The sequence below is a fragment of the Cyanobium gracile PCC 6307 genome, assembly GCF_000316515.1.
Classification (GTDB): Bacteria; Cyanobacteriota; Cyanobacteriia; order PCC-6307; family Cyanobiaceae; genus Cyanobium; species Cyanobium gracile.
Genome location: NC_019675.1, coordinates 670,314 through 781,277, shown reverse-complemented (window position 1 = coordinate 781,277; position 110,964 = coordinate 670,314). Strand labels below are relative to the sequence as shown.

General features: G+C 69.3%; 107 protein-coding genes, 1 tRNA gene and 2 pseudogenes (2 of these 110 running past the window's edge). 67 read left to right on the top strand and 43 right to left on the bottom strand.

Annotated elements, in window-relative coordinates; genetic code table 11:
• The 3 genes in view from CYAGR_RS03540 to CYAGR_RS03530 are tightly spaced (at most 44 nt apart) and all read right to left on the bottom strand, a layout consistent with a single transcriptional unit that may run on beyond the window.
• A protein-coding gene (locus CYAGR_RS03540) for an NAD-dependent epimerase/dehydratase family protein (RefSeq protein WP_015108401.1) crosses the window boundary here: on the bottom strand, window positions 1-155 show its beginning. Its footprint begins 763 nt before the window's first position; only the first 155 of its 918 coding nucleotides appear in the window; its start codon is at window positions 153-155; the stop codon falls past the left edge of the window.
• Between the two features lie 44 nt (window positions 156-199).
• The gene (locus CYAGR_RS03535) at window positions 200-961 is read right to left on the bottom strand and encodes a hypothetical protein (protein WP_015108400.1); all 762 of its coding nucleotides are present in this window, start codon (window positions 959-961) and stop codon (window positions 200-202) included.
• Window positions 951-1,193, bottom strand: coding sequence for a hypothetical protein (locus CYAGR_RS03530; protein WP_015108399.1), 243 nt, complete (start codon window positions 1,191-1,193; stop codon window positions 951-953). Before CYAGR_RS03530 ends, CYAGR_RS03535 begins: the two co-directional genes overlap by 11 nt.
• A 68-nt stretch (window positions 1,194-1,261) precedes the next feature.
• Here CYAGR_RS03530 and hisA point away from each other — a divergent pair, with 68 nt between their 5' ends.
• From hisA to CYAGR_RS19555, 6 genes are all read left to right on the top strand, one after another.
• Entirely contained in the window at window positions 1,262-2,023 is a 762-nt protein-coding gene (gene hisA / locus CYAGR_RS03525) for a 1-(5-phosphoribosyl)-5-[(5-phosphoribosylamino)methylideneamino]imidazole-4-carboxamide isomerase (protein ID WP_015108398.1), read from the top strand.
• Between the two features lie 212 nt (window positions 2,024-2,235).
• Window positions 2,236-2,601, top strand: coding sequence for a Fur family transcriptional regulator (locus tag CYAGR_RS03520; protein ID WP_083891423.1), 366 nt, complete (start codon window positions 2,236-2,238; stop codon window positions 2,599-2,601).
• Window positions 2,602-2,688: 87 nt separating this feature from the next.
• Window positions 2,689-4,353, top strand: coding sequence for a DUF3685 domain-containing protein (locus tag CYAGR_RS03515; RefSeq protein WP_015108396.1), 1,665 nt, complete (start codon window positions 2,689-2,691; stop codon window positions 4,351-4,353).
• A 22-nt stretch (window positions 4,354-4,375) separates the two neighbouring features.
• Entirely contained in the window at window positions 4,376-4,969 is a 594-nt protein-coding gene (locus tag CYAGR_RS03510) for a thylakoid membrane photosystem I accumulation factor (RefSeq protein ID WP_015108395.1), read from the top strand.
• Entirely contained in the window at window positions 4,966-6,348 is a 1,383-nt protein-coding gene (gene fumC / locus CYAGR_RS03505) for a class II fumarate hydratase (protein WP_216593377.1), read from the top strand. The genes CYAGR_RS03510 and fumC overlap by 4 nt, the downstream gene beginning before the upstream one ends.
• A gap of 213 nt (window positions 6,349-6,561) precedes the next feature.
• Window positions 6,562-7,014, top strand: coding sequence for a type II secretion system protein (locus CYAGR_RS19555; protein WP_015108393.1), 453 nt, complete (start codon window positions 6,562-6,564; stop codon window positions 7,012-7,014).
• 132 nt (window positions 7,015-7,146) lie between these two features.
• Here the strand turns inward: CYAGR_RS19555 and CYAGR_RS03500 are convergent, their stop codons facing one another.
• Window positions 7,147-8,526 (bottom strand): PhoH family protein, encoded by a 1,380-nt coding sequence (locus CYAGR_RS03500; protein WP_015108392.1) that lies wholly within the window; start codon window positions 8,524-8,526, stop codon window positions 7,147-7,149.
• Between the two features lie 85 nt (window positions 8,527-8,611).
• Between CYAGR_RS03500 and CYAGR_RS03495 the strand changes: the two genes are divergently transcribed.
• The 6 genes from CYAGR_RS03495 (at window position 8,612) to proB (ending at window position 13,724) form a co-directional block, all read left to right on the top strand.
• Window positions 8,612-9,790, top strand: coding sequence for a hypothetical protein (locus tag CYAGR_RS03495; RefSeq protein WP_015108391.1), 1,179 nt, complete (start codon window positions 8,612-8,614; stop codon window positions 9,788-9,790).
• A 92-nt stretch (window positions 9,791-9,882) separates the two neighbouring features.
• The gene (locus tag CYAGR_RS03490) at window positions 9,883-10,959 is read left to right on the top strand and encodes a hypothetical protein (protein ID WP_245552595.1); all 1,077 of its coding nucleotides are present in this window, start codon (window positions 9,883-9,885) and stop codon (window positions 10,957-10,959) included.
• Entirely contained in the window at window positions 10,960-11,478 is a 519-nt protein-coding gene (gene ruvX, locus CYAGR_RS03485) for a Holliday junction resolvase RuvX (RefSeq protein ID WP_015108389.1), read from the top strand.
• 19 nt (window positions 11,479-11,497) lie between these two features.
• Window positions 11,498-12,046 carry a DUF3727 domain-containing protein gene (locus CYAGR_RS03480; RefSeq protein WP_043325387.1) on the top strand — a complete coding sequence of 183 codons (549 nt, stop codon included), beginning with the start codon at window positions 11,498-11,500 and terminating at the stop codon, window positions 12,044-12,046.
• On the top strand, window positions 12,046-12,555 hold the full coding sequence (locus tag CYAGR_RS03475) for a YqeG family HAD IIIA-type phosphatase (RefSeq protein WP_015108387.1): 510 nt from the start codon (window positions 12,046-12,048) through the stop codon (window positions 12,553-12,555). The genes CYAGR_RS03480 and CYAGR_RS03475 overlap by 1 nt, the downstream gene beginning before the upstream one ends.
• A complete protein-coding gene (proB, locus tag CYAGR_RS03470; protein ID WP_015108386.1) occupies window positions 12,555-13,724 on the top strand; it encodes a glutamate 5-kinase in 1,170 nt (389 codons plus the stop codon). The genes CYAGR_RS03475 and proB overlap by 1 nt, the downstream gene beginning before the upstream one ends.
• On the opposite strand, the gene CYAGR_RS03465 is transcribed toward proB, so the two are convergent.
• From CYAGR_RS03465 to CYAGR_RS03450, 5 genes are all read right to left on the bottom strand, one after another.
• The gene (locus CYAGR_RS03465) at window positions 13,709-14,818 is read right to left on the bottom strand and encodes a hypothetical protein (RefSeq protein ID WP_015108385.1); all 1,110 of its coding nucleotides are present in this window, start codon (window positions 14,816-14,818) and stop codon (window positions 13,709-13,711) included. The two genes, proB and CYAGR_RS03465, sit on opposite strands and share 16 nt — an antisense overlap.
• 112 nt (window positions 14,819-14,930) lie before the next feature.
• Window positions 14,931-15,578, bottom strand: a complete 648-nt coding sequence (locus CYAGR_RS03460) for a phosphatase PAP2 family protein (RefSeq protein ID WP_015108383.1) — start codon at window positions 15,576-15,578, stop codon at window positions 14,931-14,933.
• A gap of 50 nt (window positions 15,579-15,628) precedes the next feature.
• Window positions 15,629-16,129 (bottom strand): SDR family NAD(P)-dependent oxidoreductase, encoded by a 501-nt coding sequence (locus CYAGR_RS03455; protein WP_245552594.1) that lies wholly within the window; start codon window positions 16,127-16,129, stop codon window positions 15,629-15,631.
• A 21-nt stretch (window positions 16,130-16,150) separates the two neighbouring features.
• A complete protein-coding gene (locus tag CYAGR_RS19010; protein ID WP_245552593.1) occupies window positions 16,151-16,345 on the bottom strand; it encodes a Rossmann-fold NAD(P)-binding domain-containing protein in 195 nt (64 codons plus the stop codon).
• A complete protein-coding gene (locus tag CYAGR_RS03450; protein WP_083891339.1) occupies window positions 16,342-16,674 on the bottom strand; it encodes a hypothetical protein in 333 nt (110 codons plus the stop codon). The genes CYAGR_RS19010 and CYAGR_RS03450 overlap by 4 nt, the downstream gene beginning before the upstream one ends.
• A gap of 92 nt (window positions 16,675-16,766) precedes the next feature.
• Here CYAGR_RS03450 and CYAGR_RS03445 point away from each other — a divergent pair, with 92 nt between their 5' ends.
• On the top strand, window positions 16,767-18,191 hold the full coding sequence (locus tag CYAGR_RS03445) for a mechanosensitive ion channel domain-containing protein (RefSeq protein WP_015108381.1): 1,425 nt from the start codon (window positions 16,767-16,769) through the stop codon (window positions 18,189-18,191).
• A 295-nt stretch (window positions 18,192-18,486) separates the two neighbouring features.
• On the opposite strand, the gene CYAGR_RS03440 is transcribed toward CYAGR_RS03445, so the two are convergent.
• Both CYAGR_RS03440 and CYAGR_RS03435 read right to left on the bottom strand, forming a co-directional pair.
• Entirely contained in the window at window positions 18,487-19,476 is a 990-nt protein-coding gene (locus tag CYAGR_RS03440; protein WP_015108379.1) for a GGDEF domain-containing protein, read from the bottom strand.
• A gap of 378 nt (window positions 19,477-19,854) precedes the next feature.
• Window positions 19,855-22,206 carry a S8 family peptidase gene (locus tag CYAGR_RS03435; protein WP_015108377.1) on the bottom strand — a complete coding sequence of 784 codons (2,352 nt, stop codon included), beginning with the start codon at window positions 22,204-22,206 and terminating at the stop codon, window positions 19,855-19,857.
• Window positions 22,207-22,308: 102 nt separating this feature from the next.
• On the opposite strand from CYAGR_RS03435, the gene CYAGR_RS03430 reads away from it, so the two are divergent.
• The 10 genes from CYAGR_RS03430 (at window position 22,309) to fba (ending at window position 31,112) form a co-directional block, all read left to right on the top strand.
• Window positions 22,309-23,031 (top strand): polysaccharide deacetylase family protein, encoded by a 723-nt coding sequence (locus CYAGR_RS03430; RefSeq protein ID WP_015108376.1) that lies wholly within the window; start codon window positions 22,309-22,311, stop codon window positions 23,029-23,031.
• Between the two features lie 57 nt (window positions 23,032-23,088).
• Complete coding sequence (lpxD, locus tag CYAGR_RS03425) at window positions 23,089-24,117, top strand: UDP-3-O-(3-hydroxymyristoyl)glucosamine N-acyltransferase (RefSeq protein WP_015108375.1); 1,029 nt, start codon at window positions 23,089-23,091, stop codon at window positions 24,115-24,117.
• A gap of 29 nt (window positions 24,118-24,146) precedes the next feature.
• Entirely contained in the window at window positions 24,147-25,229 is a 1,083-nt protein-coding gene (gene leuB, locus CYAGR_RS03420) for a 3-isopropylmalate dehydrogenase (protein WP_015108374.1), read from the top strand.
• 80 nt (window positions 25,230-25,309) lie between these two features.
• Window positions 25,310-26,212: a phosphoribulokinase gene (locus CYAGR_RS03415; protein ID WP_015108373.1), complete on the top strand. Its 903-nt coding sequence runs from the start codon at window positions 25,310-25,312 to the stop codon at window positions 26,210-26,212.
• Between the two features lie 65 nt (window positions 26,213-26,277).
• A complete protein-coding gene (locus tag CYAGR_RS19005) occupies window positions 26,278-26,655 on the top strand; it encodes a hypothetical protein (RefSeq protein WP_015108372.1) in 378 nt (125 codons plus the stop codon).
• On the top strand, window positions 26,652-27,503 hold the full coding sequence (locus CYAGR_RS03405) for a prepilin peptidase (RefSeq protein WP_015108371.1): 852 nt from the start codon (window positions 26,652-26,654) through the stop codon (window positions 27,501-27,503). Before CYAGR_RS19005 ends, CYAGR_RS03405 begins: the two co-directional genes overlap by 4 nt.
• Before the next feature lie 39 nt (window positions 27,504-27,542).
• A complete protein-coding gene (gene accD / locus CYAGR_RS03400) occupies window positions 27,543-28,433 on the top strand; it encodes an acetyl-CoA carboxylase, carboxyltransferase subunit beta (RefSeq protein ID WP_015108370.1) in 891 nt (296 codons plus the stop codon).
• Window positions 28,430-28,864, top strand: a complete 435-nt coding sequence (locus CYAGR_RS03395; protein WP_015108369.1) for a hypothetical protein — start codon at window positions 28,430-28,432, stop codon at window positions 28,862-28,864. The genes accD and CYAGR_RS03395 overlap by 4 nt, the downstream gene beginning before the upstream one ends.
• On the top strand, window positions 28,851-29,945 hold the full coding sequence (locus CYAGR_RS03390) for a Gfo/Idh/MocA family protein (protein WP_015108368.1): 1,095 nt from the start codon (window positions 28,851-28,853) through the stop codon (window positions 29,943-29,945). Before CYAGR_RS03395 ends, CYAGR_RS03390 begins: the two co-directional genes overlap by 14 nt.
• Before the next feature lie 93 nt (window positions 29,946-30,038).
• Window positions 30,039-31,112 (top strand): class II fructose-bisphosphate aldolase, encoded by a 1,074-nt coding sequence (gene fba, locus CYAGR_RS03385; RefSeq protein ID WP_015108367.1) that lies wholly within the window; start codon window positions 30,039-30,041, stop codon window positions 31,110-31,112.
• Between the two features lie 99 nt (window positions 31,113-31,211).
• Here fba and CYAGR_RS03380 read toward each other — a convergent pair whose 3' ends face one another.
• Window positions 31,212-34,097: a UPF0182 family protein gene (locus tag CYAGR_RS03380; protein WP_015108366.1), complete on the bottom strand. Its 2,886-nt coding sequence runs from the start codon at window positions 34,095-34,097 to the stop codon at window positions 31,212-31,214.
• Between the two features lie 120 nt (window positions 34,098-34,217).
• Here CYAGR_RS03380 and thrC point away from each other — a divergent pair, with 120 nt between their 5' ends.
• The 3 genes from thrC to CYAGR_RS03365 all read left to right on the top strand — a co-directional run bounded on the left by thrC (window position 34,218) and on the right by CYAGR_RS03365 (window position 36,936).
• Window positions 34,218-35,498 carry a threonine synthase gene (thrC, locus tag CYAGR_RS03375; RefSeq protein WP_043325382.1) on the top strand — a complete coding sequence of 427 codons (1,281 nt, stop codon included), beginning with the start codon at window positions 34,218-34,220 and terminating at the stop codon, window positions 35,496-35,498.
• Window positions 35,495-35,815 (top strand): MoaD/ThiS family protein, encoded by a 321-nt coding sequence (locus CYAGR_RS03370; RefSeq protein WP_425386793.1) that lies wholly within the window; start codon window positions 35,495-35,497, stop codon window positions 35,813-35,815. Before thrC ends, CYAGR_RS03370 begins: the two co-directional genes overlap by 4 nt.
• A 125-nt stretch (window positions 35,816-35,940) precedes the next feature.
• Complete coding sequence (locus CYAGR_RS03365; protein ID WP_015108363.1) at window positions 35,941-36,936, top strand: cupin domain-containing protein; 996 nt, start codon at window positions 35,941-35,943, stop codon at window positions 36,934-36,936.
• Here the strand turns inward: CYAGR_RS03365 and ftsH are convergent.
• A complete protein-coding gene (gene ftsH, locus CYAGR_RS03360; protein WP_015108362.1) occupies window positions 36,874-38,829 on the bottom strand; it encodes an ATP-dependent zinc metalloprotease FtsH in 1,956 nt (651 codons plus the stop codon). The two genes, CYAGR_RS03365 and ftsH, sit on opposite strands and share 63 nt — an antisense overlap.
• Before the next feature lie 106 nt (window positions 38,830-38,935).
• On the opposite strand from ftsH, the gene rpmF reads away from it, so the two are divergent.
• Window positions 38,936-39,118, top strand: coding sequence for a 50S ribosomal protein L32 (rpmF, locus tag CYAGR_RS03355; RefSeq protein ID WP_015108361.1), 183 nt, complete (start codon window positions 38,936-38,938; stop codon window positions 39,116-39,118).
• Here the strand turns inward: rpmF and CYAGR_RS16300 are convergent.
• From CYAGR_RS16300 to CYAGR_RS03340, 3 genes are read right to left on the bottom strand one after another with little or no spacing between them, the layout of a single operon-like run.
• Window positions 39,076-40,038: a phosphoribulokinase gene (locus CYAGR_RS16300; protein ID WP_156818372.1), complete on the bottom strand. Its 963-nt coding sequence runs from the start codon at window positions 40,036-40,038 to the stop codon at window positions 39,076-39,078. The genes rpmF and CYAGR_RS16300 overlap by 43 nt on opposite strands.
• Before the next feature lie 7 nt (window positions 40,039-40,045).
• Window positions 40,046-40,393, bottom strand: coding sequence for a DUF565 domain-containing protein (locus tag CYAGR_RS03345; RefSeq protein WP_015108359.1), 348 nt, complete (start codon window positions 40,391-40,393; stop codon window positions 40,046-40,048).
• A complete protein-coding gene (locus CYAGR_RS03340) occupies window positions 40,390-41,163 on the bottom strand; it encodes an HAD-IA family hydrolase (RefSeq protein WP_015108358.1) in 774 nt (257 codons plus the stop codon). Before CYAGR_RS03340 ends, CYAGR_RS03345 begins: the two co-directional genes overlap by 4 nt.
• Window positions 41,164-41,251: 88 nt before the next feature.
• Here CYAGR_RS03340 and recJ point away from each other — a divergent pair, with 88 nt between their 5' ends.
• The gene (gene recJ / locus CYAGR_RS03335) at window positions 41,252-43,168 is read left to right on the top strand and encodes a single-stranded-DNA-specific exonuclease RecJ (RefSeq protein WP_015108357.1); all 1,917 of its coding nucleotides are present in this window, start codon (window positions 41,252-41,254) and stop codon (window positions 43,166-43,168) included.
• Window positions 43,165-44,598: a chloride channel protein gene (locus CYAGR_RS03330; protein ID WP_015108356.1), complete on the top strand. Its 1,434-nt coding sequence runs from the start codon at window positions 43,165-43,167 to the stop codon at window positions 44,596-44,598. The genes recJ and CYAGR_RS03330 overlap by 4 nt, the downstream gene beginning before the upstream one ends.
• Here the strand turns inward: CYAGR_RS03330 and CYAGR_RS19465 are convergent.
• Window positions 44,497-44,751, bottom strand: a pseudogene (locus CYAGR_RS19465) (hypothetical protein); the annotation flags it as partial. The gene CYAGR_RS03330 and the pseudogene CYAGR_RS19465 sit on opposite strands and share 102 nt — an antisense overlap.
• Here CYAGR_RS19465 and CYAGR_RS03325 point away from each other — a divergent pair.
• From CYAGR_RS03325 to CYAGR_RS03270, 12 genes are all read left to right on the top strand, one after another.
• Window positions 44,699-45,082: a YkgJ family cysteine cluster protein gene (locus CYAGR_RS03325; protein ID WP_015108355.1), complete on the top strand. Its 384-nt coding sequence runs from the start codon at window positions 44,699-44,701 to the stop codon at window positions 45,080-45,082. The pseudogene CYAGR_RS19465 and the gene CYAGR_RS03325 sit on opposite strands and share 53 nt — an antisense overlap.
• Window positions 45,079-45,417 carry a TMEM165/GDT1 family protein gene (locus CYAGR_RS03320; protein WP_015108354.1) on the top strand — a complete coding sequence of 113 codons (339 nt, stop codon included), beginning with the start codon at window positions 45,079-45,081 and terminating at the stop codon, window positions 45,415-45,417. Before CYAGR_RS03325 ends, CYAGR_RS03320 begins: the two co-directional genes overlap by 4 nt.
• A 19-nt stretch (window positions 45,418-45,436) precedes the next feature.
• Window positions 45,437-45,778 carry a TMEM165/GDT1 family protein gene (locus tag CYAGR_RS03315; protein WP_015108353.1) on the top strand — a complete coding sequence of 114 codons (342 nt, stop codon included), beginning with the start codon at window positions 45,437-45,439 and terminating at the stop codon, window positions 45,776-45,778.
• 143 nt (window positions 45,779-45,921) lie between these two features.
• Window positions 45,922-48,243 (top strand): RNB domain-containing ribonuclease, encoded by a 2,322-nt coding sequence (locus CYAGR_RS03310; protein WP_015108352.1) that lies wholly within the window; start codon window positions 45,922-45,924, stop codon window positions 48,241-48,243.
• Between the two features lie 7 nt (window positions 48,244-48,250).
• On the top strand, window positions 48,251-48,901 hold the full coding sequence (locus CYAGR_RS03305; protein ID WP_015108351.1) for a flavin prenyltransferase UbiX: 651 nt from the start codon (window positions 48,251-48,253) through the stop codon (window positions 48,899-48,901).
• 11 nt (window positions 48,902-48,912) lie between these two features.
• Window positions 48,913-49,446: a hypothetical protein gene (locus tag CYAGR_RS03300; protein WP_015108350.1), complete on the top strand. Its 534-nt coding sequence runs from the start codon at window positions 48,913-48,915 to the stop codon at window positions 49,444-49,446.
• A gap of 77 nt (window positions 49,447-49,523) precedes the next feature.
• Window positions 49,524-49,967, top strand: a complete 444-nt coding sequence (locus tag CYAGR_RS03295; protein ID WP_015108349.1) for a DUF2996 domain-containing protein — start codon at window positions 49,524-49,526, stop codon at window positions 49,965-49,967.
• 103 nt (window positions 49,968-50,070) lie between these two features.
• A complete protein-coding gene (gene acsF / locus CYAGR_RS03290; protein WP_015108348.1) occupies window positions 50,071-51,162 on the top strand; it encodes a magnesium-protoporphyrin IX monomethyl ester (oxidative) cyclase in 1,092 nt (363 codons plus the stop codon).
• Between the two features lie 142 nt (window positions 51,163-51,304).
• A complete protein-coding gene (locus CYAGR_RS03285; protein WP_051017186.1) occupies window positions 51,305-52,663 on the top strand; it encodes a TldD/PmbA family protein in 1,359 nt (452 codons plus the stop codon).
• A 3-nt stretch (window positions 52,664-52,666) separates the two neighbouring features.
• A complete protein-coding gene (locus CYAGR_RS03280; RefSeq protein ID WP_015108346.1) occupies window positions 52,667-54,061 on the top strand; it encodes a TldD/PmbA family protein in 1,395 nt (464 codons plus the stop codon).
• A gap of 1 nt (window position 54,062) precedes the next feature.
• Entirely contained in the window at window positions 54,063-55,121 is a 1,059-nt protein-coding gene (gene fmt, locus CYAGR_RS03275) for a methionyl-tRNA formyltransferase (RefSeq protein ID WP_015108345.1), read from the top strand.
• Window positions 55,122-55,229: 108 nt separating this feature from the next.
• Entirely contained in the window at window positions 55,230-55,427 is a 198-nt protein-coding gene (locus CYAGR_RS03270; protein WP_043325375.1) for a hypothetical protein, read from the top strand.
• A 33-nt stretch (window positions 55,428-55,460) separates the two neighbouring features.
• Here CYAGR_RS03270 and CYAGR_RS03265 read toward each other — a convergent pair whose 3' ends face one another.
• The 4 genes from CYAGR_RS03265 to CYAGR_RS03250 form a co-directional block, all read right to left on the bottom strand.
• Window positions 55,461-55,658, bottom strand: a complete 198-nt coding sequence (locus CYAGR_RS03265) for a hypothetical protein (protein WP_015108343.1) — start codon at window positions 55,656-55,658, stop codon at window positions 55,461-55,463.
• Between the two features lie 66 nt (window positions 55,659-55,724).
• Window positions 55,725-56,987 (bottom strand): DEAD/DEAH box helicase, encoded by a 1,263-nt coding sequence (locus tag CYAGR_RS03260; protein ID WP_015108342.1) that lies wholly within the window; start codon window positions 56,985-56,987, stop codon window positions 55,725-55,727.
• Between the two features lie 220 nt (window positions 56,988-57,207).
• Window positions 57,208-57,555, bottom strand: a complete 348-nt coding sequence (locus CYAGR_RS03255) for a DUF6464 family protein (protein ID WP_015108341.1) — start codon at window positions 57,553-57,555, stop codon at window positions 57,208-57,210.
• A gap of 13 nt (window positions 57,556-57,568) precedes the next feature.
• Entirely contained in the window at window positions 57,569-58,372 is an 804-nt protein-coding gene (locus CYAGR_RS03250) for a TerC family protein (protein WP_015108340.1), read from the bottom strand.
• Between the two features lie 71 nt (window positions 58,373-58,443).
• On the opposite strand from CYAGR_RS03250, the gene CYAGR_RS03245 reads away from it, so the two are divergent.
• Window positions 58,444-59,247 (top strand): hypothetical protein, encoded by an 804-nt coding sequence (locus tag CYAGR_RS03245; protein ID WP_015108339.1) that lies wholly within the window; start codon window positions 58,444-58,446, stop codon window positions 59,245-59,247.
• Between the two features lie 212 nt (window positions 59,248-59,459).
• Window positions 59,460-60,455 (top strand): type I glyceraldehyde-3-phosphate dehydrogenase, encoded by a 996-nt coding sequence (gap, locus tag CYAGR_RS03240; protein WP_015108338.1) that lies wholly within the window; start codon window positions 59,460-59,462, stop codon window positions 60,453-60,455.
• 25 nt (window positions 60,456-60,480) lie between these two features.
• On the opposite strand, the gene CYAGR_RS03235 is transcribed toward gap, so the two are convergent.
• Window positions 60,481-61,362, bottom strand: a complete 882-nt coding sequence (locus tag CYAGR_RS03235; protein ID WP_015108337.1) for a hypothetical protein — start codon at window positions 61,360-61,362, stop codon at window positions 60,481-60,483.
• Window positions 61,363-61,464: 102 nt separating this feature from the next.
• Between CYAGR_RS03235 and mfd the strand changes: the two genes are divergently transcribed.
• The 6 genes and pseudogenes from mfd to CYAGR_RS18685 all read left to right on the top strand — a co-directional run bounded on the left by mfd (window position 61,465) and on the right by CYAGR_RS18685 (window position 73,474).
• Complete coding sequence (mfd, locus tag CYAGR_RS03230; RefSeq protein WP_015108336.1) at window positions 61,465-65,055, top strand: transcription-repair coupling factor; 3,591 nt, start codon at window positions 61,465-61,467, stop codon at window positions 65,053-65,055.
• Between the two features lie 293 nt (window positions 65,056-65,348).
• Window positions 65,349-71,162, top strand: a complete 5,814-nt coding sequence (locus CYAGR_RS18110; RefSeq protein WP_156818371.1) for a hypothetical protein — start codon at window positions 65,349-65,351, stop codon at window positions 71,160-71,162.
• A 72-nt stretch (window positions 71,163-71,234) separates the two neighbouring features.
• Window positions 71,235-71,774 (top strand): hypothetical protein, encoded by a 540-nt coding sequence (locus CYAGR_RS03220; RefSeq protein WP_015108334.1) that lies wholly within the window; start codon window positions 71,235-71,237, stop codon window positions 71,772-71,774.
• 99 nt (window positions 71,775-71,873) lie between these two features.
• A pseudogene (locus CYAGR_RS19550) lies at window positions 71,874-71,921 on the top strand (hypothetical protein); the annotation flags it as partial.
• A gap of 85 nt (window positions 71,922-72,006) precedes the next feature.
• Window positions 72,007-73,248 carry a hypothetical protein gene (locus CYAGR_RS03215; protein WP_015108333.1) on the top strand — a complete coding sequence of 414 codons (1,242 nt, stop codon included), beginning with the start codon at window positions 72,007-72,009 and terminating at the stop codon, window positions 73,246-73,248.
• A gap of 58 nt (window positions 73,249-73,306) precedes the next feature.
• Window positions 73,307-73,474 carry a hypothetical protein gene (locus CYAGR_RS18685; protein ID WP_015108332.1) on the top strand — a complete coding sequence of 56 codons (168 nt, stop codon included), beginning with the start codon at window positions 73,307-73,309 and terminating at the stop codon, window positions 73,472-73,474.
• A gap of 24 nt (window positions 73,475-73,498) precedes the next feature.
• Here CYAGR_RS18685 and CYAGR_RS03210 read toward each other — a convergent pair whose 3' ends face one another.
• The 4 genes from CYAGR_RS03210 to CYAGR_RS03195 all read right to left on the bottom strand — a co-directional run bounded on the left by CYAGR_RS03210 (window position 73,499) and on the right by CYAGR_RS03195 (window position 77,129).
• Window positions 73,499-73,747 (bottom strand): DUF6737 family protein, encoded by a 249-nt coding sequence (locus CYAGR_RS03210; protein ID WP_015108331.1) that lies wholly within the window; start codon window positions 73,745-73,747, stop codon window positions 73,499-73,501.
• Window positions 73,734-75,065: a S41 family peptidase gene (locus CYAGR_RS03205; RefSeq protein WP_015108330.1), complete on the bottom strand. Its 1,332-nt coding sequence runs from the start codon at window positions 75,063-75,065 to the stop codon at window positions 73,734-73,736. The genes CYAGR_RS03210 and CYAGR_RS03205 overlap by 14 nt, the downstream gene beginning before the upstream one ends.
• A 69-nt stretch (window positions 75,066-75,134) precedes the next feature.
• Window positions 75,135-76,388: a (E)-4-hydroxy-3-methylbut-2-enyl-diphosphate synthase gene (gene ispG, locus CYAGR_RS03200; RefSeq protein ID WP_015108329.1), complete on the bottom strand. Its 1,254-nt coding sequence runs from the start codon at window positions 76,386-76,388 to the stop codon at window positions 75,135-75,137.
• A gap of 30 nt (window positions 76,389-76,418) precedes the next feature.
• Window positions 76,419-77,129, bottom strand: a complete 711-nt coding sequence (locus tag CYAGR_RS03195; RefSeq protein WP_043326314.1) for a uracil-DNA glycosylase — start codon at window positions 77,127-77,129, stop codon at window positions 76,419-76,421.
• Window positions 77,130-77,212: 83 nt separating this feature from the next.
• Here CYAGR_RS03195 and CYAGR_RS03190 point away from each other — a divergent pair, with 83 nt between their 5' ends.
• From CYAGR_RS03190 to CYAGR_RS03180, 3 genes are all read left to right on the top strand, one after another.
• The gene (locus CYAGR_RS03190) at window positions 77,213-78,391 is read left to right on the top strand and encodes a pyridoxal phosphate-dependent aminotransferase (RefSeq protein WP_015108327.1); all 1,179 of its coding nucleotides are present in this window, start codon (window positions 77,213-77,215) and stop codon (window positions 78,389-78,391) included.
• A gap of 11 nt (window positions 78,392-78,402) precedes the next feature.
• Window positions 78,403-79,074, top strand: a complete 672-nt coding sequence (locus CYAGR_RS03185; protein WP_015108326.1) for a GDSL-type esterase/lipase family protein — start codon at window positions 78,403-78,405, stop codon at window positions 79,072-79,074.
• Window positions 79,075-79,216: 142 nt separating this feature from the next.
• The gene (locus CYAGR_RS03180) at window positions 79,217-80,215 is read left to right on the top strand and encodes a sigma-70 family RNA polymerase sigma factor (RefSeq protein WP_083891336.1); all 999 of its coding nucleotides are present in this window, start codon (window positions 79,217-79,219) and stop codon (window positions 80,213-80,215) included.
• On the opposite strand, the gene CYAGR_RS03175 is transcribed toward CYAGR_RS03180, so the two are convergent.
• A complete protein-coding gene (locus CYAGR_RS03175) occupies window positions 80,139-80,900 on the bottom strand; it encodes a DUF92 domain-containing protein (protein WP_015108324.1) in 762 nt (253 codons plus the stop codon). The genes CYAGR_RS03180 and CYAGR_RS03175 overlap by 77 nt on opposite strands.
• 92 nt (window positions 80,901-80,992) lie before the next feature.
• On the opposite strand from CYAGR_RS03175, the gene CYAGR_RS03170 reads away from it, so the two are divergent.
• Complete coding sequence (locus CYAGR_RS03170) at window positions 80,993-81,373, top strand: hypothetical protein (RefSeq protein WP_015108323.1); 381 nt, start codon at window positions 80,993-80,995, stop codon at window positions 81,371-81,373.
• Here CYAGR_RS03170 and CYAGR_RS03165 read toward each other — a convergent pair.
• Together CYAGR_RS03165 and CYAGR_RS03160 are read right to left on the bottom strand one after the other, a co-directional pair.
• Window positions 81,339-82,154 carry a 16S rRNA (uracil(1498)-N(3))-methyltransferase gene (locus CYAGR_RS03165; RefSeq protein WP_015108322.1) on the bottom strand — a complete coding sequence of 272 codons (816 nt, stop codon included), beginning with the start codon at window positions 82,152-82,154 and terminating at the stop codon, window positions 81,339-81,341. The two genes, CYAGR_RS03170 and CYAGR_RS03165, sit on opposite strands and share 35 nt — an antisense overlap.
• Entirely contained in the window at window positions 82,154-82,600 is a 447-nt protein-coding gene (locus CYAGR_RS03160) for a DUF3531 family protein (protein ID WP_015108321.1), read from the bottom strand. Before CYAGR_RS03160 ends, CYAGR_RS03165 begins: the two co-directional genes overlap by 1 nt.
• A 102-nt stretch (window positions 82,601-82,702) precedes the next feature.
• Here CYAGR_RS03160 and CYAGR_RS03155 point away from each other — a divergent pair, with 102 nt between their 5' ends.
• Window positions 82,703-83,356 carry an ABC transporter ATP-binding protein gene (locus CYAGR_RS03155; RefSeq protein WP_015108320.1) on the top strand — a complete coding sequence of 218 codons (654 nt, stop codon included), beginning with the start codon at window positions 82,703-82,705 and terminating at the stop codon, window positions 83,354-83,356.
• Between the two features lie 39 nt (window positions 83,357-83,395).
• On the top strand, window positions 83,396-84,313 hold the full coding sequence (gene hslO / locus CYAGR_RS03150; RefSeq protein WP_043326311.1) for an Hsp33 family molecular chaperone HslO: 918 nt from the start codon (window positions 83,396-83,398) through the stop codon (window positions 84,311-84,313).
• Between the two features lie 7 nt (window positions 84,314-84,320).
• Here hslO and CYAGR_RS03145 read toward each other — a convergent pair whose 3' ends face one another.
• The 4 genes from CYAGR_RS03145 to CYAGR_RS03130 all read right to left on the bottom strand — a co-directional run bounded on the left by CYAGR_RS03145 (window position 84,321) and on the right by CYAGR_RS03130 (window position 87,726).
• On the bottom strand, window positions 84,321-85,007 hold the full coding sequence (locus CYAGR_RS03145) for a CPP1-like family protein (RefSeq protein WP_015108318.1): 687 nt from the start codon (window positions 85,005-85,007) through the stop codon (window positions 84,321-84,323).
• Window positions 85,008-85,031: 24 nt separating this feature from the next.
• The gene (locus CYAGR_RS03140) at window positions 85,032-85,271 is read right to left on the bottom strand and encodes a hypothetical protein (RefSeq protein WP_015108317.1); all 240 of its coding nucleotides are present in this window, start codon (window positions 85,269-85,271) and stop codon (window positions 85,032-85,034) included.
• Between the two features lie 110 nt (window positions 85,272-85,381).
• The gene (locus CYAGR_RS03135; protein WP_015108316.1) at window positions 85,382-87,034 is read right to left on the bottom strand and encodes a peptide chain release factor 3; all 1,653 of its coding nucleotides are present in this window, start codon (window positions 87,032-87,034) and stop codon (window positions 85,382-85,384) included.
• The gene (locus CYAGR_RS03130; RefSeq protein WP_015108315.1) at window positions 87,031-87,726 is read right to left on the bottom strand and encodes a class I SAM-dependent methyltransferase; all 696 of its coding nucleotides are present in this window, start codon (window positions 87,724-87,726) and stop codon (window positions 87,031-87,033) included. Before CYAGR_RS03130 ends, CYAGR_RS03135 begins: the two co-directional genes overlap by 4 nt.
• Window positions 87,727-87,835: 109 nt before the next feature.
• Between CYAGR_RS03130 and nrdJ the strand changes: the two genes are divergently transcribed.
• Window positions 87,836-90,208, top strand: a complete 2,373-nt coding sequence (nrdJ, locus tag CYAGR_RS03125) for a ribonucleoside-triphosphate reductase, adenosylcobalamin-dependent (RefSeq protein ID WP_015108314.1) — start codon at window positions 87,836-87,838, stop codon at window positions 90,206-90,208.
• A 159-nt stretch (window positions 90,209-90,367) separates the two neighbouring features.
• Here the strand turns inward: nrdJ and siaD are convergent, their stop codons facing one another.
• From siaD to CYAGR_RS03105, 4 genes are all read right to left on the bottom strand, one after another.
• On the bottom strand, window positions 90,368-91,225 hold the full coding sequence (siaD, locus tag CYAGR_RS03120; RefSeq protein ID WP_071881544.1) for a biofilm regulation diguanylate cyclase SiaD: 858 nt from the start codon (window positions 91,223-91,225) through the stop codon (window positions 90,368-90,370).
• 1 nt (window position 91,226) lies between these two features.
• Entirely contained in the window at window positions 91,227-91,622 is a 396-nt protein-coding gene (gene siaC / locus CYAGR_RS03115; RefSeq protein WP_015108312.1) for a biofilm regulation phosphoprotein SiaC, read from the bottom strand.
• A gap of 4 nt (window positions 91,623-91,626) precedes the next feature.
• A complete protein-coding gene (gene siaB / locus CYAGR_RS03110) occupies window positions 91,627-92,175 on the bottom strand; it encodes a biofilm regulation protein kinase SiaB (RefSeq protein ID WP_015108311.1) in 549 nt (182 codons plus the stop codon).
• 79 nt (window positions 92,176-92,254) lie between these two features.
• Window positions 92,255-93,562, bottom strand: coding sequence for a SpoIIE family protein phosphatase (locus tag CYAGR_RS03105; RefSeq protein ID WP_015108310.1), 1,308 nt, complete (start codon window positions 93,560-93,562; stop codon window positions 92,255-92,257).
• 172 nt (window positions 93,563-93,734) lie between these two features.
• Between CYAGR_RS03105 and cax the strand changes: the two genes are divergently transcribed.
• From cax to CYAGR_RS03090, 3 genes are all read left to right on the top strand, one after another.
• Complete coding sequence (gene cax / locus CYAGR_RS03100; protein ID WP_015108309.1) at window positions 93,735-94,847, top strand: calcium/proton exchanger; 1,113 nt, start codon at window positions 93,735-93,737, stop codon at window positions 94,845-94,847.
• Window positions 94,844-96,025, top strand: a complete 1,182-nt coding sequence (locus CYAGR_RS19365; protein WP_015108308.1) for a pentapeptide repeat-containing protein — start codon at window positions 94,844-94,846, stop codon at window positions 96,023-96,025. The genes cax and CYAGR_RS19365 overlap by 4 nt, the downstream gene beginning before the upstream one ends.
• A gap of 60 nt (window positions 96,026-96,085) precedes the next feature.
• A tRNA-Ser gene (locus CYAGR_RS03090) sits at window positions 96,086-96,170 on the top strand.
• A gap of 30 nt (window positions 96,171-96,200) precedes the next feature.
• Here the strand turns inward: CYAGR_RS03090 and CYAGR_RS03085 are convergent.
• Window positions 96,201-98,729, bottom strand: coding sequence for a ligase-associated DNA damage response DEXH box helicase (locus CYAGR_RS03085; RefSeq protein WP_015108307.1), 2,529 nt, complete (start codon window positions 98,727-98,729; stop codon window positions 96,201-96,203).
• Window positions 98,730-98,752: 23 nt separating this feature from the next.
• A complete protein-coding gene (locus CYAGR_RS03080; RefSeq protein WP_015108306.1) occupies window positions 98,753-98,962 on the bottom strand; it encodes a DUF350 domain-containing protein in 210 nt (69 codons plus the stop codon).
• A 54-nt stretch (window positions 98,963-99,016) separates the two neighbouring features.
• Here CYAGR_RS03080 and CYAGR_RS03075 point away from each other — a divergent pair, with 54 nt between their 5' ends.
• The 4 genes from CYAGR_RS03075 to CYAGR_RS03060 all read left to right on the top strand — a co-directional run bounded on the left by CYAGR_RS03075 (window position 99,017) and on the right by CYAGR_RS03060 (window position 102,486).
• Entirely contained in the window at window positions 99,017-100,051 is a 1,035-nt protein-coding gene (locus CYAGR_RS03075) for a hypothetical protein (RefSeq protein WP_015108305.1), read from the top strand.
• A 1-nt stretch (window position 100,052) separates the two neighbouring features.
• Window positions 100,053-100,286 (top strand): hypothetical protein, encoded by a 234-nt coding sequence (locus CYAGR_RS03070; protein WP_015108304.1) that lies wholly within the window; start codon window positions 100,053-100,055, stop codon window positions 100,284-100,286.
• On the top strand, window positions 100,283-101,830 hold the full coding sequence (locus tag CYAGR_RS03065; protein ID WP_015108303.1) for a polyamine aminopropyltransferase: 1,548 nt from the start codon (window positions 100,283-100,285) through the stop codon (window positions 101,828-101,830). Before CYAGR_RS03070 ends, CYAGR_RS03065 begins: the two co-directional genes overlap by 4 nt.
• A 62-nt stretch (window positions 101,831-101,892) precedes the next feature.
• Window positions 101,893-102,486, top strand: coding sequence for a DUF4178 domain-containing protein (locus tag CYAGR_RS03060; RefSeq protein WP_015108302.1), 594 nt, complete (start codon window positions 101,893-101,895; stop codon window positions 102,484-102,486).
• A 5-nt stretch (window positions 102,487-102,491) separates the two neighbouring features.
• On the opposite strand, the gene CYAGR_RS03055 is transcribed toward CYAGR_RS03060, so the two are convergent.
• The 3 genes from CYAGR_RS03055 to CYAGR_RS03045 all read right to left on the bottom strand — a co-directional run bounded on the left by CYAGR_RS03055 (window position 102,492) and on the right by CYAGR_RS03045 (window position 105,962).
• Complete coding sequence (locus CYAGR_RS03055; protein ID WP_015108301.1) at window positions 102,492-104,153, bottom strand: ATP-dependent DNA ligase; 1,662 nt, start codon at window positions 104,151-104,153, stop codon at window positions 102,492-102,494.
• A gap of 4 nt (window positions 104,154-104,157) precedes the next feature.
• A complete protein-coding gene (locus CYAGR_RS03050) occupies window positions 104,158-104,820 on the bottom strand; it encodes a Coq4 family protein (protein WP_015108300.1) in 663 nt (220 codons plus the stop codon).
• Between the two features lie 71 nt (window positions 104,821-104,891).
• A complete protein-coding gene (locus CYAGR_RS03045) occupies window positions 104,892-105,962 on the bottom strand; it encodes a ligase-associated DNA damage response exonuclease (protein ID WP_015108299.1) in 1,071 nt (356 codons plus the stop codon).
• 107 nt (window positions 105,963-106,069) lie between these two features.
• Here CYAGR_RS03045 and CYAGR_RS03040 point away from each other — a divergent pair, with 107 nt between their 5' ends.
• A complete protein-coding gene (locus tag CYAGR_RS03040) occupies window positions 106,070-107,155 on the top strand; it encodes a class I fructose-bisphosphate aldolase (protein ID WP_043325366.1) in 1,086 nt (361 codons plus the stop codon).
• 34 nt (window positions 107,156-107,189) lie between these two features.
• Here the strand turns inward: CYAGR_RS03040 and nadA are convergent, their stop codons facing one another.
• Entirely contained in the window at window positions 107,190-108,155 is a 966-nt protein-coding gene (gene nadA / locus CYAGR_RS03035; RefSeq protein ID WP_043326297.1) for a quinolinate synthase NadA, read from the bottom strand.
• A 68-nt stretch (window positions 108,156-108,223) separates the two neighbouring features.
• Between nadA and CYAGR_RS03030 the strand changes: the two genes are divergently transcribed.
• The 3 genes from CYAGR_RS03030 to CYAGR_RS03020 form a co-directional block, all read left to right on the top strand.
• Window positions 108,224-109,099, top strand: a complete 876-nt coding sequence (locus tag CYAGR_RS03030) for a TIGR04168 family protein (RefSeq protein ID WP_015108296.1) — start codon at window positions 108,224-108,226, stop codon at window positions 109,097-109,099.
• A complete protein-coding gene (locus tag CYAGR_RS03025; RefSeq protein ID WP_015108295.1) occupies window positions 109,093-110,193 on the top strand; it encodes a hypothetical protein in 1,101 nt (366 codons plus the stop codon). Before CYAGR_RS03030 ends, CYAGR_RS03025 begins: the two co-directional genes overlap by 7 nt.
• Window positions 110,194-110,493: 300 nt before the next feature.
• On the top strand, window positions 110,494-110,964 hold the 5' portion of the coding sequence (locus CYAGR_RS03020) for a glycoside hydrolase family 24 protein (protein WP_015108294.1). It continues 276 nt past the right edge of the window; 471 of the gene's 747 nt are visible here — the first part of the coding sequence; its start codon is at window positions 110,494-110,496; its stop codon lies beyond the right edge, outside the window.

Sequence of the window (110,964 nt, the reverse complement as noted above, 5' to 3'; positions counted from 1 at the left end):
TCGGCGCTGCTGCGGTCGCCCTGCAGATGCTCGACCCCCGCCGGCACCGGCTGGCGGCCACGGGTGAAGAGGCTGAGCTCATGGCCAGCGCCCAGCAGCCGGTTGACCAGGGGGCGGCCCACAAAACGGGTGCCGCCCATCACCAGGATCCTCATCGCCATGCCGCGTCGGTGAGCGCCATTCAAGCGGCCGGTCCGGATCAGGGGCCGCAGGGGAAGGGCTGGCCCAGGCGCTCGAAGGGCAATGGCAGCAGTTCCAGCAGCACCGTTCCCGGCGGAGGGCTGGCTCCTTCGGCCACCGGCAGCGGCACCGGCCGGTAGGTGCGGCCGTCGAAGCGCAGCTCCTTGAGACCATCGGGCGCGCCGTGCAGGCTGGCGGGCATGGTGAGATCCAGCCAGCCGCGGTGGCGGTTGCTGATCACCGTCAGGGGGGACTGGAACAGGCCGTTCTCCGCCACCAGCTCCAGGCTGCCGTCGTTGTCCCGGAAGATCAGCAGGCTGCAGCCGCCGCTGGAGCAGGCGTAGGAGCCCACCACCACCGCCACGGTCTCCAGACGGCCGTCACCGTCCAGGTCGACCCGGTTGTGGAGGTAGCGCAGGGGCCCCACGTCGGCGCAGACCGGCCGGGTGGCCGTGGCACGGGCCTGCTCCCACTCGGTCTGGTCGGGATCCCCAGCCGCCGCGGGGGGGGAGGCCAGCGGGCCGCCGAACAGGCGGGCCCGCAGGGCCGCCTCCAGTCGGGGATCGGGGCGGTTGATCGGCGGGATCACCGAGCCCGGTGGCGCCAGGGGGGGCGGCCTGTCGCGGGGATCGGGGCCATCGGGCCCCAGCAGGGAGCGCGGCGGCGGGGCCGGGGGCGCCAGCGGCGGGGGCGCCAGGGGCTGGGCCGGGGCCGGGCCAGCGCCGGCGAAGAGCAGCAGCAGGGCCAACAGCCGCAGGGGCCCCGTCCTCTCAGCCCGCATCGGCCCCGTCGAGTGCGTCGAGTGCGCCGACGACTTCGAGATGCCGCTCGATGCGATCGGCCAGAGCCAGGCAGCGGTCCATCTCCTCCCAGAGCAGTTCCCGGCGCCGCGAATCCACCGCGTAGGAGCGGTGATGCAGATCGCGGCCCTGGTAGCGGAGTGCGTCCCTGAGGCGGCGCCAGTCGTCCGGGGCGAGGTCGGGAGCGGCGAGGTCGGGAGGGGTGGGGGCCATCAGGTCCGCATCATCCGGGCAGCGTCATGGCACAGGATGGAGCCGACAGCGGCATTGTCCTCCTTTCCATGCAAGTCATTCCCGCCATCGATCTGCTCGACGGGCATTGCGTGCGACTGCATCAGGGCGACTACGGCCGCGTCACCCGCTTCAGCGACGATCCGGTGGCCCAGGCCCGTGAGTGGCAGCGCCAGGGGGCCACGCGACTGCATCTGGTCGATCTCGACGGCGCCCGGAGCGGCGAACCCCGCAACGACGGCGCCGTGCAGGCCATCGCTGCGGCCCTGGAGATCCCGGTGCAGCTGGGGGGAGGGGTGCGAACGGCGGAGCGGGCCGAACAGCTGCTGGGCTGGGGTGTGGACCGGGTGATCCTGGGCACGGTCGCCGTGGAGAACCCGGCCCTGGTGCGGGACCTGGCGGCCCGTCACCCGGGCCGGATCGTGGTGGGGATCGATGCCAATGAGGGCAAGGTGGCCACCCGCGGCTGGATCGAGCAGAGCACGGTGGAGGCGACGGCCCTGGCCGCCAGCCTGGAGGGCACCGGCGTGGCGGCGATCATCAGCACCGACATCGCCACCGACGGCACCCTGGAGGGCCCCAACCTGGCGGCCCTGCGAGCCATGGCCCAGGCCACCTCCCTGCCGGTGATCGCCTCAGGCGGTGTGGGCAGCCTCACCGACCTGCTCAGCCTGCTGAGTCTCGAACCCCTCGGCGTGGAGGGGGTGATCGTGGGACGGGCCCTCTACGACGGAAGGGTGGAGCTGGCCGAGGCGCTGCAGGCCCTCGGTGACGGTCGGCTCCAGGATCCGCTGCGGCTGCCGATCGCCTGAGGCAGGCCGGCCGCCGCTGTGGCGTTCATGCCGATGATCGGGCAACTGCCCTATAACAGAGCCAATGTGTTCCGCGGCAACGTTTGCCTATCCCCACGACCACCGCATCCTCCGCGGCCTCGGGCCGCCGTGGCGAGGCCGGTGATCGCCATGCGGTGGCCACGGCCCCGTCCCATGTGGAGGAGGTCTACCAGCGCTGCCGGGAGCTGGGCATGCGGCTGAGCCGCCAGCGGCGCATGGTGCTGGATCTTCTCTGGGACGAGAAGAGCCATCTCTCCGCCCGCGACATCTTCGACAAGCTCAACAACCAGGGACGCCACATCGGCCACACCTCCGTCTATCAGAATCTCGAGGCGCTGCAATCGGCCGGGGTGATCGAGTGCATCGAGCGGGCCAGTGGCCGTCTCTATGGCTACCGCGCCGATCCCCACAGCCATCTGACCTGCACCCAGTCCGGCGCCATTCACGACCTCGACGTTCTCCTCCCCGACCATCTACTCCGGCAGATCGAGGAGCAGACGGGCTTTGCGATCGAGTCGTACACCCTGCATCTCTCGGGTCGCCCCCGCCCCTCCTGAAGCGTTGGCACTGGAGAAAGCCCGGCGCCTTGGTTAAGGTCGGGCCATTCCTTCTCTGGCAACGTGGGACGACGTCCAGCACGGCCCGTGCCCCAGCTGCTGCTGTTCGCTGACCCCCTCGAGCGCGCCGGCCTCACCAGCTGGCTGGAGGCTGCCGATTCCGATGCGGATCCCGACGGCTGGGGCGGTTGCCGGGTGGTCGGCCCCGAGGAGCTCCAGGGGGCACCCCAGCTCGTCCTCTGGTGCCTCGGCAGCCTGCCCGAACCCCAGGCCCTCGACGCCGAAAGCCGCCGGCTGCTGGAGCGCTGGCACCCGGCGCCGCTGCTGCTGCTGCTGCCCGCGACCCACCCCTACGGCAGCGATCTCCTGCTGCAGCTGCCGGCTCAGGGGCTGATCGAGCAGGCTGATGCCGAGAGCCTGCGGCAGGCGGTTACCACCCTGCTGGCCGGCGGCCGGGTGCTGGCCATTGCCGCGACGCGACGGGGCGAGGAGCCCGGCCCCTCGGTGCCGATGGGCCTGGGCCAGTGGCTGCTGCTGAGCGGCCTGCAGCAGATCGATGCCGAACTCCGCCTCTGCCTGCGCCTGCTGGATCCGCCGCCGGTCGACCTGCTGCCGTTGCTGCTCCTGCAGGGCCGGGTGCGGGAGCTGCGGCTGGCCCGGCGCCTGCTGCTCTGGCTCTGGGGGCCCGTCAGTCTGGCCTGGGGCCAGACCCTCGATGGCCAGGGCGGGGCGCCCAGCACGCCCGTCGCCCCGGACAGCGGCTCGACCGACACACCGGCCCACGGGGTGGCGATCACCCTGCGGCAACGCACCGCCGAAGGGCTCTGGGAGGCTCTGCGGGGCCGGCTCACGGAGGCCGCCGCCGCCGACCCCAGCAACAACAGCGGCCAGATGCTGGCCCTCGACGGCCTCCATGCCTCCCGCCGCAGCGACCTGCTGCTGGGGCTGCTGGAGCAGTTCGACCGGCTGCGCCAGCGCCTGCTCCAGGACGATCCCCGCGGCGAGCAGCTGGAGCGGCTCTGGAAGGAACTCCAGCCAGAGCTGCGTCAGCAGGCCCTGCGCTCCATGGCCGGGTCCTACGTGCAGCTGCCCATGGAGGGCCGGCTCTGCCCGGTGGCCGAGACCCTCCTGCACCGCAGCAGCCTCGACGCCGACGATCTCGAGCTGCCCGATCCCGCCGTCATGCTCAGCCCGCTGCTGCAGGCGCGCCCCCTTCTGGTGGATGGCCGTCTGGTGGCGCCGGATGAGCCCCAGGCGGTCCTGTATCTGGAGCTGCTGCTCAGCAACTGGCTGGTGCGCAGCGCCGAGCTGATCAGCGCCGAGGTGCTGGCGGCCTGCGCCGATTGGCCCGAACTGCGCCGGTACCTGCTGCGCCCCGAACTGCTCGCCACCCGCAACCTGGAACGGCTGCGCAACCAGCTCAATGCCCAGCAGCGCTGGACAAGCTGGTTCGAGCGCCCCATCCACCTCTACGAGAGCCGCCGCCCCCTGTTCCGTTTGGGCGACGGCGCAATCGACTGCGTGGATCTCACCGAGCCCCGCGATGCCGAGCTGCGCCAGCTGGGCTGGGTGCAGCAGGCGGTCACCCTGGCCCTGGAGGCGCGGGATGCCCTGGGCCCCCAGCTCCGCAGCCTGCTCAAACGCCTCGGCGATCTGCTGGTTGTCCTCCTGACCCAGGTGCTCGGCCGGGCGATCGGCCTGGTGGGTCGGGGCATCGTCCAGGGCATGGGCCGCAGCCTCAACCGCAGCTGAGGTGGTCGGGTACCACGGCACAATGAGCCCACCTGCCCGCTTCCCCTTGCTCCGTTCGCGCTCCCGGCCCCTCGCCGGCCTCTGGGCCCTGCTGCTGACCGTGGTGCTGGGGCTGCTCTGGGCGCCGGGCGAGGCGGCGGCCAGCCTCGAGAACGACCGCTACGACGGCAACATCTTCGCCCTTTACGCCGGCAACGGCTCCCTGGTGCCGCCCCGCAGCAGCCTGGCCCAGTCCCTCGAGGAGCATCGGGTGGCGGTGCTCGTCTATTACCTCGACGACAGCAGCGTCAGCAAGCAGTTCTCTCCGGTGGTGTCGGAGCTGCAGCGAGTCTGGGGCAATGCCGTCGACCTGATCCCCTTGGTCACCGATCCGCTCCAGAACCGGCCCGATGGCGGCACAGCCGATCCCGCCCACTACTGGGACGGCCTGATTCCCCAGGTGGTGGTGATCGACAGCACCGGCCGCGTCGTCTTCGATCGCCACGGTCAGGTGAGCGTCGATGCCATCAACACGGCCGTGAGCGACGCCACCGGCATTCCGATGGCTCCGGGCTCGGGGAACAGCGCCACCTTGAGCTTCAACGAACTCAACAGCGAAGTGGTGGCGTCCCGCTGATGCCGTCCACCCGCACCGAAACCGATAGCCTCGGCCCGGTGGAGGTGCCGGCTGAGCACTACTGGGGCGCCCAGACCCAGCGTTCCCTGCGCAACTTCCCCTTCGGCGCGCCGATGCCGATCGCGGTGGTGCAAGCCTTCGGCCAGCTCAAGGCCGCCTGCGCCGAGGTGAACGCGGCCCGTGGGGTGCTGAGCCCGCAGCTCGCAGGCCTGATCGTGGCCGCCGCCGAGGAGGTGAGCCAGGGCCGGCTCGATGGCGAGTTCCCGCTGCGGGTCTGGCAGACCGGGTCGGGTACCCAGACCAACATGAACGTCAATGAGGTGATCGCCAACCGGGCGATCGCCGCCGCCGGCGGCGTGCTGGGCAGCAAGGTGCCGGTGCACCCGAACGACCACGTCAACCTCAGCCAGTCGAGCAACGACACCTTCCCAGCCGCCATGCACATGGCGGTGGCGATCGCGCTGCATCAGCGGCTGATCCCCAGCCTGGAGGCCCTGATTACCGCCCTGCGCCAGAAGGCGGAGGCCTACGCCGGCCTGATCAAGATCGGTCGCACCCACCTGCAGGATGCGGTGCCCCTGAGCCTGGGCCAGGAGTTCGGCGGCTACGCCTCCCAGCTGGAGCTGGGGCTGGCGGGCCTGCGGGCGACCCTGCCCCAGGTGCTGCAGCTGGCCATCGGCGGCACGGCCGTGGGCACAGGGCTCAATGCGCCGGCGGGCTTCGGTGAGGCGGTGGCCTCCCGGCTGGCGGAGCGCATCGGCCTGCCCTTCACCAGTGCCCCCGACAAGTTCCAGGCCCTTGCGGGCCAGGAGGGCCTGGCGGCGGCCCACGGGGCGCTCACCGTTCTGGCGGGCAGCCTGATGAAGATCGCCAACGACATCCGCTGGCTGGCGAGCGGGCCCCGCTGCGGCCTGGGTGAACTGGTGCTGCCGGAGAACGAACCAGGCTCCAGCATCATGCCCGGCAAGGTGAACCCCACCCAGTGCGAGAGCCTCACCATGGTGGCCGTGCAGGTGATGGGCAACAACACCGCCGTCCAGATGGCGGCCAGCCAGGGGAACTTTGAGCTGAATGTGTTCAAGCCCCTGATCGCCCACAACCTGCTGGAAAGCATCGACCTGCTGGGGGGGAGCTGCGGCACGTTCCGGGAACTCTGCATCGAGGGCCTGCAGGCCGATGTGGCCCACATCGAAGCCATGCGGGATCGCAGCCTGATGTTGGTGACGGCCCTGACACCGGCGATCGGCTACGACCGGGCCTGTGCCATCGCCCGCCATGCCCACGAGCACCGGCTCAGCCTGCGGGAGGCGGCCCTGGTGCTGGGCGAGATCAGCGGGGAGGAGTTCGACCGCCTCGTCAGGCCCGAGCAGATGGTGTGAGGGTCCCGCACGTCCCTGGCCGAAGGGCTGAACCGGGCCTGGGCTTGAAGACGCCCATTTGATTGGGTAGTTTGTCCACGTGGTTATCAAACATCAATGCCGCCCTTTCTGGAGAGGTCGAATGAGTGAATGATCCCCGCAACAAAGCCTGCAATAGCTTATCTTTCAACATAATTTCTGTGCCGCTGCTCCTCTGGGGCTCTGATCGCATCCATGCCTAACCCTTCCTCTCCCTTTCGACGTCGACGATTCTTTCCTCCCTCGTACCAACGGCAGGCTAGAGGATGGCCAGCTCCTGTAAGAACGGGTTTTACCCTTCTTGAGCTGATGGTAGTTGTGTCAATCGTGGGAACGATATCTGCAGTGGTGTTGCCGAACTACCTTCGCGCCAGAAGTTCTGCGGAGGCTGGCGCGAGCATCGGCGAATCACTGGGAATCGCCAAAAACTGTGCTGTCGGGATGATCTCCAGGATACCTACTGAGGGGACGGAGCCTCGCTCCGGTAACGCATTCACCTGTGACGGAACTCGGCAAATTGTTTTCTTTAGTCGAAGTTGGAGTGGCGATGCAACGGGGGTGAGATGTCTTTCTTCAGTGGCATCCCGTTGGACCAGTTCTGCCTTGTTCATCGTTGGCCAGAATGGTCTCGTCACCTGCTACCTCTGACGCTGCTGCTTGGAGGGGGGCTTGGCTGAGATGCGGGCAGCGGCCGCTAGGCCCATCCCGCCCGGTTGCGCATTGCCACCAACGGCGCCACCTCCTCTGGATCACTCTGGTTGCTGACTCTGGGCGCGAGATTCACAGCAGGTTCGCCGCCAGTTCGGCAAGCTCGGAGCGTTCGCCCCGCATCAGGGTGATGTGGCCGGAGAGCAGCTGGCCCTTGAAGCGTTCCACCAGCCAGGTGAGCCCGTTGCTCTCCGCATCCACGTAGGGATTGTCGATCTGGTAGGGGTCGCCGGTGAGGACGATCTTGGTGCCTTCCCCCACCCGGGTGACGATCGTCTTCACCTCATGGGGGGTGAGGTTCTGGGCCTCGTCCACCACCATGAACTGGCGGGGGATCGAGCGGCCGCGGATGTAGCTGATCGCCTCCACTTCCAGCAGGCCCATGCCCTTGAGGTCGCTCCAGTTGCTGCGGGGCGGGCGGTGGCCGCCGCGTGCGGGCTGGCCTTCGTCGCCCCCGAGCAGGAAGTCGAGGTTGTCGACGATCGGTTGCATCCAGGGGGCCATCTTTTCCTCGAGGTCCCCGGGCAGAAAGCCCATCTCCTTGCCCAGGGAGATCACCGGCCGGGTCACGAGCAGCCGTTCGTAGAGGTGATCGTCGGCCACCTGGTGCAGACCCGCCGCCAGGGCCAGCAGGGTCTTGCCGGTGCCGGCCTTGCCCACCAGGGTCACCAGGGCCACCGCCGGATCGAGCAGCAGATCGAGGGCGAAGGACTGCTCCCGGTTCCGGGGCTGGATGCGGCCCATCTTGGCCTTGGGTGACTTCTGCAGCGGCTGCAGGGTGCCGGTGCGGCCGTTGTAGCGGGCCAGCAGGGTATGGGCGGGCTGGGCCAGATCGATGAGGGTCACCCCCTCGTTCGCCTGCAGCGGCGAGACGGCCACCGTCTGCTCCGGAATGGCGTCCGCCGGCAGGCCATCACCGGTCTTCACCCGGTCCATCTGATCGGCGTCGACCCAGCGCTCGCAGAAGCCCGGGTAGAGGTCGGCCATGTCCACCTTGTCGGTGGTGTAGTCCTGGGCGATCAGACCCACCGCATCGGCCTTGATGCGCAGGTTGGTGTCCTTCGTGACGAGCACCACCGGCGGCTGGCTGCCCACCACCTCCTGCAGGCGCTGCTCCAGGGCCACGGCCAGGATGTTGTTGTCGCCGTTGCCCGCCTTCAGCTCGGGGGGCAGCTGGCTCAGGGTCTCGCTGCGGCAGAACACCACCTTCAGGGTGCCGCCGCTGACGTCGTCGATGGGCACGCCTTCGGCCAGGTTGCCCTTCTCGCGCAGCTGGTCGAGCAGGCGCGACACCTGGCGTGCATTGCGGCCCTTCTCGGAGGGGTCCCGCTTGAAGCGGTCGATCTCCTCGACCACCTCGATCGGGATCACCACCTGGTTGTCCTCGAACCGGTTCAGGGCCTGGGGGTCATGCAGCAACACGTTGGTGTCGAGCACGAAGGTCTTGCGCATGCCAGTGCCCTGCCGGTTCCATGGGGCCGAAGCTAGGTCCGTGGGCGCATCTACGCTCCGGCCGGACATTCCCCGACGTATCGGCTTGCCGTTCCCCGTTTCCTGCCTGCTGGTCCTGCTGCTGCTCCTCGGCCTTGGGCTGGTGGTGCTCGAACTGCGCCATCGCCTCCGGCCCGCCTCGCCCCTGCAGCTGCTGCCGGGATCCTTCCAGGTGCGGCGTCGGGCCCAGGGCCTGGAGATCACCGGCGAGGTCCACATCCGCAACCCCCACCCCCGCATGGAGGTGATGGTGCCCGAGATCACGGTGGTGCCAACCCTGCTGGGCCGCAGTGACGTCAGCCAGGTGCGCCACGAGCTGCACATCACGCCGCTGCACCCCGACGAGGAGGCCCGTCCCGATGGCTACTGGGCCGCCTACATCATCAAGGGCCGCAAGACGACCGCCGCCCACATCCGCCTCAACCTGACGGCACCCGGCGGGCTGGATCTGGAGAGCGTGCTCGACACCCTCTGGATGGACATCCACTGGGTGAACTACGGCCCCTTCGGCCGGCTGCAGCGGCGCCAGGGCATCCTGCTGCCGCTGCAGAAGCCGGAACCGGGCGACCCATCCGCCCCGGGCTGGCGCGAGGGGGAGCGCTGCCGGGTGCTGCCGGTGCGCACCCACCTGCTCGGGGTGCTCGACGATCCGCTGGAGGTGCTGCAGCGCTACACCTCAGGGCTGCTGCAGCCGGGTGATGTGCTCACCATCGGCGAAACGCCCCTGGCGGTGATCCAGGGCCGCTACCACCACCCCTCGACGGTGGAGCCCTCCTTCCTGGCCCGCCTGCTCTGCCGGGTGTTCCACCCCACCAGCTCCCTGGCGACGGCCTGCGGCCTCCAGACCCTGATCGATGTGTCCGGCCCGGCCCGGGTGCTCGGGGCCTGGGTGGTGGGCACCGCCCTGAAGCTGGTGGGCAGCAAGGGCTGGTTCTATCGGCTGGCGGGCGAGCAGGCGCGTCTGATCGACGACATCACCGGCACCACGCCCCCCTACGACCAGACGATCGTGCTCGGTCCGGACCAGCCGGCGGCCTGGTGCGAGCGGATGGCGGCGGCCCTCGGCGTGGCGGTGGCGGTGGTGGACGTCAACGACCTGGGGCGTGTGAAGGTGCTGGCCGCCAGCGGCGGCACCGATGAAGCCCTGCTGATGCGGGCCCTGCGGCCCAACCCCGCCGGCAATGCCAACGAGCGCACGCCTCTGGTGCTGGTGCGTCCCACGTAGAATTCTTCGATGACGCCGCCAGCACCCGCCGCGTCGGTTCCGATTCGCCCACGCCCCCTTCCCCACCGTCGTCTGCCGTGCCAGTGCCTGCCGTGCCAGTGCCTGCCCAGGGCAGAACCTCCCCCACCTGGACGGTGGAACCGCTGCAGGGTTGGCACCTCCCCCTGCTCGATGACCCCGCCTTCCTGCCGCTGCAGCCGCTGCTGCAGCGCTCGCTGCTGCTCGCCCTGCCGGAGCAGCTGCTGACGGCGGTGACCAGCCGCCGCCCGATGGCCGCCCAGGTGCTGGTGGCCCTGCAGCGCCAGGGGCTCACCCGCCAGCAGGCCTTGGGCCTGATCGTCTGCCGCCGCCTCAACCGCAGCGGCACCTGCTGGCAGGTGCAGCACCTGCGCCTGGCCCTGGCCGCCACGGAGGGGGCGCCCATGGCTGGGGATCTGCTGCGCCAGGCCATCGGCCGGGTGAAGGGCGCCGCCAGCTGGATCGCCACCGCCTCCAGCCTCGACACTCCCCGGCTGGCCACGTTGCGGGAGCAGGGCTTCCAGCCCCAGCGCACCGATCGCCTCTGGCGTTGGCAGCTCCCGGCCGACCGGCCCGTCCCTGCCGCTCCGGCCGATCTGCAGCTGCGCCCGCTCAACCGCCGCACCGCGCCGCTGCTCTGGCACCTGGAGCAGGCCACCTGCCCGGCCCACCTGCGCCAGCTGCAGGACCGCCGCATCGAGGACCTGCTCGACCAGAGCCGCAGCCATGGCTGGATGCTGGTGGATGGCGTCCGCAACGAAGCGGTGGCCGGCGTGCGCTGGCTCGATGAGCATCCTGGCGGCGGCCAGGCTGTGGAGCTGAGCGTCCACCCCGGCTGGGGCCATCTGCTTGGGAACGCGGCCGAGTTGTTGCTGCACCGCATCGGTCAGGGGGGCGGCAGCCTCTGGCTGCGTTGCGAGGTGAGCGACGAAGAACGCCAGCGCTGGCTGCAGGACCTCGGGGCCGAGGCCCACGGCGAGGAGGTGCTGATGGCCCGCAGCGTCTGGCGCCGCCAGGAGGGCCAGCCGGCCAAGCGGGCGGCGCGGCGCATCGAGGCGGTGCTGGAGCAACTACAGCCGCGGCGGCGGCCCATGCCCACCCCCACCGGCCCCCTCGGCAGCCTGCCCACCGCCCCCCTCGTTCTGCGCTGAATGGCGCCGCCCCGGCCGCGGTCGGTGCTGGCCCTGGATGTGGGCCGCCGTCGCATCGGCCTGGCCGGCTGTGATCCCCTGGGCGTCACGGTGACGCCCCTGCCCGCCCTGGCCCGGGGGGAGTTCCAGGCCGACCTGGGGCGGCTGCTGGAGCTGGTGCGCCAGCGGCGGGTGGAGGCGCTGGTGGTGGGCCTGCCCCTTGATGCCGGCCAGCGGCCCACCCCCCAGGGGGTCCACTGCCGCCGCTATGGCCTGCGGCTGGCCCGGGCCCTGACGGCCCTTGGCCAGCCCCTGCCCCTGGCCTGGGTGGATGAGCACGCCAGCAGCTGGGCGGCCGGCGAGCGCTTCGGGCTTCACGGCGACCGCAGCGGTCGGCTCGACAGCGCAGCCGCGGCGCTGCTGCTGGAGCAGTGGCTGAGGGAGGGGCCCGAGGCCCTGGATCCCGCCCTGTTCAGCCCAGATCCGGTCGACCCGGCGGCCATCGCCGTGGGCAGTCGGGCCGGTGCTCATTCATTCTGAGGAGACCCGCTTCCTCTTGATGGCCTCCGACCCCCCTGCGATGACGGGCTCCGGTGATGTGCCCACCGTGCAGGTGCGTGACGGCAGCGGCCGCCAGCTGCTGTGCTTCCTGGAGCAGCTGATCCCCCTGGACGGCCACGACTACGCCCTGCTGACGCCGGTGGACACCCCGGTGTGCCTGTTCCGGCTGCGGGAGGACGACGACCCCGAACTGATCGAGACCCTCGATGCCACCGAACCGGTGCTGTCGGTGGCGGATGTGGTGCTGCAGGAGCACGACCTCACCCTGGTGCGCTCCGCCGTCACCCTCACCGTCAGCGGTGAGCTGGAGGAGCCCGATCCCGACGATCTCGAGGACGAGGAAGGCGATGATGACAGCGAGACCTATGAGCTGCTCGTGAGCTTCATGGCCGGCGATGAGGAGTACGGCCTCTACATTCCCCTGGATCCCTTCTTCGTGGTGGCCCGCATGGACGGCGCCGACGCGGTGATGGTGGAGGGCGAGGAGTTCGAGCGGGTCCAGCCCCGCATCGAGGCCGAGCTCGACGAACGGGAGAGCGACGACTGATGCTGCGCGACCTGCTTACGCCCGACTGGTTTCCGGGGACCTCCCTGGCGCACCTGCCCCTGCAGGAGCTGGTCGACCGTGGCATCCGCGCCCTGGTCCTCGACGTTGACCGCACCCTGCTGCCCCGCCGCCAGGCCACCATGCCCCTGCAGGCCGAGGTGTGGCTGCGCCATGCCCGTGAGCGGATGCCCCTGCACCTGCTCAGCAACAACCCCTCCCGCCGCCGCATCGGTGCGGTGGCGGACACGATGGGGCTTCCTTACACCACCTCGGCGGGCAAGCCGCGCCGCGCCGCCCTGCGCAAGGTGCTGCAGGACCTCGCCCTGCCCCCGGCCCAGGTGGCCCTGGTGGGCGACCGGCTGTTCACCGACGTGCTGGTGGGCAACCGCATGGGCCTGTTCACGGTGCTGGTGAAGCCGATTGATCCCGACGGCGAACCCTGCCGCCAGGACCGGCTGCAGAACCTGGAGCTGCGCATGGCCCGCTGGGTGGGCTCGGTTCCGGGCTGATGGCGACGTCCGGCACAACGCCAACCTCCGGCCCGGCGGCGGGCGCCGGCCCTGGACGGCGGCGGGTGATCAAGTTGGGCACCAGCCTGCTGCGGGGCAGTCCCGAGCGCTCCACCGCGGCGGTGATCGCCGATCTGGCCGCCAGTTTCGGCCGCCAGCAGCGCCAGGGGGACCAGCTGGCCCTGGTGACCAGCGGGGCCGTGGGACTGGGCTGCGAGGCGCTTCGCTTCAGCCGGCGCCCCACCGAGGTGGTGGCCCTGCAGGCGGCTGCCGCCGTCGGCCAGGGCCGGCTGATGGGCCTGTACCAGGAGGCCTTCGCCGTCCGGGGGATGGCGGTGGCCCAGGTGCTGCTCACCCGCAGCGATCTGGCCTCAAGGCGCCGCTACCAGAATGCCTGCCGCACCCTGGAGCAGCTGCTGGCGTGGGGGGTGCTGCCGGTGGTGAACGAGAACGACACCCTGGCCACCGATGAGCTGCGCTTCGGCGACAATGACACCCTGTCGGCCCTGGTGGCGGTGGCGATCGGCGCCGATGAGCTGGTGCTGCTCACCGATGTGGACCGGCTTTATTCCGGCAACCCCCGCACCGATGCCGAGGCCAGCCCGATCGAGGAGGTGCGCGACCTGGCGGAGCTGGAGCGCCTCAGCCATGTGGCCGAGGGGGGCGGGCAGTGGGGCACGGGCGGCATGACCACCAAGCTGGCGGCGGCCCGCATCGCCACCTCCAGCGGCATCCGGGTGCGGCTGGCCGATGGGCGTGATCCGGCGGTGCTTGAGGCCCTGTTCGCCGGCGAGAAGGTGGGCACCGTGTTCCAGCCCAGCGCCACCCCCCTGGCCGACCGCAAGAGCTGGCTGGCCCATGCCCTGCTGGTGAAGGGCAGCGTGCGGGTGGATGCGGGCGCCGAGCGCGCCCTTCTGCAGCAGGGCGCCTCCCTGCTGGCGGTGGGCATCCGTGAGGTGGAGGGTCACTTCTCCAGGCGCGAGGCGGTGCGGGTGCTGGCCAGTGATGGCCGCGAACTGGGGCGGGGCCTGAGCACCCTGAGCAGCGAAGAACTGCGCCGGATCAAGGGCCTCAGCAGCGAGGAGGTGCGCCGCCGGCTGGGGCCGGTGGGGGATGCGGTGGTGCACCGCGACCAGCTGGTGCTCACCAGCCGTCATCCACGCGATTGATCGAGGACGGCCTCCAGCTTCTCCAGCAGCTCGGCCGCCTCCCGCTCGCCGGAAAGGCCGTCCACCACGATCGGCGGCCGGCGTTCGCTCCAGAGAATGGCCCGGGGGTCCGGACCCGGCAGCCGCAGCACGGCGGTGATCATCCGCAACGGCAGCTGGCGGCTGGGCTGGCCCGGGCGGCGGAGGTGGATCTGGTCGTCCGCCACGGAGAGCTCCTGGGGACTCCATTGCCTGTAGCTGCCGATGCCGGCGGCACCGAGGGCGGCGATCACCAGCAGGGTCTGGATCACGGTCCACTCCGGCAGGCCCAGCGACAGCAGGCCCGGGAGGGAGAGATCCAGCACCAGGGTGGTGGGTGCGCTCAGGCCCAGGCGCGGCCCGAACATCCAGACCAGAAAGCCGCCGTACTTCACCATCACGGTGTTGAGCACGGCGACGAACAGCAGATCCCTGCCCTGCTCGGCGAAGGAGCGCCACCACTGGGCCGCGCCCACGCCGCGGCGGCTGCGGATCAGCCGCGTGCTGGCGGCCCCGGTCTCCAGCCTCCAGACATTGTCCGGCTGCGGCCCGCCCGGCCGGGACCCGACGAGCTGCCTGGTGTCCAGGTCGCCGGCCAGGCGCAGGGGCACCCCCAGATCGGCGGCCAGGGCGTGGCCCCGCTGCCAGGCGCCGGAGAAGCCGGCGGCACGGGCCAGCAGGTGCTCCCCAACGGGATCGGCCACAGCCAGAACCAGATCCCAGCCCAGGGACCGCTCCCCCAGCGGCGCCAGCAGGACGCTGGCCTGGCGGATCAGCACGGCCGTGACGGCGGCCCGCCCCAGCTCCAGGCGTTCGCTGCCCTCCGGCATGTCCGCGAACAGGCGGAGGCGGTCGCCCCAGCTCTGCAGCTGCACCCGCCGCTGCAGCGGCGCGCCGTAGCCCAGCCGGGCCATCAGCCACTCCATCGGCAGCAGGAACAGCAGCAGGCCGATCACGTAGCCCACGCCCCCCTGGAGGCTGACCAGCAGGCAAAGGCCGGAGAACAGCAGGAAGGCCAGCAGGCTGACGAGCGGGTTGGCGGGGACCTCGTCCTCGATCAGCTCCCGCCAGATCATCCGCTCAAGGGCCAGGGCCAGCCCTGCACGGAGCGGTGCAGCAGCACCAGCGGGGTGAGCAGCAGCCCCAGTCCGTTGAGCTGGGCGCCGCGAACCGTGGCCCTGAACGCGATCAATCCGCCAGCAGGGGCCGGCCCGCCAGCCCATCACTGGGGTGGTGCATGGCGCCGTAGGCACGCACGTAGCCCCCCTGGAGACCCACCGGCAGCAGCCGCTCCCGCCGCTCCGGCAGCAGGTCGACCAGCAGCAGGGACGCGGTGGCAAACCAGGTGGCGTGGCCGCTGGGGAACGACCAGGAGCTCTCCAGAGGCAGGCAGGGCTTCAGATCCGGTTGGCTCAGGACGGGGCGTGGCCGGGCCACCGCATCCGTGAGCGGATCCTTGAGCCCATCGGCCCGCTCGAGGAAGGCCGGCAGTCCTGCGTGGAGGAGGGGGGAGGTGCGGGCCAGGTCGGCGCCCACGGCGGCATCGAAGACGCTGAGATTGCGGTTCAGGAAGCGCCAGCTGTGCACGATCCCTGCCGGCATGCGGCTGCGCTGGTTCCAGCGCGGGATGGCCAGATCGTCCGGCTCCGGGCGGCTGCCGGGGGCCGGTGGTTGGCCGAGCACGCTGGGGTAGGTGGCCGGCTGCAGCACCAGGCCCGCCGCCGGATCGGCCGCCTGGGCCAGCGCCGGCCCGCCCGGCGCCAGCGTGCCCGCCAGCAGGGTGGTCTGCAGCAGCAGCAGGCCGGACAGCCAAGGTCCCGGGCCCAGGGTGTGCATGGCTTCGGTGCCGGCGGTGGGGTGGCGGCACCGTAGGGGCGCTTCGAACGTCAGAAGCGTTCGTCGCCGATGGCGGTCAGCACCAGCTCGCGCACGAAGGACGCCGGCGAGAGCTGCAGCAGGGCCGAGACGATCCGGATCACATCGTGCAGCGGAATCTGCTGGCCCCCACCGCGCCGGGCGGCCGCCTCGGGCGCCACCTCCAGGCCGTCGTCGGTGTTCAGGTAGCCCAGCTGCAGGCAGGTCACCGCCAGCCGCTGGTCCCGGAAGCTCTCCCGCAGGGCATCGGCGATGCCGGCGAGGGCGAACTTCGAGGCGCCGAAGGTCACCTCCGGCTGTCCGCTCCGGCGCAGGCCGGAGGTGGACCCGGTGAGGATCAGCTGGGGCCGGGGGGAGTCGAGCAGCCTCGGAATCAGCCGCCGGAGCAGCATCAGGGCACCGGTGATGTTGATGGCCACCATGGTGGCGATGCTCTCGTCGGGATCCTCCAGGAAGCTGTAGGCCTCGCTGAAGGCGTTCGCTTCCCAGACGCCGACGTTGTAGATCAGCACATCCAGCTGGGCGGGAGCCTGCTACTCGATCCACCGGGCCGCCGGCAGCGGCTCCGCCAGATCGGCTTCGATCCAGGTGAGCTCGATGCCCGCCGGCAGCCTCAAGCCATCGGGCCGTCGCCGCGAGACGCCGATCACCGTGTCGCCGGCGCTGCCCAGACCCTCGACAAAGGCACGGCCAAGTCCGCGGCTGGCGCCCACCACCATCAGTTTCATGGACCCGCTCCGGCTGGGGCGATGTCGACGTGGAGCCCATCCTCCCTGACACCCGGCCTTGAGGACAGGGCGATGGCGGGCCCGTCGTCGCGGTGGGCCTGCTCGAACTTCGGCAGCACGTAGCCCGTCAGTCCAGCCACCACCCGCGTCCCGGCCACGGAGACGATCGCCAGGAACATCTCACTGCTCAGCAGATCGTGCAGGCAAGGATCCGAAGGCTGTCGCTTGAGGTATCTCTCGGGATCCTCGAAGGCGTCGGCAAACACCGCCAGCAGGGTCCCCACGGCGGCGGGCCCGAGCACACCCATGGAGGGCAGAGCTGATGCCATGGCCCTAAATCATCCGCGCCTTCTGACCAGTTTGGGTGAGCAGCGGGTGCGGTCTCTCCGGGCTAGAAGGGAGCAACGGCGGAGCACAACGGGTGGATCTCGAGCGCCTTCAGAAGCTGTTCACCGCCCCGCTGCTGCCGCTGGGTCGCCAGAGCTTCTCCCTGCTCTGGGTCGTGGAGGTGCTGCTGCTGCTGCTGGCTGTGAGCCTGGCGGCGCGCTGGCTGAAGCGGTTGCTGGCCGGACGGGTGCTGCGCTGGTTCTCCCTGCCCGAGGGGCGGCGCGAGGCGGTGGCCACCCTCTTCTCGATGGGGCTGGCGGCGCTGGGCTATGTGGTGGTGGCCCAGGGGATGGGGCTCGACATCGGCGCCCTCGCCGTGATCTTCGGGGCCCTGGGGGTGGGGATCGGCTTCGGCCTGCAGGAGCTCACCCGCAACCTCACCAGTGGCCTCACCCTTCTGATGGAGGGGAAGCTGAAGGTGGGTGATCAGATCGAGTTCGGCGACACCAGCGGCTTCATCCGTGAGATCTCGATCCGCTCCACCGTGATCCGCACCTTCCAGGGCGCCGAGATCGTGGTGCCCAATTCGGCCATCACCAATGCGCCGGTGAAGAACCTCAGCTACCTGAGCTCCGATGGCCGGGTGGATGTGGAGGTGACGGTGGCCCACGGCAGTGACCCCCTGGCCGTGACCGAGGTGCTGTTGGAGGCGGCCCTGGCCGAACCGACGGTGCTGGCCGATCCGCCGCCGAAGGTGCTGCTGCACGGGCTCCAGGGCCAGGGGATGGCGTTCGAGCTATGGGCCTGGACCTCGGCGATCCACGCCAGCCTCAGCCTGCGCAGCTCGCTGAATTACGCGATCGAGCAGGGCCTGCGCGAGCGCCGCATCGAACTGGCCGGGTCCCGCCAGCAGATCCAGCTGCTCTCCTCCCGTCGCGCCGGGGAAGAGGACGGAGCCGGCCCGGACTGGCGCCCCCTGCGGACGTCCCTGCCCGACCATCCCTGCTACAGCAGCATGGACGATCGGCGCCTGCGGGAACTGGTGGGCAGCGGCGCCCGCCGTCTGGTGCCCGCCGGCACGGTGCTGGTGCGGCAGGGGGAGGAAGGCCGCTCCTTCCACCTGGTGCTGAGCGGCGCGGTGGATGCGATCCACGAAACCGACCGGGTGAGCCGCAAGCTGTTCACCTTCACGGCCGGGGAGTTCTTCGGCGAACTGCCGCTGCTGCTGCAGGTGCCCTACCCCACCACGATGGTGGCGGCCGAGGACACGACGCTATTCGTCGTTCCCAGTGGCAGCTTCCGCGCCCTGCTGGCCTCACGGCCCGAATTCGCCGACACCGTCGCCCGTGAGGTGGCCCGCCGCAGCGACGTGCTGCGCAGCTACGAGGATTGCCTGCGCCAGCGCGGCCTGCTCGAGGACGCCGACATGGGCCACCCCCTGCAATGGTTCCGCGAGCGGTTGCGGCGGGTGCTGGCCGGACGCCCCGCCATGGCCTCGGTGGAAACGGAGGCCGGTTGAGATCCCACTAGCGGCTGCCTTCCGTTCCTGAGCGATCCAAGAGCCGCGGAACGGCGTCCGGTTTCACCGTGGTTTCGGGGACGACGGCCGTCATGGACGCGCCGACCATCCAGCGGCGGTAGGGGTCCACCGCATCGAGGGGCCATCCCATGGCGCGGAGGTCCGATCTCCAGGCTCTGTGGTCTTGACGGGCTGCTGCAAGGCGAGAGCCGGGCCGAGCAGGGATCCTTGGCTGCCGGCGAGGTTTCCGGCCCACCCCGTTCCGGGAGGTCCTGCTCCTCGAACGGTTCGTCACTCAGCCGCCCGAAGGGACACCTGCGGAACAACGCGGCTTCGAGAACTTGTCTGTGTACATGGCACGATCGGCGTCCATCAGCATGTCTTCGACACAGGAATGCTTGAACGGTTCAAAGGCCACTGTGCCATAGGAGAAGTCTATGGAATAAGGCAGGCCGAGACTGGTGCAACGTTCCTGAAGTGCGGCGTCAAATCGTGAGATGAGAGCATGGATTGCATCGAGATTCATATTGGTCAGCAAGGCGACGAATTCGTCGCCTCCTAGCCGAGCAAAAAGATCCGACGTGCGGAACGACTCTCTCATCTGCTCCGCAAAGAGCTTCAACGCACGATCGCCCTCTGCGTGACCGTAGTTATCGTTGATGGACTTGAACCTGTCCAGATCGAAGAAGATCATCATGGCTGGGAAGAGTTGCCGCCTGCATAGGTCCAGGCTGTACTTGCCCAGTGTCAAGAATCCGCAGCGATTCGAGATTCGTGTCAGCTCGTCACAAATGGCCAGTTGGACGGCCATGATCTCTCGCTCCACCAGCCCGGCCATGTCCGACAACATCGCAAGGTCGTCCTGATCGAACCTGCGGGGCTCACGATCGATGATGCACAGCGTTCCCACCGCCTGGCCGCCGAGGGTATGCAAGGGGTGACCCGCATAAAAGCGGATATTCGGCGCTCCTGTCACCAGTGGGTTGTCCGCGAAACGGACATCCTTCCATGTGTCCTCGATGACAAGCGCCTCCTTGTTCAGAATCGTGTGCCCACAGAAGGAGATCCGCCGCTCGGTTTCACGAACTTCGAGGCCGAAGCAGGCCTTGAACCATTGCCGATTTTCATCAACCAGTGACACCAGGGCGATCGGCACGTCGAAGATGCGGCGAGCCATGCGCGTCACGCGATCGAAACGCTCCTCCGGTGGAGTGTCCAGGATGCCTAGTGACCTGAGCTGGGAAAGGCGCTCCTGTTCATCGGCTGGGGCGGGGGGGGCAAGCATTCACGGCTCCGATGCTTTTGAATGGGTGTGATTTTGACACAGTCTCGTGCAGCGAAGCCCCATGCACCTTGAGGGGCGATGAAGCAGGCCATGGCCAGGCATAAGAGCGTGTGCAGAAGCCGCTTAAGCTATTGTGTGCGGCTTTCCCTCGCAGGGATGGCGTTCAGTGCGGCCTGGATTTCACAGCTTTCAGGCGATCCCAGCCAGGCTGAACTCCATGCTGACCAATGACATCACCAGCAGCTCGAATCGGCACTGCCTGGCGCTCTGGGGTCAGCAGCACACCGAGGGTGGGATGCCGGCGATCGAGGTTTGATTGCCAGTGTCAGGGTTCCCGCAGCGAGCAGGGAGATCTCAGTAGCTCCCCGAATCTCCTGCTCACGTCTCCAACAACATCTTCGACAGATTCGGCAGGCCAGCCCCCTGGTGGTAACGGTCCCGTTGCAGGTCGGTGCAGTGCTCGAGCAGGATCCGCTTCACCCGATCGGGATAGCCGATGAATTCGGTCCGCACCGACAGGAAGGCGGCCAGCAGCCCGGAGATGTGGGGCGCCGCCATACTGGTGCCGGAGAGGGCCACATAGAGCTCATCGAGGCTCTTGCCCTTGTCGCGGCTGGGGGTCCGCTTAGGGTCGCTGCTGCTGCGGCACGAGAGGATCCGCTCCCCCGGGCCCACCACGTCGGGCTTGAGGCGGCCATCGGCGGTGGGGCCCCGCGAGGAGAAGTAGGAGGTGCCGTAGCGGTGCGGCAGCGTCGGGTGCACCGACCCCACGGCAATCGCCTCATCCAGGTTGGCCGGATCGCCGATCGACAGATCAAACGAGCGGGTGGCGCTGAAGCCGTCCACCACGATGTCGCCGCTGCCCTCGTTACCTGCCGCCAGCACCACCAGGACCCCCTGTCGCACCAGTCGCAGCAGGGAGGCGCACAGGGGTGAATCGCCGCAGCCGAAGCTGGCCGGATCGAACGGACCCCCCAGGCTCAGGTTCACCCCCTGGATCGCCAGGCGCCGTCCCTCCTGGTTCTGCTTCCAGATATGGTCGATCGCCTTGATGATCCAGGCGTCGTAGCCGCCGCCGTTGTCGGCCAGCACCTTGTAGCTGACGATCCGCGCCCGGGGGGCCATCGCCAGCAGGTCGGGGCCAGCTTCGCCGCCTACCGACAGCAGCCCGCCGGCGATGATCCCCGCCACATGGGTGCCGTGGCCGTTGGCATCGTTGCCGCTGCCCTTCTTCACCGGCCCCCGCTCCGTGCAGTCCCACTCCGCAGCGATCGTTCCGTCCGGGGCGAAGGCCGGGTTGTGGAAGTGGGGGTGCTGCCGGTCGATGCCGGTGTCCAGCACGGCCCAGGTGATGCCCTGGCCGCAGGCGTTGTAGCCCAGCTGGGCGGTGCGGGCCTGCACCGTGTGGATCGAATCGAACATCAGCGCCTTCTTGCGGCTGTTGCTGAACATCCGGTACACCGCCGGTGACTGGGCGCCGTACTGGCTGCTCATCGCCCCCGCCAGCGTCTCCACTTCGGCGCGGGTCAGGTTCACCGCCACGTAGCGATCCAGCTGGTCCTCCAGGTACACGGTCTCGGCGGTGATCGGACCCTGCAGCACATGCGCCTGGATCCACGCCACCACCGCCTCCCGCGCCTGCTGCAGCGAATCGCCACCCTCGCCTGCCCCCGCGGAGCGATCCGCCAGCTCGATCAGCACCGGCACCCGGGCGGTGGCCTCCACATCCAGGGCATCGGCCAGGCTGCGGGCCACCGTCATCGGGCTCACCGGCTGGAAGCGGGAGCGGTCCAGCGCCGTCATCACCGTCTCCTGGGTCGACTGGCGCGACAGATAGCGGCTGGCGGAATGGGCCTTGCTCGGTGGCCACACCACCCCCATCACCCGTTCATCGACGATCTTCGGCTTGCCGGCGGCGCTGTATTCGTCGGCCAGGCTCTGGTCGAGGCAGACGATGTCGCCGTCCTGGGCGATGTTCACCCAGCGCTTCACACCGGCCGGGATCGGCAGTTTCTTGCCGTGCCATTGCTGCAGCACGTCGGTCACCTGGGGCAGCCCCAGCGGCGAGCCGATCGTGACGTACAGATCCACCTCCACGGTGGCCCCCAGTTCCATCAGCGCCTGGTAGGTCACCATGCTCCCCTGGCTGTGGCCGACCACCACGAAAGGGCCCCCGCCGGTGCTGATCCGGTCCTTCACCGTTTGCACCATCCGTTCCCGCTTCGTCTTGTTGAACAGGAAATCGTTCACATCCGCCAGGAACGCCTGGGTGAACATCGCCGTCACCGGGCTCCATAGCCCCTTGGCCTCCACCGAGAGCGTCGCCGGCCCCCCCATCGGTGCCCCCCGCTGGGCCGCCGTCTGGGCGGCCGCCTCCAGCTGCGCCGTCAGGGCGTCCACGAAGGCCTGCGACTCCGCCGGCGCGTCGCTGTCCTGGATCGACGCGGCCAGCAACCCCTGCGCCTCCGGTTGCAGCGTGGCCCGGTCTTCGCCCAGGGCCCGGGTGGAGAGGCCGGCCGTCTCCGGGTAGCGCTCCCGGTCCACCCAGTAGGCCATGCGGGTGCGCTCCCCCTGGTCGGCGCCGAAGAGGGCCCGGTCCCACTCCGAGCGCAGCACCCCTTCGGGGGGCATGTTGGAGATCCCGTGGCAGTAGATCACCGTGCGGGCCTGCCCCCGCGCGATCGGGGCGGTGGCGCTGCCGGCGGCGGCGGCTTTCTTCGGGGCGGTCATGGTGGCGCACAAGAAGGGAACCGACCCCCGCACTAGCCAGCCCGGAAGCCACCGGGCCACGGCCCGCCGCCGGTGTCATCGTTCTTGAGGCCGCTCCCGCCCATGACCCTGCTCCTGTCCGTTCTGGCCCTGGTGGTGGTGCTTGATCTGCTGGTGCTGGTGGTGCTGCTGCCCTCGCTGCTGATTCGCCTGCTGCTGGTGCCGTTGTGTCCGCAGGTGGTCTTCTGCGGCCCGGGCCTGCAGAAACGGCTGGCCCTCACCATCGACGATGGCCCAAGTCCGGGATCGGAGGCCCTGCTGGCCCTGCTGCGGGAGCTCAAAGTGCCGGCCACCTTCTTCCTGATCGGCACTCACCTCGAGCGCGACCACCGCTTCGCCCGCCGTGCCCTGCAGCAGGGCCACGACCTCGGCAACCACCTCTGGTGCGACGAACCCTCCGCCGGCCTTCCGCCAGCGGTGTTCCAGCAGCAACTGGTCGACACCGAGCGGACTATCGCCCGGGCCGCTGCCCCCGCCAGCCTGCGCTGGCGCTGGTTCCGCCCCGGCCAGGGCTGGTTTCACCGGGCCATGCTCGATGCCCTCGCGGCCCGGCGCTACCGCCTGGTGCTGGGTTCGATCTTTCCGTGGGACATCCGGCGGCCACCCCTGTGGTTCGTGCGGCTGTTCGTACGCCTCAATGCCCACCCCGGCGGGATCCTGGTGCTGCACGACACCCCGGCCCTGAGTGGCCGCACCCTCGAGACCCTGCGCCGCGTCGTTCCCGAGCTGCGCCGCCGCGGCTACCGCTTCGTGCCCCTGCAGGAGCTGCTCGACCCGGCCGCCTGATCCGGCCTCCGCCGGTGGGTGTGGGGCCTACGATCCGGGCCGTCCGCCCCCTGGGGAATGCGCTTCAGCAGCCTGCTCACCCGGATCGGCGCCGTGCAGGACGGCAGCCCGCGGCACCTGGCGGGGGATCCGGAGATCACGGGCGCCGAAGCGCTGGATCGCGCCGGCCCCGGCCAGCTGGCCTTCCTCGAACCCGGCAATGCCCTGGGGGCTGCCCTCTCCGCCAGCGGCGCCGCCGCCCTGCTGCTGCCCCTCGACGAAGAAATCCAGCAGCTGGCCAGCGAGCGCGGCCTGGCCTGGGTGGCCCTCAAGGATCCCCGTCTCGGCTTCGCCCAGGCGCTCGCCGCCCTGCATCCCCCCACCCCGAAGCCCCCGGGGATCCACCCCAGCGCCGTGATTGACCCCCGCGCGGCCGTTGCCGCCGATGTCCATGTCGGCGCCCATGGGGTGATCGGTGCCGGCTCTGTCGTGGCCGCCGGCTGCGTGCTCCATGCCGGCGTCGTGCTTTACGAGGACGTGCAGCTCGGTGAGGGCTGCGAGATCCACGCCAACGCCGTGCTCCACCCCGGCAGCCGTCTCGGGGCGGGGTGCGTCATCCAGTCGCAGGCGGTGATCGGCGCCGAGGGCTTCGGCTTCGTGCCCACAGCCACCGGGTGGGTGAAGATGCCCCAGACCGGCCGGGTGGTGCTCGAAGACGGCGTCGAAGTGGGCTGCGGCTCCACCATCGACCGCCCGTCCGTCGGCGAGACCCGCATCGGCGCCGGCACCAAGATCGACAACCTTGTCCACGTCGGCCATGGCGTCGTCACCGGAAAGGGCTGTGCCCTGGCCGCCCAGGTGGGCATCGCCGGCGGCGCCGTGCTCGGTAACGGTGTGATCCTCGCCGGCCAGGTGGGCGTCGCCAACCGGGCCGTGATCGGCGACCGGGCCATCGCCTCCTCGAAGTCCGGCATCCACGGTGAGATCGCCGCCGGCGAGGTGGTGAGCGGCTACCCCGCCATCCCCAACCGGCTCTGGCTGCGCTGCTCCGCCGTCTTCAACAAGCTGCCCGAGATGGCCCGCACCCTGCGGCAGCTGCAGAAGTAGCCTCGCCTGCTGAGCGGCCCCCCCTCGCGATGACCAGCTACAGGATCACCCTGCTCGCGGGGGACGGCATCGGTCCGGAGATCACCGCGGTGGCCCGCACCCTGCTGGAGGCGGTGAGCGCCCGCCACCGCTTCAGCCTTGAGTTCGATCCGCAGCCCGTCGGCGGCGCCGCCATCGACGCCACCGGCGAGCCCCTGCCGGAGAGCACCCTGGCCGCCTGCCGGGCCTCCGATGCGGTGCTGCTCGCCGCCATCGGTGCCCCCCGTTTCGATGCCCTGCCCCGGGAGCAGCGCCCCGAGAGCGGCCTGCTGGCCCTGCGCTCCGGTCTGGGGCTGTTCGCCAACCTGCGGCCCGTGAAGATCATCCCGGCCCTGGCCGGCGCCAGCAGCCTGCGCCCCGAGGTGATCGACGGGGTGGATCTGCTGGTGGTTCGCGAACTCATCGGCGGCATCTACTTCGGCACCCCCAAGGGGCGCATCGCGGTGGATGGCGGCGTGCGGGCCTTCAACACCATGGTCTACAGCGACCACGAGGTGGACCGGATCGCCCGGGTGGGCTTCCGCCTGGCGGCGGCCCGCCGTGGCCGGCTCTGCTCGGTCGACAAGGCCAACGTGCTCGATGTCAGCCAGCTGTGGCGCGACCGGGTGGAGGCGATCCACGCCGAGTTCCCCGAGGTCGAACTCAGCCACATGTACGTCGACAACGCCGCCATGCAGCTGGTGCGCGAGCCGCGCCAGTTCGACGTGCTGCTCACCGGCAACCTCTTCGGCGACATCCTCTCGGATGAGGCCGCCATGCTCACCGGCTCGATCGGCATGCTCCCCTCGGCCTCCCTCGGTTCCGAGGGCCCGGGCCTGTTCGAGCCGGTGCACGGCTCCGCCCCCGACATCGCCGGCCAGGACAAGGCCAACCCGATCGCCATGGTGCTGTCGGCCGCCATGCTGCTGCGGGTGGGCCTGCAGCAGGAGGCCGCCGCCGCCGATCTGGAGGCCGCCGTCGATGGCGTGCTGGCCGCCGGCTACCGCACCGGCGACCTGCTGATGGGAGAGGGCTGCACCCGGGTGGGCTGCCAGGCCATGGGCGAGCAGCTGCTGGCGGCCCTGCCAGGCTGAGCGCCCCCTTCCGGTAACGGCCGCGGGGGAAGCGGACCGGCGACCTGCCAAACTCACAGCCTCTCAACCCCCCTGCGTCGATGTCGAAGCGTCACCCGGTCGTGGCTGTCACCGGTTCCTCGGGAGCGGGAACCAGCACCGTCAAACGGGCCTTCGAGCACATCTTCTCCCGCGAGGGCATCATCCCGGCGGTGGTCGAAGGCGACAGCTTCCACCGCTTCGAGCGGGGCCCGATGAAGCAGGCGATGGCCGAGGCCCAGGCCCGCGGCGAGAACTTCTCCCACTTCGGCCCCGAGGCCAACATCTTCGACAAGCTCGAGGAGCTGTTCCGCACCTACGGCGAGACCGGGGGCGGCAATCGCCGCTACTACCTCCACTCGGTGGAGGAGGCGGCCGAGCACAACGCCCGCCTCGGAACGAGCCTGGACCCTGGCCAGTTCACCCCCTGGGAGCCCATCCCCAGCGACACCCACCTTCTCTTCTATGAAGGCCTGCACGGGGGCGTGGTGGGCGAGGGCTACGACGTCGCCTCCCTGGTGGATCTGCTGATCGGTGTGGTGCCGATCGCCAACCTGGAGTGGATCCAGAAGATCTCCCGCGACAACGCCGAGCGGGGCTACTCGGCCGAAGCGATCGTCGACACGATCCTGCGCCGCATGCCCGACTACATCAACCACATCTGCCCCCAGTTCAGCCGCACCGACATCAACTTCCAGCGGGTGCCCACGGTGGACACCTCCAACCCGTTCATCTGCCGCAACATCCCCAGCCCGGACGAGAGCTTCGTCATCATTCACTTCCGCAAGGGGGCCCGTGAGAAGTGGGGCATCGACTTCTCCTACCTGCTGCGCATGATCCACGATTCCTTCATGTCCAGCCCCACCAGCATCGTGGTGAACGGCGGCAAGATGGGCTTCGCCATGGAGATCATCCTCACGCCGATCATCCACAAGATGATCGAGGAGAAGAAGAACCTCCACTGAGAAGCTCGGCTGAAGATCACTCTCTCGATCTTCCTTTCGGCCCTAAGATCCCCCGAAAGGAATCGGTGAATCCCATCACCGCCCAGCCCCCCACCATCCACCCGTCCGGCCCTGGCAGCTCCCCGTCCGGAAGCCCCTCCTTCGTGATCCGGGGCGGGGAGTCCTCGGCCTCCCCATCCGCCGGCGTCCTGCGCCTCGATCGCATCAACAGCGCCGAACTGCTGCGCCGCTCCCGTCGCATCTATTTCCGCTTTCTGGAATCCTGTCCCACCGCCCCCGACCCCATGGGTGTCGTGCTGCTCGGAGAAGGCCCCCAGGGGCGGGTGGTGTTCGAGGTCCCGATCCTCCTGCCCGAAGAGCAGTTTGTGCCGCTGGAGCTGCTGCGCCCCCGGCCGGCCCGGAACCGCAGCGGTCGGGGGCCGGCCAACCGCTCCGTGCCATGAGCACCGACATCATCCTGAGCCTGGCTGTTCCGGCCGACTTGCTGCCCCCCGTGGTGGCCCTGGCCGGGGCCTGCTTCGGCAGCTTCCTGAATGTGGTCGTCTGGCGGCTGCCGCGGGAAGAGTCGCTGGTCTTCCCCGGCAGCCATTGCCCCCGCTGCGGCGCCTCCCTGGCCTGGTTTGAGAACGTGCCGCTGCTCAGCTGGCTGTTGCTGCGTGGCCGCTGCCGCCATTGCCGTGCGCCGATCGCCGTGCGCTACCCGCTGGTGGAGCTGCTCACCGCCGGCCTCTGGGTGGCGATGCTGTTCGCCCGCCCCGCCGCCATGGGCCCCGACCCCAGCCCCTGGCTGCTGCTGGCGGCCGGCTGGCTGCTGGCCAGCTGGCTGCTGCCCCTGGCCCTGATCGACCTGGACAGCCTCTGGCTGCCCGAACCCCTCTGCCGCTGGGGTGTGCTGCTGGGCCTGGCGGTCACCGCCGGGGTCGGCTTCCCGCAGGGGGCCGAGGTGGGCCGGGAGCTGCTGTTCTCCCACCTGCTGGCGGTGGCTGCCGGGCTGCTGGGCTTCGAGGCCCTCAGCGCCCTGGCCGAGAAGGCGATGGGCCGGCCGGCCCTCGGGCTCGGTGACGCCAAGCTCGCGGCCCTGATGGGGGCCTGGCTGGGTCCCCTCGGCCTGGGTCTGGCGGTGAGTCTCGCCGTGCTCGGCGGTGCCGTCTTGGGGGGGATCGGTCGCCTCACCGGCCGGCTGGGCCGTCAGCAGCCCTTTCCCTTCGGTCCCTTCCTCGCCGCCGGTGCCCTGGCGGTCTGGATCGGCGGTCACGGCCCCTGGCTGCGTCTGTGGGGCCTGGGTCTTTAATGGCCGAAGGCCCCTTTCCCCCGTCGCCGCCGTCGCCCCATGTCCCTGTTCGACTGGTTCGCCGATCGCCGCAAGAACGCCCCCGCCGTTCGGGCCAGCAAGGGCCCTGAGGCCGACGAGGGGGATGGCCTCTGGAGCAAGTGCGCCGACTGCGGGCTGGTGGTCTATCGCAAGGACCTGATCGCCAACGCCAGTGTCTGCAAAGGCTGCGGCCACCACCACCGCATCGACAGCGCCGAGCGCATCCGCCTGATCGCCGATGAGGGCAGCTTCGAGCCCATCGATGCCGACCTCGCCCCCACCGACCCCCTCGCCTTCAAGGATCGCCGCAGCTACGCCGATCGGCTGCGTGACAGCCAGCGGGCCACGGGCCTGCGGGATGCGGTGGTCACCGGCCTCTGCCGTCTGGAGGGCATGCCCCTGGCCCTGGGGGTGATGGATTTCCGCTTCATGGGTGGCTCCATGGGCTCGGTGGTGGGCGAGAAGCTCACCCGCCTGGTGGAGCTGGCCACCGCCCGCCGTTACCCGCTGCTGATCGTCTGCGCCTCCGGCGGCGCCCGCATGCAGGAGGGGATGCTGAGCCTGGTGCAGATGGCCAAGGTCTCCGGTGCCCTGCAGCGCCACCGCAGCGCCGAGCTGCTCTACCTGCCCCTGCTCACCCATCCCACCACCGGTGGGGTCACAGCCAGCTTCGCCATGCTCGGCGACCTGATCCTGGCCGAGCCCAAGGCGATGATCGCCTTCGCCGGCCGCCGGGTGATCGAGCAGACCCTGGGCGAGAAACTGCCAGAGGGGTTCCAGACCGCTGAATACCTCCAGGACCACGGCTTCGTCGACACGATCGTGCCCCGGCCCCAGCTGCGCGGCACCCTGTCCACCCTGCTGCGGCTGCACGGCAGCCTGCGGCCGGCCGTGTCCGTGGTGCCATGAGGCGCGGCCGCTCCCGGTTCGCCGCCGCTCTGCTGGCGGTGCTGCTGCTGCTGGGCTGCTGGCTGGCGGGTCCCGCCGCCGCCGTCGCCGGCCCGGTCGACTGGCAGGAGGTGGAGGCCGGCCCTGAGGGCCGCCAGTGGTGGGATGCCGGCAGCCTCCGCTTCGATCGCGAGGGCCGCCTCTCGGTGCTGAGCCGCTTCCAGCCCGCCGCCGCCGCCGATGCCCCCGAGGATGCCCGTCCCCCCGTCGGCCAGCTGTATGTGATGCAGCTCGACTGCGACGAGGAGCTCTACCGCGACACGGCTGTCAACGGCCTGCCCCGCTGGGGTGCCCCCTGGCAGCCGGCCGCCGGCGACAACCTCACGATCCGCGTGCTGCACGCCGCCTGCGACGCCGCCCGCCGTCCCCAGGAGAGCGATGCGACGGCCTGAGGCGCCCCTGCGGGTCGCCGTCGCGGGCCTCGGCTTCGGCGAGAAGGTGATCCTGCCGGCCCTGCGGGACGCCCCGCTCACCGAGCCGGTGGCCCTCTGGCATCCCCGTCCGGAGCGGGCCGCCGCCGCGGGTCAGGCGGCGGAGCTGCCCGCCTTCCATGATTTCGCCGCCCTCCTGGCCGATCCCGCCGTGGAGGCGGTGGTGATCGCCACGCCGCCAGAGCCCCGTTTCGCCCTGGCCCGCGCCGCCCTGGAGGCGGGCAAACACCTGTTCCTGGAGAAGCCGGTGGCCCTCAACGCCGGCCAGGTGGAGGAGCTGCAGCGCCTCGCCATGGCGCGGGGCCTGGCGGTGGCGGTCGACTTCGAGTACCGGGCCGTGCCCCATGTGCAGCAGCTGGCGGCCCTGCTCGAGGCGGGGGTGCTGGGGGATCCCTGGCTGGTCAGGTTCGACTGGCTGATGTCCAGCCGAGCCGATCCCAGCCGCCCCTGGAGCTGGTACTCCCAGGCGGCGGCCGGGGGCGGCGTGCTCGGCGCCCTGGGCTCCCACGCCTTCGACACCCTCCACTGGCTGATCGGCCCCAGCCGGGGGCTCACCGCCCGGCTCAGTACCGCCATCGGCGAGCGCCCCATCCCCGGCTCCGGCGCCATGGGGGTGGTGGATGCCGAGGACAGCGCCCTGATCCAGCTCGACCTCGAGGACCGGCGCGGTCGCCCCGTGCCCGCCCAGCTCACCCTCTCCTCGGTGGCCCGGGCGGGACGGGGCTACTGGATCGAGCTCTACGGCAGCGAGGCCACCCTGGTGCTGGGCTCCAGCAACCAGGCCGACTACGTCCACGGCATGCAGCTGTGGATGGCCCGCCCCGGTGAGGCCCTGCGGCCCGTGGCGGCCGATCCGGCGCTGGCCTACGGCCGCACCTGGGAGGACGGCCGGATCGCGCCGGTGCGCCGGCTGCTGGGCTGGTGGTCGCAGGCGGTGCGGCAGCGGCGGCCGATGCTGCCGGGCCTGTCGGAGGCGGTGGTCAGCCAGCGCTGCTGCGACTGGGCCCGCCAGGGAGCAGGAACCCTGGAGGGCATCCCCTAGACTCCCCGGCAGACCCGGCGGGACGACCCCGCCAGCCGTCCTTCGATCACGGTTCTCCGCAACCGTACCCACCCAAATACCGCGAGATTTCCCATGGCGCTCGTACCGCTTCGCCTGCTGCTGGATCACGCCGCAGAAAACGGCTACGGCATTCCTGCCTTCAACGTCAACAACCTGGAGCAGGTGCAGTCGATCATGGAGGCTGCCTACGAGACCGACAGCCCGGTGATCCTGCAGGCCTCCCGCGGCGCCCGTCAGTACGCCGGCGAAAGCTTCCTGCGCCACCTGATCCTGGCCGCGGTGGAAACCTATCCCGACATCCCGGTGGTGATGCACCAGGACCACGGCAACAGCCCGGCCACCTGCTATGGCGCCGCCGCCAACGGTTTCACCTCGGTGATGATGGACGGCTCCCTCGAGGCCGACGCCAAGACGCCGGCCAGCTACGAGTACAACGTGGCGGTCACCAAGGAAGTGGTGGATGTGGCCCACGCTATCGGCGTGAGCGTGGAAGGCGAACTGGGTTGTCTGGGTTCCCTGGAGACCGGCAAGGGTGAGGCCGAGGACGGCCACGGTTTCGAAGGCGCCCTCGACCACTCCCAGCTGCTCACCGACCCGGCCGAGGCGGCCGACTTTGTCGCCAAGACCAAGGTCGATGCCCTGGCCATCGCCATCGGCACCAGCCACGGCGCCTACAAGTTCACCCGCAAGCCCACCGGTGAAGTGCTGGCCATCTCCCGGATCGCCGAGATCCACAAGGCCATCCCCAACACCCACCTGGTGATGCACGGCTCCAGCTCCGTTCCCCAGGAATGGCTGGACATGATCAACAAGTACGGCGGCGCCATCCCCGAGACCTACGGCGTCCCCGTCGAGGAGATCCAGGAAGGCATCCGCAACGGCGTGCGCAAGATCAACATCGACACCGACAACCGCCTCGCCTTCACCGCCGCCGTGCGGGAAGCCGCCGCCAAGGATCCGGCCAACTTCGACCCCCGCCACTTCAACAAGCCCGCCCGGGCTTACATGAAGAAGGTCTGCCTCGACCGCTACCAGCAGTTCTGGTGTGCCGGCAACGCCAGCAAGATCAAGCAGCGCGACATCAACTACTACGCCACCCTCTACGCCAAGGGTGCCCTCGATCCCAAGACCGCCGTGGCCGCCTGATCGGCGTTCCCCCAGCGTTCCACCAACGATGCATCGGGGCCCCACGGGGCCCCGTTTTCATGGCCGGCGTTCCCCTTCATGGCCGGCCGGCCCGGGCGCTCAGGGAAGCGGCAGGGGCAGCGGCGTGCCGTCGGGGAGCGGCGGTTTGGCGGTCGCCGCCTCCTCCTTGGCGGTGGGGGCCGCGTCCACCAGCCGCTCCAGGGCGCGGCGCAGGCTGCGCTCCATCACGAAGCGGCGACCGTCGGTGACCACCACGCGCACCAGGGTGGGCAGGTCGTTGCTCTTTGACTGCAGATAGATCGGCTCCACGTACAGGAGGCCCTCGCCCACCGGCAGCACCAGCAGGTTGCCGCGGAACAGCCGCGAGCCGAGCCTGTTCCAGAGGCCGAACTGGAAGCTGATCGTCGGGTCCTGGTCGATCAGGGCCGTGATCTGCTGGGGGCCGAGCAGCAGCCGCTGCTGGGGGAAGCGCACCAGCATCAGCTCCCCGTAGTGGGGCGGATCGTTGCGGGCCGCCAGCCAGCCCACCAAATTTGAGCGCTTCAGCGGGGTGAAGGGCAGGAGCAGCACGAACTCGGAACGCTGCTCGCCCGGCAGCTGCAGGGTGAGGTGGTACGGCGACACCGGCACGCTGTTCTCGCCGTAGATCTCGGTGGGCACCGACCAGACGTCGTCGCCGTTGTAGAAGGTGCGCACGTCGGTGACGTGGTAGCGGAGCAGCCGCTCCGACTGGATGTCGAACTGGCTCTTGGGCACCCGGATGTGGGCGAGCAGGGCCCGTGGCATGGCCGAGAGCGGCCGGAACAGTTCCGGGAACGCGCGGATCCAGGTGCGCAGCACCGGGTCGCGGGCGTCGTTCACGTACAGCCAGAGCCGGCCGTCGTGGGCATCCACCACCGCCTTCACCGGGTTGCGGAAATAGCGCAGCCCCTGGGGATTGGGATCGCTGTAGGGGTAGGAGCGGCTGGTGGTGAAGCCGTCCAGCAGCCAGTACTGGTACTGCTCCGGCCGGTATCCCTCACTGCCGGCCACCCGGGCGGTGACCAGGTAAGGCTGGCTTTCGAAGCGCAGGAACGGCGCCAGGGCCGTCAGACGCCGGTTCACCTGTCGCCGCAACAGCAGCAGGGAGCGGTCGGTGAAGGAGCCGGTGAACAGCAGCCGTGGCTCCCGCAGGTAGATCGCCGCCCCCAGCCGGTTGAGAGGTGAGGCCAGGGAGATGCCCCGGGTGCCGGTGTAGTGGGTGTAGACGTTCAGTTCCCCCTCCGGATAGGAGAACTCCTTCACCTTGGTGGGGGCGATCGCGTAGGGGGAGGGCCCGGAGGCGAAGTAAAGGCTCGGGCTGCCCACCGGCAGCGCCGCCCGGGCCTCCTTGTCGGTGATGCCCAGCTCGGGAATCCCCTGCACCCGGCCGCTGCTGCCCAGGTCCTTGACGAAGAACAGCGGCAGGCCGTCGGCACCGAAGGCGTTCACCGGCGAGACGGTGAAACCGTGGCCGTTGGTGAAGACCAGATGGCGGTTCAGCCAGGTGCGCGAGCCGGGCGGCAGGGCGCTGCTGTCCAGCTCCCTGGCCGAGATCAGCACCTGCTGGGAGCCGTCGCGGGCCGACTTGCCCTGCAGCGGGTAGCGATCCACCGCCGCCGATGGGAACGTGTAGTAAAGCCGCAGCTGCTGCAGCTGTCGGTTGGCGGCCAGGAGGGGCTGGCTGTCCCAGAGACGGATGTTATCGAGGGTGCCGGGGGCGCTGGCCAGATCCGACTTGGTCAGGCCCTGGTTGGGCTCCAGCCGGATGGTGCGCACATGCTCGAGGCCGAAGGCGCGGCGGGTGGCCCGGATGCTGCGCTCCAGGTACGGAGTCTCCACCGCCAGCTCCCGCGGCTGCACCCAGAAACGCTGGGCCAGGGGCGCCAGCACCCATTCGCTGATCGGCACGAGCACGGCCGTGCCGGCCAGGGGCAGCAGGGCGCCGCGTCGCAGCCAGCCCCGGGGCAGGGGCACCAGCAGGGCGCAGGCCGTGAGCAGCAGCAGCACCGCGAACAGCAGCCGCAGGGGCAGGCGTACGTGCAGATCCACGTAGCCGGCCCCCGAGGCCACGCCGCTGCCCTGGACCATCAGGTCGAAGGGGGCCAGGGCATTGCTGAGGGCCATCACCACGGCCAGGGCCGCCACCTGGGGCTGCAGCACCCGTTGCTGGGCCTTGCTGAGCCCGTCGAAGCGCAGATCGCTGAGGCTGCGGCCCTTGCCGATGGTCAGCAGCAGGCAGGCCGCCAGACCCACCAGCCCCTGGGCCAGCAGCACGCTCAGCAGCAGCCGCAGGGCCGGCAGGCGCAGCACCGTGAAGGAGAGGTCGAAACCGGTGAGCGGATCCCCTTCGCCGAAGGGGGTGGCCAGGAGGGCGGGGAGCCAGAGGCTCCAGCCCCGGGCCACCGCCGTGGCCGACCCCGCCAGGGCGGCCGCCAGGGTGATCCGCAGGGTGGTGAGGGGCCAGAGCAGCAACGGCAGCAGCAGCCCACCCGCCAGGCCCGCCACCAGCAGGGGCGGCAGATCGCGCAGCACGGAGAAGCCGGTGATCACGTCGCCGTTGAAGGGGTTGGCGATCAGTCCCCGGGCCTGCACCAGCAGATAGCTGAGACCCCCGGCCAGCAGCAGCACCAGGCCGATCAGCACCGCCACCAGGGCGCCGTTGCCAAGGCGCAGCAGGGGCTCCCTCGGCCGGGGCGCCTCGGCACCCTGCTCCCGCAGCCGCCAGCAGCGCTGCAGCTGGGCCAGCTGCAGCGCCGAACCGAGGCCGAAGACCGCCGCGAAGGCGGAGATCTGCAGCATCCATCGGCGCAGCAGGATCTGCTGGAAGTCGAACTGCGCGAACCAGAGCCATTCGATGGCCAGCCGGGCCCCCGCCCACAGGGCCAGCAGCAGAGCGAAGGCGATGGCCAGGCCGACGGCGAGGTGGGGCCTCCGGGGGGACGGCAGAGGGGTGGGGACGGGCACAACCGGAGCGTAGGCAGAACCCTGCGGGCGACAAGCTGTCAATATCCGATGCCGGAGGTCGGCTTTATTGGCGGCCTCCGGACACCGCTGTTAGCGTGTCCCCCAGTGATCGGGATTCCCTTGACCGCCACCCTTTCCCGCTCCACCTTCACGGGCCTGCGCTGCAAGGAATGCGGTCATCCCTACGAAGCCGGCGCCCGCCACGTCTGCGAGGACGTCTGCTTCGGCCCCCTTGAGGTGGTCTACGACTACGACGCCATCCGCAGCCGCGTCAGCCGCGCCACGATCGAGGCCGGCCCCACCTCCATCTGGCGCTACCGGGAATTCCTGCCCATCGAGGGCGACCCGATCGACGTCGGCACCGGCTTCACCCCCCTGCTGAAGGCGGATCGCCTCGCCAGGCGCCTCGGCCTCTCCTCCCTCTACATCAAGAACGACGGCGTCAACATGCCGACGCTGTCCTTCAAGGACCGCGTCGTCTCGGTGGCCCTCACCCGGGCCCGGGAACTGGGCTTCACCACGGTCAGCTGCGCCTCCACCGGCAACCTGGCCAACTCCACCGCCGCCATCGCCGCCCATGCCGGCCTGGAGTGCTGCGTCTTCATCCCCAGTGATCTCGAGCTGGGCAAGGTGCTCGGCACCCTCGTCTACAACCCCACCTTGATGGCGGTGAAGGGCAACTACGACCAGGTCAACCGGCTCTGCTCGGAGGTGGCCAACACCTACGGCTGGGGCTTCGTCAACATCAATCTGCGCCCCTATTACTCCGAGGGCTCCAAGACCCTTGGCTACGAGGTGATCGAGCAGCTGGGCTGGCAGCTTCCCGACCACATCGTCGCCCCCCTGGCCTCCGGCTCCCTGTTCACCAAAATCCGCAAGGGCTTCGACGAATTCATCAAGGTGGGTCTCGTCGATGAGAAGCCAGTGCGCTTCAGTGGCGCCCAGGCGGAAGGCTGCTCCCCCATCGCCCAGGCCTTCGCCGCCGGCCGCGACTTCATCACGCCGGTGAAGCCGAACACGATCGCCAAGTCGATCGCCATCGGCAATCCGGCCGATGGCCCCTATGCCATCGACATCGCCAACCGCACCGGCGGCAGCATCGCCGCCGTCACCGATGAGGAGATCATCGACGGCATCAAGCTGCTGGCCGAGATGGAGGGGGTGTTCACCGAAACCGCCGGGGGCACCACCATCGCCGTGCTCAAGAAGCTGGTGGAGCAGGGGAAGATCGACCCCTCGGAAACCACGGTCGCCTACATCACCGGTAACGGCCTCAAGACCACCGAGGCCATCGCCTCCTCCATCGGCGCTCCCTACACCATCGAGCCCCAGCTGGCCAGCTTCCACGAAGCCTGGGAGCGCTCCCAGGCCTGCCACGGCGGCGCCGCCCCCCGGGCCTGATCGCCCCCGTCACCCCCGTCCCTGCCCCTTCGACCGCTTCCATGGCCATCCAGGTTCTGATCCCCACCCCCCTGCAGAAGTTCACCAACGACGAGGCCAGCGTCAGCCTGGAGGCCACCAGCATCGACGGCCTGCTCCAGGCCCTCGAAGGCCGCTACCCCGGCATCCAGGCCCGCCTGTGCGATGAGAACGGCAAACTGCGCCGCTTCCTCAACCTGTATGTGAACAGTGAGGACATCCGCTTCCTCGACAACCAGGCCACGGTCCTCAGCGACGGCGATGAGGTCAGCATCGTGCCGGCGGTGGCCGGCGGCTGATCGCCCCCCCCCCCCGGTGTGAGGGCAGCAGCGCTGTGGCCAATCCGTGCCGGGGATCGCCCCGGGAATGGTGCCGGCGACGGAAAGAAATCCATAAGATCTGTCAACGATTGCAACCTGAACCCATGGGGCAGATCCAAGCGTCCAGGCCCCCCAGCCCCGCCGCCATCGCCGGCCGCCACGACTGGCACTCCGACACCCTCCTGTTCGATTACCGCCAGGCTGCCAATCCCATCCGTCCTGGTCTCACCGAGCCGATTCCGGAGGGTCGCTGGGGCCCCGAGCTCCACGCCACGGGCCCGACGGCGGTGCTTCCCCTCGACCTCAGCGCTCGTCTCGGCTGTCCCCACCCCGCCACAAGCCCGGCTCTCAGTGCCAACTTCGTGCGCATCCTGGGCGGTGAATCCATCGGGGTGGCCGCCAACGCCACCAGCTCCCTCTTCTATGTGTATCGGGGATCCGGCCGCTGCCTCTGCCCCTCCGCTGCCGGGGAAGAACCCCTGGATCTGGCCTGGGCCCGCGGGGATCTGTTCGTGCTCCCGGCGGGGCTGGAGCCCCGGCTGGACGCCTCCGAAGAGAGCGTTCTGTACTGGATCCACGACGCCCCCCTGCTCACTTTCCTCGGGGTTCGGGCCGAATCCGCCCGTTTCGCCCCCAGCCACTACCCGGCCGCCTGGCTGGATGAGGAGCTGGCGGCGCTGGCGGCGGATCCCAGCAGCGCCCGCAGCAATCGCCTCAGCCTGCTGATGGCCAACACGGCCCTGCCGGCGAGCCGCACCGTGACCCACACCCTCTGGGCCATGTACGGACTGGTGCCGGCCGGCGCGGTTCAGCCCCCCCATCGGCACCAGTCGGTGGCCCTGGACCTGGTGATCGACTGCCAGCCGGGCTGCGCCACCCTCTCCGGTCCCGACCTCAATCCCGACGGCACGATCCGCAACCCCCTGCGCATGGAATGGGAGCCGGGCGCCGCCTTCGTGACGCCGCCGGGCCACTGGCATTCCCATGTCAATGAAAGCGGCCATCCCGCTCGGCTGCTGCCGATTCAGGACGCCGGCCTACACACCTACCTGCGCAGCCTCGACATCCGCTTTGCCTCCGGTCTGGCCGGCGAGGGCTGAACCGCCCTTGCCCTCATGGGCCTCCACCAAGGCGCGGAAGCTGTCACCGTCGATGGTCTCCAGCTCGATCAGCCTGTTGACCAGCTCATCGATCAGTTCGCGTCGGGGGGTGAGCACCGCCACGGCCTTCTCCAGGGCTTCGAAGGCCAGCTGGCGCACCTGTTCGTCGATGCGGTTGCCGGTGCGCACGGAGGTGTGGGGGGCTGAGCGGATCCAGTCACGGCCGAGGAACACCTCCTCCCCCTCCTCCTCCAGGGCCAGGGGGCCCAGGCTGGAGAAGCCGTAGCGCAGCACCATGTCGCGGCAGATGCGCCGCACCAGCTGCAGATCGCTGCTGGCCCCCTGGGTCACCTCGCTGGGGCCGAACACCACCAGTTCGGCGGCCCGGCCGCCGAGGGCCACCACCAGCCGCGCCCGCAGGTAGGCCTTGCTGATCAGCCCGGAATCGAGGATGTCCTCATCGGGCATGGTGCGGGCGAAGCCCCCCACCCCGCCGGCCCGGGGCAGCAGGGTCACCTTGTCGAGCCGGTCGGCGTGGGGCAGGAGTGTGGTCAGCAGGGCGTGGCCGATCTCGTGGTACGCGATCAGCCGCTTCTTGGCGCTGTCCTGCAGCGGGGCGGCCGCCAGCCCCATGGTGATCCGCTCAAGGGCATCGCCGATGGCCTGGTCGTCCACCTGGCTCTTCTGGCGACGGGCCGTCAGGATGGCCGCCTCGTTGAGCAGGTTGGCCAGGTCGGCACCGGAGAAGCCGGGAGTGCGGCGGGCCCAGTCGGCCAGGGACACCTCCTCGGCCAGGGGTCTGGTGCGGGCGTGAACCGAGAGGATCTCCTCCCGGCCGGCGCGGTCCGGTAGGTCGACGCTGATGCGGCGATCAAAGCGGCCAGGCCGCAGCAGGGCCGTGTCGAGCACGTCGAGACGGTTGGTGGCGGCCAGCAGGATCACGCCGGAGTTGTCCTCGAAGCCATCCATCTCGGTGAGCAGCTGGTTGAGGGTCTGCTCCCGCTCGTCGTTGCCACCGCCGATGCCGGCCCCCCGCTGGCGGCCCACCGCATCGATCTCGTCGATGAAGATGATGCAGGGCGCTTTGGCCTTCGCCTGGCGGAACAGGTCCCGCACCCGGCTGGCCCCCACGCCGACGAACATCTCGACGAACTCGGTGGCGGCCATCGAGAAGAAGGGCACCCCGGCTTCACCGGCGATGGCGCGGGCCAGCAGCGTCTTGCCGGTGCCGGGGGGGCCGACCAGCAGCACCCCCTTGGGAATGCGGGCGCCGATGGAGGTGAACCGTTCGGGGGTCTTGAGGAAGGTCACCACCTCCTGGAGCTCCTCCTTGGCCTCGGCGATGCCGGCCACGTCCTCGAAGCGCACCGTGATCGCCCCTTCCTCCTGCAGGCGGGGCTGGCTGCGGCCGAAGCCCATCGCCTTGTTGGCCACCTGGGCGGAGCGGCGCACCAGCAGCACCAGGCCGGCGATCAGCAGGGCCACCAGCAGGCCGTTGGTGACCAGGCCGGCCATGGCGTCGTCGCGCCGCTCGTCCCGCACCGTCAACGGAACCCGGGCCTGCTCAGCGGTGCGCAGCAGCTGCTGATTGTCGCTGAACACCGCCACCTGGCGGCTGCGGCCGTCCTGGAAGGTGGCGGTGACCACCCGCTGGGCAGGAGCGAGCTCCAGGCTCTTGATCTTTCCGGCTTCGATGTCCCGCAGCAGCTGGCTGTAGGAGGGAGCCGCGGCCCCCTGGCCCCCGAGGCTGAACCCCGGACTCACCGGCGGGGCCGGCTTGGAGGGCGCAGGGGTGGCAGGAGCCGCAGGGGCGGGTGACGCGCCGGACTCGGCACCGGGCTTGGCCTGGGCGGCGGAGGTCGTGGCCGGCTCCGGAGGAGAACTGCTGCTCACAGGCCTGGCGTCCTTTTCAGGAGTTGCTTTGCGGAAGTCGACTGTAGCGATTTGACGAAAGGCGAGTCGGCGAAGCAGGATCGTCGTTTGGCAGTGAGTTAAAGGGATGGCCGTTCCCAAGAAGAAAACCTCCAAGGGCAAGCGCAACCAGCGCCACGCCCACTGGAAGGCGAAGGCCGGTGTGGCGGCCCAGAAGGCCATGTCGCTGGGCAAGGCTGTCCTGAGCGGACGCGCGCAGGGCTTCGTCTACCCGATCGCCGAAGACGCCGAAGCCGGCGAGGACAGCTGAACCCCCAGGGGGTGGGCACGCCGGCGTCCGTCCAGGAGCGCCCCACCCTCCAACGGAATCCCTGAGCCGGTGCGCCCCAGCAGGGGGTCCTGGTAGAGAGCCGGCGGCAGGGAATGGAGGGTGGCCCGCACGAGAGCTTCAAGCTGTCGGCCGTTGAGCCATCCGCCACCGGCCCGCCGCTGGCGGGCTTCCGCCTGGAAACGCCAGCGGCGGGGAAGCCTCCAGGTGTTCGGACGCAGCAGCCAGAGACCATCACAGGCGCTCCAGAGCCCGTCGTAGGCCTCCAGGTGTTCGTCCCACCGGGGCAGCCAGCGGCGCTCGGGCTTGCTCAGCGCCTCCAGCCCCGTATCGCTGCGCAGCCGCTCCTCCAGGGCCTGGGAGCCGAGGGCCCGGCAGCCCATCAGCCAGCCTTCGATCACCAGCGCTTCGGCGGGCTCCTCCCGCCAGCCGTTCCGCTCGCCGTCCCCGCCGGCCAGGGTCTTGTCGAACCGGGGCAGCCGCAGGGTCCCCCCGGCCCGCCAGCTGGCCAAAGCCCCCATCAGCAGGGGCAGGTCGTGGCTGCCGGGCGGGACCCGGCTCACTCCGAAGGGGTTGCCCGCCAGCAGCGCGCGCCGTTCGGGGGCCGGCAGGTAGAGGTCGTCAATCGAAACCACCGCCAGCCGCAGGCCACCGAGGACCGCGAGCCGTTCCAGGGCCCGGCCGAGGCTGGTCTTGCCGGCTCCCACCGGCCCGTTCAGGGCCAGCAGGGGACGGCGGCTGGCCGCTCCGCCGCGCAGGCTGTCCTCCAGCCGCCGCAGCATCGGCAGGGCCAGGAGCCGCAGCAGGCTGGGGTGCACCGGGCCCAGATCCTCCGCCTGCGCCAGCCGCCTGTCCCAGGCGTCCGGGGCAGGCTCTGAGGGCAGCGTGGGCTCTGGTGGCACCACCCGCTCAGGTCCCCACCTTGAAGGCCTCGAGCACGATGGCGTAGGTGGCGCCGATGCGCAGGTTGTCCACCAGCACCCAGGCCAGGGAAGGTTCGGCGCCCACCAGGCGGGTCCGCAGCCGCACCAGGGTCTCAAAGGTGAGCAGCAGGCCGAGCACCACCGCCGGGCGGCCCCCCGGGGTGGTGAACAGCAGCAGGCTGGTGAGGTTCTGGCCAGCGAAGAAACCCAGCAGCAGCGCCAGGGCGGCCAGGCTGCCGGCCCGCCAGCTGCGCCTCGCCACGCCAGCCACCCGGTTCCCCAGCCGGCTCACCAGCCCCTGGAAACGGGTGCGCTGCACGGGGAGGCGGGTCATGGCGTGTCCAGCAGGCGCTCCAGCCACGACAGCGTCACCTGGCTTCCGGGGCAAGGTGGGCCCCGGCGCAAGCTGACCATGCCCCCGGGGACCTCGAGGCTCTCGATGACGGCCCGGGCGGCGCTGAAGCGGCTGGCCGGCTCCTCCCGCGTTGCCGTGCTCAGGCAGACCAGGCAGGGCAGCCCGGCGCCGGTGGCCGCCGCCAGCCCGGCCGGGGAGTCCTCCAGCACCAGGACGCCGCCCACCTTCGTGCCCTCCATCACGCCCAGCTGCCGCAGCGCCAGCCGGTAGGCCTCCGGATCCGGCTTCTTGCGGGCCACGTCATCGCCGCAGACCCAGAACGCGAAGGCCCGGCCCAGCGCCGACGGGGCGCCCTCCAGCAGGGCCTGCACCGCGCTGCGGCCGCTGGTGGTGACGATCGCCTGCCGCAGGCCCGCCGCCGCCGCCTCCTCCACCAGCCGGGCCACCCCGGGCCGCAGGGCCAGGCCGCCCTCCCGCACCAGTGCGGCGTAGAAGGCCTGCTTGCGCCGCTGCAGCTCCTCCACCCTCCCCCGCTCAGGCGTGCGGCCCTCCACCTGCTCCAGGAAGGCGGTGATCCGCTCGTGGCCGCCGCCCACCGCCAGCAGCCGCCCGTAGGTGGGCCGGTCCCAGCGCCATGGCAGTCCGGCCGCCTCGAAACTACGGTTGAAAGCCACCCGGTGGCCCTCGAACTCCGTCTCGGCCAGGGTGCCGTCCACGTCCCAGAGCAGGGCCGACAGGGCCGGGGCCATGGGGCGCCGTGCTTGTGTCCGGAACAAGGCTACGGGGTGCGCCCCGCAGCCCCGCCTTCCACAATGCGGAAGCCTTGCCTGCCCCTCGTTGCTCCCTGCCGCCGACGAGCGACGCTGGCTGCTGCCCTCCCCCTTCGGTGGCGACGGCCCCGCCGAAGCGGCCGGGACTGTGGACACGGACCTTCCCGCTGAGCTGCTGGCCCTGCTGAGGCGTCGCGGCCTGCTGACGACGGAGGCGGTCCGCCGCCTGCTCGATCCCGAGGCGGCCCCCGACCCGGAGGCCCATTTCCCCGGCCTGGCGGTGGCGGTCGAGCGGCTGGTGCGCGGCTGCCAGAGGGCTGAGGCGGTGGCGATCTGCGGCGACTACGACGCCGATGGCATGACCAGCACCGCCCTGCTGGTGGGGGTTCTCCAGCGGCTCGGCGCCCTCCCGCAGGCGGCCATCCCCAGCCGCATGGACGACGGCTACGGCCTCAACGCCGCCATGGTGGAGCGGCTGGCGGCCGAGGGGGTGCGGCTGCTGATCACGGTGGACAACGGCGTGGCCGCCATCGAGGCCCTGGAGCGCGCCGCCGCCCTGGAGGTGGAGGTGATCCTCACCGACCACCACACCCTGCCCCCCCAGCTGCCGCCGCACCTGGCCCTGCTGCACCCGGCCGTCACCCCGGAGGGCTCCCCCTACCGGGGTCTGGCGGGGGTGGGGCTGGCCCACGTGCTGGCCACCGCCCTCTGCCGGCGGCTGCGGCACCGCCACGGGCTGGAGATCGCCCTCAACCTGTTCTGCATCGGCACCATCGCCGACATGGCCCCCCTGGAGGGGGTGAACCGCCGCTGGCTGCTCGATGGCCTGCCCCTGCTGGGCCGCAGCCCCCTGCCCGGACTGCAGGCCCTGCAGCAGCTGGCGGGTCTGGAGAAGCACCGGGTCGATGCGGAGGCGGTGGGCTTCCAGCTGGCCCCGCGCATCAACGCCGTCGGCCGACTGGGGGACCCCCAGCTGGTGGTGGACCTGCTGACGACCGAGGATCCCGAGCGGGCCCTGGAGCTGGCCCGCTCCTGCGAAGCCCTCAATCGCCAGCGACGCGAACTCTGCAGCGCGATCGAGGCGGAGGCCCTGGCCCTGCTGGAGGCCGACGGTCCACGACGGCCCGCCTTCCTGCTGCTGGCCCAGGGCCACTGGCACCACGGCGTCATCGGCATCGTCGCCTCCCGGCTGGTGGAGCGCTTCGGCCGTCCGGTGGCCCTGCTCGCCGGCGAAGGGGGAGGCCGGCTGCGGGCGTCGGTGCGGGCCCCGAAGGGCTTTGCCGTCGATGCGGCCCTGACGGCCTGCGCCGAGCTGCTGGAGCGCCACGGCGGCCATCCCGCCGCCGGCGGTTTCACGGTGCGGGCCGAGAACGTCGCGGCCCTGCAGGAACGGCTCGATGCCCTGGCCGGCCGCTGGCTTGAGGCGGCGGGCGATGGCCGCACGGTGGAGCCCGAGGCCCTGCTGCGATTGGACCGCATCGACCGGGAGTTCTGGCGCCAGCTCCAGCGCCTGGCCCCCTTCGGCATCGGCCATCCCACGCCCCTGTTCTGGAGCAGCCGCTGTCAGGTGGTGGAGCAGAAGTTGCTGCGCGGCGGCCACCTTCAGCTGCAGCTGGCCCAGGGGGAGGCGCGGCTGCGGGCGATCGGCTGGCGCTGGCAGGGGCCTGAGCAGTGGCAGGGACCGGTGGATGTGGCTTACCGCCTGCGCCGCGATGACTGGCAGGGGGTGGAGCGGTTCCAGCTGGAGCTGGAGGCGATCCGCTGCAGCGGCGGTGACACCGTGGTGCTGCAGCGTCGCAACCGCACCTACTGGTGCCGCCGCCAGGGGGACAGCCTGGTGATCCGCAACGCCGCCGGCGAGGAGCTGCGCTCCGCCTTCCCGGCCGACGGCGCCGACCCTGCCGCTCTGGTGGATCCCCCCCACCCCTACGTTCAGGGGCTGATGCGGGAGGCGGCCATGGCCCTGGGGATGGTCGAAGGATGAGCCGGTCCCCGCTGGGCCCCGTGCGGTCCCTGCTGCTGCTGGCGCTGCTGGGGGCGGTGGTGGGGCTGGCCTGCTGGCCGCTCAACCGCATCGACCTGCTCCAGGATCGCCTGCTCTCCACCCTGCCGGCCTTCAGCGGCGCCGGCTGGAGTGCGACCGGCTGGCTGCTGGCCCTCGCCCCGATCCTGCTGGTGCCGCTGCTGCTCTGGTTCCAGCGGGGACCCTGGCGCCGCGGGGCCGGCTCGGGCATTCCCCAGGTGATGCTCTGCCTGGAGGATCCCCACCGGGGCGCCCAGCTGCTCTCCGCCGCCCCGACCGGGGAACGGCTGGGCCTCTGGACCGTGGCCAGCCTGGCCCTGCTGCCCCTGGGCCGCGAAGGGCCAGTGGTGGAGGTGGGCGCGGCCGTGGGCCAGGCCCTGCTGCGGCGCTGGCCCGGCGTGCTGCACCGGGCCAGCCGGGGCCACCTGCTGGCCGGAGCGGCGGGGGCCGGTCTGGCCGGCGGCTTCAACACCCCCCTGATGGGGATGGTCTTCGTGGTCGAGGAACTGACCGGCAGCTTCCAGCAGCGGCTGGTGTGGCCGGCTCTGGTGCTGACCAGCGCGGCGGCCCTGGTGAGCGGCCTCGGCGGCCAGCCGATGTTCGCCCTTGGGATCAACCCCACCCCGGTGGGCGAGGTCGCCCAGCTGCTCTGGGCGATCCCGATCGGCCTGGGAGCAGGGGCCCTCGGCGGTGCCTTCGCCTGGCTGCTGGTGCGGGCCACGGGCCTGATCACCCCGATCGCCCGCCGCCAGCCCCTGCGCCTCGGCCTGGCGCTCGGGATGGCCCTGGCTCTGATGACCCTGGCCACGGGCGGTGCCAGCGGTGGCGACGGCGAGACGCTGATGCGCCTGATCCTTGATCAGGACGCGGACACCGCCATCAACGCCAGCTGGCTCGTCCTGCTGGTCTCCCGCCTGATCGGGCCGGTGCTGGCGCTCTCGGCAGGCATTCCCGGCGGCCTGATCGACCCGGCCTTCGCCATCGGGGGTGTGTTCGGATCAGGGCTGGTGCGGGCGGTGGCGGGGGATCCCCACTTGGGCCTGGCCCTGGGCATGGCGGCGGGGCTGGCGGGAGCCACCCAGCTGCCGGTGATGACGATCGCCTTCGCCATCCGCATGGCGGGCGACCAGCAGCTCATGCCGGGCCTGGTGGCCTCGGCCGTGATCGCGGCCTACACGGGCCAGGCGATCCAGCGCAGGCCTGTGTACCACGCCCTGGCCGACCTCCTGGTGCCGGAAGGCTCAGAGGGCGCCGCGGCGGTAGTAGAGGATGAAGATCACGGCCGGGCCGGCCAGGGTGATCAGGGCCAGGGCGCCGAAGTTCGAGATGAGATGGAAGTCGATACCCATGGTGCGGCTGCCGGCGAGGGGGACAATCGGCACAGAGTGTAGGTCGCCCGGCGGCCGCTTCGGGCCCCGCGGGGGCGGCCGTGATCGGTTGTCATGGCTGGCGCCGGGTGCGAGCTGGGCCGACGGCGTCGGGTGTGAGTGAATGGAACGACCTCGTGGCGACCCCGTGCCCCGACCCGAGCACTGGCAGTGCATCAGCGGCTGCGGTTCCTGCTGCCGCCTCGACCCGGCCCTGCGGGGCGACGCGATCGAGGCCCTCGATTCCGACCAGCAGGCGCTCTATTTCTCGATGGTGGGGGAGGACGGCTGGTGCCGCCATTTCGACACCGGCTCCCGCCGCTGCCGCATCTATGCGGAACGGCCCGACTTCTGCCGGGTGGATCAGCTCGTCGCGCTGTTCGGCCAGCCCGGCGATGACCCCGATGCCCTGGCCATCGCCTCCTGCCGGCAGCAGATCCGCGCCGAGCTGGGCGGACGCCACCCGGTGATGCGCCGTTTCCTGCGGACGATCCGCCAACCCTCATGAGCAGCGCCCCCGAATCCCCGGCCCCCTCCAGCTGGATCACGGTGTTCCTGAGCACCGCCACCACCGTCTTCCTGGCCGAACTGGGCGACAAGACCCAGCTGGCCGCCCTGCTGCTGTCGGCCCAGTCGGGCCGGCCGGTCGTTGTCTTCGTGGGCGCCTCGCTCGCCCTGATCTGCTCCAGCCTCGTGGGGGTGCTGCTGGGGCGCTGGCTGTCCACCGTCATGCCCCCCCACCAGCTGGAGCGGGCGGCGGGGATCCTCATGGTCGCACTGGGCCTGTGGCTGGGCCGCCAGGCGGTGCTGCACCTGGCGCCCCTCCACCTCCTCAATTCCTGAGTCCGTCACCCGCCGCGCCATGCCCTTCGCCCTGCTCGCCTCCACCTTCGCCACCGTCTTCCTGGCGGAGCTCGGCGACAAGACCCAGCTGGCCATCGTCAGCATCAGCGGCACCTCCAACCGGCCCGGGGCGGTGTTCGCCGGCAGCGCCTTCGCCCTGGTCCTGGCCAGCCTGGTGGGGGCGGCGGCGGGGGGCTCCCTCTCCAGCGTGGTCCCCACCGATGGGCTGCAGCTGGCGGCCTCCGCCGGCTTCCTGATCATCGGCACCCGCCTGATCCTGCGCTCCGGCGCCGAGGGCGGCGAGGCTGCCGCCGCGGCAGCCGATGGTCCTGGAGAGAACCCACAGCCCCCCGCTCCTTAGAGTCCCCGGGTGACGTTCGCCGTGACGGCGGGCGCTGCCGGGCCATCCCCCGTCCATGGAGGCCGACGACCCCCCTGGCGCTCCGGACCACCCTGGTCACCGCACTGCTCCGGCAGTGCCATCCTCCGCGTATGTCCCACCCGATGAAGTTCACGGTCGCCGATCTGCTCGACCACCTCTCCACGACCGATGCGGTGGCCCTGGCCAAGCTGGAGAGGTCGCTGGGCCTGACCACCAAGACCTGCAAGCAGCAGTTGCGCATCGGTCTGGATGCCCTCCTGCGGCTCGGCCTGGTGGAGGAGGACGGGGAAGGGGTCCGCGCCCGTGAGACCCCTGAGCTGATCCCGGCCCGGCTGCGCTGCTCGAGCAAGGGCTTCTGCTTCGCCCTGCGGGAGGACGGCGGCGAGGACATCTACATCCGTGACCACCAGCTCAACCACGCCTGGAACGGCGATCGGGTGCTGGTCAAGATCACCCGCGAGGGCGGGCGTCGCCGCTCGCCGGAAGGGGGTGTGCAGTGCATCCTTGAGCGCCAGACCCCCAGCCTGCTGGCCCAGGTCGAGCGGCAGGACGGCCAGCTCGTCGCCGTCCCCCTCGACGACCGGCTGCTCACCTCGGTCGCCCTGCCTGAGGAGGACGCGGTCCATCTCGACCCCGCCGAGGAGGCGGTGGTCGAGGTGAAGATCGACCGCTTCCCGGTGGCCCAGTTCGGTCCGGCCGGCCACGTCGCCCGCAGCCTGCCGGTGCACGGCGGTGAAGCGGCCGACACCGAGCTGCTGCTGGCCAAGCACCGCCTGCAGGAGCGGCCGGCCTGCCCCCGCACCACCCTGAAGCAGCCCGTCGCCAAGGGCCGGGCCGACCTGACGGCCCTGCCCACCCTGATCCTGGAGGCCTGGGAGGGCGGCGAGGCCCCCGCGCTCCCCGCCGTCTCCCTGGAGGAGCGGGAGGGGGGCTGGCGGCTGTGGGTGCACAGCCCCGCCGTGGCCGAGCGCATCGGCATGGGCAACAGCCTCGACATCTGGCTGCGGGAGCAGGGCGAGGCGATCTGCCTGGGTCGCCGCTGGCTGCCCCTGCTGCCTGCGGCCCTCGCCAAGGCATGTGGTTTCCGCCCCGGCGAGAGCCAGGCGGCGGTGTCGGTGGCCCTGGAGCTGGACGCCGAGGGCACCCTTGAGCACTTCCGCTTCAGCCTGAGTCAGATCACCCCCGACGCCCGGGTGGACCGGGTCGCGATGCAGGCCCTGGCCGAGCGCAAGCCCAAGGCCCGCACCGTCCCCGCCGCCCTCAAAGCCCTCAAGGATCACCTGCCCCTGCTGGAGCAGCTGGTCCAGCTGAGCGGCCTGCTGCGTCAGCGACGACTCGCGGCCGGCTCGATCGATCTCGACCTGCCCATGCCCGCCCTCGACAGCCTCGGCGACCTGCGGGTGCCTGCCCCGGATGCGGCCCTGCAGGGCTGGCTGGTGGAGCTGCCGACCGAGGATCCGGTGGCGATCCTGCGGGAGGCGGTGCTGGTGGCCCACCGGGCCCTGGGACGCCACCTGCTGGCCCTGGAACTGCCCGCCCTGTTCGCCCTCAATCCGGCGGCGGAGGCCACCGACATCAACGACGTCGCCAAGGCGGCCCTGGCCCTCGACATCCCCATGGAGCTCAGTGCCGACGGCAACGCCAGCGCCGCCGAACTCGCCGCCGTCTTCGCCGCCACCGACCGGGGCCGGCCCCTGCAGCAGCAGCTGCGCGATGCGCTGCGGCCGGTGCAGCTGGCGGCCGAGGCCGGTCCCCATGCGGTGGCCGGTGAGGAGACCGCCGTGGCCCCCTGGTGCTGCCCGACCCTCCACTACGCCGATCTCTGGAACCAGCAGTTGCTGGTCAGCCTGCTGGTGGACGGCAAGGACCGGCCGAGCGTGCGCCACAAGATCAGCACCGACCTGGCCAGCGACGCCTGCCACGGCAGCACCGACTGGCCCCTGCTGACCCCCGGCCAGCTGGCCCCGTACCAGCAGGGCCTGGAGCAGGGCCTGGCCCAGCGCCTCAACGGCCGTTGCCGCTTCCTGCAGGAGCTGCAGGCCGATGGGCTGGCCCTGGCCCAGGCCCGCCACACCGAGCCCCTCGTCGGCCAGACCCTGCCCGGGGTGATCAGCGGCGTGCAGAGCTACGGCTTCTTCGTCGAGGTGCCCCCCTCCCAGGTGGAGGGCCTGGTGCACGTCAGCTCCCTCAAGGACGACTGGTACGAGTACCGCTCCCGCCAGAACCGCCTGGTGGGCCGCAAGTTCCGTCGCACCTACATGGTCGGCGACGGGGTCGATGTGGAGATCCAGAAGGTGGACGCCCTGCGCCACCAGATCGACCTGGCGGTGCTTCAGCCCGAGGACTTCGAGCGGGTGGACGAGGGCGCCGGCGATGACGGCCCCGAGGCTGCGGGCGACGGGGCCGCGGGCGACGCGGCTGGCCCCTCGGCGGACGAGGGCTGAGCCGCCGATGGCGCCGTCCTCGCTTCCCGTGGTGCTGGCGGTGTCCGGTGCCTCCGCCCAGCCCCTGGCCGAGCGGGCCCTGCAGCTGCTGCTCGAGGACGACCTGCCGGTCGAGATGGTCACCAGCCGGGGGGCGATCGGCGTCTGGCAGGCGGAGATGGGCCTGCGGGTGCCGTCGGAGCCCGACGCCCAGGAACGCTTCTGGCGGGAACGCACCGGCTGCAGCTCCGGCCGGCTCCACTGCCACCGCTGGAACGACCAGGCCGCCGCCATCGCCAGCGGCAGCCACCTCACCCGCGGCATGGTCATCCTGCCGGCCAGCATGGGCACCGTCGGCCGGATCGCCTCCGGCGTGGCCCTGGATCTGATCGAACGGGCCGCCGATGTCCACCTCAAGGAGGGACGGCCCCTGGTGATCGCGCCGCGGGAGCTGCCCTGGAACCTGGTCCACCTGCGCAACCTCACCCGCCTGGCCGAGGCCGGGGCGCGCATCGCCCCCCCGGTTCCGGCGTGGTACCACCAGCCCACCACGATCGGTGAGATGGTGGATTTCCTGGTGATTCGCGTCTTCGACACCCTCGGCCTCCAGCTCGGCTCCCTGCAGCGCTGGCAGGGGCCCGTGGGCCGTCCCGCCCCGGACGAAGTCTCCACCCCCTGACGCTCCGGACCGTGCTGCATCGCCTGCTGCTGCTGCCCCTGCTCTCGCCGCTGCTGGTGACCCTGCTGGTGGCGGCCCTCAACCCGAGTCCCTCCCTGGCCCTGCGGCTGCTCACCTGGCAGACCCCCACCCTGCCGATCGGCCTGTGGATGGCGATGGCGACCGGCGGCGGCGCGGCCCTCAGTGCCGGCGCCACCGCCCTCGCCCTGCGCCAGGGGGGGCGGCCGCCGCTGCGGCGCACCGTCCGTCGCCCGGATCGGCTGGAGGACGACACCTGGAGTGCCCCCTGGGGCGACCGATCCGAGGGGCGCTCCGCCGCCGCGCCTCCCGCCCCCGCTGCGCCATCGGCAGCCGCCGCCGGTCCCAGCCGCGCCCCGGGCGAACCGGCGCCGACGGTTTCGGTGCCCTATCGGGTGCTGCACCGTCCTGAGGTCACCGGCCCCCGCCCGTTCCGTCCCGAGCCGGTGGTGGCATCGCGCCAGCAGGCCCCGGCTCCGGCCAGCGCCGCCGACGACTGGGGCAACGACGATGGCGAGGATTGGTGACGCCGGTCGCCGCGACAACCTGCGGCTCCGGGACGCTGCCTAAAGTTCCAGCACCTCCGCGCCCAGGGACCGCACCGGTGACCGAGACCCCCAGCAGCACCCCCGACCCTGTCGCCACCACGCCGGAGGCGAAGACCCCAGCCCCCAAGGCCAATCCGCCCGCCCCGGAGGACAAACCCTTCGAGGTCTTCGTGCCGGAGCTGCTGCTGCCGGCCCTGGTCAAGGAGATCGAGGCCTACGGAGGCCCGGCTCCGGAGCTGACGTTCGAGCAGGGCGCCATGCCCGTGGTCGGGGCGGACTGCTGGATGGTCAAGGGCCGGCTGCCGGGCGAGCGCCGCTTCTGGCTCTGCTTCACCCGGCCCGACATCAGCTCCGCCAAGACCATCGCCCTCACCGAGGGGGCCGGCAGCCCCAGCCTGCTGGAGTCGTTCCTGATCGACGAAAAGAAGATGACCCTGTCGCTGCTGGTGTCGCGGGTGGTGCAGCGGCTCAACGGCCAGAAGTGGCTGGGCCCCAACTGAGGCACCTCCCCGTCCGCCGGCTTCACATCCGCGGCTTCACATCCGGACCGAAGGCGGGGATCGATGCCTACGATGGCGGCCGAGTTCTCTGAACGCCCGCGCGATGGTGCCTCCCGCCACCCAAGCCCCCACCGCCCCTCGGGTGGGCACCCCGGATGCCCCGGCCATCAAGGACCCGGTGAAGGACACGATCCTCACCCCGCGCTTCTACACCACGGATTTCGACGCCATGGCGGCGATGGATCTGCGGCCCAACGAAGTGGAGCTGGAGGCCATCTGCGAGGAGTTCCGCAAGGACTACAACCGCCACCACTTCGTTCGTGACGGCCAGTTCGAAGGCGCCGCCGACAAGCTCGATCCGGAGACCCGCCGCGTCTTCGTCGAGTTCCTTGAGCAGAGCTGCACCTCCGAGTTCTCCGGCTTCCTGCTTTACAAGGAGCTGAGCCGCCGCATCAAGGAGCGCAACCCGCTGCTGGCGGAATGCTTCGCCCACATGGCCCGCGACGAGGCCCGCCACGCCGGTTTCCTCAACAAGGCGATGGCCGATTTCGGCCTCCAGCTCGACCTGGGCTTCCTGACGGCCACCAAGGCCTACACCCACTTCCAGCCCAAGTTCATCTTCTACGCCACCTACCTTTCCGAGAAGATCGGCTACTGGCGCTACATTGCCATCTACCGCCACCTGGAGCAGCACCCCGAAAGCAAGATCTTCCCGATCTTCAACTTCTTCGAGAACTGGTGCCAGGACGAGAACCGCCATGGCGACTTCTTTGACGCCCTGATGAAGGCCCAGCCCGACACGGTGCGCGGCTTCACGGCCCGCCTCTGGTGCCGTTTCTTCCTGCTGGCCGTGTTCGCCACCATGTATGTGCGTGACGTGGCCCGCAAAGAGTTCTATGAGGCCCTCGGGCTCGATGCCCGCACCTACGACAAGTACGTGATCGCCAAGACCAACGAAACCTCCGCCCGGGTGTTCCCGGTGGTCCTCAACGTGGATCACCCCGAGTTCTATGGGCGGCTGGAGAAGCTGGTGCAGCACAACGCAGCCCTGGCCGAGGCCGACCGTTCCGGAGCCCCCGCTCCGGTTCGGACCCTGCGCAAGCTGCCCCACTGGATCGGCAACGGTGTCCAGATGGCCCGCCTGTTCCTGATGGCTCCGATCCGCAGCGAGCGCTTCCAGCCCGCCGTGCGCTGAGCCGACCCGCCAGAATCGGCCCAGTTCCTTTCTTCGCCGCTTGGTCGTCTCCCCTCCCACCGGCGCACCGGCCGCCTCCCCGCTCACCCTCTCCCCGGCGGCCCTCGGCGATCCGGCCTGGCGTTCCGTCCTCGAGCCGCTCCTGGCCGCGGGTTGCTCGGCCGGTGCCGATCTGGTGGAGGTGTTCCTGGAGCGCTCCGACCACCTCGGCCTGCTCGCCGAGCAGGATGCCATCACCAGCGTCAGCCCGGCCTTCGGCGCCGGGGCCGGCCTGCGCGTGTTCCTGGGGGATCGGGACGGCTTCGTCTCCACCAATGACCTGAGCGCCGCCGGCCTGCGGGCCGCCCTCGAGCAGGCCCTCGGCATGCTGGGGCTGCTGCTCCCCTCCCAGGCCGGCGGGGGCTTCGATGGCCTGCCCGAGCTGCGCGACTTCGCCGCCACCAAGGACAGCTGGCTCCAGGCCTGTCCGTCCCTGGCGGAGGCCACCAGCCGTCTGCTGGAGGGCACCGACCGGCTCCAGGCCCATGGCCGGCACCTGCAGGTGCGCCGGGGCAGCTACGCCCGCGACTGGCAGGAGGTGCTGGTGGCCGCCAGCGACGGCACCTTTGCCCGCGACGTGCGGCTGCACCAGTCGGTGGGCCTCAATGTGCTGGCGGCCGACGGCGACCACCGGGCCAGCCTGGGGAGGCGCTATGGCACCACCGACAGCCCCGACGACCTGCGCCGCTGGGATGTGGAGGCCGCTGCCGTGGATGTCTGCAGCAGCGCCGGCACCATGCTCTACGCCCACTACGTCGAGGCCGGCCAGTTCCCCGTCGTGCTTGCCAACCGCTTCGGTGGTGTGATCTTCCACGAGGCCTGCGGCCACCTGCTGGAGACCACCCAGGTGGAGCGGGCCACCACCCCCTTCGCCGACATGGTCGGCCAGCCCATTGCCCACCCCTCCCTCACCGCCATCGACGAGGGTCTCACCGCCGGCGCCTTCGGGTCGCTGGCGATGGACGACGAGGGCATGGAACCCCAGCGCACCGTGCTGATCGAGAACGGCATCCTGCAGCGCTTCCTCAGCGACCGGGCCGGGGAGCGCCGCACCGGCCACCCCCGCACCGGCAGCGGCCGCCGCCAGAGCCACGCTTTCGCCGCCGCCAGCCGCATGCGCAACACCTACATCGCCGCCGGCCCCCACAGCCCGGAGGATCTGATCGCCTCCGTCGACAAGGGGCTCTACTGCAAGTCGATGGGGGGCGGCAGCGTCGGCCCCACCGGCCAGTTCAACTTCGCCGTCGAGGAGGGCTACCTGATCGAGAACGGCACCCTCACCAGGCCGGTGAAGGGGGCCACCCTGATCGGCGACGCCAAGGAGGTGATGCCCCGGATCTCGATGTGCGCCAACGATCTCGAGCTGGCCGCCGGCTTCTGCGGTTCGGTCAGCGGCAGCATCTTCGTCACCGTGGGCCAGCCCCACATCAAGGTCGACACCATCACCGTGGGAGGACGCTGAATCATGGCCACCACCGAATCAGCGGCCGCCAGCCTCGATGCCGAGGTGCTGCGCGAGCGCCTCGACCAACTGGCCGACCGGGAGGGCGTCCACCGCTGGGACCTGGGCGCCTCCTGCAGCACCGACACCTCCGTCCAGGTCGACCGAGGCGAAGCCAAGCAGATGAAGGGCGCCCAGCGCAGTGCCATCACCCTGCGGGTCTGGAACGACGACGGTCTGGTGGGCATCACCAGCACCTCCGACCTCTCCGACGCCGGCCTGGCCCGGGCCTTGGCCGGGGCCCGCGATGCCAGCGCCTACGGCAACGTCGATGAGGTGCCCGACTTCTCCCCCCTGGCCACCGCGCCGCTGCCGGTCCTGGAGCAGCCGCTCCGCCCGCCGGTGAGCATCCTCAGCCTGCTCGACACCCTCAAGGAGGCGGAGCGCGACCTGCTCGGACGGCACCCCGCCATCGGCACGGTTCCCTACAACGGCCTGGCCCAGCGCAGCAGCGACCGGCTCTACATCAACAGTGCCGGCGCCTGCCGCCAGCAGCGCCTCACCACCGCCTCCCTCTATCTCTATGCCCGGGCCGAGGAGACGGGCCGCAAGCCCCGCAGCAGCGGCGCCGTGCGGCTGGCCTACGGCGCTTCGGACCTCGATGTGGCCGGCTGCGTGCAGGAGGCGGCGGAGCGCACCATCGCCCACCTCGATTACGCCCCGATCCGCACCGGCCGCTACACCTGCGTCTTCAGTCCCGAGGCCTTCCTCGACCTGATCGGCGCCTTCAGCAGTCTGTTCAATGCCCGCGCCGTGCTCGATGGCGTCAGCCTCAGCCGGCGGGAGTCCCTGGGCGAGCAGCTGGCGGTCCCCTTCTTCTCCCTGCACGACAACGGTCTGCATCCGGCCAATGTCGGTGCGGCCGCCTTCGACGGGGAAGGTACCCCCACCCGCCGCCTGTCGCTGCTGGAGGGGGGGGTGCTGCGCCATTTCCTCCACTCGGAGGCCACGGCCCGCGCCTTCGGGGTCGCCCCCACGGGCCATGCCGGCCTGGGGGCCAAGGTGTCGGTGGGCCCGGACTGGTTCGAGATCGGCCCCACCCCCGGCAGCGACGGGGGCGCCCAGGGCCTCGACCGCTTCGCCTCCGGTGCCGGTGGTGGGGACGGCCTGGTGGTGATCGACTCCCTCTCGGCTCTCCATGCCGGTGTCAAGGCCAGCCAGGGCTCCTTCTCCCTCCCCTTCGACGGCTGGCTGGTGGAGGGCGGCACAGCGCGCTCCATCGAGGCCGCCACCGTGGCCGGTGACATCCGCACCCTGCTCAAGGCCATCGTCGGCTTCGAGGGTCCCGCCAAGGTGACCCCCGACGGTCTCTGCCCCCACGTCTGGGTGGAGGGTCTCTCGATCACCGGCGACGCTTGAGGTGAGGATCCTGTTCTGGGGCACCCCGGCTTACGCCGTGGTCAGTCTCGACGCCCTGCGGCAGGCCGGCCACAGCATCGTTGGTGTGGTGAGCCAGCCGGACCGGCGCCGGGGCCGGGGCAAGGCCCTGGTGCCTTCCCCTGTCAAGCAACGGGCCCTGGAGCTGGGTCTGCCGGTGTTCACCCCCGAGCGGATCCGCCGCGACCTGGCCTGCCAGCAGGAGCTGGCTGCCCTGGGGGCGGAGGTGTCGGTGGTGGTGGCCTTCGGCCAGATCCTGCCGCCGGCGGTGCTCTCCCAGCCCCCCCTGGGCTGCTGGAATGGCCACGGCTCCCTGCTGCCCCGCTGGCGGGGGGCGGCGCCGATCCAGTGGGCCCTGCTGGAGGGGGATGGCGAGACCGGCGTCGGGATCATGGCCATGGAGGAGGGTCTCGACACTGGCCCGGTGCTGCTGGAGCGGCGCCTCTCCATTCCCCTGCTGCAGAACGCCGGCCAGCTGTCGGAACGGCTGGCGCGCCTCACCGGGGATCTGCTGGTGGAGGCCCTGCCCCTGATCGAGGCGGTGGGTGCCGGACCGGAGCAAGACCGACTCGCCCGCCTCGGGGTGCGTCCCCAGGCGGCCGATGGGGTGAGCCACGCCCGCCAGCTCACCAAGGAGGACACCCTGGTGAACTGGAGCAGCTCCGCCCTGGCCATCCATCGTCGTGTGATGGGGCTCCACCCCAACGCCTCCTGCCCCTGGGGGGCCGAGCGGCTGAAGCTGCTGGCCACCGAGCCGCTGGTCACCCGCCTGGCCGACCAACTCACACCGGTGGCCGCTGCCCTGGCCGAGCGCTGGGGCAGCCCCGGCCAGGACGGGACGGCGGCGGGTGGCTCGACAGGGGCTGGTCCTGGCACCGTGCTCGCGGTAGAGGAAGGGGAGGGGCTGGTGGTGGCCACCGGTGGCTGTCCTGTGCTGCTGCGCCAGGCCCAGCTGGCGGGACGGCGACCGAGCGAGGGGCAGGCACTGATCCAGCAGCTGGGGCTGGGGGCCGGCGATCGGATCGGTGCAAATACTCCCTGATCCACTGATTCGGCAAGGGGTCTTGACGTTTTGTTCCCTTACTGCTGTCTCAGTGTTGGACCGCCGACGCAGGCAGTAGACCGAAACCAGTGAATGGGTGGGGATGCCATGGCCAGCGATCTTTCCTTCGTCAACAGCACGGGCTCCGGCTGCCGGATTTTCCGAGACACCTTGGGGTGCTACGTGGCGAGCCATGAGCTCAGCCCGGGACAGCGGGTGATGAGCCCCACCCTGGCCGGTGCCTATGCGGCCTGCCAGGGATGGGAGCACCGTGCCCGGGGGGAGGAGAGGTCTGGGGCTGGATGAGCCTGCCCCGGGCGGGCGGCCTCCGCTGCGGGTTCAGCTGCCGGAGGCAAGCTCCTCCGGCTGGCGCCGGTGCAGTTCGTGCAGCCCCTCCAGCTGGTTGTGCACGGCCACCAGCTGGTCACGGATGTGGCGGCTGTTGTCGATGCGTTCCAGCGCGAGAAGCATGCCTTCGATCTGGGCCTTGCAGTCGATCAGCACGCGGCACTGGGTGGATCCGGGTTCGTAGGGCATGTCGGAAGGAGGCAGATCCTCACTTCACCCTAGGGAGGCGGCGGAGGCTGTCACAACCACTGCCGTTCAGCGGGAACCGCTGCGGCGCCGGCCGCGCTCGTGGCCCTGGCCCTGCCCGTGGCGGGGGCCCTGGCTGCGGCGTCCCCGGCCGCCACTGAGATCCAGGGGCGGGGCGGAGAGCACGGTGGGCTCGAAGCCCGCCACCTCCTGGCGGGGCAGGGGGGAGCCGACCAGGCGTTCGATGGCCCGCAGCAGCTCATGCTCTTCGGCCGCCACCAGGGAAATGGCATGGCCGTTCTGGCCCGCCCGGCCGGTGCGGCCGATGCGGTGCACGTAGTCCTCGGCCACGTTGGGCAGGTCGAGGTTGACCACGTGGGGCAGCTGGTGGATGTCGATGCCGCGGGCGGCGATGTCGGTGGCCACCAGCACCCGCACCTCGCCGCTCTTGAACTCCGCCAGCGCCCGGGTGCGGGCCCCCTGGCTCTTGTTGCCGTGGATCGCCGCCGCCCCGAGCCCCTCCTTCTCGAGCCGTTCTGCCAGCCGGTTGGCGCCGTGCTTGGTGCGGGAGAACACCAGCACCTGACCCCAGTCGTTGGTGCGGATCAGGTGGCTGAGCAGATCCCCCTTGCGGTCCATGTCGCAGGGATGGATCACCTGCTCCACCAGGGGTGCGGCCTGGTTCTCGGGCGTGGCCTGGAGCTGCACCGGGGTGTGCAGCAGGCCCGTGGCCAGCCGGCGGATCTCGGTGGAGAAGGTGGCTGAGAACAGCAGGTTCTGACGCTTCGCCGGGAGCAGGGAGAGGATCCGGCGGATGTCGCGGATGAAGCCCATGTCGAGCATCCGGTCGGCTTCATCGAGCACCAGGATCTCGACCCGGTCGAGCCGCAGGGCGTTCTGCTGGTGCAGGTCCATCAGCCGGCCGGGGGTGGCCACCAGCACATCGGCACCGCGGCGGAGCCGCTGCATCTGGGGGTTGGCGCTCACGCCACCGAAGACAACGTCGGAGCGCAGATCCAGGTAGCGGCCGTAGGCGGTGACGCTGTCCGCCACCTGGGCCGCCAGCTCGCGGGTGGGCGTCAGCACCAGGGCCCGCACCACGCCCGCGCGGGCATGGGGACCGTGGCGCAGCCGTTCCAGCATCGGCAGGGTGAAGCCGGCCGTCTTGCCGGTGCCCGTCTGGGCGGCCGCCATCACGTCGTGGCCCGCCAGCACGGCGGGGATGCATTGCCGCTGGATCGGGGAGGGGCTGCTGTAGCCCTTGGCGGCCACGGCCTTGAGGATCGGCTCCGAGAGACCCAACACGGCGAAATCCGTCGCCAGTCCGGCCACCGGAGGGTTCAGACCCGTGGCGGAGTGGCTGGGGGTGAGCGGATCGGCGGCCGCCGGGGAAGCAGCGACTGGGGCGGCCTCCGAAGCGGGGGTGGGGGAGGTGCCGTTGCCGCTGCGTCGGCTCCGGGTGACCTGGGCCTGGGGCCTGGAGGTAGGGGCGGTGATCGGGCGCGAACACGGAGTGGCGCCCAGCCTAGGACCGGCCGGCGGCGCCATCGCCTCAGCAGGGTGTGCGATGGCTGCAGCGCTCGCAGGGGCCTTCCGGCAGCACCGCACAGCGCAGCAGGGGACTGCGGGCGTTGAAGCGGCAGTGGGGGTCACCGATCACCCAGGTCCCGTTCCACCAGAGAGCATCGGCTGGCCGTCGCTGGGGCTTCACCTGCAGCGCCACTGTCGCCAGCTCGTAGTGGCCCTGCCGCAGGCGGTAGCGGTGGCGGCGCTGCAGCACCAGGAAGCTGCCCGCGTCGACGGTCAGCCAGCGACCCGGGTTAGGCACGTCGCCAAGGTCGTCGATCTCGATCGTGGTGATCAGCCGGTCCGAGTCGATCTGGCGCAGTTCGATCCGCATCGCTCCGCTGGCCTCAGGCGTCGCCGCTGCCCGGTCCGGGCAGGGACGACGACTCCATGCGCAGGGAGAAGCCCCAGGCGAACAGGCCCGCCACCACCAGCAGCAGGGCCCATTCCGGCACCTCCACGGCCGGCAGCACCAGGCGCAGCAGCAGCTTCAGGCCCACCAGGCCCACGGCCAGGTAGCCGGCGGTCTCCAGGTGGGGGAAGATCTCCAGCCAGCGCAGGAACAGCTCGGCCGTGAGCCGCAGGGCGAGGATGCCGATCACCCCGCCGGCCATCACCAGAGGCAGCCGGTCGGTCACCGCCACCGCTGCCGAGACGCTGTCCAGGGAGAAGGCCAGGTCGGTGAGGGCCAGGGTGGCCACGATGGAGCCCAGGGTGGCGCCGTGGTGGGGGTGGCCCGGGCCGTGGTGGGAAGCGGGAGCGGCGGGGTCGGCCGCTGCCGCTTCCTGGCCGGCACCGTTGTCGTCGGCACCGTCGTCCTTGCCGAGAAGGTGGCGGCCGCAGAGCCAAAGGAGGTAGGCCGAAGCCAGCAGCTGCAGGGGCCAGAAGGCCAGCACCTGGCTGGCCAGGGCGATCAGGGCCAGCCGGAAGATCAACGCCAGCACCAGGCCCAGATTCAGGGCCATGCGCTGCCGCACCGGATCATGCAGCCGCCGGGAGATGGCGGCCAGGGCGATGGCGTTGTCGGCGGAGAGCACCGCCTCCAGCCCCACCAGCAGGAGGAGCAGCAGCAGCACCTCGCCCCACTGGTCCGCCTCCTGCAGCAGTGGCTGCAGCAGGGGCGTGAGGCTCTCCACCGATTCCACTTCCATTCCTGGCGTTCGCTCGGCCCTGGAGGCTTCAAAGGAGCACTCTAGAAAGACCGTCGGTGCCTCCCGCCCCCATGCACGTTCAGGTCCGACTGCTGCACTGCGACGGCGGCCGCCGCGTCGTGCTGGTCTCGGCCCGTGACGGGGAACGCTTCCTGGGCAGCGCCCTGGGGGAGGCGGGGGATGCCGAAGAAGCCGAAGACCGGGCCAGGGCCCGCCTCCTGGCCCATCTCCAGTGCTCCGGACCGGCCCCTGAAGCTGCTGGGCTGGCTCCTGCCGCAGCGGGCCGGGCTCCTGCCGCCCGGACCCCACCCCCGGCGCCGGAAGCGCCGGCTTCACCTCCAGCGCCCGCGCCACCGGTGCCCGTGCCACCGGTGCCCGCACCACCGGAGCCCGCGCCTGCGGCTCCCGCGGCAGTGGCGCCCTTGCCCGCCTCCCCGAGTCCCGCGGAAGAACCCCAGGACTGGAGTGCCGAACTCACCCATCTGGATCTGCAGCTGCGCCGCCTCGGCTGGGACCGGGAGCGGGAGGCCGCCTATCTGCAGCGCTGCTTCGGCCACCCCAGCCGCGACCGCATCACCGTCTACGCCGACCTGATCGCCTACCTGCAGGCGATCGAGACCCTCGAGCCCGGCTGCGACCCCACCACGGCGGCGGTGCCGCTGCGGCGGGCCGACCTGCTCGAGCAGTGCAACCAGCTGCTGCAGCTGCTGGGCTGGGACGGGAGCATGGGCCGGAGCTTCCTCGAGAAGCGGATGGGCGTCAGCAGCCGCCAGCAGCTGAAGGACGCCGATCTGCTGCGCTTCAACATGCTGCTGGAGGAGGAGACGATGCGGGCCGCCGCAGAGGAGCCGGCGACCCCGGGCCTCGAGGACTGATCCTGATCCGCGGCGGGGGCCGATGCCCTGTGATGCCACGCAGGGGCCAGCCCCCGTGCCCTGCGCCTGCCGTTGCGCCCCCAGGCCGAGATCCCCCAGCCCGCCTCACCCTGAGCCCGTTTCATCTGGCGACAAAGGCCTGCACGGCTCCGCCGATGGCCGCCGGCTGCGTGCGACGCTGATTTCCCTGTCTTGCCTCGGGAGATCCACCGGTGACCATCAGGATCGGCATCAACGGGTTCGGACGCATTGGTCGCCTCGTCTTTCGCATCGCCTGCGGGCGCGATGACATCGAGGTGGTGGGCATCAATGACCTGATCGATGTCGATTACATCGCCTACATGCTCCGCTACGACTCCACCCATGGCCGCTTCGTCGGTGAGGTGGCTGTCGACGATGGCGCGCTGGTGGTCAACGGCCGCCGGATCCGTATCAGTTCGGAGCGCGATCCCGCCGCCCTGCGCTGGGGTGATGTCGGCGCCGACGTGGTGCTCGAATCCACCGGCCTGTTTCTGAGCGATGAACGGGCCCGGGCCCACATCGCGGCGGGGGCCTCCAAGGTGGTGATGTCGGCCCCCTCCAAGGACGACACGCCGATGTTCGTGATGGGGGTGAACCACACCACCTATGCGGGCCAGGACATCGTCTCCAACGCCTCCTGCACCACCAACTGCCTGGCGCCGATGGCCAAGGTGCTGCACGACAGCTTCGGCATCCGCGATGGCCTGATGACCACCGTGCACGCCACCACCGCCACCCAGAAGACGGTCGACGGGCCGTCGGTCAAGGACTGGCGCGGTGGCCGTGGCGCCGGCCAGAACATCATCCCCTCCTCCACCGGTGCGGCCAAGGCGGTGGGCAAGGTGATCCCGGCCCTGAGCGGCAAGCTCACCGGCATGGCCTTCCGGGTTCCCACCCCCAACGTGTCGGTGGTGGACCTGACGGTGAACCTCGAGCGGGGCGCCAGCTACGACGCCATCAAGGCCGCCATGCGGGAGGCCGCCGCCGGCCCGATGGCCGGGATCCTGGGGTACACGGAGGATGCGGTGGTCTCGACCGATTTCCTCGGCGAAACCTGTACCTCGATCTTCGATGCCTCCGCCGGCATCGCCCTCACCGACACCTTCGTGAAGGTGGTGGCCTGGTATGACAACGAGTGGGGCTACTCCAGCAAGTGCCTTGACCTGATCGCCCACATCTCCGGCTGAGGGCCCCAGCCGCTCCACCCGCTCCTCAGCCCGTGGCGCGGACGCGGCAATGGCTGCGCACCAGGGTGGCGCCCAGCTCGATCTGGCGCTGATTGGCGTAGGCCTCGCGCTCCAGGCCCTTCTCCCAGTCGGAGGCCCCGGCGTAGAGGGGATCGTCGAGGTGGAGCTTCAGTTCCGCCGGCACCTCCTGGCTCAGCCCCAGGGTTCGGGGAACGGAGCGCAGGCCACCCGCCGCACAGCTCTGGGCCACATGGATCGCCTCGTGGTTCAGCACCTGGGCGAAATCCACGGTGCCCTTGTCGACCACGGCGGGCTTGATCCGCAGGGTGCGGGCGGCGTGGTCCCATTCCCCGGCGGCCCCCGTCTTTCTCGGTTCCGCCAGCTGCACCTGCACCCCGGCCTGCTCGAGAACGCTCAGCAGCTCGGCGATGGCGCGGCGCTTCTCGTCGTGGTCCGGTGGGGCGTCGATCAGCGCCTGCAGCTCATCCACCGAGAGTTCGGGTTCACCGGCCCGGCGGCGGTAGAGGAAGCGGATACCTCCGCCGGCCAGGGGTTCGGCTCTGGGGATCCACTGCCGGTCGGCCTCCTTGAGGTCCTCCAGCAGGCCCCCCTCGATCAGGGCCATCGGCCGCAGGCTCGGATCGGGGGCCGGATCGAAGCGCTCCAGCAGGCGGGTGGTGATCTCGGGCGCCTGCTCGGGCAGGCTGCCCATTGGCTCGAGCAGGCCGGAGAGGGCGGCTCCCCCCAGCACCAGCACGGCCACCCCGCCGGCCAGCCCCCAGGCGCGGCCATGGCGGGGCTTCGGCTCGAGCAGGTCCCCGCAGCGCCCGCAGCGGGGGAGGCCCGTGTAGGGATGCTCCATCCGCAGGGGACGACCGCGGCAGGTGGGACAACGGAAGCGGGCCATCGCTCGGCAGACCGGCCACCAGCATGACGGCAAAGGGGCCGGGACGTCGCGGCGGTGTGCGGTGGTTGCGAGGATCGCCACCGGTTTGATCCCATCCTCGCGATGCCCCTCCACGCCCTTGTGCGCCAGCTGCAGGCCGCCACCCTCACCGCCGAGGTCAGGGCGCGCTGCGAGCGGCCCGAGCGGCTGCGGCTGAGTGGGGCGGGACGGGCGGCCCGGGCCCTGGTGGCCAGTGCCATGGCGGGATCCAGCGAGGCCCCCCTGCTCGTGGTGGTGCCGACCCTGGAGGAGGCGGGCCGCTGGGCCTCCCTGCTGGAGCTGATGGGCTGGCCCCTGTGTCAGCTCTATCCCACCAGCGAGGGCTCCCCCTACGAACCCTTCGACCCCACCAGCGAGATCACCTGGGGCCAGCTGCAGGTGCTGGCCGAGCTGGTGGGCGACGGGGAGGGGGCTTCGGGTGCCGGCGGCGGTGGCCGCTTCGCCGTGGTCGCCACCGAGCGGGCCCTGCAGCCCCACCTGCCGCCGCCGCCCCAGCTGGCGGCCCGCTGCCTCACCCTGCGCCGGGGCGATCGGCTGGATCTGGAGCAGCTGGCCCTCATCCTGGCCGGCCTGGGCTACGAGAAGGTGCCCACGATCGAGCAGGAGGGCACCTGGAGCCGCCGGGGCGACATCGTTGATGTGTTTCCGGTCAGCGCCGAGCTGCCGGTGCGGCTGGAGCTCTTCGGTGAAGACCTGGAGAAGCTGCGGGAGTTCGATCCGGCCACCCAGCGCTCCCTGGATGTGATTGAGCGGGTGCGCCTCACCCCCACCAGCTACGCCCCCCTGATCGCCGAGGCCCTGCGGCAGCGGATGCCCGACGGCCTGGAGCGGCTGCTGGAGCCCGCCGCCCTCGACCAGCTGCTGGAGGGCGGCACGCCGGAGGGGATGCGGCGGCTGATGGGCCTGGCCTGGGAAACACCGGCCTCCCTGCTCGATTACCTGCCCGCCGGCACCCTGGTGGCGATCGATGAGCGGCGCCAGTGCCTGGCCCATGGCCAGCAATGGTTCGACCATGCCACCGAGCACCACGGTGAGGTGGTGAAGGCTGCCGAAGGCGAGCCGCCCCTGCCCCTGCCGGGCTTGCTGCACAGGCCGATCGCGGCGGCCCTGGCGGAGGCGGAGGCGTTCACAGGCTTCGATCTGGCGGAGCTGCACGAGAGCGACCGCCACCCGAACGTGCTCGACCTGGCCAGCCGGCCGGTGCCGGCCCATCCCAACCAGTTCGGCCGCCTGGCGGAGCAGATCAAGGGGCACCTGCGCGAGAAGGCCCGGCTCTGGATCGTCTCGGCCCAGCCGTCACGGGCCGTGGCCCTGCTGGAGGAGCACGACTGTGTCACCCGCTTCGTTCCCAACGCCCGCGACTTCCCGGCCATCGAGCGGCTGGTGGAGCAGGCCACACCAGTGGCCCTCAAGCTGCGCGGCACCGCCGAACTGGAGGGGTTCCAGCTGCCGGCATGGAAGCTGGTGCTGTTCACCGACCGGGAGATCTTTGGCCAGCACAGCCTGGCCGCCGGCGGCTACGTGCGCCGGCGGCGCAAGGCGGCCAGCCGCACGGTGGATCCCAACAAGATGCTCCCCGGCGACTTCGTGGTGCACCGCAACCACGGCATCGGCCGTTTCCTGAAGCTGGAGAAGCTGGCCATCGGCGGCGAGGCCCGCGACTACCTGGTGGTGCAGTACGCCGACGGGCTGCTGCGGGTGGCCGCCGACCAGCTGGGCAGCCTGGGCCGCTACCGGGCCAGCAGCGACAGCCCGCCGGAACTTAACCGCATGGGCGGCACGGCCTGGACCAAGGCCAAGGAGCGGGCCCGCAAGGCGGTGGCCAAGGTGGCGATGGATCTGGTGAAGCTCTACGCCGAGCGCCACAAGGCACCGGGCTTTGCCTTCCCCCCCGACGGCCCCTGGCAGGGGGAACTGGAGGATTCCTTCCCCTACGACCCCACCCCCGACCAGCTCAAGGCAATCGTGGACGTCAAGCGCGACATGGAGCGGGACCAGCCGATGGACCGGCTGGTGTGCGGCGATGTGGGCTTCGGCAAGACGGAGGTCGCCATCCGGGCGATCTTCAAGGCGGTCACCGCCGGCAAGCAGTGCGCCCTGCTGGCCCCCACCACCGTGCTGGCCCAGCAGCACTGGCGCACCCTGAGCGAGCGCTTCGCCCCCTACCCGCTCAAGGTGGCCCTTCTTAACCGCTTCCGCACCGCGGCCGAGCGCAAGACGATCCTCGACGACCTGGCCAAGGGCAACACCGATGTGGTGGTGGGCACCCACCAGCTGCTCGGCAAGGGCACCGCCTTCCGCCAGCTGGGCCTGCTGGTGGTGGACGAGGAGCAGCGCTTCGGTGTGAATCAGAAGGAGAAAATCAAGGCGCTGCGCAAGGACGTCGACGTGCTGACGCTTTCGGCCACGCCGATCCCGCGCACCCTGTATATGAGCCTCTCAGGGGTGCGGGAGATGAGCCTGATCACCACGCCGCCGCCCCTGCGGCGCCCGATCAAGACCCACCTGGCCAGCCTCGATGAGGAGGCGGTGCGCAGCGCCATCCGCCAGGAGCTCGACCGCGGCGGCCAGGTGTTTTACGTAGTGCCGCGGGTGGAGGGCATCGAGGAGGTGGCGGGCCAGCTGCGGGCGATGCTGCCGGGGCTGCGGCTGCAGGTGGCCCACGGCCAGATGCCGGAGGGGGAACTGGAGAGCGCCATGGTGGCCTTCAACGCCGGCGAGGCCGACGTGATGCTCTGCACCACGATCATCGAGAGCGGCCTCGACATCCCCCGGGTGAACACGATCCTGGTGGAGGACGCCCACAGGTTCGGTCTGGCCCAGCTGTACCAGCTTCGGGGCCGGGTGGGCCGCAGCGGCATCCAGGCCCACGCATGGCTGTTCTATCCGGGCGATGCCTCCCTGAGTGAGGCGGCCCGCCAGCGGCTGCGGGCGATCCAGGAGTTCGCCCAGCTGGGCTCCGGCTACCAGCTGGCCATGCGCGACATGGAGATCCGTGGGGTGGGCAACCTGCTGGGGGTGGAGCAGAGCGGCCAGATGGAGGCGATCGGCTTCGACCTCTACATGGAGATGCTGCAGGACTGCCTGGCCGAGATCCAGGGCCAGGACATCCCGGCGGTGGATGAGACCCAGATCGACCTGCCGGTGACGGCCTTCATCCCGGCCGACTGGATCACCGAAGCCGACGAGAAGATGGCCGCCTACCGCGCCGCCGCCGAATGTGGCGGCAAGGCGGCCCTGGTGGAGCTGGCCGCCGGCTGGGCCGACCGCTACGGCCCGATTCCGGCGCCGGTGCAGAGCCTGTTGGAGCTGATGGAACTGAAGCTGCTGGCCCGCCGCTGCGGCTTCTCCCGGATCAAGCCGGAGAAGCCCAACATCGCCCTGGAGACGCCGATGGAGGAACCCGCCTTCCGCCGCCTGCGCCAGGCCCTGCCCCAGCACCTGCACGGCCGGCTGGTGTACCAGGGCGGCGCCGGCAGCACCGCCAAGGTGCTGGCCCGGGGCCTGGGGGCCCTGTCCCCCGCCCAGCAGGTCGAGCAGCTGATGGCCTGGCTCTCCGCCATGGCCGGCCAGATCCCCGAGGCCAACGGGCGCACACCGGAGCAGCGGGACGAGGCGCAGCAGGCGAAGAACGAAGCGGTGCTGGTGGTGTGAGGGGACGACGCATCCATCGTGCGTTGACTGGGACAGGTGCTGGAGAGTCCCTCACTGCAGGAACGCAGGCCTTGAGGTAGCGGCAAACACATACGAACCGTCTAGTCAGTTATATTCTTTGACAATTGAAACGTTTTGCGACAATCCCGCTGTAGCATTTGCTCAGCTGTTCTTAAGGTTTGCGTTTCCGGCACGGCTCAGGCCCCCCGGATCTCTGCCAATCACAGGAGCAGCCATCTTTGTCACCCCTGACTTTCGGCCTTGAGCAGCTCCTGGGTGCCTGGAAGACGCGATTGCAGGAGTGGGCAGCCGATGGGTCGCTTGTCGCTGCAGCTCGTGAAGCTCTCCTCCTGAGTGACGTTCTTCAGGAGCTGGAACGGCTGGCCGGCGAGTGGGCGCTCGGGGATTTTTCTGGGTTGCCGCCGATCGAGGTGCTGCAGGGCGAGGTCCTGCCTGGGGCGGCGGGGGCCTATGCGATCAGCACCGGCACGATCTACCTAAATGGGGATTGGCTGGCATCGGCGAGCGAGGATCGAGCGATTGCTGTGCTCAACGAGGAGCTGGGGCATCATTTGGATGCTTACTTGAATGCCAGCGATACACCAGGGGATGAAGGTCATCTCTTCTCTGCATTTCTTGATGGCAGAAAGTTGTCAGAGGAGCAGCTATCATCGATCTACTCTGAGTCAGATAGCGCTGGAATAACTATTGACGCGCAGAAACTGAGTATCGAGATGTTTACATTAGTGCCATTTCAGCGAGATGTCCTACTCGAGATCAGAAGACCCAATGGCCTTGGCGTTGGCGAAGATCTAGATCAAGATGATAGTCAAGAATCAGCAGTCGATATCATCGCTATTTCGATAGTGATTAATGGGGCTGCTAATGGCCTATCTGAGCTTTCAGGCTTCGGAAGCGTACTATACACGTTCTATGAATATAAGGACATTTTCGGTCTCTTTTCTGATGTACAAAATACAGTTGCTCAGGACAGAAACGAATGGGAGTTGGCCTCGTCACGGCAACAGTTTATTACTGATCTGATTGAGATTAGTATCGGTGCCTCCTTATCAGTTACCGGGCCTATCGGCTTGTTTCCTGGCTTGGTCGTTAAGTTGCTTATTGACTATGGAGTTGCAAAGCCAATCGCTGATGTCTTCTCAGTGCCGCTACAGGTGTTCGACAACTCTTATGGAAAGATTCCCGTAACACAAGCCTTGCTTGATGGCGAGTTTGACCCCTATCCAAGAATCTTGGAGCTAGCAAATGATTATATTAGCTCAACATCGACTTTTGCTCGAGCTGAATTTGATCAAAAACTCAAGGACGAAGGATTGTATGATCAGTTTCTGCTAATCATATCAGCCTTCTACGAGTCTGGAGATAGTCAAAACCCGCAACCCTCGCAGGGTAGTACTTACCTAGATCTTGACGGGAATCTCTTCCTTCGATCGGGCGTTGAGACCTTCTCCGAGGATATTGGCCAACTCGCTCAGTTTCAACTCAATTTAGATGGAGCAACTTTAACTGGCATTCTGGAGTACACAATTAGTTGGATCTCAGGTGTTATTGATGATTTGACTATTGGCTTGGGTGGTCGCCTCATCATTACCGATGAGAATTCGTTCGTGCGCCAGTATACGGGTAACATAGTTAATTACGGTTATGTTGAGGATTCAGGTCAGAACCAAGGCGTCATTTTTGGAGATTCTAGTCAAAGCGTTAGATTTGTAAACGATGGTGAATATGCGCTGATTGGGAGTGCAAGTCTTGTTGGTCGGCATCCTGATGCGGTGTTCCGGAATAACGGTCTACTTAGGAGATCGGGAAGTGGTGAATCGCAGATATTCATGGCAGTGGAAAATCATGGAACAGTCGAGGTTGCTGAAGGAGATCTATTCTTTGCCTCGGATCATACATACACAGGAAAATACGTTGCCGTAAATGGGACCATCAACTTGTCAGGGAGTGGAACTCATATTCTAACTGAAGATGCTATTTTTGAGGGTGACAACTTCAACTTCTTTGGAGCTAGGCTAACAGGGGGCAAATTTAATCAAAAGCTTAACTGGATCTCAGGTATTATTGATGATTTGACTATTGGCTTGGGTGGTCGCCTCATCATCACCGATGAGAATTCGTTCGTGCGCCAGTATACGGGTAACATAGTTAATTACGGTTATGTTGAGGATTCAGGTCAGAACCAAGGCGTCATTTTTGGAGATTCTAGTCAAAGCGTTAGATTTGTAAACGATGGTGAATATGCGCTGATTGGGAGTGCAAGTCTTGTTGGTCGGCATCCTGATGCGGTGTTCCGGAATAACGGTCTACTTAGGAGATCGGGAAGTGGTGAATCGCAGATATTCATGGCAGTGGAAAATCATGGAACAGTCGAGGTTGCTGAAGGAGATCTATTCTTTGCCTCGGATCATACATACACAGGAAAATACGTTGCCGTAAATGGGACCATTAATTTGACAGGGAGTGGAACTCATATTCTAACTGAAGATGCTATTTTTGAGGGTGACAACTTCAACTTCTTTGGAGCTAGGCTAACAGGGGCCAAATTTACTCAAAGGCTTAACTGGATCTCAGGTATTATTGATGGTTTGACTATTGGCTTGGGTGGTCGCCTCATCATCACCGATGAGAATTCGTTCGTGCGCCAGTATACGGGTAACATAGTTAATTACGGTTATGTTGAGGATTCAGTTCAGAACCAAGGCGTCATTTTTGGAGATTCTAGTCAAGGCGTTAGATTTGTAAACAATGGTGAATATGCGCTGATTGGGAGTGCAAGTCTTGTTGGTCGGCATCCTGATGCGGTGTTCCGGAATAACGGTCTACTTAGGAGATCGGGAAGTGGTGAATCGCAGATATTCATGGCAGTGGAAAATCATGGAACAGTCGAGGTTGCTGAAGGAGATCTATTCTTTGCCTCGGATCATACATACACAGGAAAATACGTTGCCGTAAATGGGACCATCAACTTGTCAGGGATTGGAACTCATATTCTAACTGAAGATGCTATTTTTGAGGGTGACAACTTCAACTTCTTTGGAGCTAGGCTAACAGGGGGCAAATTTAATCAAAAGCTTAACTGGATCTCAGGTATCATTGATGATTTGACTATTGGCTTGGGTGGTCGCCTCATCATCACCGATGAGAATTCGTTCGTGCGCCAGTATACGGGTAACATAGTTAATTACGGTTATGTTGAGGATTCAGTTCAGAACCAAGGCGTCATTTTTGGAGATTCTAGTCAAGGCGTTAGATTTGTAAACAATGGTGAATATGCGCTGATTGGGAGTGCAAGTCTTGTTGGTCGGCATCCTGATGCGGTGTTCCGGAATAACGGTCTACTTAGGAGATCGGGAAGTGGTGAATCGCAGATATTCATGGCAGTGGAAAATCATGGAACAGTCGAGGTTGCTGAAGGAGATCTATTCTTTGCCTCGGATCATACATACACAGGAAAATACGTTGCCGTAAATGGGACCATCAACTTGTCAGGGAGTGGAACTCATATTCTAACTGAAGATGCTATTTTTGAGGGTGACAACTTCAACTTCTTTGGAGCTAGGCTAACAGGGGGCAAATTTAATCAAAAGCTTAACTGGATCTCAGGTATTATTGATGATTTGACTATTGGCTTGGGTGGTCGCCTCATCATCACCGATGAGAATTCGTTCGTGCGCCAGTATACGGGTAACATAGTTAATTACGGTTATGTTGAGGATTCAGTTCAGAACCAAGGCGTCATTTTTGGAGATTCTAGTCAAGGCGTTAGATTTGTAAACGATGGTGAATATGCGCTGATTGGGAGTGCAAGTCTTGTTGGTCGGCATCCTGATGCGATGTTCCGGAATAACGGTTTACTTAGGAGATCGGGAAGTGGCGAATCGCAGATATCCATGGCGTTAGAAAATCATGGAATAGTTGAGGTTGCGGAGGGATCTATTCATGTCGAGAACTCCGACTATGCTCAGGTTGATGGCCTGACTTGGTTGAATGGTGGAAGCATCGTCTTAGGGCAAGGGTCGAAGATGCAAATTAGTGGTGGCATGCTTAAAGGCGATGGCGTAATCTCCGGCGATGTAGTCAACAGCAGCATTATCAACCCCGGTAGTGGAATTGGTTCGCTGTTCTTTGATGGAAATCTCCAACAACTGTCGTCGGGTACTATCAAGATCGAAATTGGTGGTACAAGCGCTGGTGATTACGATACTCTATTTGTCAGTGGTGAAGCAGACTTCTCTGGGTCAATCAGCCTTTCGCTCACTAATGGTTTTGTGCCAAGGATAAACGATGAATTCAAGATCTTAGGCTTTTCAAGTGGTGTTGGATCAGTGCGCCTAGATGGATTTAAGATTAGTGATTCTCTTGCATTTCGTAGCGAACTACAGACTGATGGAATCGTACTTAGAGTTGTTGGTGCAAGCTCATGCGATACGCCATCTGATGACAGCTCCGCAGCCTTCTCGATCAGCGGCACCCCAGCGGTGGGGGCCATCCTCACCGCCAGCCGCACTGCGGATGACCCCGATGGCAACGGGCTGTTCTCCTACCAATGGCAGGCGAGCAGTGACGGCAGTGCCTGGCAGCCGGTGGGTACTGATGCCGCCACGTACCAGCTGACAGCTGCCGAGCAAGGCAAGCAGGTTCGGGTGTTGGTGGCCTACACCGATGGTGAAGGCTTCATGGAGCAGATTCAGACGAGCCCGGTGGCAGTGCCGTTCGTGAACGATGGTGCTGCATCCTTCTCAATCAGCGGCACCCCAGCGGTTGGGGCGATCCTCAGTGCCAGCTTGAGCACGGATGATCCTGACGGCAACGGAGTGTTCTCCTATCAGTGGCAGTCGAGTAGCGATGGCAACAGCTGGCAGGCCGTGGGCATTGATGCCGCCACGTTCCAGCTGACAACTGCAGAAGAGGGCAAGCAGGTGCGGGTGGTGGTGGCTTACACCGATGGGGAAGGCTTTGTGGAGCGGGTCCAGTCAACTCCAGTACAGGTGCCGTTCGTGAACGATGGTGCTGCCACCTTCTCAATCAGCGGCAACCCAGCGGTTGGGGCGATCCTCAGTGCCAGCTTGAGCACGGATGATCCTGACGGCAACGGAGTGTTCTCCTACCAGTGGCAATCAAGCAGCGATGGCAACTGCTGGCAGGCCGTGGGCATTGATGTCGCCACGTACCAGCTGACAGCTGCAGAAGAGGGCAAGCAGGTGCGGGTGGTGGTGGATTACACCGATAGCCAGGGATTTGCTGAAGCTGTTGTGGTTGCGGCGGTCTCGGTGCCATCCCTGCCCGTTGCTCCCACCTTCACTGTCACACCTGGACCCACGGCTTTGGTTGAGGGTGATGCCATTTCTGCCACATTGGCGACCTCCAATGTGGCGATTGGAACCAGCTACTTCTGGTCCTTGTCTGGCCAAGGAATCACCCCGGGAGATTTCCAGAGCGGCACGCTCTCCGGCGACGGTGTAATTGGGGCGGATGGAACACTCAGTATCAATCGGGTGATCGCCCGCGACGGCTTGATTGAAGGCACAGAAACCGTTGAGCTGCGCTTCTTTGCAGACAGCTCCCTTAGCCAGCAGGTTGGATCCACAACAACCTTCTCAATCAGTGAGCCATTGGTAGGCAGTCCCTCCAATGGCAGCGACACAATCATTGGTACCCCCGCTGCCGACATTATCCGGGGTGTCCCTGTTGGTTCCCCTAGCGCCGAGAGGGGCAAAGGCTCAATCGACCGGCTCACTGGACTCGGTGGCCCTGACATTTTCGTTCTTGGGGATGGTGATGGAACTTTCTACGATGATGGAAACCCTCTCAGTCAGGGTCGTGGCGACTTCGCGGTGATCACCGACTTCGAGGTTGGCGATCGCATCCAGTTGTACGGTTTGCCCGAGAGCTACCTGCTTGGAAGTGGTTCTTATCAAAGCAACGCAGGCGTGTTCATCTATGCTCGTAATCCTGGCCGCCCAATGTCAAGTCGGGTGTCGTTCTTTGATGAGGCCATCGGTTTCGTGCAGGGGGCGCGCTTGGACCAGCTCAGCCTAGTGAGTCCAAATCAATTTCTCTACGTAACCCTGTCCTCCGCATAGGTCAGGTTCTGCACAGCTGTCCTCCTAGGCGCGGCATTGATTCCTTCCTTTCCCGATTCCTTTCTTCCTTCCATGAATAAATCACTGCTGTCGTCCGTGTTGCTCGGATCAATTACCGCAAGCGTGTCGCTCAGTGCGGCTCCAGTCTCTGCCTTCCAGGTGCTAGTGGGCGGGCAGCGCTATGAGCTCTCTGTCGTCGAGATGTCGCCGAATGGCCAGCCGGGCTTTTTCGAGAGCCTCGCCAATGGCGGCTTGATGCCGTGGTGGGGCGATGAACTGCAGGCGTCTCTGTTTGCGGAGCAGGCAGGCTCTGGCCTCGGACCGCTGGGGGATGACCTGCCGTTCTCCGAGTTCGGTCCGCTTTTTGCCTTTGCCTTCGAGCAGGGGGATGTGCTGAGCGTGGCTCAGTTGATCGTGCCGCCGGCCGATTCCCAGGGAATCTTTCCCACACCAACAGAGGAGGTGTATCGCTTTGCGGTAGGCACACCTCAGGCACCCGTGTCGACGGTGCCGGGCCCCTTGCCCATCCTTGGTCTGGGGATGGGATACGGCTGGTCGCGGCGGCTGCGGCGGCGTCTGGCTATCGGCGGTGGCTCAGCCCTCACCAGGTAAGGCGGGATAGATTGTCTGGGGCGATGTCCTGGCGCATCTACGGCCTGAAATCACCTCCACGGCGTCCTTGTCCATGAACCCTGGGGCTTTGTAGGCGGCATTTGCTTCAACAGCACCGGAGGGTTCTCGGCCACAAGGGATGCCATCGTTGTGATCACGGGCTTCAGCGGCAACCTGTCCCAGCTGCAGGTGTTCTCATCCCCCTCCACCTCAGCAGGCCAGCCCCCAGCCGATGATCGACCTCGCCACCTACCGGCCTCGGGGCGACAAGCGCAACACCCCCTTCTTCGAGCACTATCTGCCCCGCGTCTACGCCCGGAGAGCCGATTCCGGACTGGAGCAGGTGGTGGGGCCGATGGCAGCGATCGTGATCCAGGTGGACCACGGCAATGGCCTGCCCTACCTGGCGGAGCTCACCCTCACCACCCCCTACCGGTACCAGGAGTGCTGGATCAACGCCACCCACCGCATGTATCTGCTCAAGGGGGGGGAGGCCTTTCCGCGCCTGATCGTGCTGGAGCCGCTGTTTGACGATTTCGAGGATGAGGTGACGCGCTGGAACGCGATGTATCCCCTCTCGATCGACAAGCCCAACGCCCGCTACATCGGCGAGATTTTTTCGGTGTCGTCCTGCCACGATCTGCGGGCCATCCTCGAGCCCCAGAACATCCGCTTCGCCTATCCGGGGGAGACCGCCAATCCTTTCTACGCCTCCAAGCATCTCTGCTTCACCTTCCTCTCCGACTACACCTACAACCGGGTCGGTTATGTGGATCGGCCCCTCGATGGCCTGGCGGTCCTCGATCTGGGCGATCAGGTGCTGCTCGATGCGGATGCCCTCGCGCCCCTCACCGAGGCTGGCCGCCGCCACCGGGAGCACGGGCTGGAGGGCAAGATCCTGGGCATCGATCACCTGGCCACCCGGGTGCTGGCGGGTGAGCGGGAGGATGCCATCCTCGAATATCTGACGATGGTTCCCTACTACTACTGGGGCTCCTATGACATCGCCGAGATGAACTCCTCCACCAACGTCACCCGCCATCCCTCGGTGGGGGACGACAAGCTCTCCCCAGCCCGTGTCTTCACCGCCAACAACACCCCCTCCTACCTCAACTCCCTGACCAACCTGCCCATGCCCACAGAGGATTATGTGCGCAACTTCGGCCGGCGCATGCATCACATCGCCTATGAGGTGATCGATGGCGACAGCAACGGCGAAAAGAACGTGGATATGGTGGTGCGCACCCTGCGCGATCTGGGCATCTCCTTTCTCGCCGACATGGTGGGGGAATGCGGTGACCAGCCCAACCTGCGCCAGATCTTCTCGCGCAGCTCGCCCTACTCCCTGCTGATCACCGAGTACGTGGAACGCTGCCTGGGCTACGACGGCTTCTTCACCCGCGAGAACGTCGCGGCCCTCACCGAGGCGGCGGGCCAGGCGGAGCGCTACGAGCACGGCCATGTCTTTGACTGAGACGCCCAGCCGATGAGAATGTCCGTTAAGCTGGCGTCATCTTTCGTTACGCGGCGACATGGGTGAGCTGATCGAGGTCGCAGGTGCCACCCAGAATCCCCTCCTGCTGCCGGCCTTCCTCGGGGTGCTCGGCCTCGGTTTCTTCGCCCTGCTCCAGTCCGCGGCCGGCAACAACGACGACGACGACTCCTCCCCCGGCGGCGGGCTGATGCAGCCCGTGGCCTGATCTCCGGGCTTCCGTTGCCGCTCTTCAGCTGCCGCTGCCGCCGGCCTGCTCCTGTCTCCAGGCGGCCGGCATCAGGATCAGAAACAGCAGCCACCAAGCCGTGATCACCACTGACACCCCGGCAGTGATCCACCACAGGTGCAGCACCATCCAGCTGCCCGTCACGATGGCCAGGCCGGTGAGCAGGATGCTCCACGGCTGACACCACCACGGCTTGAGATCCCAGACCGAGCTGGGCGCCGTGCCCGGCTCGTGTGGCTCAGGGTTTGGCAAGGGCCGCCGGCAGGTTGGCACTGCCGGGCTCGAAGGCCTTCTGCAGGATGGCACCCGCCTGCAACTGCTTGCGCAGGGTGGATTCGGCCACCCGGTACTGGCTGTCGCGGTTGGTGCCGATGTCCTCCAGCTTGAGACGCTGCACCTCCTGCTCGGTCATCTTCACCGGCACGTCGGGGTTGATGCCGTGCTTGTGGATGTCCCGGTTGCGGGGGGTCAGGTACTTGGCGATGGTCACCGTCATGCCGGAGCCATCGGACAGGCCGCGCACCGACTGCACCAGACCCTTGCCGAAGGTCTTCTGGCCCACCAATACGGCACGGTTGTTGTCCTGAAGGGCGCCGGAGAGGATCTCGCTGGCGCTCGCCGAACCCTCGTTGACCAGCACCACCATGGGCTTGGTGGTGAGGGCCTGGCCGGTGGCCCGCTTGACGTCCTGGATGCCGTCGCGGGTCTTGGTGGAGACGATGATCCCTTCGTTGATCCACTGGCGGGCGATCTCGACGCTCGCCACCAGCAGCCCGCCGGGGTTGCTGCGCAGGTCGAGCACGTAGCCCTGCACCCCCTGGGACTCCAGGTCCCGCACCGCCGCCCGCATGTCCTTGGTGGCGGTGGCGCTGAACTGCTTGAGGCGGATGTAGCCGATTCGGCTGCCGTCTGGCGCCGTGTTCACCTGGTGGGTGACGGCATGGATCTCGATCAGCTCCCTGGTCAGGGGGGTGTCGATGTTCTGGCCCTTGCGGCGCAGCACCAGATTCACCGTGGTGCCCGCCTTGCCCCGGATCAGCTTCACCGCGTCCTCGGTGCTCATTCCCTTGGTGCTCTTGCCGTCGATCGAGACGATCACGTCCTTGGGCTGCACCCCGGCCCTGGAGGCCGGTGAACCCTCGATCGGCGAGATGACGACCAGCTCCTTGGTCTCCTTGTCGACGCTCAGCTGGATGCCCACCCCGGAGAGCTCCCCGGAGGTGTCGATCTGCATCTCCTTGAACTCCCGCGGATCCAGGAAGCGGGTGTAGGGGTCGTCAAGGGTGCTGAGCATGCCGCGGATGCCCTCGTAGGCGTCCTTGGGGGTGCTGTAGCTCTTGGAGAGCACGCTGCGGCGCAGCTTGCGCCACTGCTCAGGCGTGTACTTGCCCGTGGTGTCCAGGTAGTCGCGGAAGACGATCTGCCACGCCTGGTCCATCACCTCCTTGGGACTGTCGCTGATCGACACGGTTCCGGTGGGGGTCAGCACCATCTCCCTGGCCATCACCGCCGTGGCGGCACAGGCACCGAGACCAACCAGCACCACGACGGTGGCGCGAGCTCTGCCCATGGTGGGGATCCTCAAGGAGTCTGAAACGTGGTTCCAACGTAGCGCCGATGCCAGGGGTGGGATCCCCGGTCAGGGGTCGACCCAGCGACCGTCCTCCTTGATCAGGGCGATCAGCGCCTCCACCCCTTCGGCCTCGGGAACCCGGCGGATCTCCTCCCGCCCCCGGTAGAGGGAGATCGTGCCGGGGGTCTTGCCCACGTAGCCGTAGTCGGCGTCGGCCATCTCGCCGGGGCCGTTGACGATGCAGCCCATCACGGCGATGTCCAGGCCGGTGAGGTGGGCGGTGGCGTTGCGCACCGTGTGCAGCACCTCCTCCAGGTTGAAGAGGGTGCGGCCGCAGCTGGGGCAGGCCACGTACTCCACCATCGTCTTGCGCAGCCCCATCGCCTGCAGGATCGCGTAGCAGACGGGGATCTCCTTCTCCGGTGCCTCGGTGAGCGACACCCGGATCGTGTCGCCGAGGCCCTCGGCCAGCAGGGTGGCGATGCCGGCGGTGCTCTTGATGCGGCCGTAGTCGCCGTCGCCCGCCTCGGTGACCCCCAGGTGAAGGGGGTAATGGAAGCCTTCGGCGTCCATGCGGAAGGCCATCATCCGGTAGGCCGCCAGCATCACCGGGGCCCGCGAGGCCTTCATCGACACGACGATGTTGTGGAAATCGAGCCGGTCGCAGATGTGGATGAACTCCATGGCGCTCTCCACCATCCCCAGGGGGGTGTCGCCGTAGGTGAACAGCATCCGCTCCGCCAGGGAGCCGTGGTTGACGCCGATCCGCAGCCCCTTGTCCTGGTCCTTGAGCAGGCTCACCAGCGGTTCGAGGGTGGCCTGGATGCGCTCGCCGATCGCCGCCAGCTCCTCGGGGGTGAACTCCGTGCGGTTGGGGTCGGGCTTGTCGAACACGTAGAGGCCCGGATTGATCCGCACCTTGTCGACGTGCTGGGCCACCTCCAGGGCGATCTTCATGCCGTTGTGGTGCACGTCCGCCACCAGGGGCACCGGTTGGTAGGTGTCTTCCAGCCGCTGGCGGATCTCCTTCACCGCCTTGGCATGGGCCAGGCTCGGCACCGTCAGCCGCACGATCTCGCAGCCGGCCTCGTGCAGGCGCCGGATGCCGGCGGTGGCCCCCTCGATGTCGAGGGTGTCCTCGTTGATCATCGACTGCACCACCACGGGGTGCTCGCTGCCCACCCACACGTCGCCGACCCGGACGCTGCGCGTCTTGCGGCGGCGGATGACTGTGTCGAAGCGGGGGTCACTGGCCCAGTCGGCCGGGAGGGGGGAGGTCCCCGGGGCGGTGGTGGAGGGTGTGGCCAGGGTGCCGGTCATCGCGCGTGGGCCGGTGATGGCCAAAGCCTGTCACAAAGAGGGTGTCGGCGGTCGGTCCTCCTGCAGGCGCCGCCGCACCTCCTGCAGGTCCTGCCAGGTGAGCCACTTGGGTGAGCCCTTTTCCCGCGAGGGATTGCGCAGCAGGTAGGAGGGATGGAACACCGGCATCACCCAGTGGCCCTGCCAGGGGTGCCAACGGCCCCGTAGCCGGGAGATCCCCCCCTTGATTCCCAGCACCCCCTCCAGGGCGGTGGCGCCGGCCAGCAGCACCACGGCGGGGTCGACGGCGGCGATCTGGGCGGCCAGCCAGGGGGCGCAGGCGGCGATCTCCTGGGGCGTGGGCCGGCGGTTGTCCGGCGGACGGCACTTCACCACATTGCAGACGTAGGCATCGCGCTCGCTGTCCAGCCCCACACTGGCGAGCATCTGGTCGAGCAGCTGGCCGGCCCGACCCACGAACGGCCGGCCACTGGCATCTTCCTGGGCGCCTGGCCCCTCGCCGATCACCATCAGCCGGGCCGCCGGATCGCCGCGGCTCACCACCACCGTCTGGCGGCCCTCCGCCAGGCCGCAGCGGCGGCACTCGCGGCAGTCCCGCTCCAGCGCCGCGAGGTCGGGTGGCCTCGCGGGCGCGTCGATCGCCAAGGCGGCGGGCTTCGTGGTGGCCGGGTCCGCGATGGCGGGGTCCTCACCCAGGAGGGACGGTTGCAGGGGAGACGGTTGCAGAGGATCGGGGGCCATCGCCCCATTCTTCGCCATGGCGCATGGCGTAGGGCAAGATGGCCGGATTGCCGAATCGCGCCCTCCAGACGGCGCGCGCTGCCATGCCGGCCCCGTTGACGCTCTCCGCCCGGGCGCAGGCGTTGCAGCCATCGCTCACCCTCGCCATCACCGCCAAGGCGCGCGAGCTGCGCGGCGAGGGCAAGGACATCTGCAGCCTCAGCGCCGGGGAGCCCGACTTCGACACCCCCGCCTTCATCCGTCAGGCGGCCACCGAGGCCCTGGAGGCCGGCCATACCCGCTATGGGCCCGTGGCCGGCGAACCCGAGCTGCGCCAGGCGATCGCCGCCAAGCTGAGCCAGGAGAACGGCGTTCCCACCCGCCCCGACCAGGTGCTGGTGACCAACGGCGGCAAACAGGCCCTCTACAACCTCTTCCAGGTCCTGCTCGACCCCGGCGACGAGGTGCTGCTGCCGGCCCCGTACTGGCTCAGCTATCCGGAGATGGCCCACCTGGCCGGCGCCCGCGTGCGCTGCCTCACCACCGATGCCAGCGGCGGGTTCCGCTTCAGCCCCGAGCAGCTGGAGGCGGCGATCACCCCGGCCAGCCGGCTGCTGGTGCTCAACAGCCCCTCCAATCCCACCGGCATGGTGCTCAGCCGCTCCGAGCTGGAGGGGATCGCCGCCGTGCTGCGCCGCCACCCCGCCGTGGCGGTGGTCTGCGACGAGATCTACGAGATGCTGCTCTCCCCCGGCCATTTGCACCACAGCCTGGCGGCGGTGGCGCCCGACCTCGCCGAGCGGATCTTCATCGTCAACGGTTTCGCCAAGGGCTGGGCGATGACCGGCTGGCGCATCGGCTGGCTGGCGGGCGCCCGCCATGTGGTCGCCGCCGCCAGCGCCCTGCAGAGCCAGAGCACCAGCAATGTCTGCAGCTTCGCCCAGTTCGGCGCCCTGGCGGCCGTGAGCGGATCGCGCGACTGCGTCCACGCCATGGCCGCCGAATTCAGCCGTCGGCGCTCCCGGCTCAGCGACGGCCTGATGGCGATCAGCGGCCTCAAGCTGCTGCCTCCCGAGGGTGCCTTCTACGCCTTCCCCGACGTCAGCGCCTGGGGCCTGGATTCGATGACCCTCTGCGGCCGGCTGCTGGAGGAGGTGGGGCTGGCGGTGGTGCCTGGTGCCGCCTTCGGCGATGACCGCTGCATCCGCCTGTCCTGCGCGGCGTCCCCGGCCACGATCGACGACGGCCTGGAGCGGCTGCGCCGCTTCGGCGCCAGTCTCTGATCGCCCTGCCGATGCAGGTGCCGAAGAAGCTGGTGGTGCTCGGGGACAGCGGCGTCTACGGCTGGGGCGACCCCGAGCAGGGCGGCTGGTGCGAGCGCCTGCGGCGCCATTGGATGGAGCTGCCCCAGGGCCCGGTGCTCTACGGCCTCGGGGTGCGGGGGGATGGGCTGGAGCGGCTGGCGGCCCGCTCCGAGGCGGAGGTGACCAGCCGGGGCGAACTGCGCCGCCAGCGCCCCCAGGGGATCCTGCTGTCGATCGGGCTCAACGACACGGCCCGGGTGGGACGGCCCGACGGTCGCCACCAGCTGGCCCCCGACGCGTTCCTGTTCGGCCTGCGGCAGCTGCTGCCCCGGTTGCGGGCCATCGCCCCGGTATTCGTGCTGGGTCTCACCCCGGTGGATGAGGTCATGATGCCCTTCGCCGAGATGCTCTGGTACGAGCTGGCCACGGTGCGCCGCTATGAGGGCCTGTTGGAGGAGGCCTGCATGGAGGCCGACGTGCCCTTCCTGCCGCTGCTTGATGGCCTGCTGGCCGACCCCCACTGGCTGCAGTGGCTGTGCAACGACGGCCTGCATCTCAACAGCGACGGCCACGGCCAGCTCTACCGGCGTCTGCGTTCCTGGAGGGCTTTGCTGGACTGGGCCGGGCTGGATCTCCACAGCAGCGTGACGGCCGGCTTCTGAGGCACCACCACAGGAGGCATTCTTCCCCGTGCCGGCGCCGCCGGCATCACCCGTTCGGGTGAAAGGAGCTCCCTCGGTGGGGTGAACCGCCGCCGAGGGACAACGGCGACCCTGAAGAAACGGACCCCACGTGCCCTCTTCCATGGATCGCCCCCCGCCCCCCTCGCCCCCACCTCCGGCACCGGTGGTGCTGAGCACCCGCCGGCTGCCGGCGCCGGATCTCTGTGCCGGCTGCCGGGAGATCCCCGAGGCGATCGTGGATCGCCACACCCGCAACCGCCGCCGGCTCAGGGCCTACGCCGATGCCACCGATCCGGTCACCCGGCTGCGCTGGCGGAACCTGCTGGTGGAGGACAACCTGCCGCTCGTGTTCTCGATCGCCGGCCGCCAGGGCACCGATGCCGGCCTGGCCTTCGAGGATCTGGCCCAGGTGGGCAGCCTCGGCCTGATCAAGGCCGTCGAGGCCTTCGATCCCGACCGCAACGTCAGCCTCAGCAGCTTCGCGGTGCCGTATATCCAGGGGGCGATGCGCCGCGAGCGGCGGGACCGCCAGCCCCTGGTGCGCCCGCCACGGCCCCTGTGGGACCTGCACCAGCAGGTGCTCGCCCTGCAGGAGGGGCGCCGCCGCCAGGGCCTCGACCCGCTGCCGCCCGCCGCCCTCGCCGATCGGCTGGCCTGCGATCCGGCCCGGCTCGAGGAGGCCCTGGCGATCCGCCGGACCGCCGCGGTGCGCAGCCTGGATGCGCCCCTCGGCCCAGGGGGCGGCGAGCTTGAGGCGCCCAGCTGCCTGCTGGATCTGCTGGCTGCCCCCACCGGCCCCGTCGCCGAGGATCCGCTGGAGGCCCCCTGCGACCCCCGCGGCGCCGAACGCCAGTGGCTGCGGGGCCAGCTGGCCGATCTCGAGCCGCGGGAGCGGCAGTTGCTGGTGGGCCGCCTCGATGGGGGCTGCACGTGGGTGGAGCTGGGCCGGCAGCTGGGCATCCCGGCCCGCCAGGCCCAGCGCCGCCACGACGCCGCCCTTGATCGCCTCAGGCGCGCCGCCCTCGCCTGGCGCCAGGGGACGCTCAGCCCGACCCAGGCAGCAGCCATGCCACCAGCGCCATCGCCAGCAGGGCCGCCAGCAGGGTCTGCAGCCCGTTGACCACCTCGTTGCTGAGGCAGCGCCAGTGACGCTGCAGGCTGGCGCCCACCACGCTCTCGGCCAGGGTGGCCACCACCCCGACGCCGCCCACCAGGGCCGCCAGCGGCCAGCCGCGGATCACCCCCAGGGCCGCCATGGCCAGGGTCATCAGGGTGCTGCCCAGGAGGCTGGCGGCCGTGCCCTCCAGGCTGATGGCCCCCTCGGTTCCGGGGGGCACCGGCCGGAGGCTGGTGATCAGGACAGTGTGACGGCCCCAGCGCTTGCCGATCTCGCTGCCGAAGGTGTCGGCGAGCTTGGCGGCGAAGCTGGCGGCGAAGCCGGCCAGCAGCAGGGGTACCACGGCCGTCGGCGCCCGGCAGGCCAGCAGGGCCAGCACCGTGCCCACCAGAGCGGAGCCCCAGACGTTCTCCGGCCCGCGCCGGCCCTCCCGGCCCTCCGCCAGGCCCAGCTCCTGCTTGCGCCGGAACCCCAGCTTCGTCACCCCGCTTCCCAGGGCGAGGTACAACACCACCGCCAGCCAGCCACGCCAGCCCAGGCTTCCCCACAGCAGGGTGCCGAGCACCCCGGCATGGACCCAGCCCGCCGGGGTGAGCAGGGGCAGCCGCTGGGCCAGGCCGATCAGCAGCCCGTTGATCGCCAGGGCCCGCAGCCAGTGCAGGGCGTCCTGGGGCGGCAGCGGCGGCATGGCAGGGGGCCCGGTTGTGTTGCACAGATCTAAGCCAGGTGCAGCGGAGCGCCGGCTTCGGCGGATAATCGCTGCATCCGGCGGTGCAGCGAATGGTCTTCAAGCGACCCAAGTTCTTCCTTGATCTGGGCGGCGGCGAAGGCAACCAGCCCCCGGCCGTGGTGGCGCCCCCCCGGGCCGAGGCCAAGCCGGCCCCGAAGGCCGCCCCCCAGGAAGCCGAGGCGAAGAGCGCAGCGTCCGCCGCCGCTCCAGCGGCTGCGGAGGCCACCCCCCAGCCCGTTTCGGGCCTTACCACCGCCGAGGCGATCGCGGCCGAGCTGGCCGCCGCCGAGGCGCTGCGGCCGGCCCCGTCGATGGCCACCTTCGCCCCCGACTGCGTCATCGCCGGGGGGGCCACCCCGATGAAGCGCCGCACCCCTGGGGCCAACCTGGCCGTGTTCAAGGAGATGGCGGCCGGCATGATGCGCTCCTGAGCGCCCGCCAGTCGGCCAGCAGGGCCAGGCCGGCCACGGCGGCGGTGGCCGTGCGCAGGATTGTGGGTCCCAGGCTCACCGGCTGCCAGCCGGCGGCTTCGGCCCGTTCCTCCTCCTGGGGGCTCCAGCCCCCTTCCGGACCGATCGCCAGTCGGAGGCCGGCCGTCGGGTCCGCTTCGCTGGCCCCCTTTTCCACCCGGTCCGCCAGCTCCCGCAGCCGCTGGCTGCAGAGAGGCAGCCCCTCCCGCCGGGTGGTCGCCAGCAGGGCGATCCCGGCCGCCGGCCGGGCCAGCCACTCCCCGGCCGGCCCGGGGGATTCCAGCACCGGATGCCACAGCCGTTCGCACTGCTCGGTGGCCTCCCGCACGATCCCCTGCCAGCGCTCGATCGGACAGCGCTCCCCCGGGGCGCCCCGCTCGGCCAGCAGGGGCTGAAGCCGGTCGGCCCCCAGCTCGGTGGCCATGCGCCAGACCAGATCCGCCTCCCGCCGGGGCACGGCCATGGCGAGCTCCAGAGGCGGTCCGGGCGGTGCCTCCCGCAGCAGGGGCGCGCCGGGGTCCTGCTCCAGCTGCAGGCGCCGCTCCGGGTCGAGTACCGCCGTCCAGAGTCCGCCGATGCCGTCCACCAGCGCCAGGCGATCGCCGGGGCGGTAGCGCAGCACCCGCTCCAGGTAGTGGCGTTCCTGGGGCTCCAGGGCCAGCCGGGCCAGCTCCGGCCCCCCGGCCGCCAGGGCGGCGATCCGATCGGGGCTGATCAGCAGCCGGCGCAGCTCCCGCCCCATCAGTCCCTGGAGAACGGGCTCTCGGGCTCCTCGTCGATCGGCCAGTCCTCGTTGAGGCCGCCGATCACCAGTTCGGTGATCTCGAGAACGTCGTTGTCCAGCTGGCGCAGGGCGTTGATCAGCACATCGAGGGCCAGGGCATCGCTGGTGCCCAGGTCGACCCAGCAGCGGGCCCAGTCGTCCTGGTACTCCATCGGCCCCATGTTGTGCATCAGGGCCGGCAGGCAGCGTTCGGCGGATTCGGTGTCGTAGGGGAGCCAGCCCAGGTCCACACCCCCCTCGTGGGTCTGCAGGTTCTCGGCATTGAAGCCGCCCAGCTTGCCGAGGAAGAACCAGCTGTCGAAGGCCGTTTCGACGTAGCCACGCTCGGCACCGCCGGGCTGGTCGGCGAAGTGCAGCCAGATCCAGCAGTTGAACGGATCCACCTCGCGAAATCGGACATCCATGGGGAAGGGGGGGACGGCGCGCGTGTCCCCCCATCCAACACGTTCCCGGGCTCTGACGTCCGGGCTCTCCCCGGTCGCAGGGGCGGACGGCATGCTGGTGGGATGCTCGACGTCATCGGTCTGCGCTACCACCCGGCCACGGCAGCTGCGCCGTTGCTGCGGGATGTGTCCCTGCAGCTGGCGGTGGGAGCCCCGGCCCTGGTGGCCGGCCGCAGCGGCAGCGGCAAGACCACCCTGCTGGAGGTGCTCTGCGGCCTGGCCGAAGCCGATGCCGGCCGGATTCTCTGGCAGGGGCAGGTCCTCAGCAGCCGCCAGCGCCGCTGGCTGTGCGGGCTGGTGTTCCAGTTCCCGGAACGCCATTTCCTCGGTCTGACGGTGGGTCAGGAACTGAAGCTGGGCCAGCGGCGTCTCCCCGCCGAGAAGGCTGAGGCGGTGCTGGAGCAGGTGGGTCTCGGCCACCTCTCCCTGCAGCAGGCTCCCGAACGGCTCAGCGGCGGCCAGCAGCGGCGCCTGGCGCTGGCGGTGCAGCTGGTGCGCGATGCCCGGGTGCTGCTGCTGGATGAACCCACCGCCGGCCTCGACTGGACCGTGCGGGAAGAGGTGCTGCAGCTGCTGGGGGCGCTGGCCCGGGAGCGGGCCCTGCTGGTGGTGACCCACGAACCCGAGCTGTTCCGCGGCGTGATCGACCACGGGTGGCGCCTGGAGGGGGGCACCCTGGGGCCCCTGGAGGCCCCCCGATCCGCCTCCTTACGATGACGGGCTGATGGTGGGGATGGCTTGATGGGGGGACGGTTCGTGGGGGACAGCCTGCTGAGGGCCACCGGCGCCGGAGGAGGCATCCGCATGGTGGCGGTCACCACCACCGCCGCCAGCCGCGTGGCCAGCGATCGCCACGGGCTCTCCTTTCTCACCACGGCCCTGCTGGGGCGTGCCATGACGGCGGGGCTGCTGCTGGCCAGCTCGATGAAGGTGGCCCATGGACGCGTGAATCTGCGCATCCAGTCCGACGGGCCCCTGCGGGGTCTGATGGTGGATGCGGGCCGGGACGGCACCGTGCGCGGCTACGTGGGCCGGCCGGATCTGGAGCTCGATCTTCTCCTCGACGCCGCCGGCGGCCACCGCTTCGACTTCCGCCGCGCCACCGGCACCGGCTACCTGCACGTGGTGCGGGACCGGGGCCAGGGGGAACCCTTCAGCAGCACCGTGGAACTGGTGAGCGGCGGGATCGGCGAGGATGTGGCCTCCTACCTGCTCCACTCCGAGCAGACCCCTTCGGCCCTGTTCGTGGGCGAGACGATCGACAGTTCCGGTGTGCGCTGCGCCGGTGGGGTGCTGGTGCAGGTGCTGCCGAAGGCGGCACGGGAGCCGGCCCTGGTGGCCCTGCTGGAGGAACGCTGCCGGGAGATCACCGGGTTCAGTGAACGGCTCGCTGCCAATGCCCACCAGCTTCACGCCCTGTTCGAGGACATCTTTCCGGACCTCGATCCCCAGCCCCTCGAAGCGGCGCCGATCGAGCAGCCGGTGCGTTTCCACTGCCCCTGCAGCCGCCACCGCAGCGTCAGCGCCCTGCGGCTCCTGGGCCGCGATGAGCTCAGCGCCATGCTGGACGAGGATGGCCAGGCGGAACTCACCTGCCATTTCTGCAGTGAGGTCTACCGGGTGGAGGCCCCCGAGCTGCAGGAGCTGATCGACGAGCTGGCCGCCGTGGCCTGAGCTGCGTTCAGGCGATCAGGAGGGCACCGAGCAGGAGCAGCAGGATGGCGGGGATGCTCTGCAGCTGGAGGGTGGAGACCGGCAGGGCCGAGCCCACGGAGGGCCCCAGCCCACCGGCCAGCAGGCCACCGAGGACCAGGCCCAGGCAAAGCAGGGCGAAGGACCAGCCCACCGCTGCCAGGAAGCGGCCGTTACGCCGCTGCAGGTTGAGCAGGGTGACGCCGGTGGCCAGGGCCGTCAGCAGCTCGGGGGCCGCGCCGGGCATCAGCACCAGCAGGACGAGAAGGACGCCGTCGGCCGCCAGGGGAAACCAAAGGTCCCGGCCGCTCGCCAGCTGCAGCCGGGGCAGGGAGAAGCTGGGACGGGGCAGGCGGGAGGGGGGAAGCTGGGGCAGGCTCGGCAGGGCCGAAAGGGCTGGCCGACTCGGCGGAGGTGAGGCCTGTTCCCTCTGGGAGGCGGAGCGGGCGGCACTGCTGACCCGACCCTGCTGGCGTTCCTTGAGCCGGTCCATCAGCACCGCGTCGTAGGCGGCCTCGATGCGGGAACGCACCATCGGATCGTCTCCGGCCTCCTCGAGCCGGGCCAGTTTGGCTTCCTGGACCGTGTCGAAGGAAGCATCCGGAGCGACGCCCAGCCGCTCGTACGGATCGGAGGCGTCAGGGGCCGGCTGCGGCTGTTCGGATCCTTGGTTCATACCATCGAGCGTATCGAGCCAAGGCTAAAAAAGCGGTTCACTGCGGTGATATCCGGCTTCCTGTTGCAGACGGCGCCGGCAGGCCTCGGCCTCCTCGACGGCCAGGGAGCGGCGCCGCTTCAGCAGGGGCATCTGGGGCGGCAGGTGGCTGCCTTCACGCATCTCCACGGCCCCCTGGGAGGGCTGGAAGCTGACGTAATCACTGCCCCCGTCGCTGCGGGGACGCACAAGCCAGAGCGGGGATGGCGTCACGGATCGAGGCATCGCAGTGACCGTCCGTTGCGGCGTGACGAATTGTTGCTTCATTCTGCCCCCTCCAACCGCCCTGCGCGAGAGAGCGGATTCCCCGGGGCCGGCGCCCATGCCCCCCGGAATCAGAGGGTGATCGGCTCCACTCCGCTCACCACCGGGGCCACCCCGTGCAGCTCCAGGTCGGGGTGGTCCTCCTGCAGCTGGTGCAGATTCCAGTCGTTGCGGAACAGCAGCACGGGCCGGTCCCAGGCGTCGCGGACCGTCTTGCAGTTGAACAGGCGCCCCACCCGCTCCAGTGCCGGCCAGCCGCCGCTCACCCAGCGGGCGACGCTGAACTCCAGCGGTTCGAGCCGGCTGGTGACGCCGTACTCATTCTCGAGCCGATACTGCACCACCTCCAGCTGCAGCTGGCCCACCGCCGCCAGGATCGGGTCCCGCTTGCTGGGGTCGGTGTCATACAGCACCTGGACAGCGCCCTCCTCCCGCAGCTCGTTCACCCCCTTGCGGAAGCTCTTGAACGCCGAGGGGTTGGGGTTGCGCAGCCAGGCGAAGATCTCGGGGCTGAAGCAGGGAATCCCCTCGTACTCCACCCGTGAACCGGTGTAGAGGGTGTCGCCGATGGCGAACATGCCCGGGTTGTTGAGGCCGATCACATCGCCGGGGTAGGCGTCCTCCACCACCTCCCGGTCCTGGCCGAACAGCTTCTGCGGGCGGGACAGGCGGATGGTGCGTCCGCTGCGGGCGTGGCGCACGCTCATGTCCTTCACGAAGCGGCCGCTGCAGACCCGCACGAAAGCGACCCGGTCGCGGTGACGGGGGTCCATGTTGGCCTGCAGCTTGAACACGAAGCCGCTGAATTCCGGCCGCAGCGGATCCACCGGTCCCTGGTCGCTCTCCCGGGCCACCGGCGGCTGGGCCAGCTCCAGGAAGGCATCGAGGAAGGGGCGCACCCCGAAATTGGTCATCGCCGATCCGAAGAACACCGGGCTCAGCTCACCGGCGTGCACCCGCTCCAGATCCAGCGCCGCACCGGCCCCCTCCACCAGTTCCAGTTCCTCCTGCGCCAGCTCCAGCAGCTCCGCCTCCACCAGCCCGGCCCGGTCCGGGTCGCCGGGGGCCAGGCGCCGCTCCAGGCTCTGACGGCCACGCTCGGCCCGCTCGAACAGCAGCAGATCCTGGGAGCGCCGGTCGATCACGCCGCGGAAGCGGTCGCCGCTGCCGATGGGCCAGTTCACCGGCCAGCAGGCCAGCCCCAGCTCCTGCTCGATCTCGTCGATCAGCTCCAGGGGTTCACGCCCCGGCCGGTCCATCTTGTTGATGAAGGTGAAGATGGGGATCCGCCACATCCGGCAGACCTCGAACAGCTTGCGGGTCTGGGGCTCCAGACCCTTGGCCGCATCCACCAGCATCACGGCGTTGTCGGCGGCGGCCAGGGTCCGGTAGGTGTCCTCCGAGAAGTCCTGGTGGCCGGGGGTGTCGAGCAGGTTGATCGTGCTGCCGGCGTAGTCGAACTGGAGCACGGTGGAGGTGATCGAGATGCCGCGCTGCTTCTCCAGCTCCATCCAGTCGGAGGTCACCTTGCGCTGCTCCCCCTTGGCCTTCACCGCCCCGGCCTGCTGGATGGCCCCGCCGTAGAGCAGCAGCTTCTCGGTGAGGGTCGTCTTGCCCGCATCGGGGTGGGAAATGATCGCGAAGTTGCGGCGCCTGCTCACCGCCGCCGCCAGTGCCGCGGCGTCGGTGTCCGGTACGGGGATGGAGGGGGGTCGGCTGGTCATGGGGCCAGCCTGCCAGGCAGGCCGTGGCCCTGGATCTCCAGGTACCGGTCGTCCACCTCCCGCACCTGAAGCCCCCCCAGCCCGGCGCTATCGAGCTGCTCTCTCACCTCGGCGGGGGTGAAGGCCGCCCGCAGGGAATGGGCGTAGTCCCGCCGCAGCACCTCCGGGGCCGCGCCGGTGTGGCGGGCCACCAGGGCTTCCAGGTCCGCGGCGTTCGCCGGCCGGCGCAGATCCCGCACGTAGAGGCCGGTGTCCGGCCCCGCGAGCTGCTTCACGGCACCCCAGAACACGCCCGGGTCATGGAGATGGTGCAGCAGGCTGTTGCTGACCACGGCGCTGCAGGGGCCCACCAGCTGCGGGCTGGGTAGCACCAGCCGCTGGAAACGCACATAACGGTGGGCGGCCGGATCCGCCAGCCGCCGCCGCTCGGCGATGGCCAGCATCGCGGCCGATCCGTCGATGCCCAGCACCCGGGCGCCGGGCCACCGCCGCGCCACCAGAAAGGTGATGTTCCCCGGTCCGCAGCCCAGATCCACGACGCTCAGCCCCTCCCCGTCGCCGCTCCCCCGCAGACCCGGAAGCGCCTCGATTCGCTCCAGCACCGCCTGGTCACCGCCGGAGAAGTCCGCCGCCGCATAGGCCTCGGCCTGCAGCGGCTCGTCCATCAGCTCCGGTTCGCAGATCCGCTCCATCGCTCCAGCATCCCCTCCGGCGCTACAGGCACCGTGCCTGGTGGGGTCAGAGCGTTGCAGACCCTACAGGTGGCGTTATGGTGCGCAACACGATCCGGCCGTACCCTCTGTGACCCTCTCCGCCGCCCGTCCAGCCACCCCCGCCACGGCGGCGACATCTGCCGGGGCGACATCTCCAGGCAGCGACGCGATTCCAGCGCCGGCGGCAGATTTCCCGCTCACCGCTCCGGCGGCCTACCCGGTCTTCTATCGCACCTACAGCCGCAAGACCCCAAGCGGCGGTCGGGAGAGCTGGCATGAGGTGGCCGAGCGCAACCTGGAGGGCCTGCGGGTGCTGGGTTCCCTGGCTCCTGAGGAGGTGGAGCTGATCCGGCGCATGCAGCGCCACCAGATGGCCCTGCCCTCCGGCCGCTGGCTGTGGATCGGCGGCACCGAATGGATCGAGAAGCCCGAGAACTTCTCCGGGGCCTACAACTGCACGTCCACCAACCTGGTGGACTGGGAAGCCTTCGCCCTGATGATGGATCTGGCGATGATGGGCTGCGGTACCGGCGCCATCATCGAACCCCATCTGATCAGCCGGCTGCCGAAGGTGCGCAACACCCTCGTCATCGACGGCGTCACCGACATCGGCCTGACGCCGATCGGCTCCCGCCAGCAGCTGACCACCCACGCGATTGAGGGCCATCACGTCAGCGTCCGCGTCGGGGACACCCGCGCCGGCTGGGTGGAGAGCTACCGGCTGCTTCTCAACCTCTGCAGCGATGAGCGTTTCGACGGCCCCGTCCACGTCTCGGTCGACCTCTCGGACGTGCGGCCGGTGGGGGAAACTCTCAAGGGCTTCGGCGGCATGGCCAATCCGGTCAAGCTGAAGGATCTCTACGGCCGCGTCGCCCAGATCCTCAACAAGGCCAGGGGCCGCCAGCTCACCTCGGTGGAGTGCTGCCTGCTGATCGATGAGGCGGCGGTCACGATCGTGGCCGGCAACATCCGCCGCAGTGCCGGCATGCGTCAGTTCTGCGCCGATGACGATTCCGCCCTCGGTGCCAAGGAGAACCTCTGGCAGCAGGACGACCAGGGCAACTGGCGCATCGATCCGGAGAGGGACGCCCTGCGCATGGCCAACCACACCCGGGTGTTTCACGTGCGCCCCAGCCGCGAGGTGGTGCTGGAAGCGGTCACCAAGCAGTTCCAGTCGGGCGAGGGCGCCATCCAGTTCGCCCCCGAGGCCATCGCCCGCTCCAACGCCGACCTGCTGAGCACCCCAGAGCTGCGCACCGAATTCATCGGCATCTACTGCGATCAGGGACGGGAGGAAGCCGGCCGCTGGCTGCAGCTGCACCATCCCGGGATCGGCGCCGACGAGCTCGAACACCGCCTCGGCCGCTACGGCCTCAACCCCTGCGGTGAGATTCTCGGTGCCGATTTCCACTGCAACCTGGCGGAGATCCATCTCAACCGGATCGACCCCGCCGACCACCAGGCCCAGGAGGATGCCTTCAAGGCCGGTGGTCTGGCGGTGGCCTGTCTGCTGAACCACCGCTTCGAGGTCGAGCGCTACCGCCGCAGCCGGTCCTGGGACCCGATCGTGGGGGTCAGCTTCACGGGTCTGTTCGATTTCTTCGTCCACGCCTTCGGCACCCCCTGGCTGCAGTGGTGGGAGGCGGGCCGTCCCGACAGCGAGGAGGGCCGGGCGTTTCGCCAGCAGGAGGCGGCTTACCTGTCCCGCTGGAAGGACTGGGTGCACGAGGCGGTGTGGGACTACTGCGACCGCCACGGCATGCGCCGACCCAACCGCTGCACCACTGTCCAGCCGGCCGGCACCAAGAGCCTGCTCACGGGCGCCAGCCCTGGCTGGCATCCCCCCAAGGCCCAGCGCTTCATCCGCCGCATCACCTTCCGCAAGAACGATCCGGTGGCCCTGGCCTGCATGGAGTACGGCTACGCGATCGTTCCCTCCCAGTCCGACAAGGACGAGCAGGGGCGGCTGCTGAATGATCCCTTCGATCCGCGTTGCACCGAATGGCTGGTGGAGATCCCCACCGAGGTGAGCTGGGCCAACCTGCCCGGCGCTGATCGGGTGGAGATCAACAACTTCTCGGCTCTGGCCCAGTTCGATTTCTACATGCAGGTGCAGCGGCACTACACCACCCACAACACCTCGGCGACCGTGGAGTTCCGCGAGCATGAGATCGAGCCCCTGGCCGCCGCGATTCACCACGCCATCGAGAACGGGGAGGGTTACATCTCGGCCGCGCTTCTGGCCCGCTTCGATGCCAATGCCACCTTCCCGCGGTTGCCTTTCGAGCCGATTGATCAGGCCACCTACACCCGGATGGTCGCTGAGGTCGAGCAGCGACGAGTCTGTGCTGACTTCTTCCTGGCGCTGCAGAAGTACGACCGCGGCGAGCTGATGGAAGCCGGCCCGGCCGGGTGCGATTCCGACAAGTGTCTGCTGCCGCTCGCCAAGCCTGAGGCCTGAGGATCCGGCGGCTCACAGGGCCGCCTGGTTCCACCCGTGGCTGCAGACCGGGGGCACCATGGAGGAAGTTCTCCCCCGGTTTGATAACGCCCGGCGACGTGGTTTTGCCGATGCAGAGGGTGCAGGACGTGGAATCCGCTTCGGCGCTTGCCGAGACCCCTACTCGGTGGTGGCGTCCAGGGTGCTGATCTCGCGGTGGCTGAGGGGATCGCCTGGATCGATCACCACGAGACGGTCGCGACCGCCGTTCTTGGCCATCAGCAGAGCCTTGTCGGCACGGCGAAAGGTGGCGTCGTAGTTCTCATCGACCTTGTGCTCGGTCAGTCCCAGGCTGGCGGTGAGTTGCAGTTCCATGTCGTCGATGGAGACGCGCATGCTGCGAATGTTGGCCAGCATTCGCTTGGCCACGCCCTCTGCCGTTGAAAGATTCGCATCGATCAGCAGGGCCAGGAATTCCTCCCCGCCCCAACGGGCGATGATGTCGTAATGGCGGAGGCTGCTGGAGAGGGCCTTGACGAAGTCCACCAGCATCAGATCACCGGCGGCATGTCCATAGTCGTCATTGACCAACTTAAAATGATCAATATCCAGGATGATCATCGAATAGGTGGAGCCGTGTCTGCTGGCACGCTGATCCTCCTCGAGGCAGCGTTCCGCCATGAAGCGACGGTTGGAGATTCCCGTGAGGGCGTCGTGGGTGGAGGCCTCGAACAGGGTGAGATTCACCTCCTTCAGTGAAGCCTGATAGAGGTCGGAGATGCGCACCACCCGCTTGATCTGCCGTAGCTGTTTCTCGTAGCGATTAGCGAGGCTGCGGTTGCTCTCCAGCACGTGGGATTGATAGAGGTCAGAGATATCAGCCACGCGCTCCAGCCGGTCCACCTGTTCTTCGATGCGATGCCACAACCGGGCCAACAGATCCCGGACCGGATCATTGTCGTAGCGCTGATCGGCCAGAATAGCCATGACTTCCTGTTCCAGGTGATCGTCTGATTTCGGGCCGGAAGTCTCGGGCATGTCAGGCGTTGATGGAAAGGATCAGGAAAGGAAAGGTGTAGTCTTCCTTGAATTCTGCACCCAGTTCGGCGGAGCGGGGGTTTCTGTCATCGAACATCCACTGCACCAGCACCTCCTTGCCTTCATCAAAAGCGCCCTGCAGCAGATCAAAGATATCGATCATGAAGCGAATACTGCTGGTGTTGAGATAATTGAGATGCAGCTCGAGGGTGAGAGACTGGTTGGCGGTGGACAGGTAGGACTCAATCCACTGGATCAGCTGGTCAAAGAGCTCAAACGAATTCTCAGGATAGGACTCACCGCTCATCACCACGACACCGGCCTTCCAGTCCGCACGGATCGAAGGGCTGGACTGGGAGCCCGGTACCGACAGGTTCAGTGCTTCGCTGCTGCTCATGGGATCAGATGATGGCCCGAAGGCTGAAGAAGGCACGACCGGTCTCAAGGGGGTCAAGGGAGGCCTCCATGGGCTGGGTGGAGCGCCTGGCAATCTCAATGAGACCCAGGCCGGCACCCTGGCCCGGGGTCTGGGAGTGGGGCTGGCGCAACTGCTGTTTATAGAGCATCTTCAGCTGGGCCTTGTCGCAGTTGGCGAGTTCGTGGATCCGCTTCAGCAGGGCCTTTCCATCCTCCATTTCCACGAGGTTACCTGCACAGACGGCGTAATGGCCAGCCTCGGCGGCCGCGATCACGACCGTGGCGGAGGACTCGGCGTCACTGAAGCCATGGCTGGTGGCGTAATTACGGATATTCTGACTCATTTCAATATAAACACTGAACACATCCATCACTTCCAATTCTGGTGCGTGATTGGATTCGATGTGTTCCTTGAGGGCTGATCCGATCTCGCCGATCAATGTGGTGGAGATGGGGCCATTGAAGCAGATGAGGATCTGATAGTCACTGAAGAATTCCCTCAGAGACATCAGGCTGGTGGTGGTGATCGTCATCGCTTCGGCTCCGAGATCGCCTCGAGAGGGGCGTTGGTGGGGCTTGAGACGGATTCGCTGGTCATGGTCGTTTGGGGCATCAGTCAGGCCTCGAAGAGAAACGGAAGGAAAGGATGGTGATGTCGTCCCTCTGGGGATGGCCGCCACGAAACTGCTCGAGGGCATCGGCCAGGGCCTGGCGTTGCTGCTCCAGCGGTTGGCGGGCCAGCCGGATCAGCCATTCCTTGAATTGCTGAGTGCCGAGGGAAAAGCCGTTGTCGCCGCCTGACTGGTCCAGAAGCCCGTCGGTGGTGAGGTAGTAGGTGCAGTCCGGCAGTAACGGAATGTCGTGGTCCGTGTAGGAGCCCACCCGTTGGTCGCAGATGGCCCGAGGGTCTCCGCTGAGCATGTGCATGGTTTGCCCATCACTCCAATAGAGACTAATCTTTGCCCCGGAGAATCTAAGTGTTCTGGTTTCGAAGTCAAGGCGAACCAGCCCGATGTCCATGCTGGTGGCGATCGACTTGCTCATCCTGGCCCCATGCAGCAGGGTGCGCATGGCGCTATCGGTACAACCAAGGATGGCGGCCGGTGAGCTGATGCCCACCTCCATGATCGAGCGATCGATTCCTGCCCTGGCCAGCATGGTCATCATCGCTCCAGACACGCCGTGGCCAGCGCAGTCGGCCACCCCGGCCAGGCAGTGTCCGCCTTCCGAGTGGAAGATGTAGTAGTCGCCACCGACCGTGTCACGCGGCAGCCAGAGGATGAAATAGTCGTTGCCGAACGTTTCCCTCAGCTGGCGGTCCGGCAGGATCGAGCGCTGCAGCAGGCCCGCGTAGTTGATGGAGGCTTCGATCTGTCGGTTCGCTTCCAGCAGTTGCCGATTGCTGGCCTCACCGGCGATCAGGGCCTGGCGCATCTTGACGAGCACCATGTTGAAGGCCTGGGCCAGCCTGGAGATCTCGTCGTTGCTCCGGACCGTTAGCAGACTGCTCATGTCGCCGCTCTCGATCGCACTGGCTTCCCTGACCAGCCGGGCAATCGGCAGAATGATGCGCCGGGCAATGATCTGATACGAGATGATCGCCAGGATGACCAGCAGCAGCGTGAGGATCAGGGAGACATAGATCTCCGCCGAGCGGCTGCCGGGCACCATCAGCACCTGGATGGCGGCGATGACCAGGTACAGCAGAACCAGCCCATTGACAATCGCAATCAGGGTGAAGACCTGCTGGATCGATGCCGATGCTTTTCGTGTCGGGGGGTGATGCCCTCGCGGTGGCCTGCGGAGCCCGAAGCGGTGGCCGGGGCGCCGCTCGGGCCCGTCCCCATTGGGTCCCTGGACGGGGATGTTCATCGCCTGAGGGTTGGTCGGACCCATGCGGGCCTGCAGGGTGTCGGGCAATCAGGAGCATGCTGCTGCGGCCATTCTGAGTCGAACTTCCCCCTCGCGCCGTCCTGATCACTTCGACTCGACGGCCGGGCCCGCCCCGCCCCGTCATGGTGATTTCACCATTGGCGGCCATGGCCCCGGCGATCAACAGTCGGTCACAATGGGTCACGCTCTTTCCCTCTTCATGCCCCCTCGCCTGCGCATCGCCACCGGCCTGCTGGCGATGCTGCCGGTGGCGGCGACGGCGGATCGGCTCCACTGGGGGGACGGGATCGTCTTCGTCACCTCGATCCTCTCGATCATTCCGCTGGCGATCCTGCTCAGCACCGCCACGGAGGAGCTCTCCCTCACCCTTGGGCCCTCGCTCGGGGCCCTGCTCAATGCCCTGTTCGGCAACGCCACCGAACTGATCATCGCCCTGGCGGCTTTGCGGGCCGGCCTGGTGGACATCGTCAAGGCGAGCATCACGGGCACGGTGATGGCCAACCTGCTGCTCGCCCTCGGCCTGTCGATGCTGGTCGGCGGGATCGGCCGCAGCGAGCAGCGTTTCCAGCCGGTGGTGGCCCGGGTGAACGGCTCGGCCATGACCCTGGCCGTCCTGGCGATCCTGATCCCGAGCCTGCGGGGCATGGTGGCTGACGGCGCCGGGGGCCTCGACGCGGGAGCCGCCGAATCCTTCTCCCTGTTCGTGGCCTGGGTGCTGCTGGCCGTCTACGGCCTGACCCTGCTGTTCTCCCTGAAGACGCACCGCACCCTCTACGCCGTGGCCGAGGCTGACCTGGGCGTGGAAGGCGAGGAAGCCCATGGCGAAGGCGGCGGCACCAAGCCACCCCTGCTCCCCTGGGTCGCCGTGCTGCTGGCGGCCACCGTGGGCCTGGCCTACGCCTCCGAGCTGTTCGTCGGCGTGGTGGAGACCGTCACCGAGTCTCTGGGCCTGTCGGCCCTGTTCACCGGTGTGGTGCTGCTTCCCCTGCTGGGCGGCGCCGCGGAATACCTCACCGCGGTGACCATGGCCCGCAAGGACAAGATGGACCTGGCGGTGTCGGTGGCCCTGGGCTCCACCCTGCTGGTGGGGCTGCTGGTGGTGCCGGTGCTGCTGCTGGTGGCCCCGCTGCTCGGCCACCCCCTCGACCTCAGCTTCAACGTCTACGAGGTGGTGGCGGTGGCGACCGCGGTGCTGGTGAGCAACCTGGTGAGCCTCGATGGACGCTCGGACTGGCTGGAGGGGGTGCTGCTACTGGCGGCCTACGCCATCCTGGCGGCCGGCTTCTTCTTCCAGGGCAGCCCCGTCCCATGAGCACGAAGCCGGACGACCGTCCGCTCCCCCCCGCTTCCGGCCCGCCCCCCGCCCTGCGCTCAGGTGGGGCCTGGACCCGCCTGCGCCACGGGGCCGGGATGCAACTGCTGCTCACGCTCCTGGTGCTGCAGGCGTCCCTGTTGCTGGGACTGGCCTGGCTGGCTGTGGCGGCGGCGCTGCTCACCGTTGTTCTGGCCCTGCGGCAGCTGCTGCCGCCCCTCTGGCAGCTCCTGGCCCGCCACCTGGAGGAGCCCCCCACCGTCCGCCTGTTGGCGCTGGTGTCCCTGGTGCTGGCCCTGTTGTCGATCCCCCTGGCCCTGGGCTGGCTTGACCCGCTGCTGGCGATCTACCGCAACGGGGACTGGGAGGCGATCGGGGCCTTCGGGGAAGGGGTGATCGGGGCGGTCGGCCAGATCCTCGTGGCCCTGGTGGCCCTGATGATCGCCTGGCGCCAGGTGATGGTGGACCAGCGACTCACCACCCAGCAGAACCGCATCACCCAGGCCCAGACCATCGACAGCTTCATCCACGGCATCTCCGAGCTGATCAGCGACGAGGAGGGACTGCTGGAGGACTGGCCCCTGGAGCGGATGCTGGCGGAGGGGCGCCTGGCCGCCGTGCTCAGCAGCATCGACGGCGACGGCAAGGCCCGCATCCTGCGATTCCTCTCCCACGCCCGGCTCCTGACCCCCCTGCGCCGCGACCAGCGGCTGGGGCGCGCCATCCTCGACGGCGAGGGCAGCTACGAGGAGGACCGGCAGCGGGGTGTCCCGGTGATCCGCCTGCAGAGCATGCTGCGGGGGGCCGACCTCGCCGGCACCGACCTGCGGGCCATCGATTTCAACGGCGCCGATCTCTCCGGTGCCGACCTCTCCGGCGCCGATCTGGCCGAAGCGAATCTCTCGGCCGTCAATCTGGCCGGCGCCAACCTGCAGGGGGCCTGCCTGCAGGGCACCCGCTTCTTCTACGGCGACCCCCTGGTGGCCACCCCGCCCCAGCCCCAGCAGCCGCCGGACCACGCAGCCGGCGTTGGCACCGGTGCCCTGGTGGAGAACGTCAACCTCTCGGGGGTGCGCCAGCTGGATCCGGCCAGCCGGACCTACCTGGCCGCCTGGAGCGGGATCCGCTCCCGGCAGACCATCCCTGGCGGCTGCAAGGGGCTGCCCAGCCGGCTGTAGGCGCCGCCCCTTCATGGGACCATGGCGGAGCTCCGACATGCGCGTCGGGCCGCCCATCCTGGAGGGGTGGTCGAGTGGTTGATGGCTCCGGTCTTGAAAACCGGCGAATCGCAAGATTCCGTGGGTTCGAATCCCACCCCCTCCGTTCTTCCTGGCCTGCGCCGCCGCCGGCGCCTCAGAGGCCCTCCGCCCGTGTGGCCTGCTGGCGCAGTCGCTCCAGGCGCTCGAGCAGGGACTCGTTGCTCATCCGGTTGTTGAGCCGCTCCGCCAGCAGGGGAAACGCCATGGGCCCCGGACGGGGAGGGTGACGCTCCAGCCACTCGCTCCCCTGCAGCCGCTGCAGGGTTCCGATCAGCCGACCCAGGTCAAGCTGGTCCTCCAGCACCTCGCCACGGGCCTGGGCCAGCAGCAGATTGCCGGGCTCATGGCGCTGGAAGACATCGAAGAGCAGGGCGGCGCTGATCTGCAGCTGGCCGCCGGAGCGGGCCTGGCCGGGGTAGCCGTTCAGCACCAGACCGCTGACCTGGGCGATGGAGCGGAAGCGGCGACGGCAGAGCTCGGAGAGGTTCACGGCGCGCTCCAGGTCCTCCAGCAGTCCGGTGGGATCCAGCAGGGTCTCGGCGTGCTGCGCGAGCAGCTCCTCGAAGGGGTAGCTGCGAGGGGCGAGCAGCTCAAAGCCGTAGTCGTTCACCGACACCGTGAAGGTGCCCGGATGGTGCCGGGCCAGCCGCCACGACCACAGGAAGCCCAGGCCCTCGTGCACGAAGCGGCCCTCGAAGGGATAGGCGTAGAGGTGGCTGCCCTCCCGGGTGTGGCACAGCTCCACCAGAAACTGGTGGGTCCGGGGCAGGGCGGAGAGCTGCACCTGGCGCTCCAGCAGGGGCTCCAGGGCTCGCAGCTCGGCGGTGTCGAGGCTGAACCCGGCCTCGCCGTCGAGGGCGCGGGCGCAGCGGTCGACCTCCCGGCGCAGATGGGCGCTGAGCAGGTCGGAAAGGGCCATCTGGCCGCCGCCCCAGGCGGGCACCGTGGCGCTGCGGCGCGTGGTGGCCTTGACCATCGCCGTCATCTCCCGCAGCCGCACGAATTCGAGCTGGCGGCCGGCGAAGAAAAAGACGTCCCCCGGCTTGAGCCGACCGACGAAGGCTTCCTCCACGTGGCCCAGCACGGCCCCGCGCACGAAGCGCACCGTCACGGCCCGATCGGCGCTGATCGTGCCGATGTTGAGCCGGTGCAGGCGGGCGACGGCCGGTTCGCGCACCACGTAGCGCCACGGTCCCGCTCCGGTCGCCCCCACCGGCTCCCGCTCCAGTTTGCGGTAGCGCGGGTAGGCCCCCAGGCAGTCGCCCCCCTCCTCCAGAAAGCGCAGACACCAGTCCCAGCGGCTGCGCTCCAGGTGGCGGTAGCTCCAGGTGCAGCGCACCGCCGCGAGGGTGGCCTCGGGCTCGAAGCCCGGACCGCAGGCCAGGCTCACCAGGTGCTGGAGCAGCACATCGAGGGGCTCCTGGGGCGGGCGGCGGTGCTCCACCAGCCCCTCCCCCAGTCCCCGGCGCATCGCCGACACCTCCAGCAGCTCCAGGGCGTTGGTGGGCATGAACAGCACCTGGGCCGTGCCACCGGGCTGGTGGGCCGAGCGGCCTGCCCGCTGCAGCAGCCGGGCGAGGTTCTTGGCGCTGCCGATCTGCACCACCCGCTCCACCGGCTGGAAGTCGACCCCCAGATCCAGGGAGCTGGTGCACACCACCCAGCGGATCGCCGCCGCCTTGACCCCCGCCTCGATGGCCTCGCGCTCGGCCCGGTCGATGGCGCTGTGGTGCAGGGCCAGGGCCCCCTCCATCTCCGGGCAGGCGAAGCGCAGGCACTGGTGCCAGCGTTCGGCCTGGTTGCGGGTGTTGGTGAACAGCAGGGTGGAGACGGCCGGGTCCAGGGCGGTCACCAGCTCCTCGTACATCCGCAGCCCCAGGTGGCCGGCCCAGGGGAAGCCGTCGATCGTGTCGGGCAGCAGGCTGCGGATCTGGGTGTCCCGCCGGATGCGGGCGGTGATGATCCGCGGCTCGACGCCGACACCCACCGCGGCCCGGGCCGCCTCCTGGAGGTTGCCGATGGTGGCGCTGATCGCCCAGGTGCGCAGGGCCGGCCGCCGGCCCCGCAGCCAGCTGAGGCAGAGCTCGGTCTGGGAGCCGCGCTTGCTGCCCATCAGCTCGTGCCACTCATCGATCACCACCGCCTCCAGATCGGCGAACAGGGCCTCGGCCCGGGGGCCGGCGAGCAGCAGGGAGAGGGATTCGGGGGTGGTGATCAGGATCTGGGGCGGGGCCTTGAGCTGCTTGCCCCGCTCATGGCTGCTGGTGTCGCCGTTGCGCAGCCCCACCCGCAGCGGCCAGCCCATGGCCTCGATCGGCTCCCGGATCGCCAGCAGCAGATCCCGGCTCAGGGCCCGCAGGGGTGTCAGCACCAGCAGCCGCAGACCCCCCTCCGGTCCTGCGCCCCCCTCCGGTCCGGCGCCCCCGTTCTCGGCCAGCATCGCCGCGATCGGTCCCATCACGGCGGCGTAGGTCTTGCCGGAACCGGTGGGCACCTGGATCAGGCCGCTGGCACCCTCCAGGTAGGCGCGCCAGCACTGGCGCTGGAAGGGCATCGGCCGCCAGCCGCGGGCTGTGAACCAGGCTTCGATCGGCCGCAGCGCCGCCGCGGTGGAAGGGGTCAAGGGTGGGGCGGGGCGAGGACGGCTCAGGTGGAGAGCACCGCCACCACCACGGCGGCGATGGCCAGGATCACGGCCCCCAGCACCACCCCGGCGGCGACGTTGCCCCGTCGGATCTCGGCCCGGTAATCGATCGGCGAGAGGCGATCGAAGAGCAGCAGCCCGACATAGATGAGGATGATGCCCAGAAAGGTCCAGCCGACCATCAGCAGCATCTGGAGCAGTGGTTTGACCATCCCCGCGTCTCAAAGCCGGACCCACCGTAGGGACAGCCCGGAGGCCGCCCGCTGATGGGGACGTCTTCCCCGGGCGGACAGCGGGACCCGGCGCTGCTGCTCTGGCCGCTGGCCAGCCTGCTGCTGCCGCTGCTGCCTTTGCTGGTGCTGGCGGTTTCGGCGCTGGAGTGGCCCCGGCGGCTGGTGATGGTGGTGCCGGAGGGGCAGCGGGTGCTCAGCGCCCCCTTTGAGCTGCGGGACGGCTGGCTGGGCAGCCCGCAGCTGACGCTGGCAGCCGAGATCCCCCCCAACAGCAGCGTCGAGCTGGATGTGGCCCTGCTCGACGCCAGCGGCCGCACCGTGCTGAGCCTCACCAAGGACGGCTGGCGGGCGAGCGGCACCTGGGCGGAGGACGGGGAGAGCGGCACCTGGGAGGAGGGCGACGCGGGCCTGGCGCTGGACCTGCGCCCGGGCCGGAGCGGACGCTTCCAGCTGGCGGTGCAGCTGCAGGATCTGCTCGATGAAGCGGGCCGCCCCCTGCCGGCTCCGGTGGTGGTCCGCGGCAGCGTCCGCAACCACAGCGTCGACGCCCCCCTGCTCCTGTTCACCGCCGTGGTCACGCAGGCGACGGCGCTGGTGCTGCTGAGGGCCTGCTACGGCATCGGCCGGGGCCGCTGGGTGCGGCGCAGCGGTGACGGCGTCAGCGCACTCCGCTGTGACGCCGGTGGCCCCGGCCTGGTGCGGGTGGGGGTGGAGGCGCGCTGGGAGCTGCCCCATGACGATCCCCCCCTGGGCCAGCCCCCGCCGACCGCCGCCCTGGAGCTGCAGGTGTGCGACGCCCTCGGGCGCCCCCGCCTCCGGCATCGGCAGACGCTGGCCGTGTCCCACCGCTCCAGCGATGGGGACCATTGGCTGTCCGCCCGACAGGTGATGCATCTGCGGCTGCCGGAGCCGGGCAGCCACCGCTTCCGCGTGCGGCTTCCCGACAGCTTCCGCGCCGACGGGGACCTCTGGGAGATCGAATGGCTGCGGCTCACCGTGGAGGACGGGCTGCGGACGGCCCGAGCGGTCCCGGTGCTGACCCTGGACGCGGCAACGGAGGGCCGCTGAGGTGGTGGATGAGCGCGCGGTGGTGATGGTGCTGGCCGTGACGGTGGTCACCGCCGGCACCCTGACGGCTATCACCCGTCCCGGCCTCTGGCGCCTCGGCCAGGAGGGCACCCCTGCCGCCTCCAGCGGCGTCCGCTACGGGGGCAGCTACCGCTCCGGCCGCTGGGTGACGGCGACCCCCCGCCGCCAGGACTGGACGGGGTTCCAGGGGCGCGGACCGGGCGCGGCCAAATGACGGCCCGGAGCCTTCCGCCCCTGAGCCCCCTGCAGGTGCGGGTGCTGCTGGCGGCGGCAGCCCTCTCCTCCAGCGTCAGCCTGGTGCTGGAACTGATGCTGGTCACCCAGGCCAGCTATCTGCTCGGCGACCATGCCCTGGCCACCGGCGTCGTGGTGGGCACCTTCCTGGCCGCCATGGGCCTGGGCGCCTGGCTGAGCCAGTTCCTGGCCACCGGGCCCGACCCGGGTCTGGCCCTGCTGCAGTGGTTCCTGGGGGTGGAACTGGCCCTGGCCCCCCTGTGCCTGCTGGCTCCCCTGGGCCTGTTCGCCCTGTTCCGGCTGGGGGGGCCGGTATGGCTGGGCCTGGTGGTGTTCACCGTGCTGGTGGGGGCGCTCGGGGGCATGGAGGTGCCGCTGCTGACCCGGCTGCTGGAGTGCGGCCAGCAGTTGCGCGTCGCCCTGGCCCGGGTGCTGGCCCTTGATTACCTGGGCGCCCTGGTGGGTGCCCTGCTGTTTCCCCTGGTGCTGCTCCCCTGGCTGGGGCTGCTGCCCACCGCCGGCTGGCTGGCTGTGATGCCCCTGGTCAGCTGCGTGGTCATCGCCGCCGTGTTCCCGGTGGGGCGCCTCTGGCGCCGCTCGATCGCCGTCGCCGTTCCCATGGTCGCCCTGGCCGGCCTGGGGCTGGTCCCCCTCGGCGACCGGATCGAGGACGGGCTTTACGAGGATCCGGTGGTGAGCCGCCTCCAGAGCCGCCACCAGCGCATCGTGCTCACCCGCCGCCGCGACGACCTGCGCCTGTTCCTCGACGGCCAGCTGCAGTTCTCCAGCCTCGACGAGTACCGCTACCACGAGGCCCTGGTCCATCCGGCGATGGCCTGGCATGGCCGGCCGGCCCGGGTGCTGCTGCTGGGGGCGGGCGATGGCCTGGCCCTGCGGGAGGTGCTGCGCTGGCCGGCGGTGCGGCAGGTGGATCTGCTGGAGCTCGACCCGGCCATGGCGCGACTGGCCCGGGAGCATCCGTTCCTGAGGCGCCTCAACGGTGCCAGCTTGGAGGACGCCCGGGTGCGGCTGGTGTTCGGCGACGCCTTCGATCGGGTGCGGCAGCTGCCGGGCACCTACGACGTGATCATCGCCGATTTCCCCGACCCGGCCACGCCGGCCCTGGCGCGCCTGTACAGCGTCACCTTCTACGGGCGCCTGCTGGGCCGGCTCGCCCCCGACGGCCTGCTGGTCACCCAGGCCTCGACGCCGTTCTTCAGCCCCAGGGTGCTGGCCTCGATCCAGGCCACCCTGGCCGAGCTGAACCTGACGACCCGCCCCTACGGCGTGGATGTGCCCAGCTTCGGGCCCTGGGGTTTCGTGCTGGCCCACCGCGGTCCGCCGCGCCTGGCACCGGCTCTGCTCCCCTTCCAGGGTCGCTGGATCGACCAGGGGCAACTGGAGCGCCTCTTTCCCCTCAGTCGTGATCTGATGCCGCCGCCGGGGGAGCGGGTGCTGCCGAACCGGCTGAGCCGACCGGTCCTGGCCGACTACCAGCGCCAGGGCCGCTGGCGCGAGAACTGATCGGCACCAGCGTCCATAAGCTGGGCCCGCCGGCCAGTTTGGTCCGGCCCCTGAGCGCCTCGATGGCTGTCTGGCTTCTCCTGCTCCTGCTGCTGCTCGCCGCCGTCGCCCTGCTGGTGGGGCGGCGGGCCCGCCTGCGCCGCCGTGCCCCGCAGCTGCAGGGCCGCACCCTGTTCAACCTCACCACCGGCGACATCGTCCAGCACGACGGCCGTGACTGGGTGGTGGAGGACCGGCTGCTCTATGACGACGACGGCTTCCAGTGGCTGGAGTACCTGCTGCGCGACGGCACCGAGGGCCGCTGGCTGAGCGTCTGCGAGGACGACTGGCTGGAGGTGAGCTGGCTGGAGGACGTCCCGGCCGCCGAGCTGGAGGGTCTCACCGCCGACTTCCCCGAGCACCTGCGCTGCCGCGGCCAGCTCTATCACCTGAAGGATACGGGCCGAGCGTCGGTGACGGCCGCCGCCCGGGTGATGAACCGGCGCCTGACGGGCTGCCGCTACGGCGACTACGAGGGGGCGGAAGGTCGGGTGCTCTCCCTGGAGCGCTGGGAGGAGGGCGACGATCCCGGGCCGCCGGAGCTCAGCCTGGGCCTGCGCATCGACCCGGCGGCGCCGCTGCTGCTGCCCGGGGATGGCCGTTCGGTCTACCGCTGAGCGGTCTATCGCTGAGCGGCTGATCCCTGAGCGGGATTCTCCAGCAGGGCCAGGGCGCTGCTGAGGCTGTCGGCGGAGTCGGGGGTGCGGTCGCGGCGCCAGCGGAGGATGCGGGGAAAACGCACCGCCAGGCCGCTGCGGTGGCGGGAGGAGCGCTGCAGGCCCTCGAAACCCAGGGTGAAGACCTGCAGCGGTTCGACGGCCCGCACCGGACCGAAGCGCTCGGTGGTGTGGCGGCGAATCCAGCGGTCCAGCTCGGTGATCTCGCCGTCGTCGAGCCCCGAGTAGGCCTTGGCGAAGGTCACCAGCCGGCCCTCGCCGTCCCAGAGGCCGAAGGTGTAGTCGGTGTAGAGGTTGGCGCGGCGGCCGCTGCCAGCCTGGGCATAGAGCAGCACCGCATCGAGTTCCATCGGCTCCAGCTTGTGCTTCCACCACAGCCCGCGGCGCCGTCCGACGCCATAGGCCGAATCGAGCGCCTTGAGCATCAACCCCTCGGCGCCCACAGAGCGGGCCTGCTCGCGCAGGGCTTCCAGCTCCTGCCAGCTCCCCAGCGGCAGCACCGGGGAGAGGCGCAGGAGCCCGGCGGCGGGGGTGGAGGCCGCCTCCGGCAGCCGCCGCACCAGATCCTCCAGGGCGGCGCGACGCCGGCCCAGGGGCTCGGGGCGCAGGTCCTGGCCCCCCAGCTCCAGCAGGTCGTAGGCCACGAAGGCCGCGGGACACTCCCGCAGCAGGGCGCCGCCGGGCTTCTGGCGCCCCAGTCGCCGCTGCAGGGGGCCGAAGCCGGCGGGCTGGCTCGCCTCGGCTGGCCAGACGGTCAGCTCCCCGTCCAGCACCGTGCCCGGTCCCAGCAACGCGGCGATCCCCTCCAGCTCGGGGAAACTGGCGTTGATCAGGTCCTCGCCCCGGCTCCAGAGAAAGGTCTGGCCGTCGCGGCGGATCAGCTGGGCCCGGATCCCGTCCCACTTCCACTCCACCTGCCAACCGGCGGGATCCGTGGCGGTGAGGCGCTCCGCCTCCAGGGGGGAGGCCAGGCAGAAGGGGTAGGGCCGGCTGATCGGGGCGGCGGCGCCGGCCTCCAGGGGCGCCAGCAGGGCCTGCAGCGACGCGGCGGAGGGCTCGAAACCGCCCATCAGCCGGTGGGCCAGCTCCGCCTCCTCCAGCCCCGACACCTCCGCCAGCGCCCGGGTGACCAGGCCTGCTGCCACCCCCACCCGGAAGCCGCCGGTGAGCAGCTTGTTGAACAGGAAGACCTGCCCCTCGGGCAGCCCCCCCCAGACCGCCAGCACCGCCTCCGCCTGTGCTTCGGCCTCCAGGGCGGCCAGGGCTGGCAGCCGCGTTCCCATCCACTCGGCCAGGGGGAGCGCCAGGGGCGGGGCCGGCGGCAGGGCCAGCCGGGGGAGCAGCAGGGCGATGGTCTCCGCCGAGTCCCCCACCTGGGCGTGGCAGGAATCGAACAGCCATTCCGGCAGGCCGGAGCCTTCCAGGGCGATCTGCCGCAGCCGCCGCCCGGTGATCAGCCGCCGGCGCCGCTTGCCCAGCAGCAGGGCCAGGGCCCAGGCGCCGTCGGCCGGATCGGCCGCCTGGAAGAAAGCCGCCAGGGCGGCCACCCGGGCCCGGGTGCCGCCGCTGTGCTCCAGGGCCTCGAAGAGCTCGGCGAACAGCTGCATCGGCTCAGACCCTGGGCGATTCCGGCAGCCCCAGCTCCCGTCGCCAGTCGGCCAGGGGCCGCTCCCAGCCCTCCTCCAGCTTGAAGGTGATCAGGCAGCGGGCCTCCAGGCCCATGGCGAAGCCCCGGGCCAGGGCGCGCAGCAGCGGTTCGAGGGGTTCGTCGTCCTGAAGGGTGCCGAGCAGGCCGCCGAAGATCAGCAGCACCGCCAGGGGGGAACGCACCTGGGCCAGGTTGAAGGCCTGCAGCCCCAGCTCGCCGGGGCCGTCGATGCCGAAACCGGTGAGCACATGGATGATGTCGTGGGTCTCCCGCAGCCGGTGGGTGATGTACTCCGCCGGTGTGGTGATCGGCCGGGGATCGATCAGGCTGTCCGGCGTCAGATTCAGCCGCTGCAGCTGCTCGGCGTAGGTGCGACCGAGGCTGCCCTCGGGCAGAGCCGCCAGATGGGCCAGGTCGACCGGCTCGGGCCGCCAGCCTTCCGCCACTAGGGCGGCCATGGCCGGGTTCTCCAGCAGGTGTCGCTGCATCTGGCTGGCCAGGGGGCTGCCCTGGAGGCTCCGGGCCACCCCGAAGACGCTCTCGAGTTCCGTGGGGTTCTTCAGGAAGGCGGCGAGGCCGGCCACCATCCGCAGCGACTGCAGGCGTCGGCTGAGGTTGAAGAGCATGGAGGACGCCCCGTTGGAGAGGCCTCCATTTTCGGACGGTCGCCGCCGCCTCGCTGGGGTCGTGGCCACCGTCAGCAGGGCGGGCCCTCGGGGGTCCCCTCCGACGGCATGGCCGCCGCCTCCAGCTCCCCCTCCTCGTTGCGCTGCCCCTCGAAGGCCCGCCCCAGGGGCTCGGCCGCCAGCCCGAGCTCCTCGCGCAGGTAGCGGGCCAGTCCGTCGCTGTTGCCGTGGGTCACGTACACCTGGCGGGCGCCGCAGTCGCGGACCGTGCGCAGCAGCCCGTCCCAGTCGGCGTGGTCGCTGAGGGCGAAGCCCCGCTCGAAGCCCCGTCGCCGGCGCGCCCCCCGCACCGCCATCCAGCCACTGACGAAGGCGGTCTGGGGGTTGGTGAACCGCTTCATCCAGGGCGAGCGGTGGGCCGAGGGCGGCGCCAGCACCAGGCGCCCGGCCAGCGAGGCGCTGCGGGCGAGCTCGCTGAGCGGCCGCGTCGGCGGCAGCACCACCCCCTGGCTCCGGTACGGCTCCATCAGCGCCTGCACCGCCCCGTGCAGCAGCACCTCCTCCTTCACCCCCAGCGCCGCCAGTTCCGCCAGCAGCCGCTGGGCCTTGCCGAAGGCGTAGGCGAACAGCAGCGAGGGCCGCTGGGACGCCCCGCGCCACCAGGCCAGAATCTCCTCCGCCACCTGATGGCCGGGGCGCCAGCGGTAGATGGGCAGGCCGAAGGTGGCCTCGGTGATCAGCACATCGGCGCCCACCGGCTCGAACGGCGCGCAGCTGGGGTCGGCATCGCGCTTGTAGTCGCCGCTGATCAGCCAGGTTTCGCCGCCGGCCGTGATCCGGATCTGGGCCGAGCCCAGCACATGGCCGGCCGGATGGAACGACACCAGGGCCTCGCCGATACGGCGCTCCTGGCCGTAGGCCACCCCCGTCAGTTCGATGCCGGCCCCCAACCGCTGGCGCAGCACGCCCTCACCCGGGGTCGCCGCCCAGTAGGCGGCGCTGCCGGGCCTGGCGTGGTCGGCGTGGCCATGGGTGATCAGGGCCCGGCTCACCGGTCGCCAGGGGTCGATCCAGGCCGCTGCCGCCGGGCAGTAGAGGCCCTGGGGGGTGAGCTGGAGCAGGCCGTCGGGCGGCAGGGCCATGGCGTGCTGCTGCCGCCGCAGGGGAATGACCGCATCCTGGCGGCCCCGTTCCGTTGACGGCGGTGGGGCTCGCCGTTAGCCATGGGGCAGCCATCACCGCGGGCCCGATGTCACTCGACACCCATCGCGAGGAGCTGGAAGCCACCGCGGCCGCCCTCGCCCGACCGGGCAGCGGCCTGCTGGCGGCGGACGAATCCACCGGCACGATCGGCAAGCGCTTCGCGGCGATCGGGCTCGAGAACAGCGAGGAGAACCGCCGCGCCTACCGCACCCTGCTGGCCACCACCCCCGGACTCGGCGAGACGATCAGCGGCGTGATCCTCTACGAGGAAACCCTCTACCAGGAGGCGGCCCCGATCCCGGGCCGGCCGGCCGGATCGATCGTCGATCTCTTCAAGGAGCAGGGGCTGGTGGTCGGGATCAAGCTGGATCTCGGCGTCGAGCCCCTGGCCGGCGGCTTGGCCGGCGAGACCTGGTGCACGGGCCTCCGCGGACTGCAGGAGCGGGCGGCCCTGGCCTACGCCCGCGGTGCCCGCTTCGCCAAATGGCGGGCCGTGCTGCGCATCAGCGCCGACGGCTGCCCCTCGGAGCTGTGCGTGCGCGAGAACGCCTGGGGACTGGCCCGCTACGCCCGCACGTCCCAGGAGGAGGGCCTGGTGCCGATCGTGGAGCCGGAGATCCTGATGGACGGCGACCACGACATCCTCACCACCGCGGCGGTGCAGGAATGGGTGCTGCGCAGCGTCTACGAGGCCCTCGGCCGCAACGGCGTGTTCCTGGAGGGCACCCTGCTCAAACCCTCGATGACCCTGCCCGGCGCCGAAGGCCCCGACCGTCCCGGCGCCGCCCAGGTGGCGGCCTACACCGTCCGCACCCTGCGCCGCAGCGTGCCACCGGCCGTGCCGGCGATCCTGTTCCTCTCGGGGGGACTGGGGGAGGAGGAGGCCAGCGTCCTGCTCTCGGCCATCCATGCCGCCGACCCGGAGGCCCCCTGGCACCTGGGTTTCTCCTACGGCCGGGCCCTGCAGCACTCCTGCCTCAGTGAATGGAAGGGGAACGACACGGCGGCGGGCCAGGCGGCCCTGCTGGCCCGCGCCCGGGCCAACGGCGCGGCCGCCCGCGGGGCCTATGTGGCCGGCTCCGAAGCCTCCGGCGATGCCGGCTCGCTGTTCGTGGCCAACTACAGCTACTGAGCCGCTGCCGAGTCCAGGGGTCCGGGTCGGCCCCTCAGGCGCTCATCGCCAGCATGCGCTCGATCGGCACCAGGGCCCGCCGGCGGATCTCCTCGTCGAGCTCGATCGCCGGCGCCATGGTGTGCAGGCACCGCCACAGCTTCTCCAGGGTGTTCAGCCGCATGTAGGGGCAGGCGTTGCAGCTGCAGCCGTCGGCCCCTGGGACTTCATGGAAGATCTTCTCCGGTGCCCGCCGCCGCATCTGATGGAGGATGCCCGGCTCGGTGAGCACGATGAAGGAGGGGGCCGGGCTGGTCTGGGTGCGCTGCAGCAGCTTGCTGGTGGAGCCGATGAAGTCGGCCAGATCAAGCAGGTGCTGCTGACACTCCGGATGGGCGATCACCTCGGCCTCGGGGTGTTCCTGGCGCAGGCGGAGCAGGGCCTGCTCGCTGAAGGTTTCGTGGACGATGCAGCTGCCGGGCCAGAGGGTGAGCTCCCGGCCGCTCTGGCGGGCCACCCAGCGCCCCAGGTTCTGGTCGGGGGCGAACAGGATCGGGCGATCGGCCGGCAGCTGCTGCACCAGGTGAACCGCGTTGCTGCTGGTGCAGATCAGGTCGCTCTGGGCCTTCACCGCCGCGGAGCAGTTGATGTAGCTCACCACGACATGGTCCGGGTGGCGCTGGCGGAAATCGGCGAAGGCATCGGCCGGACAGGCGTCGGCCAGGCTGCAGCCGGCCTCCAGGTCGGGCAGCAGCACCGTGCGGCCCGGGTTGAGGATCTTGGCGGTCTCCGCCATGAAGTGGACGCCGCAGAAGACGATCACCTCGGCGTCGGTGCTGGCGGCGCGACGGGAGAGCTCGAGGGAGTCACCGATGAAATCGGCGCAGTCCTGGATGGCGTCGTCCTGGTAGTAGTGGGCCAGGATGATGGCGTTGCGCTCGTCCTTGAGCGTTTCGATCGCAGCGGGCAGCTCAGCACCGGGCGGGCAGGCCTCGGGGCTGGGTTGGGGCGTGTGGGTCAGCGTCTGCGTGAAGACCAACCGATGCCCCTTCTCATGCACGATGATCCCACTCTAGGAAGCGGTCGGTATTGGCTGAGCTGAACATCGCCATCGCGGGGGATCTGCACGACCAGTGGGATCGCAGTGACCACGACGTGCTGGATCGGATCCGTCCGGATGCCCTGCTGCTGGTGGGCGACCTCAGCGACGGCAAGTGCCGCATTCCCGAACTGCTCGCCACCCTGGAATTGCCGATCGCCTGCGTCCTGGGCAACCACGATGCGGGCAAGGACGGCAGTGGCCGCACCCTGCGCCGCCAGTTGGAGCTGCTCGGGGAGCGGCACTGCGGCTGGGGTCTGAGGGAGCTGCGTCCCCCCGGGCTGGCCGTGGTGGGCGCCCGTCCCGGCACCGCCGGCGGCGGCTTCCACCTCTCGAAGGCGGTGCGATCGGTCTACGGACCGGTGGGCCTGCAGGAGTCCGCCGAGCGCATCAGCCGGGCGGCCCTGGCGGCCGATCCCCAGCTGCCCCTGATCCTGCTGGCCCATTCCGGCCCCAGCGGCCTGGGCACCCAGGTGGACGACCCCTGTGGCCGCGACTGGAAAGCCCCCGCCTGTGACTGGGGGGATCAGGATCTGGCCCTGGCGGTGGACCAGATCCGCCGCCGCCGCCGGCTGCCGCTGGTGGTGTTCGGCCACATGCACCACGCCCTCTGCCATCACCAGGGGGAACGGCTCAGCTTCCGCCGCGACGCCCAGGGCACCGCCTTCCTGAACACCGCCTGCGTGCCCCGCCATGGCGTGGATCAGCAGGGCCGCGCCCTGCGCCACTTCAGCTGGGTCGTCTTCTCCGACGGCGATCTGCGCCACATCAGCCACCGCTGGTACGGCATCGACGGCGCCCTCCATTACGAGCAGACCCTCTGGACGGCGGCCCTGCCGGCGGCGGGAGTGCTCAGCCCTTGCTGATTCACGCCTGCGTCAGCAGCCATGGCTTCGGCCACGGATCCCGCACAGCCTCGGTGCTCTGCGAACTCGCCGCCCTACGGCCCGACTGGCGGCTGGTGCTCTCCACCGGCTTGCCGCCGGCCTTTCTGAAGCTCTCCTTCGGACTTGTGCCCTTCGAGGTGCGTCCCTGCCGCTGGGATGTGGGGGTGATCCAGGCCGATGCCCTCGGTGCCGATCCGGCCGCCACCCTGACGGCCCTCGAGCGGCTGGAGGAGGAGCTGCCGGCGCTGGTGGAGCGCGAGGCCTGCTGGCTGGAGGCCCAGCGACAGCCGGTTCTGGTGCTGGGGGACGTGCCGCCGGCGGCGGCCCTGCTGGCCCGCCGGCTGGAGGCGCCTCTCGTGTGGCTGGCCAGCTTCGGCTGGGATGCGATCCATGCCCCCATGGGCCCGGCCTTCCGGCCCTGGGTCGAGCGGCACCGGCAGCTCTATGGCCAGGGGGATCTGCTGCTCCATTGCCCCCTGTCCCTGCCGATGGACTGGGGGGTGCCAGAGGTGCGGTTGGGCCTGACCAGCTCCCGGCCCCGACTCGACCCGGCGCGACTGGCCCGGGACCTGGCCCTGCCGGCGGAGTGGGAGCGGGTGGTGCTGGTCAGCTTCGGCGGCCTCGGCCTGGCGATCGACCCGGCGCTGCTGGCCCGCTGGCCCGAGCATGTCTTCATCGGACCGGAGCCGCTGCTGGCCACGGTGCCCAATGGCCGCTGTCTGCCACCGGGGGTGCGCCCCCTCGACCTGATGCCCCTGGCCGGACGGCTGATCACCAAGCCCGGCTACAGCAGCTTCTGCGAGGCCTTCAGCCAGGGGGTGGGCATCCATCTGGTGCACCGGATCGGCTTCGCCGAGGCACCGGTGCTGGAGGAAGACCTGCGCAACCACGGCTGGCATCGGCTGCTGAGCCAGGAGGCCTTCCGCTGTGGCGACTGGGAGCTGGATCTGCCCCTGCTCCCCCCCCGGCACGGCCCGCTGGCGGTCGACGGGGCCGCCGCCGCCGCGGAGACGCTCGTCTCCTGGCTGGAGGGACGATCAGCACTGCCTATGGGGCAGGGCTTCAGGATTTGATCATCTGTTCATTGAATCCGGAAGAAATCAGTCCCTGGCAGTAACCGGAATGCAAAACGTCATTCTTGATACCAGTAGACAGTTATTCGACCGTCACAAATAAGGAATCGATTCTGCTGATTCATCGGCAAATTACCGCCAACTCACGGCGACATGAATTCACTTTCTCCGTCCCGGGATCACTGGTTCTTCCTGTTGCCGTTCTCCAGAAGACCTGGTCACACCAAGCACATCAAGCCGGATTGACTCTGTTGTCCCTGCAACAGGTCTTCCCCCACTTGTCCTTCACGACCTCTTCTCTTGCCGAACCTCCAGCGCACCCCCCTGCTTCTTGCCCTCGCCGGACTGGGTCTGAGCCTGGCCGGGCCGGTCAGGGCCGCCGAGGGCTCCCTGGCCTGGGGGGGCAGCACCGCCACCGCCGCCGACTCCACCCGGGTCGCGATGCTCACGCCGCTGCCGGCCGCGCCCCGGGTGTTTGCCATCACCCCCGAGCGGCGTGCCCTGCTCAACACGATCCGCTACGCCGAGGGCACCTGGGCCAATGGCCATGAGATCGGCTACCGGATCCTCTTCGGCGGCAGCCTGTTCGACTCCCTCGAGCGCCATCCCAACCGGGTCATGCGCACGGCCCGCTACGCCAGTGCCGCCGCCGGGGCCTACCAGTTCATGCCCTTCACCTGGGACATGGTCACCCGGGCCCTCGGCGTCGCCGACTTCGGTCCCGAGTCCCAGGACCAGGCCGCCCTGTTTCTGGTGCAGCGTCGCGGTGCC

What these genes read in the sequence shown, in the direction of transcription:
- CYAGR_RS03535 (WP_015108400.1), bottom strand. Translation starts at nt 961, where the DNA reads ATGCGGGCTGAGAGGACGGGGCCCCTGCGGCTGTTGGCCCTGCTGCTG.
- CYAGR_RS03530 (WP_015108399.1), bottom strand. Translation starts at nt 1,193, where the DNA reads ATGGCCCCCACCCCTCCCGACCTCGCCGCTCCCGACCTCGCCCCGGAC.
- hisA (WP_015108398.1), top strand. Translation starts at nt 1,262, where the DNA reads ATGCAAGTCATTCCCGCCATCGATCTGCTCGACGGGCATTGCGTGCGA.
- CYAGR_RS03520 (WP_083891423.1), top strand. Translation starts at nt 2,236, where the DNA reads ATGCGGCTGAGCCGCCAGCGGCGCATGGTGCTGGATCTTCTCTGGGAC.
- CYAGR_RS03510 (WP_015108395.1), top strand. Translation starts at nt 4,376, where the DNA reads ATGAGCCCACCTGCCCGCTTCCCCTTGCTCCGTTCGCGCTCCCGGCCC.
- CYAGR_RS19555 (WP_015108393.1), top strand. Translation starts at nt 6,562, where the DNA reads ATGCCTAACCCTTCCTCTCCCTTTCGACGTCGACGATTCTTTCCTCCC.
- CYAGR_RS03500 (WP_015108392.1), bottom strand. Translation starts at nt 8,526, where the DNA reads ATGCGCAAGACCTTCGTGCTCGACACCAACGTGTTGCTGCATGACCCC.
- ruvX (WP_015108389.1), top strand. Translation starts at nt 10,960, where the DNA reads ATGGCGCCGCCCCGGCCGCGGTCGGTGCTGGCCCTGGATGTGGGCCGC.
- CYAGR_RS03480 (WP_043325387.1), top strand. Translation starts at nt 11,498, where the DNA reads ATGGCCTCCGACCCCCCTGCGATGACGGGCTCCGGTGATGTGCCCACC.
- CYAGR_RS03475 (WP_015108387.1), top strand. Translation starts at nt 12,046, where the DNA reads ATGCTGCGCGACCTGCTTACGCCCGACTGGTTTCCGGGGACCTCCCTG.
- proB (WP_015108386.1), top strand. Translation starts at nt 12,555, where the DNA reads ATGGCGACGTCCGGCACAACGCCAACCTCCGGCCCGGCGGCGGGCGCC.
- CYAGR_RS03465 (WP_015108385.1), bottom strand. Translation starts at nt 14,818, where the DNA reads ATGATCTGGCGGGAGCTGATCGAGGACGAGGTCCCCGCCAACCCGCTC.
- CYAGR_RS03460 (WP_015108383.1), bottom strand. Translation starts at nt 15,578, where the DNA reads ATGCACACCCTGGGCCCGGGACCTTGGCTGTCCGGCCTGCTGCTGCTG.
- CYAGR_RS19010 (WP_245552593.1), bottom strand. Translation starts at nt 16,345, where the DNA reads ATGAAACTGATGGTGGTGGGCGCCAGCCGCGGACTTGGCCGTGCCTTT.
- CYAGR_RS03450 (WP_083891339.1), bottom strand. Translation starts at nt 16,674, where the DNA reads ATGGCATCAGCTCTGCCCTCCATGGGTGTGCTCGGGCCCGCCGCCGTG.
- CYAGR_RS03440 (WP_015108379.1), bottom strand. Translation starts at nt 19,476, where the DNA reads ATGCTTGCCCCCCCCGCCCCAGCCGATGAACAGGAGCGCCTTTCCCAG.
- CYAGR_RS03435 (WP_015108377.1), bottom strand. Translation starts at nt 22,206, where the DNA reads ATGACCGCCCCGAAGAAAGCCGCCGCCGCCGGCAGCGCCACCGCCCCG.
- CYAGR_RS03430 (WP_015108376.1), top strand. Translation starts at nt 22,309, where the DNA reads ATGACCCTGCTCCTGTCCGTTCTGGCCCTGGTGGTGGTGCTTGATCTG.
- lpxD (WP_015108375.1), top strand. Translation starts at nt 23,089, where the DNA reads ATGCGCTTCAGCAGCCTGCTCACCCGGATCGGCGCCGTGCAGGACGGC.
- leuB (WP_015108374.1), top strand. Translation starts at nt 24,147, where the DNA reads ATGACCAGCTACAGGATCACCCTGCTCGCGGGGGACGGCATCGGTCCG.
- CYAGR_RS03415 (WP_015108373.1), top strand. Translation starts at nt 25,310, where the DNA reads ATGTCGAAGCGTCACCCGGTCGTGGCTGTCACCGGTTCCTCGGGAGCG.
- CYAGR_RS03405 (WP_015108371.1), top strand. Translation starts at nt 26,652, where the DNA reads ATGAGCACCGACATCATCCTGAGCCTGGCTGTTCCGGCCGACTTGCTG.
- accD (WP_015108370.1), top strand. Translation starts at nt 27,543, where the DNA reads ATGTCCCTGTTCGACTGGTTCGCCGATCGCCGCAAGAACGCCCCCGCC.
- CYAGR_RS03395 (WP_015108369.1), top strand. Translation starts at nt 28,430, where the DNA reads ATGAGGCGCGGCCGCTCCCGGTTCGCCGCCGCTCTGCTGGCGGTGCTG.
- CYAGR_RS03390 (WP_015108368.1), top strand. Translation starts at nt 28,851, where the DNA reads ATGCGACGGCCTGAGGCGCCCCTGCGGGTCGCCGTCGCGGGCCTCGGC.
- fba (WP_015108367.1), top strand. Translation starts at nt 30,039, where the DNA reads ATGGCGCTCGTACCGCTTCGCCTGCTGCTGGATCACGCCGCAGAAAAC.
- CYAGR_RS03365 (WP_015108363.1), top strand. Translation starts at nt 35,941, where the DNA reads ATGGGGCAGATCCAAGCGTCCAGGCCCCCCAGCCCCGCCGCCATCGCC.
- rpmF (WP_015108361.1), top strand. Translation starts at nt 38,936, where the DNA reads ATGGCCGTTCCCAAGAAGAAAACCTCCAAGGGCAAGCGCAACCAGCGC.
- CYAGR_RS03345 (WP_015108359.1), bottom strand. Translation starts at nt 40,393, where the DNA reads ATGACCCGCCTCCCCGTGCAGCGCACCCGTTTCCAGGGGCTGGTGAGC.
- CYAGR_RS03340 (WP_015108358.1), bottom strand. Translation starts at nt 41,163, where the DNA reads ATGGCCCCGGCCCTGTCGGCCCTGCTCTGGGACGTGGACGGCACCCTG.
- CYAGR_RS03330 (WP_015108356.1), top strand. Translation starts at nt 43,165, where the DNA reads ATGAGCCGGTCCCCGCTGGGCCCCGTGCGGTCCCTGCTGCTGCTGGCG.
- CYAGR_RS03325 (WP_015108355.1), top strand. Translation starts at nt 44,699, where the DNA reads ATGGAACGACCTCGTGGCGACCCCGTGCCCCGACCCGAGCACTGGCAG.
- CYAGR_RS03320 (WP_015108354.1), top strand. Translation starts at nt 45,079, where the DNA reads ATGAGCAGCGCCCCCGAATCCCCGGCCCCCTCCAGCTGGATCACGGTG.
- CYAGR_RS03315 (WP_015108353.1), top strand. Translation starts at nt 45,437, where the DNA reads ATGCCCTTCGCCCTGCTCGCCTCCACCTTCGCCACCGTCTTCCTGGCG.
- CYAGR_RS03310 (WP_015108352.1), top strand. Translation starts at nt 45,922, where the DNA reads ATGAAGTTCACGGTCGCCGATCTGCTCGACCACCTCTCCACGACCGAT.
- CYAGR_RS03305 (WP_015108351.1), top strand. Translation starts at nt 48,251, where the DNA reads ATGGCGCCGTCCTCGCTTCCCGTGGTGCTGGCGGTGTCCGGTGCCTCC.
- acsF (WP_015108348.1), top strand. Translation starts at nt 50,071, where the DNA reads ATGGTGCCTCCCGCCACCCAAGCCCCCACCGCCCCTCGGGTGGGCACC.
- CYAGR_RS03280 (WP_015108346.1), top strand. Translation starts at nt 52,667, where the DNA reads ATGGCCACCACCGAATCAGCGGCCGCCAGCCTCGATGCCGAGGTGCTG.
- CYAGR_RS03270 (WP_043325375.1), top strand. Translation starts at nt 55,230, where the DNA reads ATGGCCAGCGATCTTTCCTTCGTCAACAGCACGGGCTCCGGCTGCCGG.
- CYAGR_RS03265 (WP_015108343.1), bottom strand. Translation starts at nt 55,658, where the DNA reads ATGCCCTACGAACCCGGATCCACCCAGTGCCGCGTGCTGATCGACTGC.
- CYAGR_RS03255 (WP_015108341.1), bottom strand. Translation starts at nt 57,555, where the DNA reads ATGCGGATCGAACTGCGCCAGATCGACTCGGACCGGCTGATCACCACG.
- CYAGR_RS03250 (WP_015108340.1), bottom strand. Translation starts at nt 58,372, where the DNA reads ATGGAAGTGGAATCGGTGGAGAGCCTCACGCCCCTGCTGCAGCCACTG.
- CYAGR_RS03245 (WP_015108339.1), top strand. Translation starts at nt 58,444, where the DNA reads ATGCACGTTCAGGTCCGACTGCTGCACTGCGACGGCGGCCGCCGCGTC.
- CYAGR_RS03235 (WP_015108337.1), bottom strand. Translation starts at nt 61,362, where the DNA reads ATGGCCCGCTTCCGTTGTCCCACCTGCCGCGGTCGTCCCCTGCGGATG.
- mfd (WP_015108336.1), top strand. Translation starts at nt 61,465, where the DNA reads ATGCCCCTCCACGCCCTTGTGCGCCAGCTGCAGGCCGCCACCCTCACC.
- CYAGR_RS03220 (WP_015108334.1), top strand. Translation starts at nt 71,235, where the DNA reads ATGAATAAATCACTGCTGTCGTCCGTGTTGCTCGGATCAATTACCGCA.
- CYAGR_RS03215 (WP_015108333.1), top strand. Translation starts at nt 72,007, where the DNA reads ATGATCGACCTCGCCACCTACCGGCCTCGGGGCGACAAGCGCAACACC.
- CYAGR_RS18685 (WP_015108332.1), top strand. Translation starts at nt 73,307, where the DNA reads ATGGGTGAGCTGATCGAGGTCGCAGGTGCCACCCAGAATCCCCTCCTG.
- CYAGR_RS03205 (WP_015108330.1), bottom strand. Translation starts at nt 75,065, where the DNA reads ATGGGCAGAGCTCGCGCCACCGTCGTGGTGCTGGTTGGTCTCGGTGCC.
- ispG (WP_015108329.1), bottom strand. Translation starts at nt 76,388, where the DNA reads ATGACCGGCACCCTGGCCACACCCTCCACCACCGCCCCGGGGACCTCC.
- CYAGR_RS03195 (WP_043326314.1), bottom strand. Translation starts at nt 77,129, where the DNA reads ATGGCCCCCGATCCTCTGCAACCGTCTCCCCTGCAACCGTCCCTCCTG.
- CYAGR_RS03190 (WP_015108327.1), top strand. Translation starts at nt 77,213, where the DNA reads ATGCCGGCCCCGTTGACGCTCTCCGCCCGGGCGCAGGCGTTGCAGCCA.
- CYAGR_RS03185 (WP_015108326.1), top strand. Translation starts at nt 78,403, where the DNA reads ATGCAGGTGCCGAAGAAGCTGGTGGTGCTCGGGGACAGCGGCGTCTAC.
- CYAGR_RS03180 (WP_083891336.1), top strand. Translation starts at nt 79,217, where the DNA reads ATGGATCGCCCCCCGCCCCCCTCGCCCCCACCTCCGGCACCGGTGGTG.
- CYAGR_RS03175 (WP_015108324.1), bottom strand. Translation starts at nt 80,900, where the DNA reads ATGCCGCCGCTGCCGCCCCAGGACGCCCTGCACTGGCTGCGGGCCCTG.
- CYAGR_RS03170 (WP_015108323.1), top strand. Translation starts at nt 80,993, where the DNA reads ATGGTCTTCAAGCGACCCAAGTTCTTCCTTGATCTGGGCGGCGGCGAA.
- CYAGR_RS03165 (WP_015108322.1), bottom strand. Translation starts at nt 82,154, where the DNA reads ATGGGGCGGGAGCTGCGCCGGCTGCTGATCAGCCCCGATCGGATCGCC.
- CYAGR_RS03160 (WP_015108321.1), bottom strand. Translation starts at nt 82,600, where the DNA reads ATGGATGTCCGATTTCGCGAGGTGGATCCGTTCAACTGCTGGATCTGG.
- CYAGR_RS03155 (WP_015108320.1), top strand. Translation starts at nt 82,703, where the DNA reads ATGCTCGACGTCATCGGTCTGCGCTACCACCCGGCCACGGCAGCTGCG.
- CYAGR_RS03145 (WP_015108318.1), bottom strand. Translation starts at nt 85,007, where the DNA reads ATGAACCAAGGATCCGAACAGCCGCAGCCGGCCCCTGACGCCTCCGAT.
- CYAGR_RS03140 (WP_015108317.1), bottom strand. Translation starts at nt 85,271, where the DNA reads ATGCCTCGATCCGTGACGCCATCCCCGCTCTGGCTTGTGCGTCCCCGC.
- CYAGR_RS03135 (WP_015108316.1), bottom strand. Translation starts at nt 87,034, where the DNA reads ATGACCAGCCGACCCCCCTCCATCCCCGTACCGGACACCGACGCCGCG.
- CYAGR_RS03130 (WP_015108315.1), bottom strand. Translation starts at nt 87,726, where the DNA reads ATGGAGCGGATCTGCGAACCGGAGCTGATGGACGAGCCGCTGCAGGCC.
- siaD (WP_071881544.1), bottom strand. Translation starts at nt 91,225, where the DNA reads ATGCCCGAGACTTCCGGCCCGAAATCAGACGATCACCTGGAACAGGAA.
- siaC (WP_015108312.1), bottom strand. Translation starts at nt 91,622, where the DNA reads ATGAGCAGCAGCGAAGCACTGAACCTGTCGGTACCGGGCTCCCAGTCC.
- siaB (WP_015108311.1), bottom strand. Translation starts at nt 92,175, where the DNA reads ATGACGATCACCACCACCAGCCTGATGTCTCTGAGGGAATTCTTCAGT.
- cax (WP_015108309.1), top strand. Translation starts at nt 93,735, where the DNA reads ATGCCCCCTCGCCTGCGCATCGCCACCGGCCTGCTGGCGATGCTGCCG.
- CYAGR_RS19365 (WP_015108308.1), top strand. Translation starts at nt 94,844, where the DNA reads ATGAGCACGAAGCCGGACGACCGTCCGCTCCCCCCCGCTTCCGGCCCG.
- CYAGR_RS03080 (WP_015108306.1), bottom strand. Translation starts at nt 98,962, where the DNA reads ATGGTCAAACCACTGCTCCAGATGCTGCTGATGGTCGGCTGGACCTTT.
- CYAGR_RS03075 (WP_015108305.1), top strand. Translation starts at nt 99,017, where the DNA reads ATGGGGACGTCTTCCCCGGGCGGACAGCGGGACCCGGCGCTGCTGCTC.
- CYAGR_RS03065 (WP_015108303.1), top strand. Translation starts at nt 100,283, where the DNA reads ATGACGGCCCGGAGCCTTCCGCCCCTGAGCCCCCTGCAGGTGCGGGTG.
- CYAGR_RS03060 (WP_015108302.1), top strand. Translation starts at nt 101,893, where the DNA reads ATGGCTGTCTGGCTTCTCCTGCTCCTGCTGCTGCTCGCCGCCGTCGCC.
- CYAGR_RS03055 (WP_015108301.1), bottom strand. Translation starts at nt 104,153, where the DNA reads ATGCAGCTGTTCGCCGAGCTCTTCGAGGCCCTGGAGCACAGCGGCGGC.
- CYAGR_RS03050 (WP_015108300.1), bottom strand. Translation starts at nt 104,820, where the DNA reads ATGCTCTTCAACCTCAGCCGACGCCTGCAGTCGCTGCGGATGGTGGCC.
- CYAGR_RS03045 (WP_015108299.1), bottom strand. Translation starts at nt 105,962, where the DNA reads ATGGCCCTGCCGCCCGACGGCCTGCTCCAGCTCACCCCCCAGGGCCTC.
- CYAGR_RS03040 (WP_043325366.1), top strand. Translation starts at nt 106,070, where the DNA reads ATGTCACTCGACACCCATCGCGAGGAGCTGGAAGCCACCGCGGCCGCC.